We start from the raw sequence: 114615 nt of genomic DNA, 5'->3' as shown, positions 1-114615 counted from the left end.
TGGCCTCGCCTGGCTGGGGCGGGGTTTCCCAAGGATAGCGGATCAGGTTTTTTTGCGCGCCCATCACACGGCCAGATCGTCGGGCGTGATCGCCATCAGATCGGCATCCCCTGCCCGGGCATGGACAAACAACCCGGTGTGTTCCGGCAACAGCCGGGTGATGTAGAACCGCGCGATCCGGGCATGCGCGCCCTCGGGCTGCGCCACCGCTGCCCGCAGGTGGTAGTAGCTGCCCAGCACACGGGCAAAGCCGCGCAAAAAGGGCACCGCCCCGGCAAAGCGCCGCGGCATGTCTCGGGCAACCAGCGCCTCGATGGTTTCGCGCAGCGTCTCAGAGGCTTGCCAGACTGCCTCGGCCAGATCGGGCAGCGTGCCCTTGGCGCTTTCGGCAAAGCCTTCGATTTCATCCAGCAGACGATAGGCCGCCTCGCCGCCGTCCATCAGCTTGCGGCCCACAAGGTCCATGGCCTGAATGCCGTTCGTGCCTTCGTAGATCGCCGTCACCCGCACGTCGCGCAGGTACTGCGCCGCGCCGGTTTCCTCGATGAAACCCATGCCGCCATGCACCTGCACCCCCATGCTGGCCACATCGATCCCGGTATCGGTGCCGAATGCCTTGGCGATGGGCGTCAGCAAGGCGGCGCGCGCCTTCCATTCGGCGCTGCCGGTGGCACGGGCCATATCAATCGCAACGGCGCAATCCAGCGCAATGGCGCGGGCGGTGAAAATCTCGGCCTTCATGGTGGCCAGCATCCGGCGCACATCGGCGTGGCCAATGATGGTGCCCTCGGGGCTGTGGCCCTGTTTGCGGTCGTTCGCATAGGCCAGCGCGTGTTGATAGGCGCCCTCGGCCGCGCCGATCCCCTGCCCGCCAACACCCAGCCGCGCGTTGTTCATCATGGTGAACATGGCACGCATGCCGTCGTGCGGCTCGCCCACCAGCCAGCCGGTGGCGCCGTCGTATTGCATGACGCAGGTCGGGCTGCCGTGCAGGCCCATCTTGTGTTCTAGGCTGACCACCTTGAGACTGTTGGCCACACCGGGATTGCCGTTTTCATCCGGGATCAGCTTGGGCACAAGGAACAGGCTGATGCCCTTGGTGCCCGGAACCCCATCGGGCAGGCGCGCCAGAACCAGATGGCAGACGTTTTGCGTAAAGTCGTTGTCGCCCCAGCTGATGTAGATCTTCTGACCGCTGATCGCATAGGTGCCATCGCCGTTGGGTTCAGCCTTGGACGCCAGCGCGCCCACGTCCGACCCCGCCTGCGGTTCGGTCAGGTTCATCGTCCCGGCCCATTCGCCACTGACCAGCTTGGGCAGGTACAGCGCCTTGAGCTCATCGCTGGCGTGATGTTCCAGTGCCTCGATCTGGCCTTGGGTCATCAGCGGGTTCAACTGCAACGACAGGCAGGCCGCGCTCATCATTTCGTTCACGGCGGTGGTGACTGCCATGGGCAGGCCCATGCCGCCGTTTTCCGGGTCTGCCGCGATGGCGACCCAGCCGCCTTCGGCAATCGCCTTGTAGCCATCGGCAAAGCCCTTGGAGGTCCGCACCACGCCATTCTCAAGCCGCGCCGGGTCCAGATCGCCGCTGCGGTTCAGCGGGGCCAGTACCTCTTCGCACATCTTGCCGGCCTCGGTCAGGATAGCCTCGACCATGTCGGGGGTTGCCTCGGCATAGCGGTCGGTCCCGGCGACCTGCGCGAAATCCACGACATCGTTCAGAAGCAGACGGTAATCATCCAGGGGGGCACGATAGGGCATGTTGTCTCCTGATAGCTTGGCAAGGCGGTAATGCTCTTGTAGCAAAGGGTTTTGTGGCGCAAGGGTATAGGCCCCAGCACCACCTTCAACTGAAACGCCGCGTCACAAATCGCGGCTGGGGATGCCATGGCCAATCCGACGACCCAGACATTGACCGCCGATGCCGCAGGGCTGGATCAGGCCGCCGCGTTGTTGCGGCAGGGCGCGCTTGTCGCCTTTCCGACCGAAACGGTCTATGGCCTTGGCGCGGATGCCTGCAATGACCATGCCGTCGCCCGCATCTACGAAGCCAAGGGCCGCCCCAGTTTCAACCCGCTGATCGTGCATCTGGCCGATCTGGACGCGGTAAAGCAACTGGTCGTCTGGAACGATGCCGCCGAGGCCGTCGCCCGCGCCTGGTGGCCCGGCCCCCTGACCCTGGTCCTGCCGCTGCGCGACGGGGCGCAGGTGTCGAAACTGGTCACTGCCGGGCTGGATACGCTGGCCGTTCGTATCCCGCAGGCCCCTGTCGCCCGCGCCCTGCTGCGCGCCTTTGGCGGGCCGGTTGCCGCGCCTTCGGCCAACCGTTCGGGGCAGATCAGCCCGACCCGCGCGGCGCATGTCCTGCAAGGGCTGTCAGGCCGGATCGAGGCAGTGGTGGATGGCGGCGCCTGCCACGTCGGCCTGGAATCCACGATCCTTGGCCTTGCCGGCAAACCGACCTTGCTGCGCCCCGGTGGGATCACCCTTGAACAGCTGTCCGAAACGCTTGGCGCACCAGTCGCCGAACGCCGCGACACCGAAACGATCTCGGCGCCTGGGCAGATCAGATCGCATTATGCCCCGCGCGCACAAGTGCGCCTGAACGCGACCGATTGGAACGACGGCGAAGCGCGGCTTGGTTTTGGCGATGTCGCCTGCGATCTGAACCTGTCCGCCACAGGCGACCTGACAGAAGCCGCCGCCAACCTGTTTGAATTCCTGCACAGCCTGGATGCCACGGGCGCCGAGACCATTGCGGTGTCGCCGATACCCCATGTCGGGCTGGGCGTTGCCATCAACGACCGGCTTAGCCGGGCGGCGGCCGAGCGATAGTCGCCAGCGCCGCCAACAGGGGCGCAATACCCGCCTTGCTGGCCTTGAACTGCGGGATTGCCGCCCCGACAAGCTGACCGTCCTTGAAATGGTACAGCTCGCAGTGGCTGGCAAAGACCTCGACTTCGATCTGCCCACCTTCCCACTGCAGCGATACCGTCGGCCAATAGCCCCGCGTGGCGCTGATCGGCATTGCGGCCTGCTCGGACAGCAGGCTCAGCAGCTTGGTGGCGGTCTTGATGGCGGCGGGTTCGGGCGCCCAATCGGCGCTCCATTTCACGTCGATGCCCTGCCAGATGTCTGGCAGATCGGGGCCTGCGCCCCGCGCGGTCAAGCGCGCCCACCCTCGGCGGACAGCGCAAGCGCCGCGACCCCCAGGGTTTCCAGCGCCGCCTCCCATTTTTCCACATCCGGCAGGTCAAAGATCAGCCGCGCCGAGGCATCGCAGACCAGCCAGCCGTTCTGCGCCAATTCGCTTTCCAGCTGCCCCGGCCCCCAGCCGGAATAGCCCAGCGCCATCAGCCATTGCGCGGGCCCGGTGCCGCGCCCCAACTCTTCGAGAATGTCCAGCGTGGCGGTCATGCTGATGTCATCGCGCACCTGCAACGTAGTCATGGCCGACGCGTAGTCGGGCGAATGCAGCACAAAGCCGCGCCCCATTTCCACCGGTCCGCCAAAGTGCACCGCCCGGCTGGTCACATCGGGGGACATCGCAACATCCAGCTGCGCCAGAAGCGCCTTCATGTCGACGTCGCCGCTGGGCTTGTTCACGATCAGCCCCATCGCGCCTTCGTCGGAATGATCACACATGAAGACGACGCTGTGCTCGAACCGCGGATCGCCCATGCCGGGCATCGCGATCAGCATCTTTCCTGTCAGATCCGTGGTGGCAAGCGGGGTTCTGTCCTGCATGGCGGCGGCCTTTCTCATAAGTCCGTCCTTTCAACATGGCCCCGCGCCGCGGCACGCGCAAGGGAAAGCCGTGCGTGTCGGTCACGCCACCGTGCACGCACCATCGCCGGAACGTGACTTCATTTTTCATCTCAAACAGGCCATGTGAGCATGATGAAGATATCGCACGCCCTTTTTCCCCTGCTTTGCCTGCCCGCCCTTGCCGGCGCGGGCGGATATGACAACGTCGTTCAGGCACAGCTGCGCCCGGGCTGGCGGCTGCCCAATGGCGACCACATGGCCGCGCTGCACCTGACGCTTGCTCCGGGGTGGAAAACCTATTGGCGCGCGCCCGGCGACGCGGGCATTCCGCCGCTGTTCGACTGGCGCGGCAACCAGACCAGCAAGGTCGAGGTAAGCTGGCCCGCGCCGCACGTGTTCCACCAGTCCGGCATGCGCTCGGTCGGGTACAAGGGCGAGGTGGTGCTGCCCCTGCGCGTCAGCCTGCGCCACACCGGCAAGGACAGCCGCCTGCGCGGGATCATCGACATCGGCATCTGCAAGGATGTCTGCCTGCCGCACCGCGTCCGGGTCGAGGCAATCCTGCCCGCCACCGGTGGCACCCCGGATCCGTTGATCGCCGCCGCCATGGCCGATGTACCCTTTTCCGCCGCCGAGGCGGGGGTGACGGCCGTGCACTGCAAGGTCGGCCTAAGCCAGGCAGGGATGACCCTGCGCACCGAAATCGCCATGCCGCGCCTGTCCGGCACGCCCGACACCGTTATCGAAACCGCAGACCCCGACATCTGGGTCGCCGAACCCGAAACCCGTTGGGATGGCGGCCTGCTGGTTGCCGAAACCCGGTTGACCCATACCACCGGCGGCGCCTTTGCGCTGGATCGCTCGGGCGTGCGGATCACCGTGATCGCGGGCGACATGGCGGTCGATATCAAGGGCTGCGACCGCTAGGCGGCATACGCGCGCGGCCCCTACGCCGCGCGGTGCCGTTTCAGGCGGGCCAGGCCCAGCGCCAGACCGGCCAGCACATACAGGCCCAGCGATACAACCGCCGCCCCCAGGATGAACATCCCCAGCGCCGCCAACATCGCCGGCATTGAGGCGACTTGCGGCAAGGCCAGCGCCTGGGGCAGCGCGCCGGTCCAGGCGACGTGGCCCATGGTGGCCCCAAGCCATCCCAACAGCGCCAGCGCCCCCAGCCAGGTCAGCGCACGCACACCGCCCGCCCGGAACCGCAGCCCCCGGCGAAACGCGACGCGCATCCGCCCCATGTCGTGCTGTACGGCGATCAGGGCCGGAACGACCATCAGCACCAGGATCATCCCAAAGCCCAGACCGTAGACCAGCGTCACGACCGTCGGCTTGAGGAACTGCGCATCGTCCGACCGTTCGTACAGCAGCGGCGCAAGGCCCAGAACCGTGGTCGCGGTGGTCAGGAACACCGGCCGCAGGCGATCGGCGGCACCGTCGATGATCGACGGAACAATGCCCCTTTCGGCCGCGTATTCGTCGATCTGCGTCACCAGCACGATGGAATCGTTGATGATGATCCCGGTCATCCCCAGCAGCCCGACCACCGTGAACATGCTTAGCGGGATTTCCCAGGCCGCGTGGCCATAGATCGTTCCGACCAGCCCGAAGGGGATCACCGACATCACCACCATGGGCCGCGTCCAGCTGGCAAAGACCCAGGCCAGGACAAGGTATATCCCCAAAAGCACCAGAACCAGACCGCTGAGCGCATCGGCCAGGAATTCGTTTTCCTGTTCGGCCAGGCCGGAAATCCGGTAATCGACCTGCCGGTTCGCCGAGATGCCGGGCAGGATTTCCTCTTCCAGCGCTTTCATGATCTCGGTCGCGCGGGCCGGGTCGTCCTCGGATATGTCACCTGTCACGGAAATCAGCCGCACGCCGTTTTCACGCAGAACAGTGGAAAAGCCGGTGCGACGCTCGACGCTGACAAGGTCGGCCAGCGGCACGTATTCGCCCGCATTGGTGCGCATGTGGGTGCGCTCCAGGAAATCGGCGGTCAATTCGCCCTCGGGCAATTCGACCCGGATCGTCGCGCTGCGCGGACCATCGGGATAGGTCGCGGCCTCGATCCCGCCAAGCCGGTTGCGCAACACGCGCCCCAGCCCGTCGATGTCAAAGCCCAGCGCCTGCCCCTGCGGCGTCAGCTCAAGGATCAACTCTTCCTTGTCGTAGGCCAGGTTGTCCTCGACGGCCGACACCTCGGGAAAGCGGCTGACGGCAGCCTTCAGATCCTCAGAGGCGGATTTCAGGACCGCAGCGCTGGCACCATAGAACTGGACGTCCAGCGCATCGCCGCCCGGCCCCGACCGCCAACCACGGAAGGAAATCGTTTCGACCAGCGGGTGGCGCGTGACCTTGTCCTGCAGTTCCCCGACAAAGGCAAAGCTGGAATAGGGCCGCAGGTCGGCCTCGATCAGTTCGATCGAAATGCCGCCCAACTGGTCGGCGTCCTTGGTTTCGGCGCCGGACAGGCCGCGCCCGGCATTGCCGCCGATTTCGGCCATGACATAGTCAAGCGGGTTGGTGCCGTACCGCTCTTCGTATTCGCGGCCCAGATCCTCGGTCGCCCGTTGCAGCAGGCGCATCTGTTCCAGAGTATCGCTTCGCGTGGCGCCCGGCGCCATGGCAAAGTTGCCGGTGACCGAAGGCTGCTCGGGCGAGTTGAAGAACCGCCACTGCACGTCGCCGCGAATGAACAGCGCCGCCTGGCTGGCAAAGGCCACGACAGCCCCCGCCAGGACCACGTAGCGCGCGGCGATCACCCCGGCGACGAAAGGCCGGAACAGGGTTTCGCGGATCCAGCGGAATGCCCGGTTGGTCACGCGCGATGGCAGGTCGTACCAATGGTTCTTGACGCTGTGCGCCACCGCATGGGCCATGTGATTGGGCAGGATCAAGAAGCATTCGACCAGACTGGCCATCAGCACGGCAATCACCGTGAACGGAATGTCCCCGATCAGGTCGCCAAAGCGCCCGCCGATGGCGACAAGCCCGAAAAACGCGATGATCGTGGTCAGCGTGGCCGAAAACACCGGCAACGCCATGCGCCGCGCCGCGGTCTCGGCCGCCTCATAAGGGCCCAAGCCGCGCCGCGCCAGGTGGTCGGCATGTTCGCCCACCACGATGGCATCGTCGACCACGATCCCAAGGGTGATGATCAGCGCGAACAACGAGATCATGTTGATCGTCAGCCCCGACACATACATCAGCGCAATCGCCGCCAGCAGCGAGGTCGGGATGCCCAGGGCCACCCAAAGCGCGGTGCGCGCGTTCAGGAACAGGAACAGCAGCGCAACCACCAGGGCCAGTCCCATGGTCGCGTTGTCCAGAAGGATGTTCAGACGCCCGGTGATGGCCTCGGCCCGGGTGCGGATCAAATCAATGCTGACACCCTGCGGCAGCGAGGCGCTGAAGTCGTCCGCGACCTCCTGCACCGTCTTTTGAATGCCGATGGCGTCGCCCCGGTCGCTGCGGTCGACCCGCACCGAAATCGCCGGGTTTTCGCCGACGAAATAGCTGCGTTCGCGGTCGATCCCCTCGACCCGGACGCGGGCCACGTCGCCCACCGTCAGCTTGGAGCCATCCTGGTTCGACCGCAGCACGATCCCCGCCAGATCGTCGGCCGCGCGTTTTTCGACACCGGTGCGCACACGCGCGCCCGCGCTGCCCACATCGCCCGCCGGATCGGCGTTGACCTCGGCGGCGATGGCGGTAGCGATCTGCGCCATGGTGACGTCGTTGGCGATCAGGTTCTGCGATGGCACCTCGATCACGGTGCGCGGCGCGGCAAGCCCCTGGATGGTCGTGCGCGTCACGCCTTCGGCGAACAGGCGCACCACCAGTTCATCGGCAAACCGGGCCAGCTGATCCGTGCCCACGGGTCCGGTGATCACCAGGTCGGTGACCCGGTCGCGCCAATAGCGGCGTTCGACATCCGGTTCTTCGGCGTCTTCGGGCAGGTTGGTGACCCCGTCCACCGCCGATTGCACGTCATTGGCAGCGCGCGCCATGTCCCAGCCCGGCTCGAACTCGAGACTGATCGAAGCGCGTCCCTCGCGCGACGAAGCGGACGAGCTTTCGACCCCCTCGACCGTCAGCAGGGCCGGTTCGAGAACCTGCACGATGGCGGAATCCACATCCTCGGCCCCGGCGCCGTCCCATTGGACGGACACCGACACCTCATCGATGATCACGTCGGGAAAGAACTGCGCCCGCATGTTGGGAACCGCGAACAGCCCTGCGACCAGAAGCACGACCAATAAAAGGTTCGACAGGGTCGGGTGGCGGGTAAAGTAGGAAAAGATGCCGCCGGCGCGATCAGGCAGGGCACGTGCCATGTCAGCCCCCCATCCGTTCTTCGAGACGGGCGACCGTGCTGGCGGGAACCTTGTCCTGCGACAGTTGCGACAGGATGCGCGCCTTGGCCTCTTCCGGCATGCGGGTGTTTCCTTCGACAAAGGCGCGCAGCTTGGCGCGGCGTTCCTCGGTCAGTTCCAGCATTTCGGGTTCCTGCGGGGCAGGCGCACCTTCGCTGCGCAGCGGATTGACGCGGATGCCCGCCCCCAGCAGGGGCGTGCGTTCCGCCACAACCTCTTGGCCCTCAAGATCGCGGGCGCGGATCAGGACATCGTCGCCCTGCCGTCGCAGTACCGTGACCACCGCAGTCGCAAGCCGTTCTTCCTCGCCGATCACCAGAACCTCGCCCGCGGCGTTGACTGCCGTGGCGGGCAGCCGGGCAACACGGGCCAAGGGCGCCTCTTGCACCGAAACGGTGACGAAATCGCCGGGTTTGAAACCGCGCGGCGCGTCCAGCGTGGCGAACAGGCGGCGTCCGGTCTGACCATCGCCCACCGCCGCGCTTTCGCGGCTGATCTGGCCGCGCGCCTGGATGTTCGTGCCAAAGACATCCAGCGTGACCGTCACATCGGCGCGGCGCAGTTTGCCGTCGTCGTCCAGAAGCCGCGCGTATTCCTGCGTCGACACCCTGAACACCACTTCGAGCGCGTCTGCATCGACAATCTGCGCCAGCTTTTCATTGGTCGACACCAGACGACCGGCGACCACCGTCACATCCGACAGCGTGCCCGAGAATTCCGCGCGGATTTCGGTGTTGGCCAGATGCCGGCGCGCTTCTTCCAACGCGATCTGGGCGCGCTTGAGCTTGGTCGCGGCCTGATCAATCCGCGATTGTGCTGTCGCCACCGCCTGGCGCCGTGACAGCACCGCCTGATGCGCGCTGGACAGGGCCAGTTCTGCGGTTTCGACCGCCGCAGCGGTACCGACGTTGCGATCCACCAGGTCGGTTTGCCGCTTCAGCGCCTGTTCGCGCAGGGCCACCTGGTCGCGCGCCGCCTGCAATTCATCCTCGGCCAGCACGATGGCGCGGTCCGCTTCACGCTGTTCGGCCTGAGCGTCCAGCAGATCACTTTCGGCGCGTTCCAGCGCCGCCTGGGCATCGGCCGGGTCGATACGCGCCAACAGCTGACCCTGCGTGACCTGACCGCCTTCGACGAAATCCGGGTGCAAATCGATCAGCGTTCCGCTGCTGGCCGCGCGCAGTTCCAGCGTGCGACTGGATTGCACTTCGCCAAAGGCGCTGAGCACCGGCGTCACCGTTTCGAAAACCACCGGCGCGACGTTGACGGCAAAGACCCGTTCCCGCGCCTGCGGCACGCGCGGCTCTTCGGACATGCGGGCCTGAACCGCCTCGCGCACCATCGTTCCGGCGTAGAACATCAACCCCAGGGTCACGGCTGTCAGGAACAGCCCGGTCAGGCTTTTGCGTAAGAAGCGCATGTATCAATCTCCGCGGAGGTCACCGCCGTGCGGGACGGCTCAGGAATAATTCCCGGACATGCCCCGCACAATACTGTACGGGGTTATACGCAGGGGCGGATCACTTCCGTCGCAAATGTTCGTCCAAACGCGGAAAAATCTCGACAAAGTTACAAGGCCGGTGCCGGAAATCGAGCTGCCAGCGCAAAATTTCATCCCAGGCGTCCTTGCAGGCGCCGGTGCTGCCCGGCAGCGCGAACAGATAGGTGCCGCCCGCGACGCCCCCGGTGGCGCGGCTTTGCACGGCGCTGGTGCCGATTTTCTGAAACGACACCATGGTGAAAACGGTGCCAAAGGCGTCGATTTCCTTTTCATAGACATCGCGGTGCGCCTCGACCGTGACGTCGCGTCCGGTCAGCCCCGTGCCCCCGGTCGAGATGATCACGTCCACCTCGGGGTTGGCGATCCAGGCGCGCAGCTGGTCGGCGATCTCGGCGCGTTCGTCGCGGATGATCTTGCGGTCGGCAAGGCTGTGACCGGCCTCGGTCAGCCGCTGCACCAACGTGTCGCCCGAGCGGTCTTGATCCAGCCCACGCGTGTCGCTGACCGTCAGGATGGCGATACGCACCGGGATGAATTCCTTGGTCTCGTCGATACGGCTCATGCTATGTCCCTTTCACCGTGTTGAGGTCAGCGCCAGCCGCACGGCAAGGCCCGCGAACAGCGTGGCCGACAGCCAGCGCAGCACCCGGTCGGCCACCGACCCGCCGGTCAGCCCGGCGCGCAGGTATCCGGCGAATTGCCCGACCAGCCCGTTGATCACCAGCCCGCCCAGCGACAGCACCATTCCGAAGATCAGGAACTGCGGCAGGATCGCCCGGTCAGGCGTCACGAATTGCGGCACAAAGGCCAGGATGAACAGGATCACCTTGGGGTTGGTCATGTTCACCGCAAAGCCCTGCACAAAGGCCTGCGCCGGGCGCAGCCCCTTGCCCTGCGGCCCGCCAATGGGCGCGCGCAGTGTCTTGACCGCCAGCCACAGCAGATAGGCCACGCCGCCCCAGCGAATCGCCTCGAAAGCGGCGGGAAAGGTCGCCAGAAGCGCGCTAAGCCCCAGCCCTGCCAGCGCCGCATGCACCAGCCCCCCCGCCGCGATCCCGGCCGAGGCCGCCCAGCCGGGCCGCGCGCCACCGCGCAAGCCCTGCGCCAGGCAGAACATCATGTCCGCCCCCGGCGTCAGGTTCAGGGCCAGCCCCGCCGGAACAAAGGCAAGCAGAACGATCAGATCAACGCTCATTTGCCTGATGCCTCCAGCCGGGTCCTCAGCTCTAGCAGATCGGCCCATGCTTCGCGTTTGGCCGCGGGCGTGCGCAGAAGGTAGGCGGGGTGAAACATCGGCAGCGCCGGGCGGCCGGCAACCTCGGTCCATTGCCCGCGCAGCCGCGTGATCCCGCGTTTGCCCAGCAAAGCCTGGCAACTGATGTTCCCGGCGATCACCAGCAGGTCTGGATCGACCAAGGCGATGTGGCGCTGCAGAAAGGGCAGCATCATGGCGATCTCGTCCGGTTTGGGGTCGCGGTTCTGCGGCGGGCGCCAGGGCAGGACGTTGGTGATATAGACGCTGTCGTCACGCGACAAATCAATTGCCGCCAGCATCCGGTCCAGCAACTGCCCCGCCTTGCCGACAAACGGTTTGCCAATGCGGTCCTCGTCGCGGCCGGGGGCTTCGCCGATGATCATCACGCGGCCTGCGGGATTGCCGTCGCAAAACACAAGGTTGCGCGCCCCGCGCTTCAACTCGCAGTGTTCAAAGGCCTCCATCGCAGCGCGCAGACCCGCCAGGTCGGCGGCGGCCTTGGCGCTGGCCAGGGCCACCTCGACCGGGTCCGGCCCTTTTTCAGGCACGACGATGCCGGGGGCCGTGCGGGCGACAGCCACCTGCGCCTTTTGCGATGCGGCGGCTTCGCGGGCGGCCTGCTCGATCGCGAAACGGTCGATCGGGCGGTCCGAGATCGCCTCGTCCACCCCCATCTCGAACTGCCACTCCAAAAGAGCGCGCGCCGTATGCCAATCCAAAGCCGATTCCATTTCGGCACCCTACCCCCGCACAAGGGGCAAAGGAAATGCGCCCTCTTGCCCGGATGCGCAAAATCCCCCCGGCGCAGTCAACACCGCGCCCCGGCCCCCCAAGCCGCGGGGTGGGCGGGTGGGCGCGGCTTCAAGGGCGCTGGCACCACTTGCCCCCAAGCCTTTCGCTTTCTATTACGAAAGCAGACAAACACGAGGGCACCATGCGTTTCGATCACCGCCACCTTCTGGGCATCGAGCCCCTGCGCCCCGACGAGATCACGACCGTACTGGATCTGGCCGACCAATATGTCGGCTTCAACCGCCGCCGGGACAAACACGCCAGCGCACTGGCAGGTCTGACCCAGATCAACATGTTCTTCGAAAACTCGACCCGCACCCAGGCCAGTTTCGAACTGGCGGGCAAACGGCTGGGCGCGGACGTGATGAACATGTCGATGCAGGCCAGCTCGATCAAGAAGGGTGAAACCCTGATCGACACCGCCATGACGCTGAACGCCATGCACCCCGATCTGCTGGTTGTGCGGCACCCGCATTCCGGCGCTGTCGACCTGCTGGCGCAAAAGGTGAACTGCGCGGTTCTGAACGCCGGCGACGGCAAGCACGAGCACCCCACCCAGGCCCTGCTGGACGCCTTGACGATCCGCCGGGCCAAGGGCCGCCTGCACCGCCTGAACATCGCCATCTGCGGCGACATTGCCCATTCGCGCGTGGCGCGCAGCAACATCCTGCTGCTGCACAAGATGGAAAACCGCATCCGCCTTGTCGGACCTTCGACCCTGATGCCCTCGGGGATCGAACACTTTGGCGTCGAGGTCTACGACAACATGGAAGAGGGGCTGAAAGACGTCGACGTCGTCATGATGCTGCGCCTGCAAAAGGAACGCATGGACGGCGGGTTCATCCCGTCTGAACGCGAGTATTACCACCGTTATGGGCTGGACGCCGAAAAGCTGGCCAAGGCCAAGCCCGACGCCATCGTCATGCACCCCGGCCCGATGAACCGCGGCGTCGAGATCGACGGCACCCTGGCCGACGACATCAACCGCAGCGTCATCCAGGATCAGGTCGAAATGGGTGTCGCCGTGCGCATGGCAGCGATGGATCTTCTGGCACGCAACCTGCGCGCCCGCCCCAAAGAGGTGATGGTATGACCAGCATGCTGATCAACGGGTCGGAAACCGGCACCGTCCGCCTGTTCCACCTGGACCTGCCGCCCGAGGCGATCGAGCGTTTCACCACCATGGCCGGCACCGGCGAATGGCCGCTGAAATACGGTCTGGGCGCCAAGACCCTGCGCCCCGCCTTTGTCGACGTCGTCAGCATTCGCGACCTCGAGGACATGCCGCTGTCGCGCTACATGGCCGAGGCGCACAACGCCTCGGGTGCGGATTTCAACGCGGCGCGTCCGCAGATCGACGCCCTGAAGGGCCATGTGCTGATCCTGCCCAGCCAGGCCTTTGACAACACCACCCAGACCCTGACCGTCGCCGCGCCGCTGCGCTGGGTCGGCACCTTTTCCGAACTGGCCCCCAAGGCACGCGGCGCGCGGCTGCGGACGGATTCGGCCAAGGGCATCGAGTCGGCTGACGGCCCGGTATCGCCGCCTCTGAACATCCCCAAGTTTCTGATCCTGGCCGCCATCGGCGTCGTCGCCCTGGTGGCGTTGGTCCTGGTCCGGGTGCTGGGATGACCGAAACCGGCCCGGCCAGCGCGGCGCCTCTTTCGCCGCCCCCCGGATGGGAGGGGCTGCTTGACCCCGGCGAAGTGATCCTGTGGCAGGCGCGCCCGGCGCCCGGCCTGTCGCTTGGCCGTGTCCAGCCGATGCGGCATGTCATGGGTTTGATCTTTGTCACCTTTTCGTTGTTCTGGATGTCGGTGGCCAGCAGCATCACGGGCCAGATCAAAGAAGGCCCTGTCGGGCTGTTTCCGCTGTTCGGGTTGATCTTTCTGGCAATCGGGATGTGGAATGCCGGGCTGTTCGTGATCTGGAATGCCTTTGTGCGCCGGTTCACCACCTATACGCTGACCAACCGGCGCGGCTTTGTCGCCTCCAATACGCCCCTTCTGGGCCGCAAGCTGAAATCCTATCCGATCCAGCCCGATACGCCGCTTGAATTCGAAGGCGACGATCCCGGCACCATCTGGTTCGCCGAACGCCACGTGATGACCAAGAACGGATCACACCGGCACCGCATCGGCTTTGAACGCATCCCCGAGGCGCGCAAGGTCTATGCCCTGCTGCGCCAGATCCAGAGAGGAGAGGCATGATGCGTTTTTCGCCCGATCGCAGGACCTATATCCAATCCCACCTGACCCTTGCCGCCATCGCCATGGCGGCCGGCATGGCCATCCTTTGGCTGGCGGGCAATCCGCATGTCTGGACCGGGGCCATCGGCGGGCTGGCCGCCGTGTCGCTGCGCGGCTGGTACCTCATGGACGAAGAGCTGGGCCACCACTGGGACATGGTCGACGGCGCGCTGAACGGCCCTGCCGGGCGGCTTGTCCTGCTGGACCAGGTCGCCAGGCTGCGCGCCCTCGGCTCGGCGGTGCAGATCATTACCAGGACCGGGGACAAACACCTGATCAAGTTCCAGGCCGACCCGCAGGCCGCCATCGCCCGGATCGACGCCGCCCGCGCGCAAGGAAGCACCACATGACCAAGACCCTTTTCCTCAACGCCCGCCTGATCGACCCCGAACAAGACGAGGTTGTCCATGGTGCTCTGCTGGTTGTCGACGGCAAGATCGTCGAGACCATCACCGGACAGGATCGCCTTGGATCGCATGACGACGCCGAAGTCATCGACTGCGACGGCGCCTTTCTGGCCCCCGGAATCGTCGATATCGGCGTCAAGGTCGGCGAACCGGGCGAACGCCACAAGGAAAGCTACAAGACCGCAGGTCTGGCGGCGGCGGCGGGCGGCGTGACCACCATCGTCACGCGCCCCGACACCGCCCCCGCCATCGACACGCCCGAGGCGCTGAGCTTTATCCTCGAGCGGGCCGAGGACGACTGCCCGGTGCATGTTCTGCCCATGGCCGCCCTGACCAAGGGCCGCGAAGGCCGCGAGATGACCGAGATCGGATTTCTCATGGATGCGGGCGCCGTCGGCTTTACCGATTGCGACCGTGTCGTGACCGATACCAAGGTGCTGGTGCGCGCCATGACCTATGCGCGCAGCCTGAACGCGCTGATCATGGGCCACCCGCAGGAACCCGTGCTGTCAAATGGCGCCGCGGTCACCTCGGGCAAATTCGCGACGCTGCGCGGGTTGCCCGGCGTGTCGCAAATGGCCGAACGCATGGGGCTGGACCGCGACATCGCGATGATCGAGATGACCGGGGTCAAATACCACGCCGACCAGATCACCACCGCCCGCGCCCTGCCCGCGCTGGAACGCGCCAAGAACAATGGGCTGGACATCACGGCTGGCACCTCGATGCACCACCTGACGCTGAACGAACTGGACGTCGCGGATTACCGCACCTTCTTCAAGGTCAAGCCGCCGCTGCGCAGCGAAGACGACCGTCAGGCAGTGATCGAGGCGATCCGCAGCGGGTTGATCGACATCATCGGCAGTTTCCACACCCCCCAGGACGAAGAAAGCAAACGCCTGCCTTACGAAGAGGCCGCCAGCGGTGCCGTGGGTCTGGAAACCATGCTGCCGGTGCTGCTGCGCCTGTACCATTCCGGCGAACTGACCCTGCCCACCCTGTTCCGCGCCCTGTCGCTGAACCCCGCCAAACGGCTGGGGCTCGAGGCCGGGCGGCTGTCCGTCGGCGCGCCCGCCGATCTTGTGCTGTTCGATGCGGACAAGCCGCTGGTGCTGGATCGGTTCAAGCTGCGCTCGAAATCCAAGAACACCCCCTTTGACGGCGCGCGCCTTCAGGGCAAGGTGCTGGGAACATGGGTCGCGGGCAACCGCGTGTTCGGCGCGTAAGCACAAGGGCACCCCGCCCCGGGCAAGGCCCACTGACAAGAACCGCTGCGGACCCGGCCACAGGGCCCCGCCATCAAGGAGGACACCATGTCCGGCGATATGCTTTCCCTGATCCTCTGGATCGTCATCGGTTACCTTCTTGGCACGATCCCCTTCGGCATCGTCATCAGCCGCGCCATGGGGCTGGGCGATCTGCGCAAGATCGGGTCGGGCAACATCGGTGCGACCAATGTCCTGCGGACCGGCAACAAGGGCGCCGCTGCCGCCACGCTTGTTCTGGATGGGTTCAAGGGCGCGCTGGCCGTCTTGCTGGCGCTGTGGCTGGCACCCGAGGGCGTGGCCAAGTGGGCCGGCCTTGCGGCACTGGTCGGGCATTGTTACCCGGTCTGGCTGCGGTTCAAGGGCGGCAAGGGCGTGGCGACCTACCTGGGCGTGGTGCTTGCGCTCAGCTGGCCGGTCGGGCTTTTGTGCTGCGCCACATGGCTGTTCGCGGCGGTGATTTCGCGCATTTCGTCCGTGGGGGCCTTGACCGCCGCCATGTCGACGACGGTCTGGATGTTCATGATGGCGCGGGTCGATCTGTTGGTCATGGGGACCCTGATGACCGCCTTGATCTATTGGCGCCATCGCGCCAACCTGGCCCGGCTGCGCGAGGGAACAGAACCGAAGATCGGCAAGAAATAAACGGTGCCGGGGGGAAACCCCGCCCTACGTCGCGGACCGCATGGTGCCAAGGATTGCCTGCGCCACCTGATCCGGGTGCGTGACACTCAGCATGTGGCCGGCGCCGTCAATCACCATCTCTCGGGCATTTGGCAGGCGGTCCATCAGCCCTCCATGCACCAGCGCGATCATCGGCACCGTCTGCGCCCCGCGGATCAGCGTGACCGGACAGCGCAGCGCCTCCAACCCGCCCTTGGCCAACAGGCCGTGCAGATCGGCCCAAAGGCTGGGTTCGGTCGCCGCGACAAAGGGCATGCCGCGCGCCATGTCCTTTTGCACCGCGCTTGGGAAGCGGTCCCAGGGAATGCCGCCGCCCCAGATGTCATGGAACACCTGCGCCGCCTGCATCATGTCCCCGCCTTGATAGACGCCAAAGAACGCCTCTTCCCGGGCGCGATGGGCGTCAAAGCCGTCGCGCCCCCGGGCCGCCGCAAAGAAGACCGGCTCGATCAAGGAAACAGACGCCGCCCTGCCCGGGTGTTCAAGCGCCAGGCGCAGGGCGACCGTGGCGCCAAAGCTGTGACCGATCAGGTGCATGCCGGGTTCGAACAACCCGCGCACCGCGTCACAGGCCTGGTCATGCACGTCACCTTGATCGCGGAAAGGCGCACTGCGACCATGGCCAGGGAAATCCGGGGCGGTCAGGGTCACGCTGTCGTCCAATGACCCCGCCACCCCTTTCCACATCCCCGAAGTCCCCAGCCCGCAGTGCAGCGCCAGGGCGGCCATGGGGCCCGTTCCCAGCCGACGCACGTGCAGCGCCGGGGCCTGTTCCATATCCTTCGGCGTCAAAGATGTCCTGCCAGGTGCTGGTCAAGGTCGTCCAGCCGGTCCTGTCCCCAGAAATTCTGCCCGGTGTCGACGACATAGAACGGCGCGCCAAAGGCACCCTTGTCGACCGCCTCTTCTAGGTTGCGGGCATAGGTTTCCGCGCCCTCCAACAGGCCGCTGTCGGCCAGCTTTGGGTCAAAGCCCGCGTCGGCAAGGCAGGCCTTGATCACGGCGTCGTCGGCAATGTCCTTGTTTTCGGCCCAGCAGGCCCGCAGCAGGCCGTGGCACAGAGCCCCCAAGTCGCCGCCGCCAGCATTCTGCGCGGCGATCACCGCATAGGACGACGGCGCCATGTTGGTCGGCCAATGCGCCGGTTTCAGATTGAAGGCCATGCCGCGCTTTTTGGCCTGACGGGTCAGTTCCTGCAGGCGATAGGCCTGACGGTTGGGGTGACGCTGCGCCGGAGGGGTGCCACCCGTGCGGCCGAACAGGGCGATGACATCCAGCGGTTTGTAGGTGATCGTCGCGCCGTGACGGGCGGCGATCTCTTCCATCTGGGTGCCTGCAAGGTAGGCATAGGGCGACAAAGTCGTAAAAAAGTAGTCAATGTGGGCCATGTGGTCGCCTTTCGCGCGTGATGCTGGAAGGCAAACTAGGGCCATGCTAAGCGAACCGCAACGTCACGAATCCTTCATACTGCCGGAGCTGCCCCAATGCCGTCCATCATCGAACCCAAGCTGATCTCTGGCAACGCCAACAAACCCCTGGGCGAGGCAATCGCCCGCCGCATGTCGCTGTATCGCGGGATGAGCGTCGGACTGGTCGATGCCCGCGTCGAACGCTTTAACGACCAGGAGATTTTCGTCGAGGTCTACGAGAACGTCCGCGGTGAGGACATGTTCATCCTGCAAAGCACCTCGAACCCGGCGAACGACAACCTGATGGAACTGCTGATCATGGCCGACGCGCTGCGCCGGTCGTCGGCGGCGCGCATCACCGCCGTGATCCCCTATTTCGGCTACGCCCGTCAGGACCGCCGCACCAAGGCACGGACCCCGATTACCGCCAAGCTGGTCGCCAACATGATCGCCGAGGCCGGGATCGAACGGGTTCTGACCATGGACCTGCACGCGGCGCAAATTCAGGGCTTTTTCGACATTCCGGTGGACAACCTTTATGCCAGCCCGATCTTTGCGCTGGATATCCTCAAGCAGTTCAAGGACATGAGCGACGTCATGGTGATTTCGCCCGACGTCGGCGGCGTGGCCCGTGCGCGTGAACTGGCCAAGCGGATCAATGCGCCGCTGGCCATCGTGGACAAGCGCCGGGAAAAGCCCGGCGAGATCGCGGAAATGACCGTGATCGGTGACGTCACCGGCAAGAAATGCATCATCGTCGATGACATCTGCGACACCGCCGGCACGCTGTGCAAGGCCGCCGAGGTGCTGATCGAACACGGCGCCATCGAGGCGCATGCCTATATCAGCCATGGCGTCATGTCCGGCCCGGCGGTCGAGCGTGTGACCAATTCGGTGATGAAATCGCTGGTCCTGACGGATTCGATCCAACCGACCGACGCAGTTGCTCAGGCCCCGAACATCCGCATCCTGCCGACCGCGCCGATGTTTGCGCAATCTATCCTGAACATCTGGAACGGCACCTCGGTGTCCTCGCTGTTCGAAACGGAAACCCTGGGTCCGATCTACGAGGGTATCCTCTGAGATCCCTCAAAGGGCTTTCTTCCACGGCTGGCCGATCTCTTTGATTGGTCAGCCGTTTTCTTTTTTGAGACGGTAGGTGAGCGCGCTGCGGATGAGCGCATCCAAAGCCTGCGGGTCCGGTGGACTATCCGGATCAATCAGAAGCGCCCTGTTTCCGTCGTATCGGAACGCTGTCCCAAAGAGCGCGCGGTGATCGGCGATCACGCGGGTCTGGCAATGACAGAAGATTGCGACGCCTCCGGATTTGGGCAGGCCGAGGCGCAGGGGTGTTCCGACTTTTGACGCGTAGCTGGGCTGACCCCATTTCAGGCTTTCGTGCAGAGGGCCGATGCGGGGGTCTTCTGCGGCGAGCGATAGGATGCGGCTGCGTATGGCCAGCAGGGCCGAGCGCTCTCGCTCGGGGAAGGCCTCGAAGGCGGGCGCGACGGACGCGGGAATGGACCGGGAGTCAGTCATCCTTTGCGGAATATCCGCTCAAACAATCCTGGCTTCCCAAGTTCCACATACAGTTCGAGCCATTCTGAGAAGCTGTCTGCGAGCTTCGTTGTATCGTTGAAGTCATGATCCCAGAACCAGAGAGGCGCCGTTTCATGACGCGTTTTCATATCGTCCGAGGAAAAGCAAAATTTGTTTCCCATATGGTCCGAGGCGAAAACGATCAGGTTTTGGGGCAACCCGATGGGCCACCAATCCTCTGTTTCTCTGATGATTTCTGGGGGTTCATTGAATTGGCTGATGTCTGGAAGAAAAGGATATACGGGGCCTTGGTCATCAATAGCCTCAAGAAGATTAAGTCCGATGTCTGGCAAACCAACTTCCAGAACCTGATCTCGGTACTCCAACGGCAAGTGGATTTTCAACTCGGCCTCGACCATGTCGAGAGATTCCGGGCGCACTGCTATCATGTCTCGGTAACCGCTGTGCCAGCGGTCCGCGAAGCGCCGTAAAGCGGACGTCATCAATACAGTTCCCAATCGTCGTCGCTGGCCACTTCGCCGATGGCCATCCAGTTCATCCGCACCCGCGCCACGCGGGTGTCGGACCAGGTGCGAAATACCAGGTCAAACCCGGTTTCGGTGACCATTTCGGCTGCGATATCGGCGCGTACGTTGGCGCCCTGATCCATGTCCCACAGAGACAGGGCCACCTGAACCGTCGGGATGGATCGGAACGGTTCGGAAAACTTGATCTTCTTGCGCCGCTCACGCGACCCGTGGCCCGTCCACATGTCGCCGCCGCTGGCGAAGTCGGAAAAGACCTCGTCGTTGCCCTGATCGATACCGATAAGAGACCCTACGTATTTCTTCATGCCCGACCTCTGACAAATTCCTTTGGCGCAATGCCGTGGCCTTGGAATATGAAAGACAACAGGGGGCTATGGCAAGCCGCTGCTGCGGTTTTCAGGGCAGCACCGTGCCCTCGGCGGCCAGTGACAGCGCGCCCACGGCATCAAGCCCCAACAGAACCGCATCGACGGCCACGGTGGCCAGGACAATCCCCATGACGCGGCTGATGACCCCGGCGCCCGTGTTGCCCAGCACGCGTTTCAGGCGCGACCCAAGCAGAAGCAGCAGCAGGGTGAAGGCCAGAACGATCGTCAACAACCCGGCGGTCACGACCTGCTCCTCGATCGAGTGGCGGTGGTTGTCGGTCAGCACCACGATGGCGAGCATCGCGCCGGGTGACGCAATCGACGGCATGGCCAGCGGAAAGACCGCGCCGGACAGGTGGTCCCGTTCGGCGGTGGAAATTTCCTGATCCGGTTTGCTTTCACCAAAGATCATCGTCAGCGCAAACAGGAACAGGATCACGCCGCCGGCGATCTGGAACGACCCAAAGCGCAGCCCCAACCCTTCGAGCAGCAGCTGCCCGGCCACCAGAAAGGCCATCAGCACGATCCAGGCGACGATCACGGCGCGCAGGGCAAAACGCCAGTGCAGCGCGGCGGGAACGGCCGCAGTGGCGAAATAGAACACCGGCAAAGACCCGATCGGGTCGACAACCACGAAAAGCGTGATCAATTCGCGGACAATGCTGTCCCAGTTCAAAGAAAAGTCCATCTTGGTGCCCTGTTGTGACCCTGTGCACATAGGGTCTTTTGCAGCCGACATGAAAGGGCCGGCAGGCAAACGGCGACCGTCCGCCCATAAACGTGAAGGCCCCGCGCCGGAAAACCGGGCGGGGCCTGTCAGATCTTGTGAACCTTGCTTACAGCGACGGCTGTTTGGGATCCAGGCCGATATGGGTGCCGATGGCCACCATGTCCTGAAGCATCTTGACCGCGTCGTCGACGGGGCCAGGTTCGTTCACGAAGGTTTCCTTGGTCTTCTTGTAGACGGCGTGCGCCTCATCGACCAGGGCTTCGTAGGCGGCCTGATCCACATCCGCGCGCGGCAGGGCCTTTTCGGCCAGAACCGACAGGCTTTCACCGATCTCGGCGAAACCGCCGGTGACGACGAATTCCTGCACACCGCTTTCGGTTTCCACCTTGAGGATACCGGGACGCAGCGTCGTGATCGTCGGCGCGTGGTTCGGCATGGCGGTCATGTCGCCATCCGCACCGGGGATCTGCACGGACTTGACCTGCGTCGACAGCAGGCTGCGTTCCGGGCTGACCAGATCAAATTGCATAGTGTCTGCCATGGGTAACTCCTTTCACATCAGGGGCGCGTTGATGCGCCCCCGACAGGGTTTGTTTAGGCAGCTTCAGCAGCCAGCTTTTCAGCCTTGGCCAGCACTTCGTCGATGCCGCCAACCATGTAGAAGGCCGCTTCGGGAAGGTGGTCATACTTGCCGGCAACCACGTCCTTGAAGGATGCGATGGTGTCGGCCAGCGGAACCTGCACACCGTCCGAGCCGGTGAAGACCTTTGCAACGTCGAAGGGCTGCGACAGGAAGCGCTGGATCTTGCGGGCACGGGCCACGGTCAGCTTGTCCTCTTCGGACAGTTCGTCCATCCCGAGGATGGCGATGATGTCCTGGAGCGACTTGTAGCGCTGCAGGATACCCTGAACATCACGGGCCACGGCATAGTGCTCTTCACCAACGATCTGCGGGTCCATCAGACGCGAGGAGCTATCCAGCGGGTCCACGGCCGGGTAGATACCCAGTTCCGAGATCGCGCGGTTCAGAACCGTCGTTGCGTCAAGGTGCGCAAAGGTCGTTGCAGGCGCGGGGTCGGTAAGGTCGTCCGCGGGAACGTACACGGCCTGGATCGAGGTGATCGAGCCGTTCTTGGTCGAGGTGATGCGTTCCTGCATCGCGCCCATGTCGGTGGCCAGCGTCGGCTGATAGCCCACAGCCGAAGGAATACGGCCAAGAAGTGCGGACACCTCGGAACCGGCCTGCGTGAAGCGGAAGATGTTGTCGACAAAGAACAGAACGTCGGTGCCGGACTGGTCGCGGAACTGCTCGGCCAGGGTCAGGCCGGTCAGTGCAACGCGGGCACGGGCGCCCGGAGGCTCGTTCATCTGGCCGTACACAAGCGCCACCTGGGATTCTTCCAGGTTGTCGGGCTTGATGACGTTGGATTCGATCATCTCGTGATACAGGTCGTTGCCTTCACGGGTCCGTTCGCCAACGCCGGCGAACACGGAGTAACCCGAGTGCACCTTTGCGATGTTGTTGATCAGTTCCATGATCAGAACGGTCTTGCCCACGCCGGCGCCGCCGAACAGGCCGATCTTGCCGCCCTTGGAGTAGGGGGCCAGCAGGTCGATGACCTTGATCCCGGTTTCCAGAACTTCCGACGCGGTCGACTGCTCTTCGAACGAGGGTGCGGGCTGGTGGATCGAGCGGTACTCGGTCGCGTTCAGCGGTGCGCCTTCGTCAACCGGCTCGCCGATCACGTTCAGGATACGGCCCAGCGTTGCGTTGCCGACGGGAACCGAGATCGGGCCGCCGGTGTCGCGCACTTCCTGACCGCGGACCAGACCTTCGGTCGCGTCCATTGCGATGCAGCGCACGGTGTTTTCGCCAAGGTGCTGAGACACTTCCAACACCAGCTTCTTGCCGTTGTTTTCGGTGTTCAGTGCGTTCAGAATTTCCGGCAGGTGGTCTTCGAATTGAACGTCGACCACGGCGCCAATCACCTGGGTGATTTTGCCTTTTGCGTTTGCCATTAATCGTCTCCGGTTCTTAGAGCGCCTCGGCGCCCGAGATAATTTCGATCAGTTCGTTCGTGATGACGGCCTGACGCGAACGGTTGTACTGGATGGTCAGCTTGTCGATCATGTCGCCAGCGTTCCGCGTTGCGTTATCCATGGCCGACATCCGGGCGCCCTGTTCCGAGGCCCCATTTTCCAGCAAAGCCGAAAAAATCTGTGTCGCCACACCGCGCGGCAGCAGGTCGGCAAGGATGGCTTCTTCATCGGGCTCGTAATCATAGAGCGTCGATGCGCCGTCCTGGTCCCCGGTGCTTTCGTAAGCGGCCGGGATGATCTGCAATGCGGTCGGTTCCTGGCTGATGACGGATTTGAACGTGGCGTAGAAAATCGTCGCCACGTCGAATTCACCGGCATCGAAACGCGACAGGATATCGCGGGCGATGTCCTGGGCGTTGCCATAACCGACGCGCTTGACCTCGCTCAGATCGATGTGACCGATGGACAGGCTGCCATAGTCACGCTTCAGCTGTTCGCGGCCTTTCTTGCCGACGGTCAGGATCTTGACCGTCTTGCCAGCCGCTTTCAGCGTTTCGATCTTTGCCTTGGCCAGCTTTACGATGTTGGTGTTGAAACCACCGCAAAGCCCGCGTTCGGATGTCATCACGACGAGCAGATGCACGTCGTCCTTGCCCGTCCCGGCCAAAAGCCGGGGCGCGCTGTCACTGGTGCCGACCGATGCGGCCAACGACGCCATCACACCATTGAAACGGTCCGCATAGGGGCGGGCCGCTTCGGCCGCATCCTGGGCGCGGCGCAGTTTTGCTGCCGCGACCATCTGCATGGCCTTGGTGATCTTGCGGGTCGATTTGACCGACGCGATCCTTGTTTTAAGGTCCTTGAGATTTGGCATTGCCTTATCTCCTTACGCGAAGTCGGCGGCGAAATCGTCGAGTGCTGCCTTGATCTTGTCGGCCAGCTCGCCTTTGACTTTCTGATCGTTGGTTTCGATCTCGTTCAGAAGGTCGGCGTTCTTGCCGCGCAGGTGTGCCAGCAAGCCAGCTTCAAAGCGGCCAACATCGCCGACAGAGACCTTGTCCAGATAGCCGTTGGTGCCTGCGTAGATGACGCAGACGATTTCGGCGTTGGTCAGGGGCGAATACTGCGGCTGCTTCATCAGCTCGGTCAGACGGGCACCACGGGCCAGCAGGCGCTGGGTGGCGGCGTCAAGGTCAGAGCCGAACTGGGCAAAGGCCGCCATTTCGCGGTACTGGGCCAGCGACAGTTTCACCGGACCGGCAACCGAGGACATCGCCTTGGTCTGGGCCGAGGAGCCGACGCGCGAAACCGACAGACCGGTGTTCACGGCGGGGCGGATGCCCTGGTAGAACAGTTCGGTTTCCAGGAAGATCTGGCCGTCGGTGATCGAGATCACGTTGGTCGGAATAAACGCCGACACGTCGCCGCCCTGGGTTTCGATGATCGGCAGAGCCGTCAGCGAGCCCGAGCCGTTGTCTTCGTTCAGCTTTGCCGAACGCTCCAGCAGGCGCGAGTGAAGGTAGAAAACGTCGCCCGGATAGGCTTCGCGGCCCGGCGGGCGACGCAGCAGCAGGGACATCTGGCGGTAGGACACGGCCTGCTTGGACAGGTCATCATAGATGATCAGGGCGTGGCGGCCATTGTCGCGGAAGAATTCGGCCATTGCGGTCGCGGCGTAGGGCGCCAGGAACTGCATGGGCGCCGGGTCGGACGCGGTTGCGGCCACGACGATCGAATATTCGATCGCGCCGGTTTCTTCCAGCTTCTTCACCAGCTGGGCAACGGTCGAACGCTTCTGACCGATTGCAACATAGATGCAATACAGCTTTTTGCTTTCGTCGTCGCCGGCGGCTTCGTTGTAGGACTTCTGGTTCAGGATCGCGTCAAGGGCCACGGCGGTCTTGCCGGTCTGACGGTCGCCAATGATCAGCTCGCGCTGGCCACGGCCGATCGGGATCATGGCGTCGACGGCTTTCAGGCCGGTTGCCATGGGTTCGTGAACCGATTTACGCGGGATGATGCCCGGCGCCTTGACGTCGGCGATGCGACGCTCAGAGGCGTTCAGCGGGCCCTTGCCGTCCAGCGGGTTGCCCAGACCGTCAACAACGCGGCCCAGCAGTTCGTTGCCTGCGGGAACGTCCACGATCGAGTTGGTGCGCTTGACGGTGTCGCCTTCTTTGATGTCCCGGTCGGAACCGAAGATAACCACACCGACGTTGTCGGTTTCCAGGTTCAGGGCCATGCCCATGATGCCACCCGGGAACTCGACCATTTCACCAGCCTGAACGTTGTCGAGGCCATAGACACGGGCAATACCGTCACCGACGGAAAGCACGCGACCGACCTCGGCAACTTCGGCGTCCTTGCCGAAATTCTTGATCTGGTCCTTCAGGATCGCAGAAATCTCTGCTGCTTGGATACCCATTTATCCGACCTCTTTCATTGCATTCTGGAGGGAGTTGAGCTTGGCGCGGATCGACGTGTCGATCATCTTCGAGCCCACCTTGACGACAAGACCGCCGATGAGGCTTTCATCAACGGTCGCACTGATTTTGACGTCACTGCCCACCTGGGCCTTGAGCGTCTCTGCAAGTTTCTTGGACTGCGCTTCGGTCAGCGCCTGGGCCGACACCACCTCGGCGGTCACTTCGCCCTTTTCCGCTGCGATCATCTCGCGCAGGCGGCGGACCATGGCGGGCACCACGAACAGGCGACGCTTTTGCGCCATCAGGCCCAGCGTGTTCTGCAGCGCGGGGATCAGGCCCATTTTCTTGGCGATGGCCATGATGGCGCCGCCCTGTTCATCGCGCGAATAAATCGGCGACGACAGAAGGTCGCGCAACTCGGCGTTGCTTTCCAGCGTAGCCGACAGGTCATCAAGATTGGCTTCGAGCTTGGGAAGGTCTTTACCTTCCTTTACCAGCCCGAAGACGGCGGTGGCATAGCGCTCGGCGATGCCGGAGGAAACAGATGCTGATTCAGACACGTCCACCCTTCCGATATGACGCCCCCGTGTCGCACCGGTATCCCGGGCGGCCGAGGGCTTGGTCGCACCTTGAGTTGGTTCAAGGCAATACAGATTGGGGGCGGATGTAGCAGAGCGGCACCAACCTCGCAACATGCTAACACTCTTTTAAAGTTTCCGCTAAACGCCATGTTTTCAGACACTTGGCCAAAGTGCGACCTTGTGTGCACCATATTTGGTGCAAAAAAATGCGGTTTCACACTGTTTTACCGATTCCGAAGGCCTCCCGGACACCGCTTTTCCCCCGGACGCGACACCTTGGCGGGCGCCACCACCCTCCAATCTTGTTGAGCGTTTGGGCGGGAATTCAGGCCTGAATTGACAGAACGGACGGAATCGTCCCTGATTGACGTCATGTGACGTCCTTGTTTGGTGAGTTCCCCAGGGTACGGGGCCTTGTGACAAGGGTTCCCGTTCTTTCATCAAGGGGATTTGCCGATGTCGATGCTGATTTTGTTGGGCCTGGGGCTTGCCATGGCCTCGATGATGATCGGGGGCGGGTCGGACGTCCCCTCGGACGATCTGGACGAGGCGCTTCTGGCAGAGGAACCGGACGAACCCGAAACGCCCGAAGAACAGGACATCGGCGCCACGGTCCTGCAGAACGGCGATGGCAGCTATTCGGTCGAACTGGGCGAGGATGAAACCGGTTCGCTGGTTCTGGTCAATTACATTGACAGCGAAGACCTCGGAACGGGGCTGGGCGAATACTTCGAACAGCGCCTGTATTTGCTACCCGAGGATGCGACCATCGCAGAAGGTGACATTGATCAGGGCGTGCCGTGGTCGGACATGACCCTTGCCCAACTTGAGCAACAGCTGGGCCTGCAAACCCTGGCCGTCTGGGACCTTGGATCCATCACGCCAATCGACGACGAACCCTATGTACAGGACAACCGGATCGACGCCCCGGTCATCCAGGCCGATGCGCCGATCGCCGTCTATGATGTCATTGCCCAGACGGACGGCGATGAAATCCTTTCGATCCGGCCCGAAGATTACGTACCGCCACCGCCAACCTACAACGGCGCCGTGATCCAACCGGTGTCTGCGGACACGACCGGCACCGAAGCACCCGACTGGCTGGTGGCCGAGGCGGACGGGATCACCCTGTCCGGCCAAGGCGGTGATGACCGGCTTGACGCCAATGCGGGGCAGGTCACGCTTCGCGGTGGCGACGGTGACGACCAGATCAACATCTCTGCCCCGGGGGCCATCGCCTATGGCGACGCCGGCAACGACCAGTTCACCGTGGTCGCCGATGCCACTGTCTATGGCGGAACCGGCGACGACGGTTTGTCCAGCTACGGAAGTCAGACTTCGGCCACGCTTTATGGCGAGGCGGGCAATGACAACCTGATCGTGCTTTCCACAGGCAGTACAGCCTTTGGCGGCGCAGGTGACGATTTCGTCAGTATCGGAAACGACGCGACGGGCCATGGCGGGGCTGGCAACGATCAGTTACAGCTGGATCCGGGCGGCACGGCCCATGGCGGCCCGGGCGACGATTTCTTCTCGGTCTGGAATTTCTACAACAGTGAAGACGGCCCCGCCATCGCCACCGGAGGAGAGGGGGCCGATACCTTTGACCTGCGCCCGCGCAATCCCTACGGCGAAAGCGACGAACCCTACCTGCGCATCACCGACTTTGACCCCGACGAGGATGTTCTGCAGCTGGGCACCTTCAGCACCCCCAGCGCCGAAATCAGCCGGGTGACCCTCAACGAAGGTGGCGGGTCTGCCTATACCGATCTTGAAATCCATTTCCGTATCTCGCCCGAAGGCCCGCCCGTCGAACCGGGCGTGGCGGTCGTCCGGCTTGAAGGGGTCAGTGGCATCACCCTGAACGATCTTTCGATCGTATACGTGTAACACGCGCCCGCTTGGCTTCGGGTTTGCCTGCCTGAAAACGCGATCCTTCGCGCTTGTGCGCCATGGGACGGCGGGCGGGGCGACGCTTTGCAAAAGCGAGCGCCGTGCGGTGGCCCGACAAACGGATCAACTGGCGACCAAAGCCCGTGGAAGTCACGACCCAGCCACTCCCTTTCCTTGCGCCAAGCCCCATCCCGTGACACCCTGAACCGGCTTTTCTTGCAAATATTATCGGGACCCTGACACCATGGAATGGTCGTTTCTACTCGCGCTGCTGGCAGGGTTCTTCTTTTTCCAAGAAGACGATGGGTCATCGACCGACGACCAAGACTTTGACCCCTTCGACGACGACTTTCCCTTTCCGACGGATACGCCCGTTCATCCGGAACTTGCAGGTGCCACCCCTGGCACCGAATTCGACGACACCCTGCGGGCAACCTCCGACGATCAGGCCTTGCGCGGGCTCGCAGGCGATGACGACCTAAGTTCCGACTTAGAAGGCAACACCCTGTTCGGCGAAGACGGGAACGACACCCTCATGGCGGGCCACAAGGCCGAATTATACGGCGGCGAGGGTGACGACTGGCTCTGGGGCGACGATCACTCGACGCTGGATGGCGGGACGGGCAACGATACTCTGTGGGGTTTTGACGACAGCACCATAATGGGTAGGGACGGCGATGACCGACTGACCCTGCTAAGGGGCGGCGTCGCCGAAGGCGGTGAGGGCAACGATACCATCGCCGCCACCAACCCATCCTTTGGCGGCCCCTACACACCGGCCATCGGGCTTGGCCAGGGCGGGAATGACCTGCTGAGCATACACGGCAACGGCACCATCGACGGCGGCACCGGCGACGACACCCTGCGCGCCTATCTCGGCGAAAGCGATACCGGCACGGGTACCCTGACCGGCGGCAAGGGCGAAGACCACTTTGAGATCGGCACATATCCCTATGGAACCCTGGGCGATCCGCAGGACGTCGAGATATCGGATTACACCCCCGGCGAGGATCGCCTTGTTCTGGACCTTGGGCTTGGCCAGTCCGAATTTGACGCGGCGGGTCTGCCCGGCGGGCTGACCTTCACCAATGAAACCCTGTCGGTCGAGGTTGAAACCGGCGCTGGCAAGGGTTTTGACATCAAGCTGACCGGCATCACCGATCTGCCCCCCGAAGACATCTATCTGCACGACTACGTGACCGGCAAAGACCTGCCCTTCCTTGCGGCTGAGCCGGGCCAGACAACGACAACCCCCGACGCCGTCAACCTGTTTGGTGACGGCAATGACACGGTGACCCACGACACGGGCCGCGCCGTGATCAATCTGGGTGCGGGCGACAACACCATCTTCATCACAGGCGGCTCGCCCGAAGTGGTGGCGGGGGCAGGCGATGACACCTTTGTGCATTCCGCAACCGACGCCCCGGCCGAAACGCCCTATGTTGACCTGATTGAACCGGTACTGGTGCCCAAACCCGGGGACAACCCTGCCCTGGCCAGCTATTTCGGCGGCGAAGGCGACGACAGCTTCACCGTGACCGGCGATTACATCGAGGCCTTTGGCGAAGAAGGCGACGACAGCTTTATCGGCGCGCCGGGCAGCGGCTATGACGTGGCCTTCAATGGCGGCAGCGGAGCAGACAGCTATGATGTTCAGTTCGGTCAGGACGTATTCGATCGCGACCCGGGCAGCGCCGTGACCCTGACCATCACGCCCGAGGCGATGGCCGACGCCCGCGCAGGCGAAGACGCCGGCTGGTTGCCTGTCGATGCCGAGATTTCCGTCGTGGTGCCTGCCGGAACGCCGGGACCGTTTACCGTGGTGCCGGACACATCGAACCCCTACCAGAATTACGGCATCCGCCACTATTATCTGGTCGATGGCAGTGGCGTGGAACTGGCGCGCTTCGTCGGCGGGCCAGGCACGAGCTTCGAACCTGTACCCGGTACCTTGCCGTCCAATATCTCTGTGACCACGGCGCCGTGACGGGACGGCGGGCGGTGCGACGCTTTGCAAAAGCGAGCGCCGTGCGGCGGCCCGCTCAAACCGGCTTGGCGACCTTGCCGGGCTTCGGCGTCAGGACCTCAAGCGGGTTCAGCACCCGCGCCGCCTGATCCACCCCGCGCCGCGTCGGTGGATAGCGCTTGGACGCCACGACCATCATCACGCCCCCCGCCATGATCGCCGGAATGGCGCGTCCGGCGCTTTCCCACATCGGCGCGGTCTTCATCCAGAACCGCCGGGTCGAGGGCGGCTGATACAGGACCGAAACATGCGCTTCGGGGATGAAATCGTGGCGTTTCAGCTGCACCTCCAGCTGACCGCGCGAATAGGGGCGACCATAGCCAAAGGGCGTCGCGTCCGACCGCGCCCACAGCCCCGACCGGTTCGGCAGCACGAACAGCGCCTTGCCCCCCGGCCCCAGCACCCGGTAACATTCGTCCAGCAGCTCTGACGGGTTTTCCGAGGTTTCAAGCCCGTGCATCAGAATCAACCGGTCCACATGCCCCGTCTCGATCGGCCAGGACGTTTCTTCGCACAGCACGGACACATTCGGCATCCCGGCAGGCCAGGGCATCACCCCCTGCGGCGCGGGCATCAAACCGATCACCCGCCGCGATTGCGTCAGATAGGGGCGCAGCAGCGGCACGGCAAACCCGAAACCGGCCACGGTCTGCCCCTTCAACTTGGCCTCGGGCCAAAACCGCAGGGTCTGATTGCGGATCACCTTTTGCGCCGCACGCCCCAGCGCACTGCGATAATAGAAGTCCCGCAAGGTCTGCACATCCAGATGCATTGAAGTTCGGCCCTTGATGCGATTGACTGGGCGCAGTCTGACAAAGCGCGCAAGGAAAGACCATGCCTCTTGAGATCGTCACAGTCCCCTGCCTTTCGGACAACTACGCCTACCTCGTCAAAGGCCCCGACGGCGTCTGCGTGATCGACGCCCCCGAGGCCGCGCCGATCATCGCCGCTCTGGATGCGCGCGGCTGGACGCCCGGCGTCATCATGCTGACCCATCACCACTGGGACCACGTGCAGGGCGTCGATGAGCTGAAGGCGAAATACGGCTGCAAGGTCATGGGCCCCAAGGCCGAAGAGGACAAGCTGCCGCCGCTGGACATGGCCCTGCAAGAGGGCATGAACGGCGGAACCGGCGATGCCTATACCGTTCCCATCCATGTGCCCGGCCATACCCTTGGCCACATGGCCTATCACTTTCCCAATGCGGGCGCGGTCTTTACCGCCGACAGCCTGATGGCGCTGGGATGCGGGCGCATTTTCGAAGGCACGCCAGACATGATGTGGACCAGCCTTGGCAAGCTGGCCGCACTGCCGCCCGACACCATGGTTTACTCGGGTCATGAATACACCGCGTCGAACGCGAAATTCGCGCTGACCATTGAACCGGACAATTCCGCGCTTAAATCCCGTGCAGACGACATCGCAAAGGCTCGCGCGGCGGGCCTGCCCACCGCCCAGGTTCCGCTTTCCCTGGAACTGGCCACAAACCCCTTTTTGCGGGCCTCTGACCCGGGCGTCAAACGCGCCCTGGGAATGGAAAACGCGTCGGACTCAGCCGTCTTTGCCGAGATCCGCGCCCGCAAGGACCGTTTCTGACGCCGATCACGCCATTTTGCAGCGAAACCGCAAAAGTGACCGGGGCAGACATAGAAAAAACTTGAAGAGTTGGGATTATCGACCAAACTTTAAGATAATGAGGCAATGCTGGCCCCCATCGGACTGGCGCAATCAAGAGGAGCACTCAAGTGCCTTCATTCTCAAACACCCTTGAGCAGGCAATCCACTCGGCCCTTGCGCTGGCGAATTCGCGCAGCCACGAGTTTGCCACGCTGGAGCATCTGCTGCTGGCGTTGATCGACGAACCGGACGCCGTGCGGGTGATGAAGGCTTGCTCGGTCGACACCGAAGAGCTGCGCACCACCCTTGTCGAATTCATCGACGAAGATCTGGCCAACCTGGTGACCGACATCGAAGGGTCCGAAGCGGTGCCGACGGCAGCCTTTCAGCGCGTGATCCAGCGTGCGGCGATCCATGTCCAGTCTTCGGGCCGGACCGAGGTGACCGGCGCCAACGTGCTGGTCGCGATCTTTGCCGAACGCGAATCCAATGCCGCCTATTTCCTGCAGGAACAGGACATGACGCGCTATGACGCGGTGAATTTCATCGCCCACGGCGTCGCCAAGAACCCCGCCTACGGCGAAGCGCGCCCCGTTCAGGGCACCTCCGACGAGGAAAGCGCGCAGCCCAACGAGGCCGAAGTGCAAAGCGCCGAAAAGGAATCGGCGCTGGCCAAGTATTGCGTGGACCTGAACGCCAAGTCCCGCGATGGCGACATCGATCCGCTGATCGGCCGCGACAGCGAGGTCGAGCGCTGCATTCAGGTGCTGTGCCGCCGCCGCAAGAACAACCCGCTTCTGGTGGGTGATCCCGGCGTGGGCAAAACCGCCATCGCCGAAGGGCTGGCGCGCAAGATCGTCGCCGGCGAAACCCCCGAAGTGCTGTCCGAAACGACGATCTACAGCCTTGATATGGGCGCGCTTCTGGCGGGCACCCGCTATCGCGGCGACTTCGAAGAACGGCTCAAGGCCGTGGTGACCGAGCTTGAGGACCACCCCGACGCCGTGCTGTTCATCGACGAAATCCACACGGTGATCGGTGCCGGCGCGACCTCGGGCGGGGCGATGGATGCCTCGAACCTGCTGAAACCCGCGCTGCAGGGCGGCAAGCTGCGCTGCATGGGTTCGACCACCTACAAGGAATTCCGCCAGCACTTCGAAAAGGACCGCGCCCTGTCGCGTCGCTTCCAGAAGATCGACGTCAACGAACCCTCGGTCGAGGATACGGTCAAGATCCTCAAGGGCCTCAAGCCTTATTTCGAGGAGCATCACGGCGTGAAATACACCGCCGATGCGATCAAGTCCGCCGTCGAACTGTCGGCGCGTTACATGAATGACCGCAAGCTGCCCGACAAGGCCATCGACGTCATCGACGAAGCGGGTGCAGCCCAGCACCTGGTTGCTGAATCCAAGCGTCGCAAGACCATCGGCACCAAGGAAATCGAGAACGTCGTGGCCAAGATTGCCCGCATTCCGCCGAAAAACGTCAGCAAGGACGACGCCGAGGTTCTCAAGGATCTCGAAAAATCGCTCAAGCGCGTGGTCTTTGGTCAGGACAAGGCGATCGAGGCACTGTCGAGCGCGATCAAACTGGCCCGCGCCGGTCTGCGCGAGCCTGAAAAGCCCATCGGCAACTACCTGTTCGCAGGTCCCACGGGCGTCGGTAAAACCGAGGTGGCCAAGCAACTGGCCAGCACCCTTGGTGTGGAACTGCTGCGGTTCGACATGTCCGAGTACATGGAGAAACACGCCGTCAGCCGCCTGATCGGTGCGCCTCCGGGCTATGTCGGCTTTGATCAGGGCGGCCAGCTGACCGACGGTGTCGATCAGCATCCGCACTGCGTGCTGCTTCTGGACGAAATGGAAAAGGCGCATCCGGATGTCTACAACATCCTGCTGCAGGTCATGGACCATGGCACGCTGACCGACCACAACGGTCGCACGGTGGATTTCCGCAACGTGATTCTGATCATGACCTCGAACGCGGGCGCCGCCGAACAGGCCAAGTCGGCCATCGGCTTCAACCGCGACCGTCGCGAGGGCGAGGATACCGCCGCGATCGAACGCACCTTCACGCCGGAATTCCGCAACCGTCTGGACGCGGTTATCAGCTTTGCACCGCTGCCCAAGAACACCATCCTTCAGGTGGTCGAAAAGTTCGTGTTGCAGCTTGAAGCGCAACTGATGGACCGCAACGTGACCATCGAACTGACCACCCCCGCCGCCGAATGGCTGGCGGATCGGGGTTACGATGAAAAGATGGGCGCGCGTCCGCTGGGCCGGGTCATCCAGGAACACATCAAGAAACCGCTGGCCGAGGAACTTCTGTTCGGCAAGCTGGCAAAGGGTGGCCTGGTCAAGGTTTCGGTCAAGGATGGCGATCTGGTGCTGAATTACGAGGGCCCCGAAAGCCCGCGCCTCAGCTCGAAGAAACCGCCGCTTTTGACCGCCGAATGAGGCTGGCGTTTCTGATACCACTGTTTTCCGCCGCGGGATCCCTCGCGGCGGAACCGTTTCTGGGCCTGCCCATCGCCTGCACCCTGGGGCAGGACTGCTATGTCGAGGCCTATGTCGACACCGATCCCAGCGAAAAGCGCGCCGACTACACCTGCGGCCTGCGCACCCGCGACGGGCACACCGGCATCGACATCGCCATCGACAGCTATGAGGCGATGGATCGGGGCGTTTCGGTCCTGGCGGCCGCGCCGGGCGTGGTCGCGGCGATGCGTGACGGCCTGCCCGACCTTGAACCCTCTGACAATTTCGACGGCGAATTCGCCTGTGGCAACGCCGTGCGGATCGCGCATGAGAACGGGCTGCAAACGCTGTATTGCCACATGAGGCTGGGCTCGGTTTCCGTGCGCTCGGGCGACCGGGTCGACGCCGGGCAACCCATCGGCCTGGTCGGGCAAAGCGGGATGACGAATTTCCCCCACATCCACATGTCGGTGCTGACCGCCGAGGGCGGGCAGGTCGATCCCTTTGCCCCGACCGCCCAGGGCACCTGTGGCGAGACGCAGGAAACCCTGTGGCTGGACCCGCCCGCCTATCAAAAGACCGGGTTCTTCACGGCCGGTTTTTCGACCGCCGTGCCCTCGCTGGCCAGCGTCACATCAGGGGATGCGCGCGTGTTGGTCGCGGGTCCAAGCGACGCGCTGGTGATCTATGGACACATGTTCCACGCTCAGCACGGCGATGTCCTGCAGTTCAAGGCACACGGCCCGCAGGGCGAGGTTTTCGAACGCTCCGAGGTACTCAAGGCGCCCAAAGTCAACCTGATGCGTGCCTTTGGTCGCCGCGCCCCCGATGCAGGCTGGCCGCCGGGCATCTATCGCAGCGAAATGACCCTGACCCGTGGCGACACCCTGATTGCCAAACGCTATGCCTTTGTCGAAATCGAATGACGCCAGCCAGCAAAACCGCGCGGACGTCACCGATGAATCATTCCCCGGCCTTGGCGATCAACTCTTCGACCTTGGGGCCGATGGCTTCGACGATGCGGGCCACGCCCTTGGCGTTCGGGTGAATGCCGTCGGACTGCATAAAGCCCGCAAGATCCGCAGGCGCCGCGCCCTCTTGCGTCAATCCGGCAAAGAAACTGTCCAGGTAAAGCGCCCCGTATTGCGCGGCAAGCTCGGGATAAATCACATCGAAACTGGCCTTGTAGTCAGGGCCATAGTTGCCCGGCGCCTGCATTCCGATCACCAGAACGTCCAGCTGTCGGTCCTGGGCCACCTGCAGGATGCCGTCAAGATTGGCGCGCGCGACCTCGGGGGCGACACCGCGCAACAAATCGTTCCCCCCAAGGGCAACGATCATCGCGTCGATTTCAGAGGTCAGCGACCATTCCACCCGGGCCAGTCCACCGGCCGTGGTATCGCCCGACACACCCGCGTTGACGATGCGTACATCGTGGCCGCGCGCTGCCAGCCAGGCCCGCAGTTGCGGCACGAAGCCCTCTTGCTCGATCAGCCCGTAGCCTTGCGTCAGGCTGTCACCCAGCGCCAGGATATCGACCTCGGCCGCCTGCGCCGGCAACCCAAAGGCAACCACGATTGCCGCAAGTGCCTTGTTGCGCGCCCTGGCCGCCCCATATGTAAAACGTTCAAACAAAAGGACCTCTCCTTGCGATGCCCGATGCGATTTCAAATCCGATACTCTCCCTCAAAGATGTGACTCTCAGCCTGAAGGGCAATGCCGGGATGGTACAGATCCTGCACGGGATCTCGCTGGATGTCACAGCGGGCGAGACGATCGGCCTGATCGGGCCGTCCGGATCGGGCAAATCCTCGCTGCTGATGGTGATGGGCGGGCTGGAACGCGCGACATCGGGCAGCGTTCAGGCCATGGGACGGGATCTGACCGCCATGAACGAAGACGCGCTGGCCCGCTTTCGCCGCGACAACATGGGCGTTGTGTTCCAGTCCTTTCACCTGATCCCGACGATGACCGCGCTTGAAAACGTGGCGACGCCGCTGGAACTGGCCGGGCACAAGGATGCCTTTGACCGCGCCAGGGACGAACTGGCCGCCGTCGGGCTGGCAAGCCGCGCGGATCACTACCCGGCCCAGATGTCCGGCGGTGAACAACAGCGCGTGGCCCTGGCCCGTGCGCTTGCCCCCAGACCCGGCATTCTTCTGGCCGATGAACCGACCGGCAACCTTGACGGTGCCAATGGCGCGGCGATCATGGACCTGCTTTTTGGCCTGTCCGAACAGCACGGGGCGACGCTGGTCATGGTCACCCATGCCCCCGATCTGGCCGCGCGCTGTGACCGCGTGGTGCGATTGATGGATGGGCAGATGGAACGCGACGCGCAAAGGGCCATCGCATGAGCCTGCGCATCGCGGCCCGTTTCGCAAGACGTGAATTGCGCGGAGGCCTGCACGGTTTTCGCATCTTTCTGGCCTGTCTGGCGCTGGGTGTCGCCGCGATTGCGGGCGTCGGATCGGTCCGCGCGGCAATCCAGGCCGGGCTCGAAGATCAGGGCGCGGTGCTTTTGGGCGGCGATGCCCAGGTCGAATTCACCTACCGCTTTGCCAACGAGGAAGAGCGCGCCTGGATGTCCGGGATCGCCACTGCCGTGTCCGAGGTCACCGATTTCCGGTCAATGGCGGCGGTCACCCGCGATGGCCAGACCGAACGCGGCCTGACCCAGGTGAAATCCGTCGACGCCGCCTATCCGCTTTTGGGGGAAATGGTCCTTGATCCCGCGATGCCGCTGGCCAGCGCGCTGGAGGATCAGGGCGCCGTCATGGCCCCGGTCCTGGCCGACCGGCTTGGCCTGAGTCCCGGCGATCGTTTCAAGCTGGGCGAGCGCGAATTCACCCTGCGCGCCACGATCCAGACAGAACCCGATGACGCCGGCGACGGTTTCGGGCTTGGGCCGCGCACCATCGTTCGCACCGCCGATCTGGATGGATCGGGCCTGCTGGCTGCCGGATCGCTGTTTGAAACCGAATACCGCCTGCTGCTGGCCCCCGGCACCGATCTGGATGCCACCAAGGAACAGGCGCTGGCCCGCTTCGAAGGCAAGGGCCTGTCCTGGCGCGATGCCCGCAACGGCGCCCCGGGCATTTCGCGCTTTGTCGAACGACTGGGCGATTTCCTCGTGCTGGTCGGGCTGTCCGGCCTTGCGGTCGGGGGCATTGGCGTTTCGGCGGCGGTGCGGGCCTATCTGTCGCGCAAGACCGGCGTGATCGCGACGCTGCGCACCCTAGGCGCCACGCGCCGCGTGATCTTTCTGACCTATTTCCTGCAGGTCGGCGCACTGGCGGTGGTCGGGATTGCCCTTGGCCTGGCGCTGGGGGCGCTGGTTCCGATCCTGCTGGGGCCGCTGATCAATGCCGCCCTGCCGGTGCCTGCGATCTTTTCGGTCCACCCCGGACCGCTGGCCGAGGCAGCGATCTATGGCACGCTGACAGCGCTGATCTTTACCCTCTGGCCGTTGTCGCGCGCCGAAGAGGTCCGCGCCGCAACCCTGTTCCGCGACGCGCTGGAAGGCGCGCGCGCCCTGCCCTCGGCACGATACCTGATCGCCATTGCGATCCTGCTGGCGTTGCTGGTGGGCACGGCCATGGCGTTTTCCGGCCGTCCCAGCCTGACCCTGTGGTCGGCCGGCGGGATCCTTGCCGCCCTGGTCACGCTGACCCTTGCGGCCCTGGCGATCCGGTGGCTGGCGCGCAAGGCGACGCCGCTGGTGCGCGGCAAGCCGATCCTGCGGTGGGCGCTGTCGGCCATCGGCGGTCCGGGCGAAAGCGCGGGTGCCGTGGTGCTTTCGCTGGGCCTTGGCCTGGCCGTGCTGGCCGCCATTGGCCAGATCGACGGCAACCTGCGCAGCGCGATTGCCCGCGACCTGCCCGAGGTCGCGCCGTCCTACTTCTTTGTCGACATTCAAAAGGATCAGATGGACGGCTATCTTGAACGGTTGGAAAACGATCCCGCCGTCAGCCGTATCGACAGCGCCCCGATGCTGCGCGGCATCATCACCCGGATCAATGGCCAACCCGCCCGCGAGGTTGCCGGCGACCATTGGGTGGTTCGCGGCGACCGCGGCGTGACCTATGCCGCCCAACCCGACAGTCGCACCACCGTGACCGAAGGCAGCTGGTGGCCCGAGGATTACGCAGGCCCGCCGCAGATCAGCTTTGCCGCCGAAGAGGCCGAGGAAATCGGGCTCAAACTGGGGGACGAGATCACAATCAACATCCTTGGCCGGGATATCACCGCGACGATCACCTCGTTCCGGGCGGTGGATTTTTCGACCGCCGGAATCGGCTTTGTCCTGACGATGAACCCGGCCGCCCTGCAGGACGCGCCGCATACCTTCATTTCGACCGTCTACGCCGAAGAACAGGCCGAGGCGCAGATCCTGCGCGACCTGGCCGGGCAATATCCGAACATCACCGCGATCCGGGTGCGCGATGCGATCGACCGGGTCAGCGAGCTGCTGGCCGGCATCGGATCGGCGATCCGCTGGGGGGCGCTGGCCACCTTGTTGACCGGGTTCCTCGTGCTGATCGGGGCCGCCGCCGCAGGCGAAAGCGCCCGCACCTACGAGGCCGCGATCCTCAAGACCCTGGGTGCCAGCCGGGCGCGCATCCTGCGCAGCTTTGCCCTGCGCTCGGCCTTGCTGGGCGCGGGGGCCGGGATCGTGGCGCTGGGGGCCGGCATCGCCGGAGGCTGGGCGGTCAGTACCTTTGTCATGGAAACGCAGTTCGAAGTGGTCTGGTCTTCGGCCATCGCGGTGATCCTGGGGGGCATCCTTGCCACCCTTCTGGCCGGTCTTGGCTTTGCGCTGCGCCCGCTTGCGGTGCGCCCCGCGCAGGTCCTGCGCGCCCGGGAATAGGGTAAACGGGCGACTGTGTCACCTTGAAAACCCGGTGCGGGACTGGCAGTCCATCAGGCAACCGCAGCACAACCTGGACGATTTCCATGACCGATTCTCTGCCAATGCCGATCACCGCGCCTTTGACCAAGGCTCAGCGCACCCAGTTGATCACCCTCGTCCGCCGCGCCGCCAAGGCCGAGATCCTGCCGCGGTTCCGCATGCTGGCCAGCCACCAGATCGACACCAAGTCCGGCCCCCAGGATCTGGTCACCGAGGCCGACAAGGCCGCCGAGGCAATGATCACCCGCGGCCTTCAGATCATGTTCCCGCACGCTTTGATCGTTGGCGAAGAACATGCCTCGGAGAACCCCGAGATCATCGACCAGATCGCCGGGGCCGAACTGTGCTTTACCATCGACCCCGTCGACGGCACCTGGAACTATGCGCATGGGCTTGCGGTCTTTGGCGTGATGGTGTCGATCCTGCGCTTTGGCCAGCCGGTCTTTGGCCTGCTGTATGACCCGATCCTGAACGATTTCATCATCGCCGACAGCGAAGGCCCGTCCGAATTGGTCCTGCCGCGCCGCGTGCGCCGGACGCTGAGCACATCGGCCGGTGGCCCGGTCGAAGAGCTCAAGGGCTTTTTGCCGCTGAACCTGATCCCCAAGGACAAACAGCAGCAATTCGCCAGCGTCATGCCGCGGTTTGCCCGCGCCGGGATGCTGCGCTGCGCCTGCCACGAAATGCGCATGGTCGCGCAGGGGCAAATGGATTTCGTCCTGTTTTCCAAGCTGACGCCCTGGGATCAGCCCGCCGGTGTCGTGACCATTCGCCAGGCGGGTGGCCATGTCGCGATGCTGGATGGGTCGGACTATCGCGGCGATGTGCGCCAGGGCTATCTGCTGGCCGCCTGCAATGCGGAAACCTGGGGCCGCGTGCGCGATGTCCTGGATTTCCTGATCGACGCGCCTGCCCCGCAGGCAACGGAAGCGCCGGAAAAGAACAAGTTCCCCGGCGAAGAGGCGGTGGACACCGACGCCTGAGGACGTCGGCTACGCAGCAACGCATTGCGGGCATTGGCAGGTTGCTGTGCCCGCTATGCTTCAATGCGCCCGTTCGATCCGGTCCACGACGGGGGAAAGTGCATCCATGAACAGATAGCTTCGTCCCAGCAACGCCATCTTGCCACGATCATCAAAAACGTTTTGCCCCAAGGGGGTAATCAGAATTTCATGAGAGACAAGGCCGTCCAGATGACGGTTCTCGATTTCGCGCCAGTGCTCTTGTGCGAACTGGGTCAAAACAATGTTGAACGCAGGATGCCGATAGCCAACGAGGACATTCCCATCGTCCATTTCATAAAGAGTGAAATCGGGATGGAAATTGATGACTTTCTCGAGAATCTCTGTAGCCGAACTTTCGGCTTCTGCGGCTGAAAGCCCATTTGGCACGATACAGCAGGTTGAATGCCGAAAGACCACAAAGTCGCTTTCGCCATTCGAATAGTGCCTGAAACGTTCGATGACATCTTCAAGCGGCGGCGCGAATGATGGTTGCCATGCGGGAATCGGCGGAAAACGAGCTGCCTCCTGCGATGTAACTGGCGTCGCCAAACAAAGCGCTGGACCGATCCCCAGAATGACGTCCCGCCTAGTTAGCAACTCGTCGTCTCTCCATCTTTTGCTCGCAACACGGGATCAGAACCACCGGCCCCGCTTTGATGCAAATCGGGGCCGGCTTTTGGGCGCAATGCTGATGACAGGGTTTTTTGCCAATGATTGTGTGTTCGCCCAGCGGCTTACCCATTCTTGGCCCTATTCCGCAGCCTCCGCATAGTCCGACATCGGCGGGCAGGTGCAGATCAGGTGCCTGTCGCCATAGACGTTGTCGACGCGGTTGACCGGCGGCCAGTACTTGTCCACCCGGAACGCACCCGGCGGGAAACAGCCCTGTTCGCGCGAATAGGGGCGATCCCAATCGCGCACCAGATCCTCCATCGTGTGCGGCGCGTTCTTGAGCGGGTTGTTCTGCGGGTCCATCTTGCCGTCTTCGATCGCGCGGATTTCTTCGCGGATCGCCAGCATGGCGTCGCAAAAGCGGTCCAGCTCGGCCTTGGTTTCGCTTTCGGTGGGTTCAACCATCAGCGTCCCCGCCACCGGCCAGCTCATCGTCGGGGCATGGAACCCGGCGTCCATCAGGCGCTTGGCGATATCCTCGACGGTGATCCCGGCGCTTTTCTCAAAGGGGCGGGTGTCCAGAATGCATTCATGCGCCACGCGGCCCTTGGTGCCACGGTACAGCACGTCATAGGCCCCCTCCAGCCGCTTGGCGATGTAGTTGGCGTTCAGGATCGCCACCCGCGTCGCCTGTGTCAGCCCCTCGCCGCCCATCATCAGGATGTAGGCCCAGGAAATCGGCAACAACGAGGGCGACCCAAAGGCCGCCGCCGAAACCGGCCCGGCGGATTTGGCGTTCAGCGGATCGCCCGGCAGATGCGGCTCCAGGTGTGCCTTGACGCCGATCGGGCCCATGCCGGGGCCGCCGCCGCCGTGCGGAATGCAGAACGTCTTGTGCAGGTTAAGGTGGCTGACGTCGCCGCCCAGATCGCCGGGCCGGGACAGGCCGACCATCGCGTTCATGTTGGCGCCGTCGATATACACCTGCCCGCCGTGTTCATGGGTGATCTCGCAGACTTCTTTCACCGTCTCCTCGAACACGCCATGGGTGCTGGGGTAGGTGATCATGCAGGCGGCCAGGTCATCGCTGAACTTTTCCGCCTTGGCGCGGAAATCGGCCAGGTCGATAGAGCCCAGCTCGTCGCATTTCACCGCGACCACCTTCCAGCCGACCATCTGCGCCGACGCCGGGTTGGTGCCATGGGCGTTGACCGGGATCAGGCAGACATTGCGATGCCCCTGTCCGCGCGCCACCTGCCAATCGCGGATCGTCAGCAGTCCGGCATATTCCCCCTGCGCGCCCGAATTGGGCTGCATGGAAAAGGCGTCATAGCCGGTGATGTCGCACAGCTTTGACGACAGATCGCCAATCATCTCGGCATAGCCCCGCGCCTGATCCTTTGGCACATAGGGGTGGATCATGGAAAACTCGCTCCAGCTGACGGGCATCATCTCGGCGGCCGAATTCAGCTTCATCGTGCAGGACCCCAGCGGGATCATCGCACGGTCCAGCGCCAGGTCGCGGTCCGCCAGGCGGCGCATATAGCGCATCATCTCGGTCTCGGCCCGGTTCATGTGGAACACGTCGTGCTGAAGATACTCCGTCTCGCGGATCAGACCCTCGGGCAGGTGGTATTCGGGGGTGAAATCCTCGTCCTTGCGCAGCAGGCCAAAGGCGCGCCAGACCGCCTCGATCGTTTCGGGACGGGTGCGTTCATCCAGGCTGATGCCAACCTTGGTCCGCCCGACGCGGCGCAGGTTGACCCCCTCGCGCACGGCAGCCTGCAAGACCCCGCGCTGCAGCAACCCCACGTCAACGGTGATGGTGTCGAAATAGACCTCGGGCTCCACCTTGAACCCTGCCGCCTCCAGCCCTTTGGCCAGGCGAACGGTCTTGCGGTGGATCCGCTGGGCAATGGCGCGCAGCCCCTTTGGCCCGTGAAAGACCGCATAGAACCCGGCCATGACCGCAAGCAAAGCCTGCGCGGTGCAGACGTTCGATGTCGCCTTTTCGCGCCGGATATGCTGTTCGCGGGTTTGCAGCGACAACCGATAGGCGCGGTTGCCATGGCTGTCGATCGAAACGCCGACGATCCGCCCCGGCATCGCCCGCTTATAGGCGTCGCGGCAGGCCATATAGGCCGCGTGCGGGCCGCCATAACCCACCGGCACACCAAAGCGCTGGGTCGAACCCACGGCAATATCCGCCCCCATCGCGCCCGGCTCTTTCAGCAGGCACAGCGCCATCGGATCGGCGGTCACGATCCCGATCGCCTTGGCGTCATGCAGCGCCGCCATCTCTTCGGTAAAATCGCGCAGATGCCCGTAAGTACCGGGATACTGGAAAATCGCGCCAAAGACCTTGTCCGCCTCCAGATCCCCCGGAGCCCCCACGATCACCTCGATCCCCAGCGGCTCGGCCCGGGTCTTCATCACGGCGATGTTCTGGGGATGGCAGTTCTCGTCGACAAAGAACGCCTTGGCCTTGCTGCCGGCCACGCGCTGCGCCATGGTCATCGCTTCGGCGCAGGCGGTCGCCTCGTCCAGCAGTGACGCATTGGCGACCTCCAGCCCGGTCAAATCGCAAACCATCGTCTGGAAATTCAAAAGCGCCTCAAGCCGGCCTTGCGAAATCTCCGGCTGGTAGGGCGTATAGGCCGTGTACCAAGCCGGGTTCTCAAGAATATTGCGCTGGATCGCCGGGGGCGTCACCGTCCCGTGGTACCCCTGCCCGATCAGGCTGGTCAGAACCTTGTTCTTGCTGGCCACCGCCCGCATCCGGTGGATCAACTCACGCTCGGACAGCGGTTTACCGAAATCCAGCCCGTCCTTCTGGCGAATGTTGGCCGGCACCGTCTGATCGATCAGCTCGCTCAGGTCAGACACCCCCAACTCCGCGAACATCGCCGCCATTTCCTCGGGCGAAGGGCCGATATGCCGCCGGTTGGCAAAATCATAAGGCAGATAGTCAATCGGTTCATAGCTCACGGCGCATCACTCCATCGCAAAACGGCTGCTGTTTCTTTGTGCAGAAAAATATCCCGGGGGGAGGCTCGAAGAGCCGGGGGGCAGAGCCCCCAGGCCCAGGCCGAAACCTCACGCGCCGATGAAATCCTTGTAGGCGGCTTCATCCATGAGATCGTCCAGCGCGCCCATGTCCTCGACCTTCATCTTGAAGAACCAGGCGTCGCCCTCGGGGTCTTCGTTCACCTTGCCGGGGTCCGCGACGATGGCCTCGTTAACCTCGACAATCTCGCCGTCCAGCGGCGCGAGGATGTCCGACGCGGCCTTGACCGATTCAATCACGACGACTTCTTCGTCCTTGGTCACTTCGGTGCCCGGCTCGGGCAATTCGACGAATACCACATCGCCCAGCTGTTCGGCCGCATGGGCGGTGATCCCGACGACAACCAGGTCGCCTTCGACCAAAAGCCACTCGTGCTCTTCGGTGTATTTCATGCTCATTTCTCCTGTTGATCTATCTTTTGAAGCCTGCGGGAACAAAGGGCAGCTTGGCAACCAGAACCGGCATGCGTTTGCCGCGCACCTCGCCCCACAGCTGCGTTCCCGGCGCGGACAGCGCCGCAGGGACATAGCCCATGGCAACCGGTGCACCGACCGTCGGGCCGAACCCGCCCGAGGTCACGCGCCCCACCGGTACGCCGCCCTCGGCGCTGTCAAAAATCTCGACGCCTTCGCGCATCGGCGCGCGCCCTTCCGGGGCCAGGCCCACGCGCTTGACCCTTGCGCCCTGGGCCAGGTCCGAAAGGATCCGCGCGGCGCCCGGAAAGCCGCCCTCGCGGGCACCGCCCGCGCGGCGCACCTTCTGGATGGCCCAGGTCAGCCCCGCCTCGACCGGTGTCGTTTCGTCCGAAATATCATGGCCATACAGGCACAGCCCCGCTTCCAGCCGCAGCGAATCCCGCGCACCAAGTCCGATGGGCGCGACGCTGTCGTCCTCCAGCAGCACCCGCGCCAGATCGACCGCCGCGCCATTGGGCACGGAAATCTCGTAGCCGTCCTCGCCGGTATAGCCAGACCGCGACACCCAGCACTCTGCCCCGGCGATTGTCAGCGTCGCCACGTCCATGAAGGTCATGTCGCGCGCCGCCGGGCACAGCGCCGCCAGCGCGGCCTCGGCGCCCGGCCCCTGAAGGGCCAGCAGGGCGCGATCTTCAAGCAGCTCGACCGTGATCCCGCGCGGTTCCAGCGCGGCCTTCATCCGCGCCACGTCCGCCCCCTTGCAGGCGGCGTTGACCACGACGAACAGGTGGTCGCCGCGATTGGCGATCATCAGGTCGTCCTCGATCCCGCCGCTGTCATTGGTGAAAAAGGCATAGCGCTGACGCCCCTCGGCCAGGCCCATCACATCGACCGGCACCATCACCTCGAAGGCCTGCGCCACATCCGCGCCGCGCAGAATCACCTGCCCCATATGCGAGACATCGAACAACCCGGCCTTTTCGCGGGTGTGCAGGTGCTCCTTGAGAACGCCCATCGGATACTGCACCGGCATGTCATACCCGGCAAAGGGCACCATCTTGGCGCCCAGTTCCAGATGCAGCTCGTGCAGCACTGTCTTGTTCAGGTTTTCTTCGGCCATGCGCCCCCCGGTTCAACGTTCCCGGTCCGATGCATGGGGCATGGGTCGGGCATCCCGGCACGGATCATCCGTGCCAACAATGCCCCCTCTGTCCTGCGGCCTGAGATCGTTATCCCTTCGGCGGGCGCGTGAACGCCACTCTCCAGAGTGTCCAGTCTGTCCCGACGGTCCTTTGGCCTGAGAGTTTCCGGGGCGGTTGCTCCTTCGGCACCGGCGAACCGGTTCTCCCGTCAAGATGTGGGGGACGTTAGATTATCTATTCGACCGTGGCAAGATCATGCGCGCGTTTTGCACCGCGGCAGGCCCCCGCCGGTTGCAGGATATCCATCAGCGGCGCGTTGTCACAGACAAGCGCGTCCAACGTGATCGGGTCCAGCGTGGCGTAAAAGGCATTGGCCGCGTCGGTCAGCGCGGTGCGCAGGCGGCAGGCCTCGGTCAGAGGGCAGGTGTTGTCCACATCGGCAAAGCATTCAGCCAAGGGCACCGGCGCCTCGAGCGCGCGAAAGATGTCGCCGATGTTGATCTGGCTGGCCGGGCGCGCCAGTTCCAGCCCGCCATTGCGGCCGCGCTGGGTGTGCAGGTACTTGAGCTGCGCAAGCTGGTTGATGATCTGCGCCAGATGGTTTTCCGAGGCATTGCAGGCCTTGGCGATCTCGGACTTGGTGACAAGCCGTCCGGTGTTGGCCGCACAGAACATCAGCACGCGCATGGCGATATTGGTTCGTTTCGTAACACGCATTGGATTGCCCTTCGGTCAACAAGCACTGAAACGTGCTTACACGATCCCCCGCAAGGTTGTTTGACTTACATCAACAAGCAGGCATTTATGAGATATGTCGGACATATATTTCTTTGGTTACGGGTCTCTGGTGAACAGCCTGACACATGGGTATGCCCCCACCCACCACGCCACGGCGCAGGGCTGGCGGCGGGCATGGCGTTATACGCCGGACCGCAAACTGGCCTATCTGACCGCGATTCGCGCCCCCGGACATGAAATCGACGGGCTTATCGCCCCGGTCCCGCAGGATGGCTGGGCCACGCTGGACCTGCGCGAACACGCCTACGACCGGCTGCCCGCCACCCACGCGGTCGCGCATCCGGCCACCGCGTCGGAAATCGCCATCTACGCCATCCACCCCGATCGCCTGCATATTCCCGATGACGATCACCCGGTACTTCTGTCCTATGTCGATGTGGTGTTGCAGGGCTATCTTCGTGAATTTGGCAAGGACGGCGCGCTGCGCTTTGTCGCCACAACCGACGGCTGGGAGGCCCCGATGCTCAACGACCGTGCCAACCCGATCTACCCGCGCGCGCAGCGCCTTGACCCGGCCGAGCGCGCCTTTGTCGACGACACCCTGCATGCGCTGGGTTGCAAGGTTCTGGTTCCATGATCTCGAAGGGACTGATGCAGGTGCTGCGCCTGTCGCGCAGTCTTGGAACCCGGGCGGTGCTGATGACGATGCTGGCGCTGGCCTCGGTCTTTGTGGCGCCGCTGTTCGATCCGCTGATCCCCGACCCGCTCAAGGACCGGTTCGGGCGCGACGCCGTGTTGCCGGTGCTGACGATCCTGGCCTCGTCGATGCTGGCGGTGACCACATTTTCGCTGGGGGTCATGGTGCAGGCCTTTCAAAGCGCCTCGTCGCAGGCGACGCCGCGCGCCTATCGCATCCTGATGCAGGACGGCACCACGCAGACCGTTCTGGCCACCTTTGTCGGGGCCTTCCTGTTTTCTCTGACCGCCATCGTCATGTTCCGGGCAAACTTTTACGACGCGGCGGCAGCGGTGGTGATCTTTGCCATGACGATTTTTGTGATCGCCGCGATCATCCTGGCCATCCTGCGCTGGATCGGACACCTGTCGCAACTGGGAAGCATGGACCACATCCTGTCCCTGATCGAATCCGTGGCCCAGCCGCCGCTGAAGGCGCTGGCCACCTATCCGGCGCTGGGGGCTGTTCCCGCCTCTCGTGCAGAACCGCCGCCGCCGGGCGTAAAGACCGTGACAGCCCCCTGCGCGGGCTATGTGCAATTCATCGACATGCCGGGCCTGAACAGCACCCTGACAAAGGCCGGCGCGCGCCTTTGGATCACCGCCGCCCCCGGCGCCTTTGTGGTGGAAGGCGACGACATCGCCCTGCTGAACATCCAGGACGACGTGATCGCCAAGGCCGTGGCGAAACACTTTACCATCGGCAAGACCCGGTCAATGGAACAGGACGCGCGCTTTGGCCTGATCGTCATGGCCGAGATCGCCAACCGCGCCCTGTCGCCCGGCGTCAATGACCCCGGCACCGCGATCGACGTGATCCACCGTCAGCTGAACCTGCTGCACGGATGCCTGACCCCGACCACGGACGCCCCACGCTTTGATCGCATCGTCGCGCCCGAGGTCTCAGCCGAAGACCTTCTGGAAGACGCCTTTGACATCCTGACCCGCGACGGGGCAGGACGCGTCGAAATCATGAACCACCTGCAAGAGGCGCTTGGACGGCTTTCAAACAGCGCATGGCCCGAAATGGCCAAGGCCGCAAAAGAGCATCTGCCCTACGTGCAGGATCAGGCGCGGGCGCACATCACGATGAAGACCGATCTGGAAACGCTGGGACTGGGCGGTTAGGACGCCAGCCCGCGCGCCGGGACCTTTTGCAGCAACTGCATGACATCCGCCATTTCCGGCCCGCGTTCCTGCCCTGTCAGCGCCTTGCGCAGCGGCATGAACAGGCCCTTGCCCTTGCGGCCTGTCGCCTCTTTCACCGCGTTGGTGAAGGTGCTCCAGCTGTCGGCCGCATAGGGCGGCTCGGGCAGCAGGGTCATGGCCTGGGCAATGAATTCGCGGTCCTCATCGGCGATCAGCGGCTCTGCCCCGTCGCGGAACAGGGTCCACCAGCCGGGCAGGTCCTTGCGGGTCTGGATATTCTCGCGCACGACCTTCCAGAACAGCTCGGCCTTGTCGGCAGGCACGCCCAGCGCAGCGATCTCGTCCTTGACGGCGTCAAAGGACAGCCCGTGCATCTTTTTCGCGGTCAGCGGATACAGGTCCTGCACGTCGAACTTGGTGGGGGCGCTGCCGAACTGGCCAAGGTCAAACCCATCGGCGATCTCGTCCAGCGACATCTGCAATTCCACCGGCTGCGACGATCCCAGTCGCGCCATCAGCGACAGCAGCGCCTCGGGCTCGATCCCGGCTTCGCGCAGGTCGCGTAGGGCCAGGGTGCCCAGACGTTTGGACAGCGATTCCCCCTGCGGGCCGGTCAGCAGCGAATGGTGCGCAAAGGCCGGCGCCGTGCCGCCCAGCGCGCGGATGATCTGGATCTGCGTCGCGGTATTTGTGACGTGGTCGTTGCCGCGCACCACATGGGTGATCCCCATTTCGACGTCATCGACAACCGAAGCCAGCGTATACAGGAACTGCCCGTCCGCCCGGATCAAGACCGGATCGGAAAGCGAGGCCGCATCGATCGAAATGTCACCCAGAATGCCATCGTCCCAGACGATGCGTTCCTGATCCAGCTTGAACCGCCAGACACCGTCGCCGCGCTCGGCGCGCAGCTTGGCCTTGTCGTCCTCGGACAGGGCCAGCGCGGCGCGGTCATAGACCGGCGGTTTGCCCATGTTCAGCTGTTTCTTGCGCTTCAGGTCCAACTCGGTCGGCGTCTCGAACGCCTCGTAGAAACGGCCCATTTCGCGCAGCGTGTCAGCGGCGTCGCGATAGCGGTCCAGCCGCAGCGACTGCCGTTCCACCCGGTCCCATGTCAGGCCCAGCCATTCAAGATCCTGCTTGATGCCATCAACATAGGCCTCTTTCGAGCGCTCGGGATCGGTGTCATCGATGCGCAGAATGAACTGTCCGCCGGTCTTGCGGGCGATGAGATGGTTGAACAAAGCGGTGCGCAGGTTGCCGACGTGGATGTATCCGGTGGGCGAAGGCGCGAAACGAGTGACGGTCATGGGCATGTCTCCTGATCAGCGCGCGTGTTTCATATGGCGGGTGATTTGTCCAGTTTTGCCTTTCGCCGCGCGCCGGCTGTCGCCATGATACCGGTAACAACGAGGGTTCCATGACCAAGATTCTGACCGTCACCTTCAATCCCGCGCTCGATCTGGCCACCAGCGTCGACCGCGTCGTGCCGAACCTCAAGCTGCGCTGCGCCCCCGAAACGGCCGAGGCCGGCGGCGGCGGCGTGAACGTGGCGCGGGCGGTGACGCAGTTGGGGGGCGCGGCGCAGGCCTGGGTCGCGCTGGGCGGACCGAATGGTGCTGCGCTGGGCGATTTGCTGGACGGGCTGGGGCTTGACTGGGTCCGGATCGAAGCACCCGGCAGCACCCGGCACAGCTTTTCCGTGACCGATCAGGCCAGCAAGGACCAGTACCGTTTTGTTCTGACCGGACCGACCTGGACCGGGTCGCAGCTGGATGCCGTACTGGACCGGATCGCCGCCGAAACGCCGCCCGACACGCTGGTCGTCTTTTCCGGCTCCATGCCGCCCGGCTCTGAACCCGGATTTCTGCCCAGGGCGATCACGCACCTGGCGCCGCGGCGTACGGTGATCGACACATCGGGCCCGCATCTGGAACATCAGGCGCGCGGCGATGCGCCCGCCCCCTACATCCTGCGAATGGACAGCCACGAGGCCCAGGCCCTGTCCGGCCTGCCGCTGGAAAGCCGCGCGGACAGCGCGGCGTTTGCCGAAACCCTGCGCCAGCGCGGCGCCGGAGAGATCATCATCATCGCGCGCGGCGCGGATGGGTCGGTCATGGCCGAACCCGGCGGGCTTTGGCATGTCACCGCCGCCAACGAAGGCGTGGTCAGCGCCATCGGCGCGGGCGACAGCTTTGTCGGGGGGTTCGTGATGGGGCTTGCCGCCGGGCAACCCCCGCAAGAGGCGCTGCGGATGGGGGCCGCCGCCGCCAGTGCCGCCGTGCTCAGCGAAGGCACCCAGCTTTGCCTGCCACAGGATTACACGCGGCTTTTGCCGCTGACGGAACTGTCGCGCCTGTAGTCCCGGCCACGACAGGAAACACTGCGTTCAGGGCAAACCTATGGAAAGCGCGGCGCAGCTATGTCACCTAAAGGGCATGCGCCTTTTCATCGCCCTTGACCTGCCACCCGAAACCAGGGCTGCCCTTGGCGCCCTTCAGGATCGCCTGCCCGCGGGTCTGCGCCCGGTCCCCGAGGAAAACCTGCACCTGACCATGGCCTTTCTGGGCGATCAGCCCGACGCGGTGACCGAGGCGCTGCACGAAGGCCTGGAAACCCTGCGCGCGCCCCGGCTGGCGCTTAGCCTGGGTGGCATCGCGGTCTATGGCGGCCATCGCGGCCAGGTGCTCGCGCTCGAGGCCGAGGGCGAGGCCCCCTTGCACGAATTGCACGACCGCATCCGCGCCCGCCTGCGCGGCGCCGGGGCCCAGGTGGAACGCCGCCGCTTTCGCCCGCATGTCACGCTGGCGCGGATGCCGGGCCATGCCGACCCGGGGCCGGCGCTGGCCACGCTGGCGGCGGCGCAAATCGCCCCCTTCACGGTCAGCAGTTTCGGGCTGTACCAATCCACCCTGCATCCCGACGGCGCGATTTATGAAACGCTGGCCAGCTATCCGCTGGGCTGACCCTTTCCTGTCGCGCCAGAACGCCCCATAACGCACATCATGACTCGCACCGATCCAGACGCCTTTCTTGACATGGCACAGGCGGCCATCGACGCCCTGCCGGACATGTTCCGCGACAGCGCGCTACAGGTGATCCTGCAGATCGAGGAATTGCCCGACGACGCCCTGCTGCACGAGATGCAGATCGACGACCCGCTGGAACTGACCGGCCTGTATTCCGGCATTCCGATGACCGAAAAATCGCTTAGCCATCCGTCGCCCTATCCCGACACGGTCACCCTGTTCCGCCAGCCCATCCTTGCCGAATGGCGCGACCGCGGCGATGTCTCGCTTGCTGACCTGGTTGCCCATGTGACGGTGCATGAATTCGCCCATCACTTTGGCTGGTCCGACGACGATATCGCCACGATTGACCGTTGGTGGGAATGACCCCCTAGGGCTGTGTCCAGACCGGCGGGTCCTGATCCGAGATGCCCAACACCGGGATCTGCCCGGCCAGCTGCCAATGAAAATCGACCTGATAGCGGCCACCATCGCCGTGGATGATCATCTCTTCGGTGTCGGTCCGGCTGGTGCCGTTAAAGGGTGGCCCAGCCAGCGTCTGCTGCGTCAGAGCCAGGAAAATCTCGCGTACATCAAAGATGTCGTCCCTGTTGCCGGTTCCCAAGGCCAGGAAAATCGCGGCAACTCCGACGACGATCCCGACAATCCCTACAATTGCAACGCCGATTGGCCCGGTAAGAATGAACGAAATCGTAAGCGGCACCAACACCGCGACGCTGATCGCGTTGTAATAGGCATAGATCAGGTTGAACAATTCGTAGGATGAAATCTCGGCCTCGATGCTGGTCATCAGTTCGGTCAGGAAATCCATGAATCCGCCCGCCGGGTCCAGTTCGGCCAGCGTGAACAACGGCAGAAACACATGAGGCAGGTTCAAACCGCCAAGGTCGTATTCATGCGCCAACAAGGGCGGGTTGAAAACCTCGCGCTGGCCTTGGGAAAAGCTGCCCAGATCGGTTGGGCCGAACTGTTCGCCATTGGCAAGCGAGGGGTTGGAATTGTAGGCCAGCGGCCCGTGTACCGCGACGCCGCCCATGGCCATTTCGTCATCGCCCGCCTCGCCGCGGGTGCGGCGCAGACAGCGGACCCGGTCGATGTTCAGGCGCAGCGTCTGATAGCCGATCTGCTGCGGCCCGGGCGTACCACTGGTCGGCGGCGGCGGCGTTGTGGGTTCGTCCTCCGGACCCGGCGGCGTGTCCTGATCTTCGGGTCGGCCATCGTTGTCCACCGTTGGCTTGATATCGCGAAAGACACCGTCGTGCCCCGGATACAGATCTTTCAAAAGCTCTTTCAGCCATCCCCAAAAGCTGCCTTCATCGCCTTTCCTGATCTTCCTCAGTTCAAGGGTTTCGGTCAGCTGATCGCTCACCTGGGACCGATCGGCCATTGGCGTCTTTGCGTTCGGCTGCACCAGCTTTTCCAGATCGTCCCGATCCTTTTGCGGCAACAACAGGCCGGTCCGCAGGTCTTCGGACATCAGCCGCTTGGCCAGCTTTTTGGCGTCGTTCCGGGACAGCTCGCCCCAATACCTGAGGACAAGCTGAGCGGGCGATGGCGGCGGGGCCTTTTGATCCCGCGCCTGCAGCCACGCCTTGGGGATTTCGACCCGCGGAGCGGGCTTTTCGGACAAAAGCGCCTCGGCGATTTCGGCGCGGAAATGCCGCTCGAACAAGGTGCTGATCGCCTGCGCCCTGGGGGTAAGATGTTCGCGTTGTGCGCCGGAAAAATTGGACATGGGCCTCTCCTGAAATTGAATGAACAAAAGGGAATGCCAAATCGCACAGGAAAACGCCGGAAAAATCTACCTCTGATTGAGGAAGTTCCGGTTTTCCTTACCCCGAGTGTTCTCGACTGAGGGGGCCTAGTTCGCGGCGCGCTGCATCATCATTTCATGCACCGCCTGCATGCCGCGCGCCGCCATGTCCGACACCTCGGCGGCATGGATGTGCAGCGCCTCGACCAGTTCGGGATCGTCCGAGGTCTGGATCACCACCAGCCCTTCGTCGGTGATGTCGATTTCCGACAGGATGCCTTCGCCGCGGGCGAAAAAGATGTCCAGCGTCGGGCTTTGGATAAAGATCTGCGGATCGCGTTTTTGACCCACCCGGTCGATCATCCCGACCGCGTGGCTCACCAACACCTCCATCACCTCCGGGTCCTTGGAAAAGGTCACGGTGCGGATGCCGTTGGGCAGGTTTTCCACCGTCCGTTCGATCAGGTGAAAGTTGCGGAACATCACCGCCAGTTCGGCGCTTTCCTCGGGGGTGGCGTCAAGGCCGCGCAGGCCGGGCATGGTCATTTCGTCATGGCCGGTGCCATCGGCCCCGTGCATCTGCCCGTGCCCATGCCCATGCATCATCTGCGCCGAAGCCCCTGCCGCCAGCAGCACAAGCGCCGTCGCTGTCATTCCGATCCGCTTCATCATGGCCATCAAGTCCCCCCGGGGTTGCCGCCGCATCCGCGCGGCGCTGCCATGGACTGTAGCCAGCCCATGCCCCCCGGACAACAACGCATCGCTGCCTTGCCGCGCGGTACCGTTCACGATCTGGGGATCGTATCAGCCCTCGTCGCGCCAGCGGTTGACGATGGGATAGCGGCGATCCAGCCAAAAGGCGCGCTTGGTCAGGCGCGCGCCCGGGGCGCTTTGGAACCGTTTGTATTCGCTGATGTACAGCAGGTGTTCGACCCGCTTCACATCCTCGCGGGTAAACCCTTCGCGGATGCAATCGGCGACGCTGGCCTCTTGGTCCACCAGCATTTCCAGAATGCCATCCAGCACCGGATAGTCGGGCAGGCTGTCGCTGTCCTTTTGATCCTCGCGCAGCTCGGCGCTGGGGGGTTTGGTGATGATCCGGTCCGGGATCACGGCGCCCTCGGGGCCCATCATCCAGCCGCGATGGTTGGCATTGCGCCAGCGGCAGGTTTCAAAGACGCGCGTCTTGTACAGGTCCTTGATCGGGTTGTAGCCGCCCGCCATGTCGCCGTAGATCGTGGCATAGCCCACCGCGACCTCGGACTTGTTGCCGGTGGTCAGCAGCATTTCGCCGAACTTGTTGGACAGCGCCATCAGCAACAGCCCGCGCAGGCGCGACTGGATGTTTTCCTCGGCGATGTCGGGCTTTGTCCCTTCGAACAGCGGGGCCAGGGTGTTGGTTATTGCCGCGCGCCCTTCAGCGATGGGAACAAAGTCATAGCGGCAACCCAGCGCCGTGGCGCATTCCTTGGCGTCCTCAAGCGAGCTTTGCGAGGTATACTCGGACGGCAGCATCACGCAGCGCACGTTTTCAGCCCCCAGCGCATCCACCGCGATGGTCGCCACAAGCGCCGAGTCGACGCCGCCGGACATGCCCAACAGCACCTTGCCGAACCCTGTCTTGCGGCAATAGTCGCGCAGGCTTTCGACCATGACCCGGTAATCCATTTCCCAGTCATCGGGGTGGGTGACGAACTGCCCCTCTTCGGCGCGCCAGCCGTCGCGGGTGCGGTTGAACTGGACGTGGGTGATCGCCTCGTCAAAGGTCGGCATTTGTACCGCAGGGCGTCCGTGCAGGTTCAGCACGAAGGACCCGCCGTCAAACACCTGATCGTCCTGACCGCCCACCATGTTGAGATAGACCAGCGGCAATTCCGTTTCGATCACGCGGGCGACCATGTGGTTCAGGCGGGTTTCAAACTTGTTGCGGAAATAGGGCGATCCGTTGGGCACCACCAAAATCTCGGCGCCGCTTTCGGCCATTGCCTCGCAGACGTCGGGATACCAGGCGTCTTCGCAGATCGGGATGCCGATGCGCACTCCGTTGATGGCAATCGGCCCCTGCATCCGGTCACGCGAGAACAGGCGCACCTCGTCGAAGACGTTGAAGTTGGGCAGAAAGAACTTGTGTGTCACGGCGGCGACCTTGCCACCCTGCAAGACGTAGTAACTGTTGTGCAGCTTGCCGTCCTCGCCCGGGAACGGACCGCCGATGCCCAGCGCGGGCCCATCGGCGCAGTCCACCGCCAAAGCCTCGATCTGCTGGACAGCGTCACGCACAAAGGCGGGTTTCAGGATCAGATCCTGGGTCTGATAGCCCACGGCGGACATTTCCGGGCAGGCCACGAAATCGGCCCCGGCCTTGCGGCCTTCGTCCCAGGCGGCGCGCGCCTTGGCGATGTTGCCCTTGATGTCGCCCACGGTGGGGTTCAGCTGTGCCAGTGTCAGGCGGAAACGATCACCCATGACCTGTCCTTTTCTATCGCGTTACCGCCCAAATAGCAGATGCACGCCCAAGGGGAAGTGCGCAGCGGCAAAAGAGATTGCCCCGTCCCACCCTGTCCTTTACGTTCCGGTCACGCAAACAGGACCTTTCGCACCACCGGGGGCAAGACAGGCATGAAGCTGGCAGGTATCACTTTTATCCTTGCAGGGGCCCTTGGCGGCATCGCCATGGCACAGTCCCAGGACGAGGTCGTGACCAAGCAATATGATGATGGCGGCGTCTACGAAGGCACCTTCCTGAACGGGCTTCAGCATGGCACCGGCACCTACCGGCTGCCCAACGGCTATGAATACACTGGCGAATGGGTCGACGGCGAAATCAAGGGCCAGGGCGTGGCGCGCTTTCCCAACGGGTCCGTCTATGAGGGCCAGTTCGCCAAGGGCAAGCCCGAAGGCATCGGCAAGATCGTGCTGACCGATGGCAGCACCTATGAAGGGTCCTGGCTCGAAGGCAAGATCACCGGACAGGGCGTCACGGTCTATGCAAATGGCATGCGCTATGAAGGCGCGTTTCGCAACGCGCTCCAACATGGCAAGGGGGTCATGACTTCGCCCAGCGGGTACGTCTACGACGGCGACTGGGTCAATGGCGTCAAGGAAGGCACGGCCAAGATCACCTTTCCCGATGGGTCAACCTACGAAGGCCGTGTGTCAAACGGTGAACGCGATGGCACCGGCAAGATGACGATGAGCGACGGGGTCATCTACGAAGGCACCTGGCGCGAAGACCAGATGGACGGTCAGGGCAAGCTGATCCAGCCCAACGGCGACATCTACGAAGGCGCCTTTGTCGACGGCCGCCGCGAAGGCATGGGCAAGGTGATCTCTCCCAACGGCGACGTCTACGAGGGCGAATTCAACAACGACCAGCGGCACGGTCAGGGCACGTTCATCGGCAAGGACGGCTATCGCTATTCGGGCAATTGGGTGACCGGCCAGATCGAAGGCCAGGGTCAGGTCACCTATCCAGATGGATCAGTCTTCGAAGGCCAGTTCAAGGTCGGCCTGCCCAATGGCATGGGCAAGATGACCTATCCCGGCGGCGATACCTACGAAGGCCAGTGGGTCGATGGCGTCATGGTCGGCGAAGGCATCGCCACCTATGCCAACGGCCATGTCTATCAGGGCGGTTTCCAGAATGCGAAATACGAAGGACGCGGGGTCATGACCTACCCCGACGGCCACGTTTACGAAGGCGACTGGAAAGACGGCCAGCGACACGGCACCGGCAAGGCCACCTTCCCCGATGGCACGGTCTACGAAGGCCAGTTCCGCGATGGCCAGCGCCACGGCCTGGGCACCATCGTGATGGCCAACGGCTTTCGCTACGAAGGTGAATGGAGCCGCGGCGAGATTTCCGGTCAGGGCGTGGCAACCTATGCCAATGGCGATGTCTACGAAGGCAGTTTTGCCAATGGCAAACGCCAGGGCGAAGGCACCATGCGCTATGCCACGGGGGAACAGGCCACCGGTGAATGGATCAATGGCGCGCTGTCGGGCACAGCCCAGACCAATACCCCGGCCGCGGCCCCGCCAGAAACCGCCATTCCCCAAGACAACTGATCCGCTCTGCGGCGGTTCAGGCGGCCGCGGACGTCCAGGTCAGACCACCTGGCCCTGATCCAGACGGTCCAGCAGCGCGGCGGCCTCTTGCAGGATCACCGCGCGTTTGTCTTCGTCCATGCGATCCCAGGTGCGGTACATGTTGCCCATCCGCGCATTGCCGCTGAACCGGTCGCGGTGGCGATCCAGGAAATGCCAGTACAACAGGTTGAACGGACAGGCCTTGTCGCCGGTCTTGTCCTTGACGGCATAGTGGCAGCGCTTGCAGTGATCGGACATCTTGTTGATGTAGTTGCCTGAGGACACATAGGGCTTGGAGGCGATGACCCCGCCATCGGCGAACTGGCTCATCCCGACGGTATTGGGCGCCTCGACCCATTCGAAGGCGTCGATATAGACGCTTAGATACCATTCATGCAGTTCGGTCGGGTTGATCCCGGCCAAGAGCGCGAAATTGCCCGTCACCATCAGCCGCTGGATATGGTGGGCATAGGCCTCTTGCCGGGTCTGGCTGACGGCTTTTTCGACGCAGCGCATCCGCGTCGGGCCGCCCCAATACAGCGCCGGCAGCTTGCGGTCATGGTTCAGGGCATTGCGTTGCGGATACTCCGGCCCTTCGAGGAAATAGATGCCCCGGACGTATTCGCGCCAGCCGATGATCTGGCGGACAAAGCCTTCGACCGCGTTCAGCGGGGCATCGCCATCCTCATAGGCCTGCTGCGCGGCGCGGCACACCTCGAGCGGGTCCAGCAGACCGATGTTCATATAGGCCGACAGCAGCGAGTGATACAGAAACCGGTTCTGATCCAGCATGGCGTCCTGGAAATCGCCAAAGCGCGGCAGGGCATGGCGGATGAAATGCGCCAGCGCCTGCCGGGCCTGCCCCTGGTCGGTGGCATAGTGAAAGGGCCGCAAATCGCCGAACGTCTTGCCAAAGCGCGCCTCGACAAGGTCCAGCACCTCTTGGGTGATGGCATCCGGGGTGAACTGCATCGGCGCGGTCGTCACGCTGTCGGGGGCTGGCTTGCGGTTTTCCTGGTCATAGTTCCACTGGCTGCCCGCAGGTTCGTCGCCTTGCATCAAAAGGCCGGTCTTGCGCCGCATCTCACGGTAGAAATACTCCATCCTCAGGGCCTTGCGCCCCTTGGCCCAATCCTGGAACTGGCTGTGCGAGGCCAGGAACCGGTCGTCTTCCTTCAGGTGCAGCGTGATCGGCGCGTTCTGCAAGGCCTGGATCAGGCGCCATTCACCCGGCTCGGTGGCCAGCACCTCAGACGCGCCGGTTTCCTCGGCGCGGCGCAGCAGTTCCCCCACGATCGACCCGGCGTTGCCGGTGTCGTCCAGCTGGGAATAGCGAATGGTCCAGCCGTCCTGTTCCAGCCGCGCCGCGAACTTGCGCATCGCGGCAAAGATCAGCGCGATCTTCTTGGGGTGGTGCGGGACATAGCCCGCCTCGTCCGCGACTTCGGCCATGACGACGATGTCGCGCGCCTTGTCGGCCGCGCGCAGGGCGGACAGGTCGGTCGACAGCTGGTCGCCCAGCACCAGGACAAGACGTGCTACCACGGGATTTCCTTGCCCGCATAATCCAGAAAGCGGCCGGTGTCCTTTGCGGTCAGGCTTGCCATGACCTCGATCAGGCGCGCGGCGGCCTGTGGCGCGGGAACGGCAGGATGACGGCCAAGGTATTTTTCGGTAAAGGGCGTGGCCACCGTGCCGGGATGCAGGCAGACGCAGGCCAGCTGTTTGTGGGTGCGCGCCAGTTCGATCGCCGCACCATGCATCAACTGGTTCAACGCCGCCTTTGCAGCGCGATAGCTGTACCATCCCCCCAGCCGGTTGTCGCCGATGCTGCCCACGCGGGCGGACAGGGCGGCAAACACCGCCGGGTTGTCCTTGGGCAGTAGCGGCAGCGCATGTTTCAGCACCAGCATGGGCCCCATGGCGTTCAGCGCAAACTGGTCCTGCATCGTTCGGGCACTGAGGCTGGCCAGGGATTTCTCGGGGGCGCCGCCGTCAATCTCAAGCGCGCCGGTCGCCACTAGGACCCAGTCGAATGGCCCTTCGAGGCTGCCAATTACCCCCCTGACCGAGGCTTCGCTGGTGACGTCCAGCCCGTCGCCCGACCGCGACACGCCCGTGACCGCATGGCCCTTCGCCTGCAAGGCGGCCTGCACCGCAGATCCGATGCCGCCGCTGTTCCCGATGATCAATACCCGTTTCATAAGCCAGCGACCTAGCGGCGCGGCAGCCAGGTTCAAGCCCCGCCGATGTCTTGCGGGGCGATGGCGACGGTTTTCAGCACCGCAAAGCATTCAACCCCTTCGGCCAGGCCCAGCGCCTGGGCCGACCGGCGGGTGATCCGGGCCAGAACCGTGCCGGCCGGCGTCGAAAGCGACACGATGGCCCCCGGCCCGCCGCCTTCGCGGATCGCCTCGATGCGGCCAGGAATGATGTTGAGCGCGGACAGCCCCTCGGGGCGCGACCGGGCCAGGATCACCTCCTGGGCGGGAATGCGGACACGCAGGGTTTCGCCGACCGCGCGGGCGACGCGCGGCAGATGCAGGCGCTGCCCGCCTGCGTCCAGCTCGGACAGGCCATCGTCGTGATGCGCCACGACCCGCGCCTCCAGGATGGCCCCGGCGCCTCGGACCCCGGCGGGCAGGATCGACGGATCGCCCAGCACATCGGCCGCAAGGCCCTGGCGCGCAACGCGCCCGTCCTGCAAGGCCACGACCGAAGTCGCAAGGCGCGCCACCTCGGCCGGGGCATGGCTGACGTACAGGATGGGCACGACCGCCTCGTCGCGCAGGCGTTCGAAATAGGGCAGGATCTCGGCCTTGCGGGCCTCGTCCAGTGCGGCAAGCGGTTCGTCCGCCAGGATCAGCGCCGGATTGGCCAGCAGCGCGCGACCGATGGCGACCCGCTGCTTTTCACCGCCTGACAGGGCACCTGGCCGACGATCCAGCAGCGCCCCGATGCCCAGAAGCTCGATCACGTGATCGGGGTGCACAGCACCGCGATCGGGGGAAAACCACCGCCCGTAGGACAGGTTCTGGCGCACGGTCATGTGCGGGAACAGCCGTCCTTCCTGAAAGATATAACCCAGGCGGCGGCGGCTGGGCGGCAGGCAAAGCCCCCGCTGCGTGTCCAGCAGCACATGGTCGGCAACCACGATCCGCCCGGCGTCCGGCCGCAACAGCCCCGCCACCGCGTTGACGATGGTGGTCTTGCCCGATCCCGACCGGCCGAACAGCACGGTCAGCCCGGCCGGGGCCTGAAAATCCACGTCCAGCGCCAGCCCGGGGAATTGGTGTTTCAGACAGACAGACAGTGTCATGCGCCGCCCACCCGGCGCGACACCCGGCGCGACAGCCATTCCGACAGCAACAGCGCGCCCATGGCGATCACGATCGACACGATCACCAGCCGCAGCGCCGATCCTTCGGCCCCCGGCACCTGCAAAAAGGCATAGACCGCCGAAGGCAGGGTCTGGGTCTGGCCAGGAATGTTGGACACAAAGGTGATGGTCGCGCCGAATTCACCCATCGCCTTGGCAAAGGCCAGGATCGCGCCTGCGATCACCCCCGGCAGGGTCAGCGGCAAGGTGACGGTCAGGAACACCCAAAGGCGCGAGGCGCCCAACGTGGCGGCGGCCTGTTCCAGCCTGGGGTCCACCGATTCTATCGACAACCGCATAGCGCGCACCATCAGCGGAAAGGCCATGACCGCCGCCGCCAACGCCGCCCCGGTCCAGCGAAAGGCAAAGACGATCCCGATGTCCTGCAAGGCCGCGCCCAGCGGCGCGCGGGTGCCAAAGGTCATCAGCAGCAGGTAGCCGGTGACCACCGGCGGCAGGATCAGCGGCAAATGCACCAGCCCGTTGACGATCTGTTTGCCGGGGAAATGCCAGCGCGCCAGCGCATAGGCGGTGAACAGCCCCAGCGGCAAGGACAACAGGACCGCCCATAAGGCCACGCGCAGCGACAGCGCCACCGCCTGCCATTCTTCGGGGCCCAGCCAGTCCACCCTAGTCCTCCGGCAGGGCAAAGCCCTGATCGGCAAAGACGGCGCGGGCCGGGGCGCTGTTCAGGTAATCAAGCAGGTCCTGCGCGGCGGCCCCGCTGCCCTGGATTCGCGCCGCAGGGTAGACGATGGGCGGGTGCGACCCGGCGGGAAAGGTCGCCAGCACGCTGACCTGCGGTTCGGCCTGCGCATCGGTGGCATAGACGACGCCCAGCGGCGCTTCGCCCAGGGCGACCAGCGCCAGCGCGGCGCGCACGTTGTCGGCCTGCGCCACCTGCGGCGCCAGCTGGTCCCACAGCCCCAGCGAGTCCAGCGCGGCCTTGCCGTAGATCCCAGCAGGCACCGCCTGAACCAGCGCCATGGCCAGTCGACCCTGCCCCAGACGCACGGGCAGATCGGCCCAATCGGTCAGGGGCGCATCCTGCGGTTGCCCGATCAGGACAAGGCTGTTGCCCAGCAGATTGCGGCGCGACCCGGCGTCGATCAGCCCCTGCGCGGCCAGGTGATCCATCCAGTCGGCACTGGCGGAAATGAACACATCCGCCGGTGCGCCGGCCTCGATCTGGCGGGCCAGCACCGACGACCCGGCAAAGGATACCGTCAGCCCATGCCCCGTCGCCTGCTGAAAGCCCGGCGCGATGGCGTCCAGCGCGGTCTTGAGGCTGGAGGCCGCGAAAACCGTCACCTCGCCCGCGCGCGCGGTCAGCGGCATCATGGTCAGGCACAGGGCCAGAACCGGAAAGAGGCGGACAAGGACCAAGGGTGGCTCCTATTAGAATGACCCTTCCCGAAGTAGCCAAACCTCCCCGGCAGAGGCAAGCCTTTCTGCCGCGCAAAAAATCTGGTCTGAGCCCGACGGGAATTCGGTGCCGCCCCGTTTGACCAGTGTTCGCAAGAAAAAGGAATGGTTTTCGATGTCCCGGTTCACCCCTTATTGGCTTTGGGCGCTTTTGGCCCTGCCGCCCGCCGCCTGGAGCTATCAGGCGCTTACATCCGACAACGCACGGATCATCCACATGCTTGTGCATCCCACGGGTGAATGGGCGGCGCGGCTGTTGATCATCACGATGATCGCGACCCCGCTGACCATGTTGCTGAAAGGCTGGCGCGGGCCGCAGTGGTTGAAAAAGAACCGCCGCTACCTGGGTGTCGCGTCGTTCGGTTATGGCGCGCTGCATACGCTGTTCTACGTGCTGGACAAAGGATCGCTCGACCAAGTCGTCAGCGAGATTGACCGCTTTTACATCTGGACCGGCTGGATCGCCTTTGCGATCTTCATTCCGCTGGCCGTCACCTCGATGGATTATTTCGTGCGCGTCATGGGACCGCGCTGGAAGACCCTGCAACGCTGGACCTATGGCGCGGCGGTTCTGACGCTGCTGCACTGGGCGTCGCTGCATAATTGGGAACATCCGCTGGGCGCCATTGTCCAATTTTCGCCGCTGATTGCCCTGGAAGCCTATCGCATCTGGTATTGGACCAACAAACGCCGGATGCGCCGCGCCGCGGCCTAACCCCCCTTGGCCGCCTTGTGGGCAAGCGCCAGGAACTGCCTTTGTTCCCCCGCGCTGAGCCCGCCCAGAATGTCGGGCTGCAGCGCCTCGACGATGGGGCGCAAGGCCTGCAACTGGTCCTGACCGGGTTTGGTCAGGGCCAGAACCCGCGCCCGTCGGTCGGTTTCGCTGACCTTGCGGGTGATCAGCCCCTTTTGTTGCAACCGGTCGATGACCCCGCCGATGGTTGCCCGATCATAGGCGATCAGCGCCGCAACGCTGGCCTGATCGACACCGGGATTGGCGGCGATCGCCTCTAGCGCGGCGAATTGGACCGGCGTCAGGTCGATCCCGGCCGCTTTTGCACGCATCTGAAAGGTCTGGGTCGAAATCTGGTGAAGCCGCCTGATCAAATGCCCGGCCATCTGGTGAAAGGGCAGGTCGCCGCCGCTGTCAGACATCTGTTTCACCCCTTGCGATCACGCCTTTCACGGCACCTTACAAAAAACAATGGCGCGAGGGTAGTATGCCTGCTAATGATAAGCATACATACTTATTTGGCGGAACCGGCGGGAGGAGTCGTCATGTCAGATCAACCCATCCTGATAGCGGGGGGCGGTATTGGCGGTTTGGCGGCGGCCTGCGGGCTGGCGCAAAAGGGCTTTCGCTCGATCGTGGTCGAACAGGCAAAACAGTTCGGCGAAATCGGCGCAGGCATCCAGATCGGCCCCAACGCCTTTCACTGCTTTGACTACCTGGGTGTCGGCGATCAGGCCCGGGAAAAGGCGGTCTATATCGACGCCCTGCGCCTGATGGACGCCCAGACCGCCGAGGACATAACCCAAATCCCGCTGGATGAACCCTTTCGCAAGTTTTACGGCAACCCCTATGCCGTGGTGCACCGGGCCGATCTGCATGGCGTGCTGCTGAAGTATTGCGAACAAAGCCCTCTGGTCGATCTGCGCACCGAACATGTGGTGGACCGCTATGAACAGGATGGCACCGGTGTGACACTGATCCTGAAAGGGCGCGATCCGCTGAAGGGCCGCGTCCTGATCGGCGCCGAGGGGCTGCGCTCGCCCATTCGGGCGCAGATGGTGGGCGACGGGGAACCACGGATTTCCGGGCACACCACGTATCGCAGCGTCATCCCGACACAGCAGATGCCCGAAGACCTGCGCTGGAACGCCGCGACGCTTTGGGCAGGGCCCAAGTGCCACATCGTCCACTACCCGCTGAAAGGCGGCAAGGTTTACAACCTGGTGGTGACCTATCACCGCGACGTCCAGGAGGCGATCTCGGGGCGGCCCGTATCCAAGGCCGAGGTCGCGCAGGGGTTCGAACACATCCACCCCAAGGCGCGCCAGATCATTGAACACGGCACCGACTGGAAGCTGTGGGTGCTGTGCGACCGCGATCCGATTTCCAACTGGCTGGACGGGCGCGTAGCGCTGTTGGGCGATGCGGCGCATCCGATGCTGCAATACTTTGCCCAGGGTGCCTGCATGGCAATGGAGGACGCGGTGGCGCTGGCCCATTGCATGGAAGGCGAGGCCGACATCGACAAGGCGCTGTCCCGGTATCAGGCCATGCGCAGCGTGCGCACCGCCCGGGTGCAGATGAACAGCCGCCTGATCGGCGAATACATTTATCATCCCTCAGGCGCGCAGGCCGCCGTGCGCAACAGCGTGATGAGCGGGATGAGTGCACAGGACTGGTACAATCAGCTGAACTGGCTGTACGGTTCCAATGGACTCGACAACTGAGATTTCCGCGAACGCAACAAAGGACAGACAATGGGTTTTGTAATCGATCCGGCCCCCACCCCTTCGGTAGCCGTTGCCGGCAGCGAAGACCGCTTTCCCGTGCGGCGCATTTTTTGCGTCGGGCGCAACTATGCCGCCCATGCCCGCGAAATGGGCAAGGATCCGGATCGCGAACCGCCGTTCTTTTTCACCAAGCCCGCCGATGCGGTGGTCGATCACGGCCAGACCATCCCCTACCCGCCCGAAACCGACAACCTGCACTATGAGGCCGAGATGGTCGTCGCCATCGGCAAGGGCGGGCGGAACATTTCCGAAGCGGATGCGCTAGGCCACGTCTGGGGCTATGGCACCGGCAACGACCTGACCCGGCGCGATCTGCAACAGACGGCCAAGGACATGGGGCGACCCTGGGACTGGGGCAAGGCCTTTGACCGCTCGGCGGTGATCGGGCCCCTGCATCCGGTGTCCGAAGTCGGCCACCCGGCCAAAGGGTCGATCAAGCTGACGGTGAACGGCGAAACCCGTCAGGACGCCGACCTTGACGAACTGATCTGGACCATCCCCGAGGTGATCTCGATCCTGTCGCGTTCGATGGCGTTGCAGCCCGGCGATCTGATCATGTCGGGAACGCCCGCCGGGGTCGGCAAGCTGGTGCCGGGCGACGTCTGCACCGCCTCGGTCGTGGGCTTGGGCGAGGCCACCGTGACGATCGGCAACCCGGAATGACCCTGATCCTGCATAACTACTTTCGGTCCTCGACCTCGACCCGGCTTCGGGCGGCGTTGAACCTGAAGGGGCTGGAGTATGATTATGTATCCTATGCGCTGAAGGAAAAGGCGCATAAGGACCCGGCCTTTCTGGCGCGCAACCCCGCAGGGCTGGTACCAGTGCTGGAGCTGGAGGACGGCACCCACATCCCGCAATCGCTGGCGATCATCGAATGGCTGGACGAGGTACACCCGCAGCCCGCCCTGTTGCCGCCCGACCCGGTGCAGCGGGCCCGCGTCCGGGCACTGGCCTACATGGTTGCCTGCGAGGTGCACCCGCTGAACAACCTGCGGGTTCTGCAATACATCGCCTCGGAATTCGGGGCGGACGAGGCCGCGCAAAAGCGCTGGTTCACCCATTGGGTCAGCGAAACCTTTGACGCGCTTGAGACATCCTTGGCCACCGCGCCGGAAACCGGGATGTTCTGCCATGGCGACACGCCGGGGTTGGCCGATGTCTGTCTTTACGCGCAGGTCTGGAACAACAAGCGGTTCGGGATCGATCCGGAGCAATGGCCGGTGATCGCCCGGATCTTTGCCGCGCTGGACAAGGTCGAGGCCTTTGTTCGGGCGGCGCCGCCCAACCAGCCGGACGCCGAGTAGGATGTGAGGACGGGAGTGGGGGCCAGCCCCCACGCCCCCGGGATATTTTGGGCAATTGGAAGACCGTGCCGGAGGAGGGACATATGAACGAAGAGCTTGACCACGAGTCTGTCGCACATGGCATGACCCCCGATGACAGCCCCGAGTTACGGGCGCTGTACAAGGGGTTCAAGGACAACCACCTGAACCCGCTGTGGACGCAGACCGGCGACCTGATGCCCATGCATCCCAAGCCGAAGGCCGTGGCGCATGTCTGGAAGTGGTCGACCCTGCTGCCGCTGGCCGAGCAGGCGGGCGCATTGGTGCCCGTCGGGCGCGGCGGTGAGCGGCGGGCGATCGGGTTGGCCAATCCGGGACTGGGCGGCAAGGCCTATGTTTCGCCGACCCTTTGGGCCGCGATCCAGTATCTTGGGCCGCACGAAACGGCGCCGGAACATCGGCATTCGCAAAACGCCTTTCGCTTTGTGGTCGAGGGTGAGGGGGTTTGGACCGTGGTGAACGGTGACCCCGTACGCATGTCGCGCGGCGATCTGTTGTTGACGCCGGGGTGGTGTTTTCACGGCCATCACAACGACACCGACCAGCCGATGGCCTGGATCGACGGTTTGGACATTCCTTTCAGCCAGCACAACGATGTTGGGTTCTTTGAGTTCGGCAGCGACCGGGTGACGGATTACGCCACCCCGAACTTTTCGCGGTCAGAGCGGCTTTGGTGCCATCCCGGTTTGCGGCCCCTGTCGCAGTTGCAGGACACCGTTGCCTCGCCCATCGGGGCCTATCGTTGGGAGTTTACCGACCAGGCGCTGACCCAGCAATTGTTGCTGGAGGACGAAGGCCAGCCCGCCACCGTCGAACAGGGGCATGCGGCCGTCCGCTATGTCAATCCGACCACGGGCGGCGATGTGATGCCGACGATCCGCTGCGAATTCCATCGCCTGCGCGCCGGGTGCGAAACACCGGCGCGGCGCGAAGTCGGGTCAACCGTGTTCCAGGTCTTCGAAGGGACTGGCGCGGTGGTGATGGACGGCGAGACGCACAGGCTTGAGAAAGGCGACATGTTCGTGATCCCGTCATGGGTGTCCTGGTCGCTTTTGGCGGAAAGCCAGTTCGATCTTTTCCGGTTTTCGGATGCCCCGATCATGGAACGTCTGAATTTCATGCGCACCCAGGTCGACGGGCAGACATGAGCGATGCGGTCGCGGAGTTGAAAGCGCGGCAGGGGACCGGCGCACGTTATGACGCGCCGAATGCCCCGGCCGAGGATCTGCTTTTGGCGCGGCGCGGCACCGCCTATTTTGCGCGCAAGCTGAACGAATTGACTGACCGGGACCTGGATCACGGCAATCGGAGGCAGATCATTGCCAAGGTCAGTTATGACGCCCGGGCGCTGGCGGGCTTGATGGCGGCGCTGCGCGGTGGGTGGCACGCTGCCGATCCGCGCCGCGAGGCCCTGCCCCGGGAAATCGCCTTTGGCGCGGCGCTGCCCGCGCATGCCCTTCGGCACCTGTTCCACCACACCGAGGTTCATCTGAACGTGGAGTGGCGCGATCTGAGCGCCGCCGATTGGGACCGCCCCCTTCCCGGTGGCGGCATCGCCCGAGAGTTGCCGTTGCAACGCGCCAAAGCCCTTTGGTTGGCGGCAATCGACCTGGGCAATGGCGGGCGTGAACGGGACATGCCGGTTCGGTTGCGGGGCGAAACCTCAGGATCGAACGCGATTGGGGTCTCCACCTAACGCGCGACACCTCCTTAAATTAACCCAAAGGTACAAAAAAATTGACACGTGGGCGGCTTGCGTTATGAACGGTGCAACGTCGGAGAAACCCCATGTCAGAATCGCAGACAAAGCAAAGCCAAAAACCCGACACGGGTGTTCAGGTAGGGTTGATCGGACATGGCATCCAGCTGTCCCGCACACCGGCCATGCATATGCAGGCGGGTCGCGCGCTGGGACTGGAGTACCGCTATGACCTGATCGACCCCGACCGGATGGACGGCACCCCACCGCTGGCCGCGCTGTTGGATCGGGCCGAGGCATCGGGCTTTGCCGGGTTGAACATCACCTATCCGTTCAAGAAGGCTGTGATGCAGCATCTGGACCAGCTGTCCGACGCCGCACAAAAGGTCGGCGCCGTGAACACCGTGGTGTTTCGGGACGGCAAACGCTTTGGCCACAACACCGATTTCTGGGGCTTTGCCGAAGCGATGCGCCAGGGGCTGCCCGGCGTGGATCTGGACTGCGTCCTGCTATTGGGTGCGGGCGGCGCGGGGGGCGCTGTCGCGCATGCCTTGAAGGATCTGGGCGTACAAGACCTGCTGATCCACGACCTGTCGCCTGATGCCGCAGCGACCCTTGCCGACCAGACGGGCGGGCATGTCGCGGCCGATCCTGGCCAAGCTGCGGGCAAGGCCCGCGGCATCGTGAACGCAACCCCGATGGGCATGCAGAAACTGCCCGGCACAGCCATTCCGACCCAGTTCATCACCACAGATCACTGGGTGGCCGATATCGTCTATTTCCCCATGCAGACGCAGCTTTTGCAGGACGCCGGTGCCAAGGGCTGCCGCACCATGAACGGGGCGCTCATGGCGCTATACCAGGCGGTGCGCGCCTTTTCCCTGTTTACCGGCCAGACCCCGGACGAGACCGTCATGCGCGCGGCCTTCGACTCCTTTGACAAGGAAACCACATGATCCGGACTGGCATCGCGACTGTTTCGATCTCGGGGGATTTCCGCAGCAAGCTGGAGGCAATCGCCGCCGCCGGTTATGCCGGGATCGAGATTTTCGAACAGGATTTCATCGCCTTTGACGGCAGTCCGCAGGATGTAGGCCGCATGGTCCGCGATCACGGGCTGGACATCATGCTGTTCCAGCCTTTTCGGGATTTCGAAGGCTTGCCCGAACCACTGCGCGCCAAGGCCTTTGACCGGGCCGAGCGCAAGTTCGACCTGATGCAGGCGCTGGGCACCGATCTGGTTCTGGTCTGTTCGTCCTGCCACAAACAGGCCATCGGAGGCATCGACCGGGCCGCTGCGGATTTTCACGAGCTGGGCGAACGGGCCGCACGGCGCGGCCTGCGTGTCGGGTACGAAGCCCTGGCCTGGGGCCGGCATGTCAATGATCACCGCGATGCCTGGGAAATTGTGCGGCGCGCCGATCATCCCAATGTCGGCCTGATCCTGGACAGCTTTCACACCCTGTCACGCAAGATCGACCCGGAAACCATCCGGCGTATCCCCGGAGACAAGATCTTTTTCGTGCAGCTGGCCGATGCCCCGCTGATCGAGATGGACCTGCTGTACTGGTCCCGGCATTTCCGAAACATGCCGGGCGAAGGAGACCTGGACGTGACCGGGTTCATGCGGGCCGTCATGGCCACCGGCTATCAGGGGCCGATCAGCCTTGAAATCTTCAACGACCAGTTCCGCCAGGGATCGACGCGCGGTGTCGCGCGCGATGGCTATCGGTCTTTGGTTGCGTTGATCGACGATGTGGCGCGGGCCGAACCTGCGCTGCACATCGACATGCCCGCCCTGCCCGCCCGGGTCGAAACCACGGGCGTCGCCTTTGTCGAATTCGCCACACGCGGGGCCGAGGCCAGGGCGCTGGAGCAGACCCTTGCCACGCTTGGGTTCACCCAGGCCAATCGCCACCGCAACAAGGCGGTGTCGCTGTGGCAGCAGGGCGATATCCGCATCGTCCTGAACGAGGAAACCACCGGCCACGCCGATCACAGCTGGAACGCGCGCGGCACCTCGGTTTGCGATATCGGGCTTCAGGTCAGGTCGGCCAAGGACACCGTCGCCCGCGCGACGGCACTGGGGATAGAACCCTTTTCGCAACCCATCGGGCCCGGAGAACTGGACATCCCCGCCATTCGCGGCCTGTCCGGCAGCGTGCTGCACATGCTCGATTCCGGCAGTGGCCTGGACCACGTCTGGGAGGCCGAGTTCGGCGCGACAGACAGTCCGAAGGGCGCCGGGCTGACACGGATCGACCACCTGGCCCAGACCATGAGCTATGAAGACATGCTCAGCTGGACGCTGTTCTACAGCACGATCTTTGACATGCGCAAAAGCCCGATGGTCGATGTCACCGATCCTGACGGGCTTGTCCGCTCGCAAGTGGTCGAGGCCCCTGACGGCGCGCTGCGCATCACCTTGAACGGGGCCGACACCCACCGCACCCTGGCGGGCCGCTTTCTGTCCGAAAGCTTTGGCGCACCGGTGCAACATATCGCGCTGGCCACCGACGATATCTTTTCCTCGGTGACCGCGCTGATCGCCAAGGGGTTCACCCCCCTGCCCATCCCGCAGAACTATTACGACGACCTTGCCGCACGCTTTGACTTTCCGCCGGGCCTGATGGAGCGGATGCAGGCGCTGAACATCCTGTATGATCGGGACGATCACGGCGAATTCTTTCAGGTCTATTCCAAGGCCTTTGCCGGAGGCCTGTTCTTTGAAATCATCCAAAGGGGTTCGGGCTATCGCGGTTTCGGCGCGCCCAATGCCCCGTTTCGGATCGCCGCGCAGAAACGGCTGCGTCAGGTCAAGGGGATGCCCTCGACCTGATCCGGCACCCCGGTCGCCCCCTCTTGCGCCGCGCCCTTTATTTCTGTATTTCGTGAAATATGGAAAATACGATTCCCGACCGCCTTTCGATCCTTGGCCACCCGCAGCGGTTGGCCCTGTTTCGGCTGCTGATGCGCCGCTATCCCGACCGCGTTCCCGCCGGGGAACTGGCCGAGGCGCTGAACCTGAAGGCCAGCACGCTGTCCGCCTATCTGTCTAGCCTGCACCAAGGCGGGCTGATCGCGCAGGAACGGGCCGGGACCTCGCTTTTGTATTCCATCGACATGCCGGTGGTCCGGCAGACCTTTGATTATCTTCTGCTCGACTGCTGCCGCGGTCGGCCGGATATCTGTTCGCCCATCTCTGCCATCCAGCAACCCAGAGGCACGGCCATGGCCCAGCGCAAGTTCAATGTCCTTTTTGTCTGTACCGGCAATTCCGCCCGCTCGATCTTTGCCGAGGCGCTTTTGCGCAAGATCGCGGGCGACCGTTTCAACGCCTATTCGGCCGGGGCAAAACCTTATTCCGAGCTGAACCCTTTTGCGCTGCGCGTGCTGGCCGCCAAGGGCCACGATACCGCGCCGCTGCGCGCCAAGAACGTCAGTGAATTCACCGGTCCCGGCGCGCCCGAATTCGACTTTGTCTTTACCGTCTGCAACCAGGCCGCAAACGAAGAGTGTCCGACCTGGGAAGGCCAGCCCATCAGCGGCCATTGGGGCATGCCCGATCCGGTCAAGGCCACGGGAACCGACGCCCAGATCAGCCTGGCCTTCCAGCAGGCCTATGGCGCCCTGAAAAACCGGATCGAGGCCTTTGCCGCGCTTCCCTTTCACATGCTTGACAAGAACGCCCTACAAAATGCCGTCGATGACCTTGGCGCGCAAAAGATGGATTTGACATGACCACATATGCACTCAATGGCCTTGGCCGTATGGGCAAACTTGCCCTCAAACCGCTGCTGGAGCGGGGCGCAAAGATCGCCTGGATCAACGACGCGGTTGGCGATCCGCAGATGCATGCGCATCTACTGGAGTTCGACACGGTGCACGGCCGCTGGAATGCCAGCTTTGCCCATGACGACACCTCGATCACGGTCGATGGCACGCGCCTGCCGATCCATTGCGAAAAGCGCCTGCAGGATCTGCCCCTGCAAGACGTCGATGTGGTCATCGACTGCACCGGTGCCTTCAAGACCGAGTCGAAACTGGCCCCCTATTTCGCCGCCGGCGTGAAAAAGGTCGTCGTCTCGGCCCCGGTCAAGGATGGCCCGACCGCCAATATCGTCATGGGCGTCAACGACGACAGCTATGACCCCAGGCAGCACCAGATCGTCACCGCCGCCAGCTGCACCACCAACTGCCTGGCCCCGGTCGTCAAGGTCATCCACGAGGCGTTGGCGATCAAGCATGGCTCGATCACCACGATCCACGACGTGACCAACACCCAGACGATCGTCGACCGCCCCGCCAAGGATCTGCGCCGCGCCCGGTCGGCGCTGAATTCGCTGATCCCCACAACCACGGGCAGCGCCACGGCGATCACGCTGATCTATCCGGAGCTGACCGGCAAGCTGAACGGCCATGCGGTGCGGGTGCCCCTGCTGAACGCCTCGCTGACCGACTGCGTGTTCGAGGTGGACCGCCCGACCACGGCACAAGAGGTGAACGCCCTGTTCAAGACCGCCGCCGAGGGGCCGCTGAACGGTATCCTTGGCTACGAGGAACGGCCGCTGGTCTCGACCGATTATACCAACGATCCGCGCTCGGCGATCATTGACGCGCCGTCGACGATGGTGATCAACGGCACCCAGGTGAAAATCTATGCCTGGTACGACAATGAATGGGGCTATGCGCACCGCCTTGTGGATGTCGCCCTGATGGTCGGAGCCTCGTTGTGAAACAGGAAGGACTGGCGGCTTATGTCGCCGTGACGGCAGCCTACTGGGCCTTCATGTTGACCGATGGCGCGCTGCGGATGCTGGTGCTGCTGCATTTCCACGCCATCGGCTTTTCCCCCGTGCAGCTGGCCTATCTGTTCGTTCTTTACGAAATCGCCGGGGTTGTGACCAACCTGTCGGCGGGCTGGATTGCGGCGCGCTTTGGGTTGACCTCGACGCTCTACGCCGGGCTTGGCCTGCAGGTCGTGGCGCTTTTGGCGCTGACCCAGCTGAACCCGGAATGGGCGATTGCCACTTCGGTCACCTTTGTCATGTTGGTTCAGGGCGCGTCGGGCGTGGCCAAGGACCTGGCCAAGATGTCCTCGAAATCCGCGGTCAAGCTGCTGGCGCCGCGCGACGGCGACGGGCTGTTCCGGTGGGTGGCCGTGCTGACCGGATCAAAGAACGCGGTCAAGGGGGTCGGTTTCCTTCTGGGTGCCGCGCTTTTGGCGACGCTGGGGTTTACCACTGCCATCCTGGCGATGGCTGCCGTGCTGGCGCTGATCCTTGTCGCGGTGATGCTGAAAATGCCCCCCGGCCTGCCCACGGGCCGCAAGGATGCCAAGTTCTCCGAGGTGTTTTCGAAGGACCGCAACATCAACTGGCTCAGCTTTGCGCGGGTCTTCCTGTTTGGCGCGCGCGATGTCTGGTTTGTCGTCGGCATTCCGATCTATTTCTACGCGGTCCTGTCGGACGGCTCGGAGCAGTCGAACCGCGCCGCCTTTTTCACCATCGGCACCTTCATGGCCTTTTGGATCATCCTGTACGGGATCGTTCAGGCCAATGCGCCGCGCCTGCTGCGCGCCCGGTCCCGCAGCGCCGCTGCTATCGTCGGGCTGGCGCAGGGCTGGGCCCTTGCGTTGGTGGCCATTCCGGCAAGCCTGGCGCTGCTGGTCTGGCTGGCCGGGGCACCCGCCCCCTGGCTGACCCTTACGCTGGTTTTCGGACTGCTGGCCTTTGGTGCCGTCTTTGCAGTGAATTCATCGCTGCATTCCTACCTGATCCTGGCCTTTACGCAGGACAACCGCGTTACGATGGACGTCGGGTTCTACTACATGGCCAATGCCGCCGGGCGGCTGCTGGGGACTGTCCTTTCAGGGGCAAGTTACCAGATTGGAGGACTGCCTCTTTGCTTGGGGACAGCCGCCGTGATGGTGGCCATCAGTGCCCTTGGGGCGCGGGAATTGAGGGCCTGAGAGGGACCGATTCACCATTCTCATCGCCTCGGCGCACGTTGGGCGAGCAGTGACTCTCGGGCGCGCCGGCAGAATGGGACTATGCCCCAAAAATCTTTCGTGCTTTCCCATTGGCAATTTGTGTCGGTTTCTCAACTGCCTAAACAAGTGGCACCGCCAAAATGCCGCAGCGCAGAGACGAAATTAGTTGACGGAAGGTTACCAGATATGAGTAATTGCCCACGAGCTTAGCATTCGCTCAAACCGGGAGGAAACTCATGACTAAATCCATCCGCGCTCTTCTGGGCGCAACCGCACTTACGGCAACTGCATTTGCTGCATCGGCGGAAACCCTCACCATCGCGACCGTGAACAACGGTGACATGATCCGCATGCAGGGTCTGACCGCTGACTTCACCGCCAAGACCGGCCACGAAGTCGAGTGGGTCACCCTCGAGGAAAACGTGCTGCGTCAGCGCGTGACCACGGACATCTCCACCAAGGGTGGCGCGTTCGACATCATGACCATCGGCATGTACGAAACCCCGATCTGGGGTGCGAACGGCTGGCTGGTCGCGCTGGACGATCTGTCGGAAGAATATGACGCTGCCGACATCCTGCCCGCAATGGCAGGCGGCCTGAGCCATGACGGCACGCTGTACGCGGCACCGTTCTACGGCGAAAGCTCGATGATCATGTACCGCACCGACCTGATGGAAAAGGCCGGGCTGGAAATGCCCGAAGCCCCGACCTGGACCTTCATCCGTGAAGCGGCCGCTGCGATGACCGATCGTGACGCCGACATCAATGGCATCTGCCTGCGCGGCAAGGCCGGCTGGGGTGAAGGCGGCGCCTTCATCACCGCGATGTCCAACTCGTTCGGCGCACGCTGGTTCGACATGGACTGGAACGCACAGTTCGACACCGAAGCCTGGGCAAACACCCTGAACTTCTACAAGGGCATGATGGACGAATCCGGCCCCGCCGGTTACGCCACCAACGGCTTCAACGAAAACCTGTCGCTGTTCCAGCAGGGCAAGTGCGGCATGTGGATCGACGCAACCGTTGCGGCATCCTTCGTGACCAACCCCAACGACTCGACCGTTGCTGACAGCGTCGGCTTTGCCCTTGCACCCGACAACGGTCTTGGCAAGCGTTCGAACTGGCTGTGGGCATGGGCGCTGGCGATCCCCGCCGGTTCGCAGAAAGCCGACGCAGCCAAGCAGTTCGTCGAATGGGCAACCTCGAAAGACTACATCGAGCTGGTCGCGGCCAACGAAGGCTGGGCAAACGTTCCTCCGGGCGCACGTACCTCGCTGTACGAGAACCCGAACTACATGGAAGTTCCGTTCGCCAAGATGACCCTGCAGTCGATCCTGTCGGCTGACCCGAACAACTCGACCGTCGAAGAATCCCCCTACGTCGGCGTCCAGTTCGCGGCCATCCCGGAGTTTGCCGGTATCGCAACTGACGTCAGCCAGGAATTCTCGGCTGCCTATGCAGGTCAGCAGACCATCGAAGAAGCGCTGGAGAAGGCCCAGGCCATCACCAACGACGCAATGGAAGCAGCGGGTTACCGCTAATTTCCTCCCAGTCAGGGGGCGGCCCATGCGCCGCCCCCTGATCATTCGTTAGTCCCTTTTATTTTTTCAATGCAATCTCCGCCTCAGGGCGGCTTACGACCCGGGATATATGGGAGGTGGAAGTTATGGCGACTAAACAGTCGCGGTCCGCGGCCAGGATGATGATGGCGCCGGCCGTCACCCTGCTACTTGGCTGGATGTTGGTACCGCTTATCATGACGCTGTATTTCTCGTTCAGAGATTACAGACCGCTGAGCGGCGGCGACCGCGGCTGGGTGGGTTTTGACAACTACATGCGTTTCGTGACCTCAAGCGCCTTCTGGCCAAGCGTCCAGACCACTCTGGTCATCGTTGGCGGCGTGCTTGTCATCACGGTCTGTCTTGGCATCCTTCTGGCGATCCTTCTGGATCAGCCGATGTGGGGCCAGGGCGTTGTCCGCATCCTCGTGATCGCCCCCTTCTTTGTCATGCCGACGGTGTCGGCGCTGGTCTGGAAGAACATGTTCATGGATCCGACCAACGGCCTGTTGGCGCATCTATGGCGCTTTTTCGGGGCCGAGCCGGTGCAATGGCTGTCACAGGCGTCGCTTCCGTCGCTGATCATGATCGTCAGCTGGCAGTGGCTGCCCTTTGCGACCCTGATCCTGCTGACCGCCATCCAGTCCCTGGACAGCGAACAGCTGGAAGCGGCCGAAATGGATGGCGCACCCTCGCTCAAGCGGTTCTGGTACATCATCCTGCCGCACCTGAGCCGGGCGATCACCATTGTGGTCCTGATCCAGACGATCTTCCTTTTGGGCCTGTTTGCCGAGATCTTCGTGACCACCGGTGGCGCTTTCGGAACCAAGACCCTGTCCTACCTGATCTTCCAGCGTGTGCTGGAAAGCCAGAACATCGGGTTGGGATCCGCGGGCGGTGTCTATGCGATCATCCTCGCCAATATCGTTGCCATCTTCCTGATGCGCATCGTCGGCAAGAACCTGGACGCGTGAGGAGAACCTGATCATGGCACGTGCCGTTACAACAAAACGCAAGTCGATCAACACCATTGCGGCCTGGGCCGTGGGCCTGTTGATCTTCTTCCCGATCCTCTGGACGATCCTGACCAGCTTCAAGACCGAGGGGCAGGCCATCTCGGATCCGCCCGTCTGGTTCTTCTTTGACTGGACCCTGGAAAACTATGCCGTCGTGCAGGAACGTTCGAACTATATGAAGTTCCTGTGGAACTCGGTGATCATCGCGGGCGGATCGACAATCCTTGGCGTGATCATCGCCATCCCCGCCGCCTGGTCGATGGCTTTCGTGCCGTCCAAGCGGACCAAGGACATCCTTCTGTGGATGCTCTCGACCAAGATGCTTCCGGCGGTTGGTGTGCTGTACCCGATCTACCTGCTTTTCATCAAGCTGGGCATCCTGGACAGCCGCTTTGGCCTTGTCATCGTCCTGATGCTGATCAACCTGCCGATCATCGTCTGGATGCTCTACACCTACTTCCGCGAAATTCCCGGTGAAATCCTGGAAGCCGCGCGGATGGACGGTGCATCGCTGAAGGAAGAAATCATCTACGTACTGACGCCAATGGCCGTGCCGGGCATCGCCTCGACCCTGCTGCTGAACGTCATCCTCGCCTGGAACGAAGCGTTCTGGACGCTCAACCTGACGGCTGCAAATGCCGCCCCGTTGACCGCCTTCATCGCCAGCTATTCCAGCCCCGAGGGCCTGTTCTACGCAAAACTGTCGGCGGCTTCGGTCATGGCCATCGCGCCGATCCTGATCATGGGCTGGTTCAGCCAGAAACAACTTGTCCGCGGCCTGACATTCGGCGCGGTTAAATAAGAGGGAGGGGACCAATGGGCAGCATTACGCTCAGCAAGGTGACCAAAAGCTTTGGCGATGTGAACGTCATTCCGCCGCTGGACCTTGAAATCAACGAAGGTGAATTCGTCGTGTTTGTCGGCCCGTCGGGCTGCGGCAAGTCAACCCTGCTGCGACTGATCGCAGGGCTTGAGGATACGACGTCGGGCAAGATCCTGATCGACGGAAAGGATGCCACGGCCCTGCCGCCCGCGAAACGCGGCCTGGCCATGGTGTTCCAAAGCTATGCCTTGTATCCGCACATGACGGTACGCAAGAACATCGCGTTCCCGATGAAGATGGCGGGCATTCCCGAGGACGAACAGAAGCGTCGCATCGACAACGCGGCCTCTGCTCTGAACCTGACCGACTATCTGGACCGCCGCCCCGGGCAGCTGTCCGGCGGTCAGCGCCAGCGTGTCGCCATCGGCCGCGCGATCGTTCGCGAACCCGCCGCATTCCTGTTCGACGAACCGCTGTCGAACCTTGATGCGGCGCTGCGTGTCGGCATGCGGATGGAAATCTCGGAACTGCACGAAAAGCTGGCCACCACGATGGTCTACGTGACCCACGACCAGGTCGAAGCCATGACCATGGCCGACAAGATCGTGGTGCTTCAGGCCGGTGTGATCGAACAGGTGGGCAGCCCGCTTGACCTGTACCGCGAACCCAAGAACAAGTTCGTGGCCGGTTTCATCGGGTCGCCCAGGATGAACTTTATCGAAGGCGCCGAGGCAGCCAAGCACAATGCCCACACCATGGGCATCCGTCCCGAACACCTGGCGGCGTCGATGGAAAGCGGCGCGTGGAAAGGCACGGTCGGCGTATCGGAGCACCTTGGTTCGGACACCTTCCTGCACGTCCACGACACGGGCCTGGCGGAAACGCTGACCGTCCGTGTTGGCGGTGAATTCAACGCCCACCACGGCGACCAGGTCTGGTTGACGCCCGAAGCGGACAAGATCCACCGCTTTGACGCCAACGGCCTGCGCATCGCCTGACCCGCAAATCGGTAGAGAAAAATGACCCTGAAACTCTCCAACGCCACGTTGAACGCCCTGCCCGAAAACGTCGGTCGTCCCGGTTATGACCGGGCGACCCTGCGTGCCGGGATCCTGCACTTTGGGGTCGGCAATTTTCACCGCGCCCATCAGGCGACCTATCTGGACAGCCTGATGAACATGGGCGAAGCAACCGACTGGGCGCTTGTCGGCGCCGGCGTCTTCGAGGGCGAGCGCAAGGGCCGCGAAATCCTCAAGACCCAGGACTGGTTGACCACCCTGGTCGAACAGGAAGCCGACAAAAGCGAGGCGCGCGTTCTTGGCTCGATGATTGATTTCATCGAGCCGGGCGACGCCGCCGCGACCATCGCCCGGATGGTGCAGGACGATATCCGTATCGTCTCGCTCACCATCACCGAGGGCGGTTATTTCCTGGATGCCAAGGACAACTTCAACCCTGCGCATCCGGACATTCAACACGACGCGGCCAACCCGGCCGCGCCCAAGACCGTCTTTGGCATGATGCTGGCCGCCCTGCGCGCCCGCAAGGATGCCGGGACCCCGCCGTTCACCGTGATGTGCTGTGACAACATTCCGCACAACGGATCGGTCACCCGGCGCACGCTGACCGGACTGGCCCGCCTGTCGGACCCCGACTTCGCCGACTGGATCGAAGCCAATGTCGCCTTTCCGAACGCAATGGTCGATCGGATCACCCCGGCAACCACCGACCGCGAACGCAACATCCTGAAGGAAGACTTCGGGATCGAGGACGGCTGGCCGGTCTTCTGCGAGGATTTCACCCAGTGGGTTCTCGAGGACAACTTTCCCCTGGGGCGCCCGCCGCTTGAAAAGGCCGGTGTGCAGTTCGCCGAGGATGTGACGCCCTTCGAGTTGATGAAGCTGCGCATCCTGAACGCGGGCCACGCGGTCATTGCCTATCCGGCGGGCCTGCTAGACATCCACTTTGTCCACGAAGCCATGGAACACCCGCTGATCCGTGCCTTTCTGCGCAAGATCGAGGAAACCGAGATCATCCCGCAGATCCCCCCGGTTCCCGAGACCAACACCAACGCCTATTTCGACAAGATCGAAGAACGGTTCTCGAACCCCAAGATCGGCGATACCATCCGGCGTCTTTGCCTGGACGGGACCAACCGTCAGCCGAAATTCGTGATCCCTGCCCTGCGCGACGCGCTGGCCGCAGGCAGCCGGTTCGAAGGGCTGGCGCTGGAATGCGCGCTGTGGTGCCGCTATTGCGCCGGAACGACGGACGCGGGCGCGGAAATCGCCCCCAACGATCCGAACTGGGATCAGTTGAAGGCAACCGCCCTGCAGGCAAAGGACCGCCCGCAAGCCTGGCTGGAACAAGAGGCCGTCTATGGCGATCTCGCCGGTCACGCGGCCTTTGCCGAACGGTTCGCGTTCTGGCTGAACGCACTTTGGGCCGACGGTACAAAGGCGGCCCTGACACGGTACGTGGAAGGTGCGTGATACCGTGCAAGAGGCAAAGCGCAACGGGTTGGTGATCTTCGACTGCGACGGTGTCCTTGTCGACAGTGAGCCAATCTCGCTTGCGGTGATGTTGGACATCCTTGCCGAAGCCGATTGCCCTTTGACTGTACAGGAGGGCTATGACCATTTGCTTGGCCGTAGCCTTTCGACCATTTCCAACTGGTTGCACGACACCCGTGGCGTTGATCTTACGCAGGATCGTCTGACCGAGATGCGCAACCGTCTTTACCTGCGCTTTCGACAGGATCTGCGGGCGATCCCGGGCGTCTCCGAGGCGATCCTGGCCCTGCCCTGGCGCAGCTGCGTCGCCTCGTCCAGCCAGCCGGATCGCATCCGCCTTTCGCTGGACCTGACCGGCCAGCGTGACCTGTTCGAACCCAATATCTTCAGCGCCACCATGGTTCAGCGCGGCAAACCCGCGCCCGATCTGTTCCTGCACGCAGCCCGGCAGTTCGATGTCGCGCCCGAGGATTGCGTAGTCATCGAAGATAGCCCCGCAGGCATCCAGGCCGCCCAGGCCGCGGGCATGCAGGTCATTGCCTTTGTCGGTGGGTCGCACGCCGAACCGGCAAACCTGCGCGAAAAGGTTGCAAAACTTGCGCCAAGGGCGATCATCTCGGACATGAGCGATCTTCCTTCGTTGATTCAAACCCTCGCCTGACCCCGGTGATCAGATGACACGCTATGTCTGCGCCGTGGACGTCGGGACACTCAGCGCCCGCGCCGGTATCTTCGATTCCGACGGCGAAATGCTGTCGCGTCAGGTCAGCGGGTTCCCGGTTCACGAAGGCGAAGGGCATGTTGGCGAATACGCCTCGGGGGATATCTGGCGCGCCGTCTGCGATGCGGTAAGGGCGGCCGTGCGCAGCAGCGGCGTGCAGGCCGATCAGGTCAGCGCCCTGGCCTTCGATGCCACCTGTTCCCTTGTCCTGCTGGATCGCGATCACGCGCCCTTGCCGCTGGGCCCGGATGGGCGCGACACCATCGCCTGGTTCGATCACCGCGCCCTGGCCGAGGCGGAACGATGCACCGCCACCGGCCACGCGCTGATCCGTCACCTTGGCCAGGCCATGTCGCCGGAAATGCAGACGCCCAAGCTGATGTGGCTGAAAACCCATCGCCCGGACCTGTGGGCCGCGCTGGGATATGCCGGCGATCTGAGCGACTATCTGGTCCTGCGCAGCACCGGACAGGCGGTGCGGTCGGCCTGTGCTGCGGCGGCGAAATGGCCCTACCTTCCGGCCTCTGGCGGCTGGCAGCACGATTTTCTGACACAGGTCGGCCTGCCCGATCTACCGCAAAAGGCCGGGCTGACCGCCCCCCCGGCCCCAGTCGGCACCACCGCAGGCACCCTGACTGCGGCCAGCGCCGATGCGCTTGGCCTTGCCACCGGCACCAAGGTGGCAACCGGGATCATAGATGCCTTTGCCGGGGCCATCGGCACCCACGGCCTGTTCCCGAAAGGCACGGCGCCCGACCTGCAGCAGACCCTGATCACCGGCACATCGAACTGCATCATGTCTGTCAGCAAAGAACCGCTTTACCGCGCGGGGCTTTGGGGTCCGTACCGCGACGCCGCCATGCCCGGCCGCTGGGTCAGCGAAGGCGGGCAATCGGCCGCCGGTGCCCTGCTGGACCATGTTCTGGACAGCTGGCCGCGCACGGGCGACGGCAACCGCCCCGGTCATTCCGATGTCACCGCCCGGCTTGGCGCGCTGCTGGCCCAGCATGGCCCGGGCTTTGGCGGACATATCCATGTGCTGCCGGATTTCAACGGCAACCGCTCACCGCTCAGCGATCCGATGGCCAGGGGCGTGATCAGCGGGTTGTCGCTGGATCGCAGCTTTGACGCGCTGTGCGCGCTGTATTGGCGTGCGGCGCTGTCTCTGGCGCTGGGGGTGCGGCAGATCATCTCTCATGCCAGCGGCGAGAACCTGGACACAAGCGATCTTGCGATGGTCGGCGGCCTGGCCCAAAGCGATCTTTTGGCGCAGTTGTTTGCCGATGTCACCGGGCGGCGCATCCTGCGGCACCAGGGCCAGGACACCATCCTGCTGGGCACCGCGACACTGGCCTTTGCCTGCCTGGACAAGGATTCCGCGATTGGCCCCATCGCCCGCGACATGGCCGCCGACCCCGTGATCAAGACCCCCGATCCCGCGGCGCAGGCGCTGTATGAACGCGACTATCAGGTGTTCCTGCGGATGCAGGCGCATCGCGCGGAAATTGCCGCGCTTGGCGCAAAAAACCCCTGATCCTGTCCCGACCTTAACCTGCATCATGTCGCTGCCCCTCAGCGGGCCTAGACTTGCCCCGAAACCGTTTGGGGACAGGACAGATGCACCTGGGAAAGATCGCCGCCACCGCAATTGCCTTGACCGCCGCGCCGCTGGCCCTGACCGCTGCGCCGATCGAAACCATCACCCAGGGCTCGGGCCCCTCGGAAGAGGTGGTGCGCTATCAGCTGGGCCCGGATGCCATGGACTTCCGCTTTGCCACGGATCGCGTGACCGCCCTGGCCAATGCCATTGCCTCTGATCGCGAAGCCGCCCGGCAACAAGAGGCGCTGAACAACGGGTTGACCCTGTTTGGCGATGTCTTTGGCGGCACGGGCGTCATCAGCACCCTGGCCGAAAACGTCGGGCAGGTAGCATCGTTGAACGGCGTGAACACCGTCATGACCTATGCCGGTGTCCTGTTCACCGGCGTGACCGTCGCCAACGACCTATTGCAGGGCAAGCAGGATGCCGCTGCCGTCGGCGCCTACAAGGGGGTCATCAGCTTTGCCATTTCCAACTATGGCTGGGCGGCGCTTCAGACCGCAGGCACCACGCTGTTCATCTTTGACATCACCCTGCGCGAGGTCGAGGCAGGCGGGCGCAACATCTATCGCGACCGCTGGCGCCCCGATCTGCAACGCTTTTTCCGCGAAGACCCGTCCGTCGCCCGCACCCTGAACGATTGGAAATCGCTGGTCTGGGCGCTGTACGAAACCGCCCAGCCAAAACCCGGTCAAGAGAAGGCCCCGGGCGCCGATCCCTTTCGCGCGGGGTTGATGGCAGAGCTTGACCGCTATGTCGGCAGTGCCACGCTGGAACAGATCGCCTTTTACTCGGATGCCTCCCGCACCGGCGGCGGTTCAAGCGGGCTAAGCCAGACGATCCTTGATGACCTGCGCGCCGAACACAAGGATGCGCTGCTGGCGATGATCGCAAGGGATGTGATGCCGGAAATCGCGCAGCGCGCCAAGGCGCTGCACATGCGCCGACTGGTGGACCAACTGAACCGCGACCTGCGGTTCAAGATGAACTACCCGATCCATCTGGACGTGACCGCCTGGGGCATGGACGGCGCCCGCGTCCGCATTCCGACCCGCAGCGGTGACGATTGGGGTGGGCCGCTGTCGGCGCAGGGCACCTTTGCGCTGGATTTCACCACCTTCGCATGGATGAAGGCCGGGCTGCCGGACACCATCGTTGTTGAGACCGCGCAAGGCACCACGCTGCAGGCCCCGCTGACCGTCAAGGGCAGCATGGCGGCAGCGATCTTTGGCCAGCCGGTCACCCCGATCGTCACAAGGATGCAACTGGACGAAGGCGACCGGCGCTGCACCCGCGAAACCCGGACCCTGGCCGGAGAGGTGTTGGACGAAGAACGCCGCACCTTTGCCGCCGGCCCCAGCCAGATCCTGGATTTCGCGCAATTGGCCAATGGCCAGATCGTGCTTGGCTCCTATGACGGCGCGACCGGGCAGTGGGCCTCGGCCTCGCCCGGGTTGTGGCTTTATGGCACGCAGCTGCACCTGGGCGAGCCGCGCTATCAGGGGCTTGCGGCGATGAAGGATTGCAACGTCTCGCTGTTCACCAGGCAGGGCGATTATGCCGAGGGCAAATGCCGTTTTGACCGCGAACGCGAGCGGGTGACCGGGGCGAGTGTCAGCCGCGTCAGCTGCACCAGCGATGGCACGGTCACCATGAAGGGGGTCTTTGCCGATATCGGGCAGGGCAAGACCTATTACCCGATGGACGATCCTGCCAGCCGCCGGATGATCGACGAAATGCGCAAGGCCATGTCCAGGATCGACCCGACCATGTTCCAGCAGATGGGCATTGCCGTCCCCAGCCTGCCGCAGGGCACAGAAGGAAACTGAGATGAAAACGCTATTTGCCGGCGCAGGTCTGTGCGCCTTGATGCTATGCTTGCCCGCCCAGGCGGAAACCCTGGCCGATCTGGGGCGTGCCACCCTTGCCCCGGCGCAGGAACGCCCGCTTGACGATCTGCTTGGCCCGCTCGATGCGGCGGCCCTGCCCCCGCTGAGCGTCCCGGGGATCAGCCTTGATCCTGGCGCCCCACCTGAGGCGGCCGACTGGGGGGATTTTGACCTGGATCTTGCCCAATCCTCAGCGACGCCCGTGGACAGCCCGCCTGCACCCGCGCCTGCCGCCAACGCCAACGACAGCGGCATCACCCCCGCCGATCCGCCCGCCGACTGGATCTGGTTCGACATGCAGGACAGCCGCATTGCCCTGCCCCCCGGCTGGAAGACGATGGAGGAAAAGGACGGCGCGCGCGCGGTCTTTGTCGGCGATGCTTCTGTTCCGCGGGGGCAGCTCATCTCGGTCGCGCTGGACGATGTCAGCGGCACGACCATCGACGGGCTTTTGGACGACCTCGAGGATGAGGGCGGCAGCCTGCAGGCAAGGGGCGACATCACGCTTGGCGACGAAGTGCTGGATTGGGCGGATGTCACCATGGACATGGGCGGCATCCCGGCGCAGATGCGCGTTTACATGACCCGCAGCCTGCTGGGCGAAGACGCGGAGCCGATCAACATGGCCTTTGGCGCGGTCGGTGGCGCCGACCCGGTCGATCCTGCGATCCGCGATACCGTTCTGGCCTCTTTGCGGCTGGGCAAGGTGCATCAGGCCGAACCCGCCGCACCGCCCACGATGGCCACGGGCACGGGCGCCGAGCAGGTCAAGACCCTGTTCGGCACGCTGGTCACCGTGACCTTGCCCGCCGGTTGGAGCGGCATCGCCACCCATGAAAGCGGCGATTACAGCGCCCCCGGCGGAGCCTTGCGGGTGCGGTTCCTGTATGGCGACCCCGCGACCAAGGAACTGGCCGGACTGGCACCCGGGGCCAGCGCCATTCCCACATGGCAAGGCAATGCCCCCGCGCAGGAATATGGCCTGAACGGCACCGAACTGACCGTCTGGGACAACTGCCCCGAACCGGGCATGCCGCTGGTCATGCTGCTGAGCGGCCCCGCCGGGTTTCAGAATGGCCTAGAATACCGGGAAATCCTGACCCGGTTGCAGATCACCATGCCAAAAGCCGCCGCGCCCTGCGGCGCACCGCCGCCGCAGACATCCGAACCGCAGCAGCAGGCCGCGGCGCCCGGGGCCCCCGTTGCAACCCCGCAGCCCCCTGCGCCGCCTGCCCCGGACCCCGCCGCTGCTGCATGGGGCGAGGATGTCTTTGAAACCGATGCCTCGGGCTATACGCTGTATCGCAACGCCCGCCATGGCGTCAGCATTTCCTATCCCGGCACCTATTTTCAGGCCGATCCGCCGCCCGCAAATGGCGACGGGCGCAGCTTTCGATCGGTCGATGGGCAGGCCAGCTTTTACGTCTTTGCGCAATACGACGCGCTGGACCTTGGTCTTGATGGCATGCGCGCCGAGGACCGCGCCAGCTTGGCGCCGTTGTACTATGACCAGCCCGAACAGGGCGCCTACCAGATGGCCGGGGCGCGTGATGGCAAGACCGTGATCCGCCGCGTGATCCGCGATTTGGACGGGCTGACCCGAACCTTTGAAATCAGCTATCCGCCGGAACGCGAATCCGAATTCAGCGCCGTGGTGGCCCATATGGCGGGCAGCTTTGGACCGCCGCCCGACCTGACCCCGCAGACCATGGCCGTGCCGCAACCTCCGCAAACCGCCGCCGTGCCGCAACCGCCGGCACAGGCCCCGCGCCCGATTACCCAGCCCCCCGCCGCGACGCCCCCAAGACCGGCCAGCCCCGGTGTCGGCATGACCGATGCGCCGGTGGGCGCCTTGTACACCCCGCAGCGCGGCAGCGCCGAACGCTCGGCCATCATGGATGCCGCCCGGGTGCCGATCGTGCCCGCCATCGGCCAGCACGTGATTTTCGTCGTGGATGTGCTGAACAGCGACGGGCATTGGGCCTATCTTCAGGCGACCCCCGTCAACGCCGACGGCACGCCGCTGAACTGGCTGCGCACCAACTATGCCAGCGACTGGGCCGCCGACGCCATGAGCGATGTGGTCATGGTCCTGCTGCGCCGTGACGGCGCTGGCTGGCAGGCCATCGACTGGATCGTCGGGCCGACCGATGTGGCCTGGCTGGAATGGGTGCCGCGCTACATGCTGCCCGTCCGCCTGTTCCAGCCCTAGCTTGCAAGGGCCGCGCGAACAGGCGCATGGTGGCCGCAGGCACCCCCCTTGCAAAGAAAGCGGATCAACATGGCCGAGCTGAAAACCAACACCTTCAAGGCCGCGATCCAGCGGATGGAACTGCAGCGCGGTCTGTGGTGCACCATGAGTGATCCGCTGGCCGCCGAGATGATGGCCGATTGCGGTTTCGACTGGATGATGTTCGACACCGAACATTCACCGATGGACCCGGTCAGCCTGCTGCCACTGCTGCAGGCGGTTGCGCCCTACCCGGTCACCTCCATTGTCCGCCCCTCTTGCCTGAACGCCGCCGAGATCAAGAAGCTGCTGGATATCGGCGCGCAGACGATCCTTGTACCCTATGTGCAAACCGCCGATGAGGCCGCGCAGGCCGTCGCCGCCGTGACCTATCCGCCCGCCGGCATTCGCGGCGTTGCGGGCCTGACCCGCGCCACGCAATTCGGCAAGATCCCCGGTTATCACAAACGCGCCCGCGAACAGATTTGCCTGATCGTTCAGGTCGAAACCCGCGAGGCGATGGGCAATATCGAAGCCATCGCCGCCGTCGAGGGCGTCGACGGCATCTTTGTCGGGCCTGCCGATCTGGCCGCCTCGCTTGGCTATCCCGGAGAGCCGAACCACCCCGAGGTCACCCGCGCCGTTCTGGACTGCATTCGCCGCATCCGCGCGGCGGGCGTTCCACCGGGCATCCTGACGCTTTCCCAAGAGGTACGCCTGCAGGCGATCGAGGCCGGCGCGGTCTTTGTTGCTGGCGATCTGGATCTGGCCGCCCTGCGCAAGGGCTTGTCGACGCCCGACTAGTAGGCGCCGTCCAGAACCTGTTTCGCGCGGTCCACGCTGACGTCATTCGCCGCGACGATTGCCTTGGCCACACGGTCGATATCCGCCCCCGTCGCCCCGGCGGTGATGGCGATGTTGCGGGCGTGCAGGGCCATGTGGCCGCGCTGGATGCCTTCGGTCGACAGCGCCCGCAGCGCCGCCATGTTCTGCGCCAGCCCGACCGCGGCGGCGACCTCGCCCAGTTCCTGGGCCGAGGTGATCCGCATCAGCCTTAGGGCCGCCTGCGCCGCAGGGTGGGTGCGGGTTGCGCCGCCGACGGTGCCCAGCGCCATCGGCATTTCCAGAACACCGCTCAAGGCGTCATCACCGTCGATTTCCCAGGTCGTCAACGAGCAGTAGCGCCCGGACCGCGCCGCATAGGCATGCGCCCCGGCCTCGATCGCGCGCCAGTCGTTGCCGGTGGCGACGACCACCGGGTCGATGCCGTTCATGATGCCCTTGTTGTGGGTTGCCGCACGGTAGGGGTCAATCAGTGCCAGCGCGCAGGCCTCGACAATGCCCTGGGCCACCTGCGCCCCGTCCAACGTCTGCGTTGTAAGGGCCGCGGCCGGAATGCGGACCGAGGCCGTGACCACCCGGCGATCCGCCAGGTTTGACAGGATGCGCAGGCGCACCGTGCCGCCGGTGATTTCCTCGACCTTGGGTGCGATCATTTCGGCCATGGAATTGACGGTGTTCGCCCCCATGGCATCGCGCACATCGACCAGCAGGTGCAGCACCACCATCGGCCCGATGGGCGAGCTGTCAAAGACCTGCACCTCGATCCCCTTGCAGCCACCGCCAAGCCCGACCAGCACGGTGTCGCGGGAATTGGCCATGTCGATCAGCACGCCCTGCTGCGCCAGCAGGCGCGCCCGCGCTCCATGCGGATCGCTTAGCCCGATCACCTGCACCTGCGCGCGCATGATCGGCAGAGTGCTGGACACGGTAAACCCGCCGCCTTCACGCGCCAGTTTGGCCATAAAGGACGCCGCCGCCACGACCGAGGGTTCCTCGACCGCCATCGGCACAAGGTATTCGCGTCCGTTGATCAGGAAATTCGACGCCACCCCAAGCGGCAGCTCAAAGGTGCCGATGACGTTCTCGATCATGCCGTTCGCCAGATCGGGGGGCAAAGCCGCCCCGGCAAGGGTTTTGGCGTCGTCTTCGCCCAGGCCTGCGGCCCCGGCGATGGCGTCCCGCCGCGCTGCCGGGTCCATGGCGCGCAGGCCTTCAATGCGTGAAGAATACTCGGTCATGCTGTCCCCCTTGGCAGGCCGCCGGAATAGGGCCGCCTATTCCGCACCGGCCTTCCATTCTTTCCAGCGCAGCACAGCATTCGCGCCCGGATCGCGCAAGGGGCTTGGCGGCAGTTTCGCCGGTGCAGGCGCAGCCCCGAAATGCCGGGTGATGGTGCTGGTGTGACCGCAGGCCAGTTCCGCCGCGCCGATCCCGGTCAGCGTGCCACGCGCGGTGCCCAGCCCGTTCTGGACGCAGGCCGAAAACAGCCCCGGTTCCAGTTCGCGCATGACAGACACGGCATTCAGGCTAAGACACAGGTGGCCGGCCCATTGGTACTGCATCGGCGTGCCTGCCAGTTGCGCAAACCGCGCGTCGAATTTCTGCCGGTGCACCCGCGCGGCGCGGGTCAGATCGCGCGGGCGCGTCTCCATGCCGGATCGCAGCACGGCGCAGCTGCGCGTGACGATGCGGTTGCCGCCCTGCCCGCTGTCGATCCGGCGCATCGTCGTTCCCATCGGGTCCGATGGCGTGATGCCCCAGCGCGGTTGCCCGCCCAACTGCCCAACCTGATCCGACGTCAGTTCCGCCGTCATCGAGGCGAACAGGAACAGGTGCATCAGGCGCCCCCGCTCGAAGCCAAAGCTTTCCAGGTGGCCGTTGTTGGCCAGGATCACACGCGGGCAGGTGATGCTGCCCCGCGGTGTATCGACCCGCCAATCGGGACCAACCCGTGTCAGCGCGGTCACCGGGCTTTGTTCGTAGATCGCCACATCCCGGGACAGCCCTGCCGCCAGCCCGCGGATATACCCCGCCGGTTGCAGCATAACGGTGCCCGGCGTGAACAGCCCCGATCGGTAATAGTCACTGCCCGTCATGTCACGCATCTGCGCCGCGTCCAGATGTTCGAACCCTTCACCAAGGGTTTCAAGGTGCCGCGCATAGCTGCGGTTGTGGCCCTGCGCCGCCTCGCTGACCGCGCCATTGACCTTGCCGCATTCGTCAAAATAGGCGGGGTCGATGGCATAGTCCTGCACGGCCGCGCGGGCAAAGCCGATGGCCTGCCGGTTCAGGGCGATCACCGCGCGATCATCCCCCGCCCCGGCATAATCCGCCGAGGTCAACTCGTGCGGCAAATCAATCATGAAGCCCGAGTTGCGCCCCGCCGCCCCCTCGGCCACCCGCCCGGCCTCAAGCACTGCGACCTTGGCGTCGGGCTGCAATTGCAGCAGGCGGCGCGCGGCGGACAACCCGGCAAAGCCCGCGCCGATGATCGTGAAATCGGCCCGCTGCGCATCCTTCAGGATGCGCCCCGCAGGCTGCGGACCCAGGATCGCGTTCCAGGCGGCAGGGCCGCGTTGCTGCGGCAGGCGTTTGGCGCGATACACCGTCACGGCCAGCCCATCGCATCATGGTGCGCCGGTTGGGCCATCGCCTCAGCGCCCGGCCTGAATGTCGGCGATGGTGCGTTTAAGCACCGCCACCACCTGCGCCAACCGGTTTTGCTCCTCCGCGTCCAGCGCGGTCAGCGGCGGCCGCACGACCGAGGCGTCGATGCCCGTCATCGTGACCCCATGCTTGATGGTCTGGATGAACTTGCCGCCCTGTTCCAGCACATGCATCAGCGGCAAAAGCGCAGCCATGATGCGGCGTCCCTTGGCGAAGTCACCCTGAACCACGCAGGCCTCGTACAGGGCCACGTGTTCCTGCGGCAAAAAGTTCGACCCGCCGCAAACCCAGAACGGCGCGCCCCAGGCAAAGAATTCCAGCGCCTGATCATCCATGCCGCAGCCCAACTGGATTTGCGGATACTCTTGCGCCAAAAGGTGCACGCGATTGATATCGCCCGAGCTTTCCTTGATGCCGCAGACATTGGCGCTTTGGCTGACGTGATCCAGAAAGGCGGGGCCCATCATGGTGCCGGTGCGGTGCGGATAGTTGTACAGCATGATCGGCAGATCGGCGGCCTTGTCGATCGCAAGGGCGTTCAAGGCGTTTTCATGGTCGGTGGGCACCGCATAGGGCGGACTGGCCAGCAGGATCGCATCGGCGCCCATGGCGCGCGCGCCCTTGGCCAAGGCCACAGAATCCGAGGTCAGCATCGCCCCGGTGCCCACCACCAAGGGCAGCCGCCCCTTGATCCGGGCATGGGTAAACGCGGCAATGTCCAGGCGTTCCTGGACCGTCTGAGCATAGTTTTCCCCGGTCGAACCGCCCGAGACCAGCCCATGCACCCCCGAGTCGATCAGAAAGTCGATCACCTCGGCCAGAGCGTCCCAGCGCACCGAACCATCGGCATTCATCGGCGTCACAAGCGGGGTATAGATCCCCTCGAATTTGAAAACGGGCATTGTTGCTGACCTCATGCTGAATGCTGGCGGGACAATGCCCCCAGCGGCACGTCCAGCGCCGAGGGCATCACGTAAAGTTCGATCTGGTCACGCGACAGCGCCCAGTGCCGATCGGCAAGCCGGGCGGCTTGTTCTTCATCGCGCGCCTCGATGGCGGCAATGATCTGGTCGTGCTGGTCGCTGGCCTTTGTCAGGTTGGACACCATGGCATCCGAACGCGGCTGATAAAACGTCATGCCGATGCGCGCATGGTCGATCAAAAGCCGGTGGAACGACGGCAACAGATAGACGTTGGCGGCCATCTGGCCGGTGATTTCATGAAACCGGTTGTTCGCAAGGGCACGATTGGCCGCGCTGTCCCCGCGCAAGGCGGCCCGAAACGCGTCCTGAGCCTGTTTCAGCGCCGCGATCTGGTCGGGGCGGGCATTGCGCGCGGCCAGACGCATGATCGCGCCATAGATCATCGGCGCCGCCAGAAAAAAGTCGCGCAGGGTGGTGTGAGACAGCTCGCTGACCCGCGCCCCGCGGTTTTCCCGCAGGTCGACATAGCCAAGCCCGTCGAGATCGCGAAGCACCTCGCGCACCGGGGTGCGGGACAGATCGAACCGCGCGCCTATGGCGACCTCGTCCAGATCGGCGCCCGGGGCAAGATCAAGCGTCAAAATCGCGCGCCGCAGGTAGGAAAGCAGCTCGGTCTTGCGGGTTTTGGCTGACATGTTCACGCCTTTTTCCTGGGGATGGAGGGGGATGATGCCGCTGAAGTCTTAGCGACCTTCCAAAAATTATACAAAGAGTATTTTGTAAATGCCGTGATAGAATTGTCCTTGATGCTATTGGTTTTCGGGATACGCGCCATGGTGACATCGCTTGCACTTGGCGCCCAATCCCATTACATATGCAGTCAATAGAATGTATTTCTTCGGCTCAGCGAGGTTCCCCATGCGACCAGCCGCCCTTTCCCTTATCAGCCTTCTGTCCGTTTCCGCGCTGTTTGGCCCGCCGGCCTTTGGCGAAACCGTGACGTTGGAACCCCGTGCCCTGACCGAATGGAAACCCGTCTACGCCGAGGTCGAAACCCGTGACCGGGTGCCGGCACGGGCGCGGATCGGCGGCACGATTTCCGAACTGATGATCAGCGAAGGCGACCGGGTCGAGGCAGGGCAGCGCGTGGCGCTGGTCGAGGATTCCAAGCTGTTCCTCGCCATCGACGGGATCAACGCGAACCTGCAATCGCTGGGCACCCAGCTGGAACAGGCACAGGCCGATCTGGCGCGAGGCACCTCGCTTTCGGAACGCGGGGTGATTTCCAACCAGCGCCTTGAGACATTGCAAACCGCCGTCAGCGTGCTGGAAGGGCAGATTTCCAGCCTCGACGCCGAACGCCACATCGTCACCCGCCAGATCGAGGAAGGCGCCGTACTGGCCCCCGAGGCTGGCGTCGTGCTGTCGGTGCCGGTTGCCAAGGGCGCGGTCGTGATGCCCGGCGAACAGGTGGCCCTGATCGGCGCGGGCGGTGTTTTCCTGCGGCTGGCCGTGCCGGAACGCTATGCCGATGCCTTGCAACAGGGCGATCCGATCGAAATCGCTCAGGGTGATCTGAAAACCATGGGCCGCCTCGCCAAGATCTATCCGCTGATCCAGGGCGGGCGCGTGCAGGCCGATGTCGAAGTGGACGGATTGCCCGAAACCTTTGTCGGCCGCCGCGTGCAACTGCGCCTGCCGGTCGGGGAACGGCAGGCCTTGCTGATCCCGCGCGAGGCGCTGCTGCACAGCGGTGGGCTGGATTTTGTCGCCGTGAACATCGGCGACGAAACCCTGCAGCGCGTGGTTGTCCCCGGCGAAGAGGTCACCATCGACGGGGCCGCCTATATCGAAATCCTCAGCGGTCTGACCGCTGGCGACAAGGTGACGACCAGCCATGAATGATACGCAAACCCCCTCGGGCGGGCTTGGCATTGCCGGGCGTCTGACCCGCGCCTTCATCCTGTCCCCACTCAGCCCGTTGTTCCTGATGGCGGCGATTGCCATGGGCCTGATCGCATTGATGTCCCTGCCGCGCGAAGAAGAGCCGCAGATTTCCGTGCCGCTGGTCGACATCCATGTGGAAACCGCGGGCCTCAAGGCGCAGGACGGGCTGAAACTGGTGACCGAACCGCTTGAGACCATCGTCAAAGGCATCGACAACGTCGAACATGTCTATTCCGACAGCCGCGACGATCACATCATGGTCACCGCCCGCTTTCAGGTGGGCATCCCTGCCGATACCGCCATCCTGCGCGTGCGCGACAAGATCATGGCCAATCTTGACCGTATTCCCGTGGGTATCCCCGAACCGCTGGTCGTCGGGCGCGGCATCAACGATGTGGCCATTGTGGGGCTGACCTTCGCCCCGGCAGAAGGCAACGACCAGTTGACCGCCGCCGACCTGACCCGCATCGTGCGCGAAGTTGAAGCACGGCTGACCCGCATCGACGACGTCGGCCTGACCTATGTCATCGGCGCCACCGACGAGGCGCTGCGCGTCGCGCCGGACCCCGACAAACTGGCCCTTTACGGCATCACCCTGCAACAGGTTGCGGGCAAGGTGCAGGGCGCCAATTCCTCAGCCCCTGCCGGGTTGTTGCGCGATGACGGGCAACAGATCGGGCTGGTGATCGGCAAGACGCTGACCACCCCCGAAGAGATCGGCAACCTTGAACTGATCGCCCGCGACGGGCGCACCGTCTATCTGCGCGACGTGGCCGATGTCGGCTTTGTCACCGATCTGGATGAACACCACGTTGCCACGCTGACCCGCGCGGGCGGGACGGATGAACATGGCCATGCCGATCCAGAGGCGCAGGTGCTGCGCCGACCGGCCGTGACACTGGCCATCGCCAAGCGCGCCGGGGCCAACGCCGTGATCGTGGCCGAGGAAATCCTGCACCGGGTCGACGCAATGCAAGGTCAGTTGATCCCCGACACGGTCGAGATCGAGGTCACCCGCGACTATGGCGAAACCGCCGATGAAAAGGCGAACGAGTTGCTGTTCCACCTTGGCCTTGCCACCGTGTCGATCGTCGCGCTGGTGCTGTTCGCCATCGGCTGGCGCGAGGCGATCGTGGTCGCCATCGTCATCCCGGTGACGATCCTGCTGACGCTGTTTGCGTCGTATATCATGGGTTACACGCTGAACCGGGTGTCGCTGTTCGCGCTGATTTTCTCTATCGGCATTCTGGTCGACGACGCCATCGTGGTGATCGAAAACATCGCGCGGCACTGGGGCATGAAGCGCCCGGGCCGTACCCGCGTACAGGCCGCGATCGAGGCCGTGGCCGAGGTGGGCAACCCAACGATCGTCGCCACCCTGACGGTGGTCGTGGCGCTGCTGCCGATGTTGTTCGTGTCGGGCCTGATGGGTCCCTACATGTCGCCGATCCCGGCCAATGCGTCGGCCGCGATGATCTTTTCCTTCTTTGTCGCGGTGATGATCACCCCTTGGCTGATGATCAAGATCGCCGGCCGTGCGGACCTGCACCACGAAGAGGAAGGCCACGGCATTCCCGGTGGCCGCCTTGGCCGGATGTATGCCGCCATAGCCCGCCCCGTACTGCACAGCAAAGCCGTCTCTGGGGTGTTCCTGCTGGTGGTGATCGTGTTGTCCTTTGGATCGCTTGGCGCGCTGTACACCAAGGACGTGACGGTCAAGCTGCTGCCTTTTGACAACAAATCCGAACTGACCGTGATGCTGGACCTGCCCGAAGGCGCCACCGTCGAAGCCACGGATGCCCTGGCTCAGCAGGCCGCGCGCATGGCGCTGCGCCTGCCCGAGGTCGTTTCGGCGCAGACGCACGCAGGCACGGCGGCGGCCTTCAACTTCAACGGATTGGTGCGCCACTATTACCTGCGTCAGAACCCGGAAATGGGCGAGGTGCAGTTGAAACTGCTGCCGAAACACGCCCGCGAACGCACGTCGCATGACATTGCGCTGGAACTGCGCCAGATGCTGCTTGACGGCATCCCCGTGCCGCCCGGCACCGTGATGAAAGTGGTCGAACCGCCCCCCGGCCCGCCGGTCATCGCCACCCTTCTGGCCGAGATCTACGGCCCCGATGCGGACACCCGGCGCATGGTCGCGCAGAAGGTGCGCACGGCTTACGAGAACATCGACTACATCGTCGACACCGACGACAACTTTGGCACCCAGGCGCGGCGTCTGCGGGCCGAAATGAAAACCTCGGACCTGAACTTTTACCAGGTGAACGAGGCAGACGCGGCCCAGACCCTGCAACTGCTGAACAGCTATACCACGGTGGGCTATTCCCATCGCGGCGAGGGCCGTCGCCCTATCCCCATCGTGATGGGGCGCGACCGGTCTGATCGGGTGATGGATGCCACGGCGCTGTCCACCCCAGTCCCCGCCAATGCCCTGCCCGGCGGGCGCGGCGTGGTCGAACTGGGGGACGTGGTTCAGATCAGCGAAGAACTGACATCCTACCCGATCTTCCGCCACAACAGCGCCGAGGCTACCATGGTCATGGGTGAAATGGCCGGAGCCTATGAGGCGCCGCTATACGGCATGCTTGCCGTCGCCGACGAGCTGGACAAGATGGATTGGCCAGAGGGCACCAAGCCGATCATATCGCTGCACGGCCAACCGGCGGAAACCGACCACCCCGTCCTGCTGTGGGATGGCGAATGGGAGGTGACTTGGGTCACCTTCCGCGACATGGGCGCGGCCTTTGGCGTGGCCTTGATCGGGATCTACATCCTTGTCGTGGCACAGTTCGGATCGTTCCGCCTGCCACTGGTGATCCTGACCCCGGTGCCGCTGACTTTCCTGGGGATCATGGTTGGCCACTGGCTGTTCCAGGCGCCCTTTTCGGCGACCTCGATGATCGGATTCATCGCGCTGGCGGGGATCATCGTGCGCAACTCGATCCTGCTGGTGGATTTCATCCGCCACGCCGACCCCGAAGGCAAGGTGACGCTGGACATCCTGATCGAAGCAGGCGCAACCCGCTTCAAGCCGATCCTGCTGACGGCGGTGGCCGCAATGATCGGGGCGGTGGTGATCCTGGCCGACCCGATCTTTCAGGGGCTGGCGATTTCGCTGTTGTTCGGGCTGCTGTCCTCGACCGCGCTGACGGTGCTGGTGATCCCGGCCATCTACCGCATCTTCAAGACCTAGGCGCGCCGGGGCATTGCGCCCCGGCCAATTGGCCCTGACAATCGGCGCTACCGGCGCGGGCATGGCGGTGCTATCCAAGGGCTGTCTGAACACGGTCCGGAATGTCCCACCATGAACAAGCCGCTTGCCGATATCCGCGTGCTGGATCTGACCAATGTGCTGGCCGGCCCCTTTTGCTGTCATCACCTGGCCCATATGGGCGCCGAGGTAATCAAGGTCGAAACCCCCGGCCGGGGCGATCTGGCGCGGCAGTTGGGCGCCGATCCCGAGCTGAGCGCCAAGGACATGGGCGTGTCTTTCCTGGCGCAGAATGCCGGGAAAAAGTCGGTCACGGTGAACCTGAAACACCCCGACGGCAAAGCGCTGTTCCTGAAGCTGGTGAAAACCGCCGACGTGCTGGTCGAAAACTTCCGCCCCGGTGTGATGGCGCGGCTGGGCCTGTCCTACGACCAGTTGAAAGAGGTCAATCCAACGCTGATCTACTGCGCGATTTCAGGCTTTGGGCAGGATGGTCCCTGGGTCCACCGCCCCGCCTATGACCAGATCATCCAGGGCGCTGCCGGGGTCATGTCGATCACCGGGGATGCAGACAGCACGCCCTTGCGCGTCGGCTATCCCATTGCCGATACCGTGGGCGGAATGACGGCGGCCTTTGCCATCGCATCCGCCCTGAACGCCCGGCCACGCGGAGCATTCCTGGATGTGTCCATGCTGGAATCGGTGCTGGCAACCATGGGCTGGGTCGTGTCCAACCACCTGATCGCAGGCATTGCGCCCAGCGCCAACGGCAACGAAAACCCGACCTCGGCGCCCTCGGGGACCTTTCAGGCGCAGGGCGGGCTGATCAACATCGCCGCCAACAAGGATGAACAATGGGTGCTGCTGACCGACCACCTTGGGCTGGCGGCCCTGCGCGAGCGCGCCGAATATGTCACGCGCGAGGACCGCAAGGCCAACCGCCTCGCCCTGAAGGCCGAGTTGGAGGAGGTTCTGCGCACCCGCCCTGCCCGCGACTGGGCCCAAGAGTTGAACCGCATCGGCGTGCCAGCCGGCGCCGTCCTGACCGTGCCCGAGGTGCTGGAGATGCCGCAGGTGGCCGACCGTGGTTTCCTGAAGCGATACGAAAACGTCCCCGGCGTCGGGCGTGATATCCAGGTCGCGACCACGGGGATCAAGCTGGACGGCGCGGCCCCGACGGTGGACGATCCACCCCCGATGCTGGGGCAACACAACGATACCGTCTGGGCCGAGCTGGGCCTGTCACCGGACGACGTGAAAACCCTGAAAGAAAGCGGCGCGATATGAGCAACGATGTCTCGGACTGGTGGAGCACCTCGATCATCGACATGGCCCCCGGGCAGATCCGCATGCGCGGACACCCGATACAGGACCTGATCGGCAATGTGACCTTCCCGCAGATGGTCTGGCTGATGACGCGCGGGGATTTGCCGTCGGACGATCAGGCGCGGCTGCTGGAATGCGCCCTTGTAGCGGCGGTCGATCACGGCCCGCAGGCGCCCTCGATTGCGGCGGCGCGGATGGCGGTGACTTGTGGGCTGGGGCTCAACGGGGCGATGGCCAATGCGGTGAACATGCTGGACGATGTGCACGGCGGCGCGGGCGAACAGGCGGTCGAGCTGTTCGGCTGGATCGACGAGGCCGAGCAGGCGGGTCAACCGTTGGACGAAGCGACGGCAACGATGATCGACCGGTGGCAGGCGGATAGGTCAAAATTCATCCCCGGCTTTGGCCACCGCTTTCACAAGCCCGAAGATCCGCGCGCGCCGCGGTTGTTGGGGCTGGTCGACGAGGCGGCACAGGCGGGCACCGTGTCAGGGCGCTTTGCCCATATCGGGCGGGCGATGCAGCACTGTCTGAACGCCCGCAAAGGCAAGCCGGTGCCAATGAACATCGACGGGGCGACGGCGGTGATCTATGCGGAACTGGGCTTTTCCGGGCCATTGGCGCGCGGGTTGTTCTGCCTGTCGCGATCCGTCGGCGCGATGGCCCACGCATGGGAGCAGATGCAGCAGGGCGGGCGCAACAAGGGCCCGACCCCGCCGGCCTATCGCTGGACCTACACTGGCGAGAACCCGATCGAGGATTGACGGTGTTTCGGATCGCTTGTGCGATCCGACCGGCCGGGGGCTTTGCCCCCGGACCCCCAGGATATTTTTGGCACAAAGAAACCCGGGGCGATGGTTTCGTGATCAGCCTTTGCGCTGAAAGGCGATCATCACCAGCGCCAGCAAGGACGACCCCAGCATCAGCAGCAGGGACACGGCGTTCAGCAGCGGTGTCGAGCCTTCTTTCAGGCGGTCGAACATGGCGATGGTCAAGGGCGCGTCAGAGCCGACCAGCATCAGGGTCGTGTTGAAGTTCTCGAAGCTCATCAGGAAGGCGACCACGAAGGCCCCGATCAGGGCCGGGGCGAGGTAAGGCAGGGTGACGGTGCGCACCGCCGTCAGGCGGCCCGCGCCGAGGTTCATCGCGGCCTCTTCCAGGGTTCGGTCGAATTTTTGCAGGCGGGCGCCGATGACCAAAGTGGCAATCGTGGCGATGAAGGAGAATTGACCGAGGATGACAAGGGTCAGGCCGGGGCGCAGCGCCTCGATGTCCCATTGCGACATGTCCCAGGCGATGTTCGCGACGCGGCTGGAAAACACCAGGATCGAGATGCCCAGCACGATCCCCGGCACCACCAGCGGCAGCAGCATGAAGATGTACAGCACCCCCTGCCCCCGGAACCTGTAGCGGTTGAACAGGAAGGCGTTGGACAGGCCCACCGCCACGGAAAGCGCCGACACGCCCACGGCGACGAAGGCCGATGTTCCGATGGCCCGCAGGATGCCGCGTTCGTGAAAGGCGCCGATCATCGGGCGGGTGTCGCCGAAGAACCAGCCCCAGGTGAACCCTTCCCACGGCAGGGACGGGAACTGGCTGTCGTTGAAGGCGAAGGCCGCCACCACGACCAGCGGCAGCGCGAGGAAGATGAAGAAGACCACCACATAGGCGGTATAGGCAGCTTGTAGCGCCTTTGGCTGGGGGATCGACGGGATCATGGCGTTATCCCATCGTCCGTTCAAGCGTCTGCCCGGTCAGCCGCAGCATCCCCCAGACGATCAGCGACGACAGCAACAGCAGCATGAAGCCAAAGGCCGCACCCAGCTCCCAGTTGAATCGGACGATGAACTGGGAATAGATCAGTTCGGTGAACCACAGGCTGTCCTTGCCGCCCAGCATGGTCGGAGTCAGGTAGTTGCCAAGGCTGAGCATGAAGACGACGATGCTGCCCGACACGATGCCCGGCGCGGCGTGAGGGATGACGATTTCGCGCATCACGCTCAGGGTGCTGCCGCCCAGATCATAACCAGCCTCGATCACCTCGTCCGGCAGGCTTTCAAGCGTTGTCACCAGCGGCACCACCATGAACAGCATCGAGGTATAGACAAGCCCGACCATGATCGCCGCGTCGTTGTACAGCATTTCCACCGGACCGCTGACCAACCCGGCCCATTGCAAAAGGTTCGAGATGATCCCGGTTTCGCGCAGCAGGATCATCCAGCCAAAGGTGCGCACCAGTTCCGACACCCAGAAGGGCACAAGGCACAGCAGGAACAGGGCGGACCTTGTGCGCCCCCGTGCGATCTTGGCGATGTAGTAGCTGACCGGAAAGGCGATGATCAGGGTGATGATCGTCGCCGTGATCGACATGGTGGCGGTGCGCAGGAAGGTCCACAGGTACAGCGGTTCCTGGAAAAAGGTCAGGTAGTTGGCGAATGAGGTTTCGTATTGCCCCACGCCGACACGTTCGCGCAGCGAGACAAGGAACATGTCGATATGCGGGATCAGGATGAGCAGGCTGAGCCACAACAGGATCGGCATCAGCAGCAGGATCAGCCCAAGGCGCGCACCGCTTTGCATCACACACCCCCGGCGAAACAGTTGCCCTGATCGCCCGCCCAGCCGATGTGCAGAGCGTCGCCGCGCCGGATGTCGGCGTATTCGCCCGATTGCGGCAGGTTGACCTCGATCTCTTCGGGGCCTGCAGCGACGATGATCCGGCTGGCGGCACCGTTGAACAAAAGGCTGGTGACCTGGCCAGACAGGCGGTTGTCAAAGTGCTGGAGATCCTCCGCCTTGCGGCTGATGCGGATCGCCTCGGGGCGGACAAAGACCTGCGCTTTGTCGCCCACTTTCAGCGGCCGGTCATGGGCCGCGGCGCGCATCGACAACCCACTGTCGGTCTGTATCTGCATCACGTTGCCCTCAACCCGTTCAACCACGCCGGACCAACGGTTGGTTTCACCGACAAAGCCCGCGACAAAAGCCGTCGCGGGGCGGTAATACAGATCGCGCGCGCTGCCCATCTGTTCGAACCGGCCCTTGTTCATCACGGCGATATTGTCGGACATGACCAAGGCTTCGGACTGGTCGTGGGTGATGTAGACAAAGGTGGTGTCAAAGGCCGCTTGCAGCGCCTTCAGCTCGACCTTCATCCGCTCGCGCAGTTTCAGATCCAGCGCGCCAAGCGGTTCGTCCAGCAACAACACCTCGGGCTCCAAAACCATGCAGCGGGCGATGGCGACGCGCTGTTTCTGACCGCCTGACAGTTCATCGACCTTGCGGTTGCCGATCCCCGGCAGGCCGATCTTGTCCAGCGCCTCGTCGACCTTGCGGGCGATCTCGGCCTTTGCCATCCCGCGGCGGCGCAGCCCATATCCGATGTTTTCGGCGATGTTCATCATCGGGAACAGCGCCAGATGCTGGAACACCATGTTCACCGGACGTTTGTTCGGCGGCACATCCAGAACCGAGCGATCCCGGATCAGAATGTCGCCCGAGGTTGGCTGAAGGAAACCGGCGATCATGCGCATGATCGTCGTTTTGCCACAGCCCGAAGGCCCCAGGATGGAAAAGAACGACCCCTGCGGCACCTCGAAATTCACCTTGTCCACGGCGATGGTATCGCCAAAGCGTTTCGTCAGGTCGCGGCATTCAAGATCGTTGGTCATATCGGGTCCGTTCAGGGGTGGCGCCCCCACCATCGGGGGCGCCAGGGTTTCAAATCAGTTGGCGGCTTTGACGCGGTCCAGCACGCCGCCTTCGATCACCTCGAGGCCCGCGGGAACCGGCGGATACCACTTGATGTTGTCGATCGCTTCGGGCGGAAAGCTGGCCTGATACTGTGCCTTCAACTCGGCCGAGGCGAATTCATCCGCACCCTTGGAGGCAGTGAAGTTGCCTGCCGCTTCGGTAATCTTGGCGGCGATTTCCGGCTGCATCACAAAGTTGATCCACTCATAGGCGACATCGTCGGCCTTGCCCTTGGCGGGCAGGGCAAAGGTGTCGACCCAGCCGAGCGCCCCCGAAGCAGGCGCGACAAAGGTCACGTCCGGGTTGTCGGCGTTCAGCTTCCAACCGCCGGTGTCCCAAGCCATCGAGGCAACGACCTCGCCCGACCGCACAAGGCCCATCAGTTCATCGCCGCCATCCCAGTAGGTCTTGACGTTGGCCTTGCAGGCGATCAGCGCCTCTTCGACCTTGCCCATGATCTCTTCGTACTTGGCCTGATCGTTGTAGGCGGCAAAGGGGTCTTCGCCCATGGCAAAGGCAAAACCGATCAGCGTCGGGCGCTTCAGACGGTAGGACACCTTGCCCGCCACGTCAGCGGAACACAGGTCGGTGTAATCCTTGACCATCCCGGCCTGCGCGGTGTTCAGCACCAGACCCGAGGTGCCCCAGACGTGCGGGACGCCATAGACCGCGCCGTCAACGGTGGTGTTGCCCTTGGTCGCCTCAAGCATCGAGGGGATGAACAGATCGGCGTTGATCTTTGTCAGGTCCATCGGCTTGTAGATGCCGAATTCCATCTGCGGGCCAGCGATGCGGTCCTGGCTGGGCTGGGCAAGGTCAAAACCGCCGCCACCGGTGGCGCGCAGCTTGGCGATCATTTCCTCGTTGTTGGATTTGGTCACTTCGACGGTGTGGCCGGTCTGTTCCTCGAACATCGCGACAACGTCGTCGGGGGCATAACCGCCCCATGTCAGCAGGCGCAGCGTATCGGCCTGCGCCGCAGCGCCCAGCGTCATGGCAAGGGCCGTCGTAGTCATAAGAAGATGCGTTTTCATGGTAACTCCCATTGGTTGGTTGTTGGCAAAATGCGCAGTTGCCCTGCGTCTTTAGGTTTCCCGGATCACAGTTTCACGACAGTCAGATGACCGCCTGAAACAGCGCCCGAACATTCTGGGCCGTCAGTTCGACCGGATTTCCACCGCAGGACGGATCGGCCAGCGCCATCGGCACCAATTCGTCGATCCGGTCGGCGGTGGCCCCCATTTCGGACAGCTTGCGCGGAATGCCAAAGCTGTCGTTGAATTCCTGCACAAAGGCGCGGAACCCGTCAAACCCGCCCTGCACACCGATATAGCTGGCCGCCCGGTCAAAGCGGTCCGCAATCATCGGCGCGTTCAACTCTAGCACAGCCGGCATGCAAACGGCATTCGTTGTGCCGTGGTGGGTGTTGAAAACCGCGCCAATCGGATGAGACAGCGCGTGGATCGCCCCCAGCCCTTTTTGAAAGGCCGTCGCCCCCATCGCCGCCGCGCTCATCATCTGGGCGCGCGCCTCAATGTCTGTGCCATCCGCATAGGCGCGCGGCAGGTATTCCACCACCAGCCGCATGCCCTCCAGCGCGATGCCCTGGCTCATCGGGTGATAAAACGGGCTGCTGAACGCCTCGACGCAATGGGCAAAGGCATCAAGCCCGGTGCCCGCGGTGATGAACTTGGGCATCCCGACGGTCAGTTCCGGATCGCAGATCACGACCGAGGGCAGCACCTTGGGGTGAAAGATGATCTTTTTCACATGGGTTTCGGAATTGGTGATGACGCTGGCGCGCCCCACCTCGGACCCGGTGCCAGCGGTGGTCGGCACCGCCACGATGGGGGCAATCGCATCCGCATCCGCCCGCGTCCACCAATCGCCGATATCTTCGAAATCCCAGATCGGGCGCGTCTGCCCCGCCATGAAGGCGACCATCTTGCCCAGATCCAGCCCCGACCCGCCGCCAAAGGCGATCACCCCGTCGTGACCGCCATCCAGATAGGCCGCAACCCCGGCGGCAAGGTTCTTTTCATTCGGGTTGGGATCAACCTGCGCAAACAGCGCGCGGCCAAGGCCCGCTGTCTCAAGAATATCCAGCGCCTGCTGGGTGATCGGCAGATCGGCCAGCCCCTTGTCGGTGACCAGCAGGGGCCGCGTGATCCCCGCCTGCGCGCAGGCGCCGGGCAGTTCGGCAATCCGGCCAGCGCCGAATTTGATCGCGGTCGGGTAAGACCAGTTTGCGGTAGGGCTCATTTCGTCACTTTCTTGAGATGGTAGGATTTCGGACGCGTCAGGTTGTGGTAGCCAATCACCGATAGCCCCCCGCCGCGCCCCGTGTTCTTGCAACCGGTCCAGCACAGCCCCGGGTCCAGGTAATCCGCGCGGTTCATGAACACCGTGCCGGTTTCCAACTGATCCCCGACGCGCTGCGCGCGTTCCAAATCCTGCGTCCACAGGCTGGCGGTCAGGCCGAATTCGCTGTCATTCATCAGGGCAATCGCTTCGGCATCGTCCTTGACCGGCATAATGCCAACCACGGGCCCAAAACTTTCGTCGCGCATCACCCGCATGTCGTGATTGACCCCGGTCAGGATCTGCGGCGTCAGATAGGCGCCGCCGTCATCCTGCGCAAAGGTCTCGATATGGGCCGTTGCCCCGGCGGCGACCGCCTCGGAAATCTGCGCACGTACCTCATTGGCAAAGCGCACATTGGCCATGGGGCCCAGCGTCGTTTCCGGCTCCAAAGGATTGCCCAGCTTGTAACCGCGCACCACCGCCACAGCCTTTTCGACAAAGGCGTCGAACAGGCTTTCGTGGACATAGATCCGCTCGATCCCACAGCAGCACTGCCCGGAATTGAACATCGCCCCGTCGATCAATGTATCGACAGCCGCGTCCAGATCAGCGTCTTCCATGACATAGCCGGGGTCCTTGCCACCCAGTTCGGTCGCGACGCCGGTAAAGGTGCCTGCCGCCGCGCGCTCCATCTGCTGGCCGCCACCGACCGATCCGGTGAAGTTCACGAAATCAAAGCTGCGGCTCGCGATCAGCTGAAAACTCGTGTCGTGATCCAGAAAGACGTTGTCGAACACCTCGGCAGGCACACCTGCCTCGTGAAACGCCCTTGCCATCCTCTCGCCCACCAACAGGGTCTGCGTCGCATGTTTCAACAGAACCACATTCCCCGCAATCAGCGCAGGCGCAACGGTGTTGATCGCCGTCATGTAGGGATAATTCCAGGGCGCCACCACCAGCACCAGCCCATGCGGCACCCGCTTGATATACCGCTTGAAGGTTGCGTCCTCGCCCACGGCAATATCGGCCAGTCCCTCCTGCGCGATGGCGGCCATATGGCTTGCCCGCTCTTCGAACCCGCGGAATTCGCCGCCGTAGCGCACCGGACGGCCCATCATCCGCGCCAGTTCCGGCACGATCTCGTCATTCATCGCGCCCACGGCGGCGACACCGGCCATCACCAGTTCGGTACGCTCCTGCAAGGGACGCGCCGCCCATGCCGCCTGCGCCGCGCGCATCTTGGCCACTTTGGCCCGCGCGGCCTCAAAGCCCAAAACGTCGCGCTCGGCAAAAACCGATCCGTCGATCGGTGAAATGCACTTCAACCTCTGGCTCATGCCTCTTCCTTGCTCTTCTTCTTGGTAAAAATACTCCGGGGAGCGTGAGGGGCAGCGCCCCTCACTCCCGAACCGTCAAGCCCGCTCGAACCCACGGGCAATTTCCCAATCCGTCACCACGCGCGCGAATTCCTCGATCTCGACCTCGGCGGCGCGGCAGTAATGCTCGACCACCTTGTCGCCAAAGGCCGCGCGCATCAGCGCCGAACCCCGCAGCGCCGCGCGCGCATCGCCCAGGGTGCCGGGGATCAGCCCGGTTTCGCCCTGATAGACATCGCCCTTGGCCGGCGGCTGCAATTCCAACCCCTCTTCGATCCCTGCAATCCCGGCGGCCAGCATCGCGGCCATTGCCAAATAGGGGTTCAGGTCCGACCCGCCAATCCGGCATTCGATCCGGATCGCCTTGCTGCCTTCACCGCACAGCCGGAACCCCGCGGTGCGGTTGTCGACCGACCAGATCACCCGCGTCGGCGCAAAGGTGCCCTTCATGAACCGTTTGTAGCTGTTGATGTAGGGCGCCAGGAAATAGGTGTAGTCGGGCGCGTATTTCAGCAGCCCGGCGACATAGCTTTTCATCAACGCGCTCATCCCCAGGGGATCGTTTTCGTCGAGGAAAACCGGTTTGCCGTCTTTCCACAGCGATTGATGTACATGGCTGGAACTGCCGACACGGCCCTCGTTCCACTTGGCCAGAAAGCTGGCCGCATGGCCGTTCTGCCAGGCGATTTCCTTGATCGCGTGCTTGGAAATCGTGTGGTAATCCGCCGTGTCCAGCGCAGCGGCGTATTTGATGTTCAGCTCTTCCTGCCCGGCCTCGGCCTCGCCCTTGGTGTTCTCGATGGGAATGCCGGCGTTCCACAGGTGATTGCGGATCGGGCGCATCACGTGCTCTTCCTTTGTGGTCTGGAAGATGTGGTAATCCTCGTTATAGCCGCTGATCGGGGTCAGGTCGCGAAAGCCGCCCTTGCGGATCTCGTCCAGGCTTTTCTCGAACAGGAAAAACTCCAGCTCGGTCGCCATCATGGCGTCAAAACCCAGCGCCTCCAGCCGCGCCACCTGCGCCTTGAGCATGGCACGCGGCGAATGCGGCACCGGTTCGTGCGTGTGGTGATCCAGCACATCGCACAGCACCATAGCCGTGCCGTCCAGCCAGGGCACCGGGCGCAGCGTGGTCAGGTCCGGCTTCATGACATAATCGCCATAGCCCTTTTCCCAGCTGGTCGATTCGAACCCTTCGGGGGTCAACATTTCCAGGTCGGTGGCCAGCAGGTAGTTGCAGCAATGGGTTTCCTGCCATGCGCTGGCAACGAAATGGCCCGCGTGAAAGCGTTTGCCCATCAGACGGCCCTGCATGTCCACCATGCAGACCAGAACCGTGTCAATTTCGCCTGCCGCAACTTGGGCTTTCAGGTCTTCGAAGGTCATGTGCTGCCTCTTGAGTAAGATGGGGAGGCGGGGAAATTCCCCGCCCGCCCGATATGTTTAGCCGTAGCGGTAGGGCCTGCCAGCCTTTTGCATGTCGGCGTTGTATTTCTTGAAGATCTCGACGACCTTCGCCTTGGTCGGGCTTTCGGCGGCGATCTCGTCCCAGAACTTGACGGCGGCCGCTTCGACAGTGGCCCATTCGTCATCGGGGATCGTCGTCAGCTTCATCTTGTCACCGTTCACGCGCAGGGACGCTTCGCCACCCCAATACCACCACTGACGGTAGTAATGCGACTGGTCACAGCAGACCCGGAACAGGGTTTGCAGGTCTTCGGGCAGTTCGTTCCAGCGGTCCATATTGGCAAAGAACGATCCGGCCCATGCGCCGCTGATGTTGTTGGTCAGGAAGTAGTTGGTCACATCCGCCCAGCCGACGGTGTAATCCTCGGTGATGCCCGACCATGCGATGCCGTCCAGTTCGCCGGTTTGCACGGCAACCTCGATGTCCTCCCAGGGCAGCGTGACCGGCACGACACCGAACTGCGCCAGGAAACGGCCCGCGGTGGGGAAGGTAAAGACACGCTTGCCCTTCAGGTCCGCAAGGCTGTTGATCGGGTCCTTGGTGGCAAAGTGGCAAGGGTCCCAGGCGCCTGCGCTGATGTGCTTGACGCCGACCTTGGAGTATTCTTCGTCCCAGATCTCGTTCAGCCCGTACTGGTTGAACAGCACCGGCACGTCGAGCGAGTAGCGCGACCCAAAGGGGAAATAGCCGCCAAAGACGGTGACCTCGGTCGGCGATGCCATCGAATCGTCGTCGGACTGCACGGCGTCGATCGTGCCGCGCTGCATCGCCTGGAACAGCTCGCCCGTGGGCACCAGCTGATCGGCGTAGAACAGCTCGATCTGCATCCGGTCGCCTGCAATCTGGTTGAACATCTTGATCGCGGGGTCAATCACATGCTCGGCCAGGGCGGCACCGGCATAGGTCTGCATCCGCCACTTGATGGTGGATTGCGCAAGCGCGGGCGTGGCCAGCGCGGCGGCGGGCGCCACGGCGGCAGTGGTCAGGAACTTACGTCTGGTGGTCATATCAATCACTCCTTGTCGGTTAAGGTTAAGCCCGTTTCCCGGGTCTTATGGTTGTCAATTTCCGTAAACGTATTGCGGCAGCCACAGCGCGATCCCCGGCATCAGCATCACCATGCTCAGCGCTAGCACCATCACCAGCACGAAAGGCAGGATCGAGCCATAGATATCTTTCAGCGTGATTTCCGGCGGAGCCATCGCGCGCATCAGGAACAGGTTGTAGCCAAATGGCGGCGTCATATAGGCGATCTGCGTGGTGATCGTGTACAGCACGCCGTACCAGATCAGATCAAACCCCAGCGCCTTGACCAGCGGCACATACAGCGGCGCGACGATCACCAGCATGGCCGTGTCGTCCAGAAACGTCCCCATGATGATGAACGAAAGCTGCATGAGGATCAGGATTACCCAAGGGTCCAGCCCCAGCTTTTCGGTGAACAGCGCTTCAATCGCCTTGACCGCGCCCAGCCCGTCGAAGACCGCGCCAAAGGCCAGTGCGGCAAGGATGATCCACATGAACATGCATGTGATGCCTAGCGTCATGCGAACGCTGGTTTCGAATACCTGTTTCGTCATCCGCCCCTTGAGCACCGCCGCCGCAAAGGCCGTCAGCGCGCCAATGGCCGAGCTTTCGACAAGGCTGGTCCAGCCGTTGACAAAGGGCACCATCATCGCCGCAAAAATCACCAAGGGCAGCATCCCGGCGCGCAGCAGGCGCAGCTTTTCCGCCATCGGGATATCGCGTTCCTCGGGCGGCAGGACGGGACCCAGGGCCGGGTTCAAACGGCAGCGGATGGCGATATAGGCGATGAACATCGCGGCCATCATCAGCCCCGGAACAATGCCCGCCAGCCACAATTGGCCTACCGGTTGCCGCGCGATCATCGCGTAAAGCACCAGCACGACCGAGGGCGGCACAAGAATGCCCAACGACGACCCGGCCTGAATGACCCCGGTCACCATGCGTTTGTCATAGTTGCGTTTCAGCAGTTCCGGCAGGGCGATCGTCGCCCCGATGGCCATGCCCGCCACGCTTAGCCCGTTCATCGCGGAAATCAGCACCATCAGGCCAATCGTCCCGATGGCAAGCCCGCCGCGCAGCCCGCCCATCCAGACATGGAACATCTTGTACAGATCGTCGGCGATTTTGGATTCCGACAGAACGTAGCCCATGAAGATGAACATCGGCAGGGTCAGCAGTGGATACCACTTCATCAGCTTCATGGCGCTGGAAAACGCCAGGTCATAACCGCCCCGGTCCCCCCAAAGCGCCAGCGCCGCGATCACCGCGACAAAGCCAATGGCGCCGAAAACCCGCTGACCGGTCAGCAGCATCGCCATCATCGTGGCGAACATGAAGATCGCGATCATTTCATAGGACATTGACGGGAACCTCTTCGCCGCGCAGGCGCAGGATGTCCTTGAACAGCTCGGATATGGCTTGCAGCAGCATCAGGAAAATACCGATGCACATCACCACCTTGATCGGCCAGATATAGGGCCTCCAGGCCGTTGGACTGCGCTCGCCGCCGTACTTGAAGGCGTATTCGGTGCTGTCGATCCCGCCCCACAGCAGCACGCCAAGGTAGAAGATCAGGAAACACACGGTGACGATATCGACCGCCGCCTTGCGCCGCGTCGACCATTCGCCATACAGCAGGTCCATCCGCACGTTCGATCCCATCTGGATCGAATAGGGCCCGCCAAGGATGTAGTAGCCGACCATCAGGAACTGAGCCATTTCCAGCGTCCAAAGCGACGGGTTGAAGAAAGTCTTGGAAATCGACGACCACAGCAGCACCGCCATCAGGGCAAAGATGCCATACATCGTCACCCGCCCGATGGCGCGATTGATCCGGTCCACAACGGCGATATAGCGGCGCAGAGGCGTCATGCGCTTGCCCCTTGCGTTGCGGCCGCAATGGCCTGGGTCAGGGTGTCTGCCAGATGATCGGCCACCGCTTGGGCCTTGGCCTCGGTGTCGATCAGATCGTTGCGAACCTCGACCATGACGGAGGGCAACCCGCGCGCATCGCCGTGTTTTTGAAGGCTGTAGGTTACCCCGTCCGTCGCGGAATAGGGCGCGTTGACCGCCGCCTTCATCACGCCTTTGCGGGTTTCGATCTGAACCGCCGCCTCGGCCACGTCGCCGCGACTGTGGAACAGGAACCCCAGTTCAAGATCGCGGCGCTGACCGAAATAAACGGGGGTAAAGCTGTGCAGGGTGATCAGCGTCACGGGGCCATCGACCCGGGCAATCTGGCGATCCAGAACCTGCGCCACCGTGTCATGGAACGGAGTGTGGATGTGATCGAACCGCGCGCGGCGCGCCGCATCGCTCAGGCCGCGATTCCCCGGGACATCGTGCACTTCGCTTTTCGCGGGGATACAGTCGGGCGCCTCAAGTGGCCTGTTGCAGTCATAGACCAGCCGGGACACCTGCCCCGCAACCAAGGGCGCGCGCATCCGCGCGCAAAGCCGCCGGGCCATGTCCAGCGCGCCGATATCCCATGCCACATGGGACAACCGCGCCGAATCGCCTATTCCCAGCCCATCCAGGGCAGGCGGAATAAAGGCCGAGGCATGTTCACAGACCAGCACCACAGCGCCATCGCCGTTGTCGCCAAACACCGCGACCGCAGGCCAGTCCAGCGCATCCATTTCTTGTCCCCCATCGACCATTGTGTAAAGATCACTACAAGGCTGCACCACATGTCAACATCGTTTCTTTTTCCCGCGCAGACAATGGGGGCAAAATGACCAAGGCATCGGCAAAACCCGGCGACAAACCCCTGATCCGCGACATGCTCAGGGACCAGCAGGCCAATCTGACCGCCGCCGAACGGCGGCTTTCCGCGACGCTTCTGGACGATTCCCTGGTGGCGGGGCTGCAATCCATCACCCGCCTTGCCGAAAGCGCCGAGGTTTCGACCGCATCGGTGGTGCGCCTGGCCCGCAAGCTGGGCTTCGAAGGGTTTTCGGATTTCCAGAACGCCATCCGGGACGAGGTCGCCGCCCGCGTCAAACAGCCCCTGGCCAAGCTGGAAACAACCGATGTCGCAGGCCATTGTGACCACATCATCAGCCGGTTTGCCCGCGCCATGTCCCGCAACATCAACGCCACGATCGACCGGTTGGATGTGGACGAATTCGAACAGGTGACCGACCTTTTGGCCGATCCCAAACGGCACATCTATCTGATGGGTGGGCGCATCACACGGTCGAACGCCAATTACTTTTTCAACCACCTGCAAATCATCCGCCCCGGCGTATCGCTGCTGGATGCCTCGCCCAGCGTCTGGCCGCAGTCTCTGCTGGACATGGACGAAAACGCGACGCTGGTGGTCTTTGACATCCGCCGCTACGAAAAACAGCTGGAACGCCTGGCAAAGCTGGTCACGCAACAGGGCGGCAACATCGTTCTGTTCACCGATCAATGGGGATCGCCCATCGAAACCTATGCCGCCTATTGTTTCCGCTCGATGGTCGAAGCACCGTCGAGCTGGGATTCGACCCTAGCCATCAATTTCCTGATCGAAGCCTTGATCGCCGGCATCCAGGCCCGGTCGTCGGGCAACGACAGGATCGCCGCGCTGGAACAGATGATCGGCGCCGCGCGAATCTTTCGCGGCAGTTGACGGCCCCGGGACGCACCGACCAGACGGGCGCGTGGCGCGGATTTGCGATGGTGTGGAATTGGTCGGGCTGAGAGGATTCGAACCTCCGACCCCCTGCTCCCGAAGCAGGTGCGCTACCAGACTGCGCTACAGCCCGACCGTGCCGCGCGGATAGCCCAGCAGCGCGGCTTTGGCAAGGGTCAGTTTTCAGGTTTCCCCGGCTTGATGAATGACGTGATGCGGAAAGAGGCCCCATTGCCACGCGAACGGGTGCGCAGAACCGGCGTCTGAGAGGCCGCGCCCTTGCCGCTTTCGCGCGCCACGATGTACAACCCCGAGGCAATGATGATCCCCGCGCCGACGAACGTCGGCATGTCGATGCTTTCGCCAAAGATGAAATAGCCATAGATCGTCGCCCAGATGATCTGGGAATATTGCATGGGCGCGACGATGGCCGCCTCTCCGCGACGATAGGCGCCAATCAGGAACAAGCCGGCGATGAACCCCATAATGGAAATCAGCCCCGCCCCGCCGAAATCCTGAATCGGCATGGGTTTGTAGGTGGCAATCATCAATGCCCCGACCAGTACGAAATTCGCCGCCATCGGATACAGCAACAAAACCACCGACCGTTCCTGACGCCCGACCTTGCGCACGATGATCGACGCCGTCGCACCGAACACCGCCGAGGCCATGGCCGCAAAATGCCCCGAGGACAGGTCGGCCGACCCGGGCCGCAGCACCACCATGACGCCGATCAGGCCCGCCACAACCGCAGCGCCGCGATGCAGACCCACCTTTTCGCCCAGCAAGGGAATCGACAGCAGCGTGATCAAAAGCGGCGAGGCAAACAGGATCGCATAGGTCTGCGCCAGCGGCAGAACGGAAAAGGCGTAAAAGGCGCACATGCCGTTGATCACCACGCAACCGGTCCGCAGGGCGGTCCACCAGGGATGAACCGGGCGCAGGTTGCCATGGGTGGCATCCCGCATCAGCATGAAAGTCACCAGCGGAAAGGACATCAAGGTCGAGAAAAAGATGATCTGGAACGGCGAATAGGTCGCGCCCAGAAACTTGATCACCACGTCATGGGTGGCGAAAATGGCGAAGGCGAGCAAGGCAAAGCCCGCACCCTGTGCGTTCTGACCCATTTTGATTTGTCCTGTACTGCTTGCCCCAACCAAACAGCGCCATCATCGCGGTGTAAAGGCGCGGGGCAGATGAATTACGCGGGGCGGCGTCGATTTCACCGCTTGGGGCCGGCCATGCCTGCCACCTGCCCGGTAAAGGAAACGCCCCGACCCTTGCAGGCCGAGGCGCTTTGCGTTCGTCGCGGTGGCAGGCCCGGTCAGCCCGCCCCCTGCCCATCCTCAGAGCGAGGCGTCCAGCGCCGCCACGATGGCATCACCCATCTGGCTGGTCGACACGGGTTCCTTGCCCTCTTCGCCCAGCAGATCCGCGGTGCGATAGCCATCGGCCAGAACCTTTTCGACGGCCTGTTCCAGACGGTCCGCCTCGGCGCCCTGATCAAAGGAATAGCGCAGCGCCATGGCAAAGCTCAGAACGCAGGCGATGGGGTTTGCCTTGCCCTGACCGGCGATATCCGGGGCGGAACCGTGCACCGGTTCGTACAGCGCCTTGGGGCGACCGTTTTCCATCGGCGCACCCAGGCTGGCCGAGGGCAGCATGCCCAGCGATCCTGTCAGCATCGCGGCGGCGTCAGACAGCAGGTCGCCAAACAGGTTGTCCGTCACGATCACGTCGAACTGCTTGGGCCAGCGGCACAGCTGCATGGCGCCGGCATCGGCGTACATGTGCGACAGCTCGACGTCGGGATATTCGGCGTCATGCACTTCGGTCACGACATCGCGCCATAGAATACCCGATTCCATGACGTTGGCCTTTTCCATCGAACAGACCTTGTTGCCCCGCTTGCGCGCCAGCTCAAACGCCGAGCGTGCAACCCGGGCGATTTCGCTTTCGGTATAGCGCTGGGTGTTGATGCCGACGCGCTCGTTGCCTTCCTTGTGGATGCCGCGCGGCTCGCCGAAATAGATCCCCGAGGTCAGTTCGCGCACGATCATGATATCCAGACCGGCAACCACGTCCTTTTTCAGCGACGAAAAATCCGCCAGCGCGTCAAAGCACTGCGCCGGGCGCAGGTTTGCGAACAGGTCCATTTCCTTGCGCAGACGCAGCAGGCCGCGTTCCGGTTTCACGCTGAAATCCAGCGCGTCGTACTTGGGGCCGCCCACGGCGCCCAGCAGCACGGCGTCGACTTCCTGCGCCTTGGCCATGGTGTCGTCATGCAGCGGCGTGCCGTGCTTGTCATAGGCGCAGCCGCCGACCAGGTCTTCGCTGACGTCAAAGGTCAGGCCGCGCTTGGCGCCGTACCAGTCGATGACTTTGCGGACCTCGGCCATGACTTCGGGGCCGATGCCGTCGCCGGGCAGGATAAGAAGCGAAGGGTTGGTCATGTGGGGCAGTCCTTATCAAAGGGAATAACTTGCGTCATCGCCTACCCAAGGCGGGCGCAATGGTCAAGAAAGGTGCGCCCGCAACCCTTCGGCCAGGGCGTCCCAGACGCGTCGGATGCGCGGCGTGGTGCGCACCGCCTCGTGTGCGGCCAGCCAGACGGGCAGCCCCGGAATGGGCAGGTCGGGGAACAGGCGTTCGACCGTCGGATCATGCTCGGCCATGCAGGCCTGCGCAAAGCCGGCCCCGCATCCCGAACGAACCAGTTCCCAATAGACCGCGTGGTGATCGCAGCGCGTGGCGAACCAGTCGCGCTGCGCCTCGAACCCCATTTCGCGCATTCCGCGCAGAATCAGATCGTTCCGGTCATAGCCGACCAGATCCAGATCAAAGAACTCGCGAAAGGTGCTGGGGCGCCCGACCCGGTCCAGATAGCTGCGCGCCGCGAAGATGCCGATCTCAAGCTCGCCCAGGTGGCGCGTCACGATATCCAACTGTTCGGTCCGGTACATGCGCACCGCGATGTCCGCCTCGCGGTACAGCAGGTTTTCCGACTGGTCCGATGGCACCAGTTCGATGCTGATATCGGGTTCGTCCTGACGCAGCCGGGCCAGGATCGGCGGCAGATGGTGATGCGCGGTAAAGACGCTGGCCGTGATCCGCACAGGCCCGGTCAGCTTTTCCGACCGCCCCGCCGCCGCCAGCGACAGCGCCCGCAGGCTTTCGGCCATCGCCCGGGCATGGGGCAGCAAGGCTGCCCCGCTGTCGGTCAGCGCCAGCCCACGCGGCTGACGATGGAACAGGGTCAGGTCGAGGCATTCTTCGATCCGGGCGATCTGGCGTCCGGCGGTTGGCTGGGAAATCCCCAACTGCCGCGCCGCTTCGGAAAGCGATCCGCAGTCAGCCACCGCAAGGAAGGTCTGGATCAAAGACCAGTCGAGTTTTGCCATAGCGTCCATTCACACATGAATACACGACCTGCGATTTCTGGCAATTCCACAAGCGATCTGAATGGCGCACCCTGAAGGCACCTACGGACGAAGGAGCCGGACATGACGGGAACAGTTTTGATTTTGGGGGCCAAGGGACGTTTTGGACGCAACGCGGCCGAGGCGTTCTGGAATGCCGGCTGGCGGGTGACCCTGTTTGACCGCGCCAGCGATGACCTGATGCAGGCCGCGCGCGGCATGGACGTGATCGTCAACGGCTGGAACCCCGCCTATCCGGACTGGCAAAGCCAGCTGCCGCAGTTGACCGCACAGGTCATCGCGGCGGCCAGGGCATCGGGGGCGACGGTGATCCTGCCCGGCAATGTCTATGTCTTTGGCAAGGACGCGCCGCAGGTCTTTGGCCCCGAAACGCCGCAACTGGCAAACAACCCGATGGGGCGGCTGCGGATCGAGATGGAGCAAAGCTATCGCGACGCCGACATCCCCACGATCCTGCTGCGCGCCGGAGATTTTCTGGACACCGAGACCTCGGGCAACTGGTTCGACAGGATCATGGCACCCCCGCTTAAACGTGGCAGGCTGAGCTATCCGGGGGCGCTGGACCGCCCGCACGCCTGGGCCTTTCTGCCCGACATGGCCCGCGCTGCCGTGCAACTGGCGGAAATGCGCGCCGCGCTGCCGCGCTTTGCCGATATCGCCTTTCCCGGCTATACGCTGACCGGTCAGGAACTCGCCGCGCTGTGCGGGCAGGCGCTGGGGCGCCCCATCCGCGCCCGAAAGATGGCCTGGATGCCGCTGCGGATTGCCGTCCCGTTCTGGCCCTTGGCGCGGCACCTGCTGGAAATGCGCTATCTTTGGAACAAACCGCACCGCATGGCGCGCGAGGGTTTTGACAAACTGCTGCCCGGGTTCAAGCCGACGCCGGAAGCCCGCGCCTTGTCCTGCGCCATTGCCCCGGTGATCAGCGGGGAAACGCCAGATCAACCCACACAAGGCGATGCGGCCCCGCGTCCTGTTCAGGCGGCGTGATACCGGCGCCCAGCACCTGCCAGTCGCGCGTCGGAAGGACATAGGTCACGCGCATCTCGCCTGGGCCGTCCCATTGAACCGTCGGACGGTCCGGCAGCGGGTCTTGTAGCTCCGGATGTGCCAGAACGCGCGCCGCCGCCTCGCGCAGCCCATCGCCGCGCTGCGGATCAAGGTTGAGATTGCCCAGCAGGATCGCCGGCCCCCCGGGTCTTTCGCCCAATCGGCCGTCCAGATGGTGCACCCACAACAAGACCTCGTCACGGTTGCGGCGGCCGTTGCGATCCTCGGGGCCGTCGAACACCGGAGGCGTCGCGCCGATGGTCATCACGCGGACAGCGCCCTGCGGCGTCTGGACAAAAACCGACCAATGGGCGCTGGTCGACAGGCGT

106 protein-coding genes, 1 tRNA gene and 2 riboswitches (2 of these 109 cut by a window edge) are annotated in these 114615 nt (G+C 63.7%); of the genes, 50 read left to right on the top strand and 57 right to left on the bottom strand.

From position 1 onward, the window contains the following. Both QF118_RS04525 and QF118_RS04520 read right to left on the bottom strand, forming a co-directional pair. Positions 1-64, bottom strand: the 5' portion of a protein-coding gene (locus tag QF118_RS04525; RefSeq protein ID WP_282301459.1) for an MBL fold metallo-hydrolase. 977 nt of this gene lie to the left of the window's left edge; the window shows 64 of its 1041 coding nt (coding positions 1-64); the start codon lies at positions 62-64; the stop codon falls past the left edge of the window. Beyond that, positions 64-1764, bottom strand: coding sequence for an acyl-CoA dehydrogenase (locus tag QF118_RS04520; protein ID WP_282301458.1), 1701 nt, complete (start codon positions 1762-1764; stop codon positions 64-66). Before QF118_RS04520 ends, QF118_RS04525 begins: the two co-directional genes overlap by 1 nt. A gap of 126 nt (positions 1765-1890) precedes the next feature. Between QF118_RS04520 and QF118_RS04515 the strand changes: the two genes are divergently transcribed. Continuing rightward, a complete protein-coding gene (locus QF118_RS04515) occupies positions 1891-2838 on the top strand; it encodes an L-threonylcarbamoyladenylate synthase (RefSeq protein WP_282301457.1) in 948 nt (315 codons plus the stop codon). Here QF118_RS04515 and QF118_RS04510 read toward each other — a convergent pair. Both QF118_RS04510 and QF118_RS04505 read right to left on the bottom strand, forming a co-directional pair. Beyond that, positions 2813-3172: a hypothetical protein gene (locus tag QF118_RS04510; protein ID WP_282301456.1), complete on the bottom strand. Its 360-nt coding sequence runs from the start codon at positions 3170-3172 to the stop codon at positions 2813-2815. The genes QF118_RS04515 and QF118_RS04510 overlap by 26 nt on opposite strands. Then, positions 3169-3768, bottom strand: coding sequence for a YqgE/AlgH family protein (locus QF118_RS04505; RefSeq protein ID WP_282301455.1), 600 nt, complete (start codon positions 3766-3768; stop codon positions 3169-3171). The genes QF118_RS04510 and QF118_RS04505 overlap by 4 nt, the downstream gene beginning before the upstream one ends. A gap of 132 nt (positions 3769-3900) precedes the next feature. Between QF118_RS04505 and QF118_RS04500 the strand changes: the two genes are divergently transcribed. Beyond that, a complete protein-coding gene (locus tag QF118_RS04500) occupies positions 3901-4698 on the top strand; it encodes a protein-disulfide reductase DsbD domain-containing protein (protein ID WP_282301454.1) in 798 nt (265 codons plus the stop codon). A gap of 20 nt (positions 4699-4718) precedes the next feature. Here the strand turns inward: QF118_RS04500 and QF118_RS04495 are convergent, their stop codons facing one another. The 5 genes from QF118_RS04495 to QF118_RS04475 all read right to left on the bottom strand — a co-directional run bounded on the left by QF118_RS04495 (position 4719) and on the right by QF118_RS04475 (position 11643). Further along, positions 4719-8117 carry an efflux RND transporter permease subunit gene (locus QF118_RS04495; protein ID WP_282301453.1) on the bottom strand — a complete coding sequence of 1133 codons (3399 nt, stop codon included), beginning with the start codon at positions 8115-8117 and terminating at the stop codon, positions 4719-4721. Position 8118: 1 nt separating this feature from the next. Further along, positions 8119-9576: an efflux RND transporter periplasmic adaptor subunit gene (locus QF118_RS04490; RefSeq protein WP_282301452.1), complete on the bottom strand. Its 1458-nt coding sequence runs from the start codon at positions 9574-9576 to the stop codon at positions 8119-8121. 100 nt (positions 9577-9676) lie between these two features. Beyond that, positions 9677-10219: a molybdenum cofactor biosynthesis protein B gene (gene moaB, locus QF118_RS04485; protein WP_282301451.1), complete on the bottom strand. Its 543-nt coding sequence runs from the start codon at positions 10217-10219 to the stop codon at positions 9677-9679. A 12-nt stretch (positions 10220-10231) separates the two neighbouring features. After that, complete coding sequence (locus QF118_RS04480; RefSeq protein WP_282301450.1) at positions 10232-10852, bottom strand: LysE family translocator; 621 nt, start codon at positions 10850-10852, stop codon at positions 10232-10234. Beyond that, on the bottom strand, positions 10849-11643 hold the full coding sequence (locus tag QF118_RS04475; protein ID WP_282301449.1) for a uracil-DNA glycosylase: 795 nt from the start codon (positions 11641-11643) through the stop codon (positions 10849-10851). Before QF118_RS04475 ends, QF118_RS04480 begins: the two co-directional genes overlap by 4 nt. A gap of 203 nt (positions 11644-11846) precedes the next feature. On the opposite strand from QF118_RS04475, the gene QF118_RS04470 reads away from it, so the two are divergent. The 6 genes from QF118_RS04470 (at position 11847) to plsY (ending at position 16270) form a co-directional block, all read left to right on the top strand. After that, the gene (locus QF118_RS04470) at positions 11847-12797 is read left to right on the top strand and encodes an aspartate carbamoyltransferase catalytic subunit (protein ID WP_282301448.1); all 951 of its coding nucleotides are present in this window, start codon (positions 11847-11849) and stop codon (positions 12795-12797) included. Further along, on the top strand, positions 12794-13336 hold the full coding sequence (locus QF118_RS04465) for an aspartate carbamoyltransferase catalytic subunit (protein ID WP_282301447.1): 543 nt from the start codon (positions 12794-12796) through the stop codon (positions 13334-13336). The genes QF118_RS04470 and QF118_RS04465 overlap by 4 nt, the downstream gene beginning before the upstream one ends. Next, the gene (locus QF118_RS04460; protein WP_282301446.1) at positions 13333-13914 is read left to right on the top strand and encodes an aspartate carbamoyltransferase catalytic subunit; all 582 of its coding nucleotides are present in this window, start codon (positions 13333-13335) and stop codon (positions 13912-13914) included. The genes QF118_RS04465 and QF118_RS04460 overlap by 4 nt, the downstream gene beginning before the upstream one ends. Further along, positions 13911-14303, top strand: a complete 393-nt coding sequence (locus tag QF118_RS04455) for a hypothetical protein (RefSeq protein ID WP_282301445.1) — start codon at positions 13911-13913, stop codon at positions 14301-14303. The genes QF118_RS04460 and QF118_RS04455 overlap by 4 nt, the downstream gene beginning before the upstream one ends. Next, a complete protein-coding gene (pyrC, locus tag QF118_RS04450; protein WP_282301444.1) occupies positions 14300-15586 on the top strand; it encodes a dihydroorotase in 1287 nt (428 codons plus the stop codon). The genes QF118_RS04455 and pyrC overlap by 4 nt, the downstream gene beginning before the upstream one ends. Before the next feature lie 87 nt (positions 15587-15673). Continuing rightward, positions 15674-16270, top strand: coding sequence for a glycerol-3-phosphate 1-O-acyltransferase PlsY (plsY, locus tag QF118_RS04445; RefSeq protein ID WP_282301443.1), 597 nt, complete (start codon positions 15674-15676; stop codon positions 16268-16270). A gap of 24 nt (positions 16271-16294) precedes the next feature. On the opposite strand, the gene QF118_RS04440 is transcribed toward plsY, so the two are convergent. Both QF118_RS04440 and QF118_RS04435 read right to left on the bottom strand, forming a co-directional pair. Further along, positions 16295-17101, bottom strand: coding sequence for an alpha/beta fold hydrolase (locus QF118_RS04440; RefSeq protein ID WP_282301442.1), 807 nt, complete (start codon positions 17099-17101; stop codon positions 16295-16297). Beyond that, a complete protein-coding gene (locus tag QF118_RS04435) occupies positions 17098-17697 on the bottom strand; it encodes a 2-hydroxychromene-2-carboxylate isomerase (protein ID WP_282301441.1) in 600 nt (199 codons plus the stop codon). Before QF118_RS04435 ends, QF118_RS04440 begins: the two co-directional genes overlap by 4 nt. Positions 17698-17793: 96 nt before the next feature. Between QF118_RS04435 and QF118_RS04430 the strand changes: the two genes are divergently transcribed. Further along, the gene (locus tag QF118_RS04430) at positions 17794-18801 is read left to right on the top strand and encodes a ribose-phosphate pyrophosphokinase (RefSeq protein ID WP_282301440.1); all 1008 of its coding nucleotides are present in this window, start codon (positions 17794-17796) and stop codon (positions 18799-18801) included. 48 nt (positions 18802-18849) lie between these two features. Here the strand turns inward: QF118_RS04430 and QF118_RS04425 are convergent, their stop codons facing one another. The 9 genes from QF118_RS04425 to QF118_RS04385 all read right to left on the bottom strand — a co-directional run bounded on the left by QF118_RS04425 (position 18850) and on the right by QF118_RS04385 (position 25935). Further along, positions 18850-19257 carry a DUF1801 domain-containing protein gene (locus QF118_RS04425; protein ID WP_282301439.1) on the bottom strand — a complete coding sequence of 136 codons (408 nt, stop codon included), beginning with the start codon at positions 19255-19257 and terminating at the stop codon, positions 18850-18852. Next, positions 19254-19706, bottom strand: a complete 453-nt coding sequence (locus QF118_RS04420; RefSeq protein ID WP_282301438.1) for an SMI1/KNR4 family protein — start codon at positions 19704-19706, stop codon at positions 19254-19256. The genes QF118_RS04425 and QF118_RS04420 overlap by 4 nt, the downstream gene beginning before the upstream one ends. A 53-nt stretch (positions 19707-19759) precedes the next feature. After that, positions 19760-20110 carry an H-type lectin domain-containing protein gene (locus QF118_RS04415; RefSeq protein ID WP_282301437.1) on the bottom strand — a complete coding sequence of 117 codons (351 nt, stop codon included), beginning with the start codon at positions 20108-20110 and terminating at the stop codon, positions 19760-19762. Between the two features lie 91 nt (positions 20111-20201). Then, complete coding sequence (locus QF118_RS04410) at positions 20202-20861, bottom strand: MarC family protein (RefSeq protein ID WP_282301436.1); 660 nt, start codon at positions 20859-20861, stop codon at positions 20202-20204. A gap of 148 nt (positions 20862-21009) precedes the next feature. Beyond that, positions 21010-21444 (bottom strand): F0F1 ATP synthase subunit epsilon, encoded by a 435-nt coding sequence (locus tag QF118_RS04405; protein ID WP_282301435.1) that lies wholly within the window; start codon positions 21442-21444, stop codon positions 21010-21012. Between the two features lie 53 nt (positions 21445-21497). Then, positions 21498-22922, bottom strand: coding sequence for a F0F1 ATP synthase subunit beta (gene atpD, locus QF118_RS04400; protein WP_282301434.1), 1425 nt, complete (start codon positions 22920-22922; stop codon positions 21498-21500). 16 nt (positions 22923-22938) lie between these two features. After that, on the bottom strand, positions 22939-23817 hold the full coding sequence (locus QF118_RS04395) for a F0F1 ATP synthase subunit gamma (RefSeq protein WP_282301433.1): 879 nt from the start codon (positions 23815-23817) through the stop codon (positions 22939-22941). Positions 23818-23829: 12 nt separating this feature from the next. Then, positions 23830-25368: a F0F1 ATP synthase subunit alpha gene (atpA, locus tag QF118_RS04390; protein WP_282301432.1), complete on the bottom strand. Its 1539-nt coding sequence runs from the start codon at positions 25366-25368 to the stop codon at positions 23830-23832. Further along, positions 25369-25935, bottom strand: a complete 567-nt coding sequence (locus QF118_RS04385; RefSeq protein ID WP_282301431.1) for a F0F1 ATP synthase subunit delta — start codon at positions 25933-25935, stop codon at positions 25369-25371. 471 nt (positions 25936-26406) lie between these two features. Between QF118_RS04385 and QF118_RS04380 the strand changes: the two genes are divergently transcribed. Together QF118_RS04380 and QF118_RS04375 are read left to right on the top strand one after the other, a co-directional pair. Next, positions 26407-27840, top strand: coding sequence for a calcium-binding protein (locus tag QF118_RS04380; protein ID WP_282301430.1), 1434 nt, complete (start codon positions 26407-26409; stop codon positions 27838-27840). 247 nt (positions 27841-28087) lie between these two features. Next, positions 28088-29830 carry a calcium-binding protein gene (locus QF118_RS04375; RefSeq protein ID WP_282301429.1) on the top strand — a complete coding sequence of 581 codons (1743 nt, stop codon included), beginning with the start codon at positions 28088-28090 and terminating at the stop codon, positions 29828-29830. A gap of 55 nt (positions 29831-29885) precedes the next feature. Here QF118_RS04375 and QF118_RS04370 read toward each other — a convergent pair whose 3' ends face one another. Continuing rightward, positions 29886-30641, bottom strand: a complete 756-nt coding sequence (locus QF118_RS04370) for a methyltransferase domain-containing protein (RefSeq protein WP_282301428.1) — start codon at positions 30639-30641, stop codon at positions 29886-29888. Between the two features lie 62 nt (positions 30642-30703). Between QF118_RS04370 and gloB the strand changes: the two genes are divergently transcribed. The 3 genes from gloB to QF118_RS04355 all read left to right on the top strand — a co-directional run bounded on the left by gloB (position 30704) and on the right by QF118_RS04355 (position 34889). Further along, positions 30704-31465 carry a hydroxyacylglutathione hydrolase gene (gene gloB / locus QF118_RS04365; protein ID WP_282301427.1) on the top strand — a complete coding sequence of 254 codons (762 nt, stop codon included), beginning with the start codon at positions 30704-30706 and terminating at the stop codon, positions 31463-31465. 149 nt (positions 31466-31614) lie between these two features. Further along, the gene (gene clpA, locus QF118_RS04360; RefSeq protein ID WP_282301426.1) at positions 31615-33942 is read left to right on the top strand and encodes an ATP-dependent Clp protease ATP-binding subunit ClpA; all 2328 of its coding nucleotides are present in this window, start codon (positions 31615-31617) and stop codon (positions 33940-33942) included. Further along, on the top strand, positions 33939-34889 hold the full coding sequence (locus tag QF118_RS04355; RefSeq protein WP_282301425.1) for a M23 family metallopeptidase: 951 nt from the start codon (positions 33939-33941) through the stop codon (positions 34887-34889). Before clpA ends, QF118_RS04355 begins: the two co-directional genes overlap by 4 nt. A gap of 37 nt (positions 34890-34926) precedes the next feature. Here the strand turns inward: QF118_RS04355 and QF118_RS04350 are convergent, their stop codons facing one another. Further along, positions 34927-35598 carry an arylesterase gene (locus QF118_RS04350; RefSeq protein ID WP_282301424.1) on the bottom strand — a complete coding sequence of 224 codons (672 nt, stop codon included), beginning with the start codon at positions 35596-35598 and terminating at the stop codon, positions 34927-34929. A gap of 29 nt (positions 35599-35627) precedes the next feature. Between QF118_RS04350 and QF118_RS04345 the strand changes: the two genes are divergently transcribed. The 3 genes from QF118_RS04345 to QF118_RS04335 all read left to right on the top strand — a co-directional run bounded on the left by QF118_RS04345 (position 35628) and on the right by QF118_RS04335 (position 39858). Continuing rightward, positions 35628-36320 carry an ABC transporter ATP-binding protein gene (locus QF118_RS04345; protein ID WP_282302402.1) on the top strand — a complete coding sequence of 231 codons (693 nt, stop codon included), beginning with the start codon at positions 35628-35630 and terminating at the stop codon, positions 36318-36320. After that, the gene (locus QF118_RS04340) at positions 36317-38833 is read left to right on the top strand and encodes an ABC transporter permease (protein WP_282301423.1); all 2517 of its coding nucleotides are present in this window, start codon (positions 36317-36319) and stop codon (positions 38831-38833) included. Before QF118_RS04345 ends, QF118_RS04340 begins: the two co-directional genes overlap by 4 nt. Positions 38834-38919: 86 nt before the next feature. Continuing rightward, the gene (locus QF118_RS04335; RefSeq protein ID WP_282301422.1) at positions 38920-39858 is read left to right on the top strand and encodes an inositol monophosphatase family protein; all 939 of its coding nucleotides are present in this window, start codon (positions 38920-38922) and stop codon (positions 39856-39858) included. Between the two features lie 60 nt (positions 39859-39918). Here the strand turns inward: QF118_RS04335 and QF118_RS04330 are convergent, their stop codons facing one another. The 5 genes from QF118_RS04330 to QF118_RS04310 all read right to left on the bottom strand — a co-directional run bounded on the left by QF118_RS04330 (position 39919) and on the right by QF118_RS04310 (position 45833). After that, positions 39919-40428 carry a hypothetical protein gene (locus tag QF118_RS04330; RefSeq protein WP_282301421.1) on the bottom strand — a complete coding sequence of 170 codons (510 nt, stop codon included), beginning with the start codon at positions 40426-40428 and terminating at the stop codon, positions 39919-39921. A gap of 201 nt (positions 40429-40629) precedes the next feature. Next, positions 40630-43479, bottom strand: a complete 2850-nt coding sequence (gene gcvP / locus QF118_RS04325) for an aminomethyl-transferring glycine dehydrogenase (RefSeq protein ID WP_282301420.1) — start codon at positions 43477-43479, stop codon at positions 40630-40632. Positions 43480-43587: 108 nt separating this feature from the next. Continuing rightward, complete coding sequence (gene gcvH, locus QF118_RS04320) at positions 43588-43950, bottom strand: glycine cleavage system protein GcvH (protein ID WP_282301419.1); 363 nt, start codon at positions 43948-43950, stop codon at positions 43588-43590. Between the two features lie 19 nt (positions 43951-43969). Further along, positions 43970-45094, bottom strand: coding sequence for a glycine cleavage system aminomethyltransferase GcvT (gcvT, locus tag QF118_RS04315; RefSeq protein ID WP_282301418.1), 1125 nt, complete (start codon positions 45092-45094; stop codon positions 43970-43972). A gap of 78 nt (positions 45095-45172) precedes the next feature. Then, positions 45173-45249, bottom strand: a riboswitch (glycine riboswitch). Continuing rightward, positions 45250-45334: riboswitch (glycine riboswitch) on the bottom strand. 16 nt (positions 45335-45350) lie between these two features. Next, on the bottom strand, positions 45351-45833 hold the full coding sequence (locus tag QF118_RS04310) for an RrF2 family transcriptional regulator (RefSeq protein WP_282301417.1): 483 nt from the start codon (positions 45831-45833) through the stop codon (positions 45351-45353). Between the two features lie 94 nt (positions 45834-45927). Between QF118_RS04310 and QF118_RS04305 the strand changes: the two genes are divergently transcribed. Together QF118_RS04305 and QF118_RS04300 are read left to right on the top strand one after the other, a co-directional pair. Continuing rightward, positions 45928-46491 (top strand): gamma-glutamylcyclotransferase family protein, encoded by a 564-nt coding sequence (locus QF118_RS04305; protein ID WP_282301416.1) that lies wholly within the window; start codon positions 45928-45930, stop codon positions 46489-46491. Beyond that, positions 46488-47717 (top strand): DUF2254 domain-containing protein, encoded by a 1230-nt coding sequence (locus QF118_RS04300; RefSeq protein WP_282301415.1) that lies wholly within the window; start codon positions 46488-46490, stop codon positions 47715-47717. Before QF118_RS04305 ends, QF118_RS04300 begins: the two co-directional genes overlap by 4 nt. Here QF118_RS04300 and gltX read toward each other — a convergent pair. After that, the gene (gene gltX, locus QF118_RS04295) at positions 47714-49048 is read right to left on the bottom strand and encodes a glutamate--tRNA ligase (protein WP_282301414.1); all 1335 of its coding nucleotides are present in this window, start codon (positions 49046-49048) and stop codon (positions 47714-47716) included. The genes QF118_RS04300 and gltX overlap by 4 nt on opposite strands. Positions 49049-49158: 110 nt before the next feature. Here gltX and QF118_RS04290 point away from each other — a divergent pair, with 110 nt between their 5' ends. The 3 genes from QF118_RS04290 (at position 49159) to QF118_RS04280 (ending at position 51133) form a co-directional block, all read left to right on the top strand. Further along, positions 49159-50100: a 1-phosphofructokinase family hexose kinase gene (locus QF118_RS04290; protein ID WP_282301413.1), complete on the top strand. Its 942-nt coding sequence runs from the start codon at positions 49159-49161 to the stop codon at positions 50098-50100. Between the two features lie 76 nt (positions 50101-50176). After that, positions 50177-50704 carry an RNA 2',3'-cyclic phosphodiesterase gene (gene thpR / locus QF118_RS04285; RefSeq protein ID WP_282301412.1) on the top strand — a complete coding sequence of 176 codons (528 nt, stop codon included), beginning with the start codon at positions 50177-50179 and terminating at the stop codon, positions 50702-50704. A 39-nt stretch (positions 50705-50743) separates the two neighbouring features. Continuing rightward, positions 50744-51133 carry a metallopeptidase family protein gene (locus tag QF118_RS04280; RefSeq protein WP_282301411.1) on the top strand — a complete coding sequence of 130 codons (390 nt, stop codon included), beginning with the start codon at positions 50744-50746 and terminating at the stop codon, positions 51131-51133. A gap of 4 nt (positions 51134-51137) precedes the next feature. On the opposite strand, the gene QF118_RS04275 is transcribed toward QF118_RS04280, so the two are convergent. From QF118_RS04275 to QF118_RS04265, 3 genes are all read right to left on the bottom strand, one after another. Continuing rightward, positions 51138-52502: a hypothetical protein gene (locus QF118_RS04275; RefSeq protein ID WP_282301410.1), complete on the bottom strand. Its 1365-nt coding sequence runs from the start codon at positions 52500-52502 to the stop codon at positions 51138-51140. Positions 52503-52628: 126 nt separating this feature from the next. Beyond that, the gene (locus QF118_RS04270; protein ID WP_282301409.1) at positions 52629-53198 is read right to left on the bottom strand and encodes a hypothetical protein; all 570 of its coding nucleotides are present in this window, start codon (positions 53196-53198) and stop codon (positions 52629-52631) included. 126 nt (positions 53199-53324) lie between these two features. Further along, the gene (locus QF118_RS04265; RefSeq protein WP_282301408.1) at positions 53325-54986 is read right to left on the bottom strand and encodes an NAD+ synthase; all 1662 of its coding nucleotides are present in this window, start codon (positions 54984-54986) and stop codon (positions 53325-53327) included. 153 nt (positions 54987-55139) lie between these two features. Between QF118_RS04265 and QF118_RS04260 the strand changes: the two genes are divergently transcribed. Further along, on the top strand, positions 55140-56588 hold the full coding sequence (locus QF118_RS04260; protein ID WP_282301407.1) for an MORN repeat-containing protein: 1449 nt from the start codon (positions 55140-55142) through the stop codon (positions 56586-56588). A gap of 39 nt (positions 56589-56627) precedes the next feature. Here QF118_RS04260 and QF118_RS04255 read toward each other — a convergent pair whose 3' ends face one another. From QF118_RS04255 to modA, 5 genes are read right to left on the bottom strand one after another with little or no spacing between them, the layout of a single operon-like run. Further along, positions 56628-58154: a cryptochrome/photolyase family protein gene (locus tag QF118_RS04255; RefSeq protein ID WP_282301406.1), complete on the bottom strand. Its 1527-nt coding sequence runs from the start codon at positions 58152-58154 to the stop codon at positions 56628-56630. Next, a complete protein-coding gene (locus QF118_RS04250) occupies positions 58148-58813 on the bottom strand; it encodes an SDR family NAD(P)-dependent oxidoreductase (RefSeq protein WP_282301405.1) in 666 nt (221 codons plus the stop codon). The genes QF118_RS04255 and QF118_RS04250 overlap by 7 nt, the downstream gene beginning before the upstream one ends. 32 nt (positions 58814-58845) lie before the next feature. Then, positions 58846-59928 (bottom strand): molybdenum ABC transporter ATP-binding protein, encoded by a 1083-nt coding sequence (modC, locus tag QF118_RS04245; protein WP_282301404.1) that lies wholly within the window; start codon positions 59926-59928, stop codon positions 58846-58848. Next, complete coding sequence (gene modB / locus QF118_RS04240; protein WP_282301403.1) at positions 59925-60617, bottom strand: molybdate ABC transporter permease subunit; 693 nt, start codon at positions 60615-60617, stop codon at positions 59925-59927. Before modB ends, modC begins: the two co-directional genes overlap by 4 nt. Before the next feature lies 1 nt (position 60618). Continuing rightward, on the bottom strand, positions 60619-61329 hold the full coding sequence (gene modA, locus QF118_RS04235; RefSeq protein WP_282302401.1) for a molybdate ABC transporter substrate-binding protein: 711 nt from the start codon (positions 61327-61329) through the stop codon (positions 60619-60621). A 199-nt stretch (positions 61330-61528) separates the two neighbouring features. On the opposite strand from modA, the gene QF118_RS04230 reads away from it, so the two are divergent. After that, complete coding sequence (locus QF118_RS04230) at positions 61529-62128, top strand: protein-methionine-sulfoxide reductase heme-binding subunit MsrQ (protein WP_282301402.1); 600 nt, start codon at positions 61529-61531, stop codon at positions 62126-62128. On the opposite strand, the gene QF118_RS04225 is transcribed toward QF118_RS04230, so the two are convergent. Continuing rightward, entirely contained in the window at positions 62125-62568 is a 444-nt protein-coding gene (locus QF118_RS04225; RefSeq protein WP_282301401.1) for a MarR family winged helix-turn-helix transcriptional regulator, read from the bottom strand. The two genes, QF118_RS04230 and QF118_RS04225, sit on opposite strands and share 4 nt — an antisense overlap. A 123-nt stretch (positions 62569-62691) precedes the next feature. Between QF118_RS04225 and QF118_RS04220 the strand changes: the two genes are divergently transcribed. The 20 genes from QF118_RS04220 (at position 62692) to QF118_RS04125 (ending at position 86128) form a co-directional block, all read left to right on the top strand. Beyond that, positions 62692-63873, top strand: coding sequence for a 3-hydroxybenzoate 6-monooxygenase (locus QF118_RS04220; RefSeq protein WP_282301400.1), 1182 nt, complete (start codon positions 62692-62694; stop codon positions 63871-63873). A gap of 30 nt (positions 63874-63903) precedes the next feature. Beyond that, positions 63904-64599, top strand: coding sequence for a fumarylacetoacetate hydrolase family protein (locus tag QF118_RS04215; protein ID WP_282301399.1), 696 nt, complete (start codon positions 63904-63906; stop codon positions 64597-64599). Next, complete coding sequence (maiA, locus tag QF118_RS04210) at positions 64596-65243, top strand: maleylacetoacetate isomerase (RefSeq protein ID WP_282301398.1); 648 nt, start codon at positions 64596-64598, stop codon at positions 65241-65243. The genes QF118_RS04215 and maiA overlap by 4 nt, the downstream gene beginning before the upstream one ends. A gap of 83 nt (positions 65244-65326) precedes the next feature. Then, the gene (locus QF118_RS04205) at positions 65327-66430 is read left to right on the top strand and encodes a cupin domain-containing protein (RefSeq protein WP_282301397.1); all 1104 of its coding nucleotides are present in this window, start codon (positions 65327-65329) and stop codon (positions 66428-66430) included. Next, a complete protein-coding gene (locus tag QF118_RS04200; RefSeq protein WP_282301396.1) occupies positions 66427-66978 on the top strand; it encodes a DinB family protein in 552 nt (183 codons plus the stop codon). Before QF118_RS04205 ends, QF118_RS04200 begins: the two co-directional genes overlap by 4 nt. Positions 66979-67070: 92 nt before the next feature. After that, positions 67071-67937, top strand: a complete 867-nt coding sequence (locus QF118_RS04195) for a shikimate dehydrogenase (RefSeq protein ID WP_282301395.1) — start codon at positions 67071-67073, stop codon at positions 67935-67937. Next, positions 67937-69820: a bifunctional sugar phosphate isomerase/epimerase/4-hydroxyphenylpyruvate dioxygenase family protein gene (locus QF118_RS04190; protein ID WP_282302400.1), complete on the top strand. Its 1884-nt coding sequence runs from the start codon at positions 67937-67939 to the stop codon at positions 69818-69820. The genes QF118_RS04195 and QF118_RS04190 overlap by 1 nt, the downstream gene beginning before the upstream one ends. Before the next feature lie 59 nt (positions 69821-69879). Continuing rightward, positions 69880-70722 (top strand): arsenate reductase/protein-tyrosine-phosphatase family protein, encoded by an 843-nt coding sequence (locus tag QF118_RS04185; protein ID WP_282301394.1) that lies wholly within the window; start codon positions 69880-69882, stop codon positions 70720-70722. Beyond that, on the top strand, positions 70719-71717 hold the full coding sequence (locus QF118_RS04180; RefSeq protein WP_282301393.1) for an ArsJ-associated glyceraldehyde-3-phosphate dehydrogenase: 999 nt from the start codon (positions 70719-70721) through the stop codon (positions 71715-71717). The genes QF118_RS04185 and QF118_RS04180 overlap by 4 nt, the downstream gene beginning before the upstream one ends. Continuing rightward, positions 71660-72952 carry an organoarsenical effux MFS transporter ArsJ gene (gene arsJ, locus QF118_RS04175; protein WP_394357072.1) on the top strand — a complete coding sequence of 431 codons (1293 nt, stop codon included), beginning with the start codon at positions 71660-71662 and terminating at the stop codon, positions 72950-72952. The genes QF118_RS04180 and arsJ overlap by 58 nt, the downstream gene beginning before the upstream one ends. Before the next feature lie 257 nt (positions 72953-73209). After that, a complete protein-coding gene (locus QF118_RS04170) occupies positions 73210-74514 on the top strand; it encodes an ABC transporter substrate-binding protein (RefSeq protein ID WP_282301391.1) in 1305 nt (434 codons plus the stop codon). Between the two features lie 125 nt (positions 74515-74639). Then, positions 74640-75506 (top strand): carbohydrate ABC transporter permease, encoded by an 867-nt coding sequence (locus QF118_RS04165; protein WP_282301390.1) that lies wholly within the window; start codon positions 74640-74642, stop codon positions 75504-75506. 13 nt (positions 75507-75519) lie between these two features. Then, on the top strand, positions 75520-76350 hold the full coding sequence (locus tag QF118_RS04160) for a carbohydrate ABC transporter permease (protein ID WP_282301389.1): 831 nt from the start codon (positions 75520-75522) through the stop codon (positions 76348-76350). Positions 76351-76364: 14 nt separating this feature from the next. Beyond that, positions 76365-77369: an ABC transporter ATP-binding protein gene (locus QF118_RS04155; RefSeq protein WP_282301388.1), complete on the top strand. Its 1005-nt coding sequence runs from the start codon at positions 76365-76367 to the stop codon at positions 77367-77369. 21 nt (positions 77370-77390) lie between these two features. Then, positions 77391-78863: a mannitol dehydrogenase family protein gene (locus tag QF118_RS04150; protein ID WP_282301387.1), complete on the top strand. Its 1473-nt coding sequence runs from the start codon at positions 77391-77393 to the stop codon at positions 78861-78863. Further along, the gene (locus tag QF118_RS04145; protein WP_282301386.1) at positions 78856-79545 is read left to right on the top strand and encodes an HAD family hydrolase; all 690 of its coding nucleotides are present in this window, start codon (positions 78856-78858) and stop codon (positions 79543-79545) included. The genes QF118_RS04150 and QF118_RS04145 overlap by 8 nt, the downstream gene beginning before the upstream one ends. 13 nt (positions 79546-79558) lie before the next feature. Beyond that, positions 79559-81139 carry an FGGY family pentulose kinase gene (locus tag QF118_RS04140; protein WP_282301385.1) on the top strand — a complete coding sequence of 527 codons (1581 nt, stop codon included), beginning with the start codon at positions 79559-79561 and terminating at the stop codon, positions 81137-81139. 83 nt (positions 81140-81222) lie between these two features. Beyond that, a complete protein-coding gene (locus QF118_RS04135) occupies positions 81223-83034 on the top strand; it encodes a hypothetical protein (RefSeq protein ID WP_282301384.1) in 1812 nt (603 codons plus the stop codon). A gap of 1 nt (position 83035) precedes the next feature. After that, positions 83036-85306, top strand: coding sequence for a hypothetical protein (locus QF118_RS04130; RefSeq protein ID WP_282301383.1), 2271 nt, complete (start codon positions 83036-83038; stop codon positions 85304-85306). Between the two features lie 69 nt (positions 85307-85375). Then, the gene (locus QF118_RS04125) at positions 85376-86128 is read left to right on the top strand and encodes an HpcH/HpaI aldolase family protein (protein ID WP_282301382.1); all 753 of its coding nucleotides are present in this window, start codon (positions 85376-85378) and stop codon (positions 86126-86128) included. Here QF118_RS04125 and QF118_RS04120 read toward each other — a convergent pair. The 4 genes from QF118_RS04120 to QF118_RS04105 are packed head-to-tail and all read right to left on the bottom strand — an operon-like array spanning position 86125 to position 90452. Beyond that, the gene (locus QF118_RS04120) at positions 86125-87405 is read right to left on the bottom strand and encodes a hydroxymethylglutaryl-CoA reductase, degradative (RefSeq protein ID WP_282301381.1); all 1281 of its coding nucleotides are present in this window, start codon (positions 87403-87405) and stop codon (positions 86125-86127) included. The two genes, QF118_RS04125 and QF118_RS04120, sit on opposite strands and share 4 nt — an antisense overlap. Before the next feature lie 36 nt (positions 87406-87441). Then, a complete protein-coding gene (locus tag QF118_RS04115) occupies positions 87442-88779 on the bottom strand; it encodes an NAD(P)/FAD-dependent oxidoreductase (protein WP_282301380.1) in 1338 nt (445 codons plus the stop codon). 42 nt (positions 88780-88821) lie between these two features. Further along, positions 88822-89736, bottom strand: coding sequence for a dihydrodipicolinate synthase family protein (locus QF118_RS04110; RefSeq protein WP_282301379.1), 915 nt, complete (start codon positions 89734-89736; stop codon positions 88822-88824). A gap of 11 nt (positions 89737-89747) precedes the next feature. Further along, a complete protein-coding gene (locus tag QF118_RS04105) occupies positions 89748-90452 on the bottom strand; it encodes a GntR family transcriptional regulator (RefSeq protein WP_282301378.1) in 705 nt (234 codons plus the stop codon). A gap of 223 nt (positions 90453-90675) precedes the next feature. Here QF118_RS04105 and QF118_RS04100 point away from each other — a divergent pair, with 223 nt between their 5' ends. The 4 genes from QF118_RS04100 to QF118_RS04085 all read left to right on the top strand — a co-directional run bounded on the left by QF118_RS04100 (position 90676) and on the right by QF118_RS04085 (position 97014). After that, positions 90676-91662 (top strand): efflux RND transporter periplasmic adaptor subunit, encoded by a 987-nt coding sequence (locus tag QF118_RS04100; protein WP_282301377.1) that lies wholly within the window; start codon positions 90676-90678, stop codon positions 91660-91662. After that, a complete protein-coding gene (locus QF118_RS04095; protein WP_282301376.1) occupies positions 91655-94906 on the top strand; it encodes an efflux RND transporter permease subunit in 3252 nt (1083 codons plus the stop codon). Before QF118_RS04100 ends, QF118_RS04095 begins: the two co-directional genes overlap by 8 nt. Positions 94907-95017: 111 nt before the next feature. Beyond that, positions 95018-96211 (top strand): CaiB/BaiF CoA transferase family protein, encoded by a 1194-nt coding sequence (locus tag QF118_RS04090; protein ID WP_282301375.1) that lies wholly within the window; start codon positions 95018-95020, stop codon positions 96209-96211. After that, positions 96208-97014 (top strand): citryl-CoA lyase, encoded by an 807-nt coding sequence (locus QF118_RS04085; protein WP_282301374.1) that lies wholly within the window; start codon positions 96208-96210, stop codon positions 97012-97014. The genes QF118_RS04090 and QF118_RS04085 overlap by 4 nt, the downstream gene beginning before the upstream one ends. Positions 97015-97116: 102 nt before the next feature. Here the strand turns inward: QF118_RS04085 and QF118_RS04080 are convergent, their stop codons facing one another. The 11 genes from QF118_RS04080 to QF118_RS04030 all read right to left on the bottom strand — a co-directional run bounded on the left by QF118_RS04080 (position 97117) and on the right by QF118_RS04030 (position 108816). Further along, a complete protein-coding gene (locus tag QF118_RS04080; protein WP_282301373.1) occupies positions 97117-97968 on the bottom strand; it encodes an ABC transporter permease in 852 nt (283 codons plus the stop codon). Between the two features lie 4 nt (positions 97969-97972). Beyond that, entirely contained in the window at positions 97973-98830 is an 858-nt protein-coding gene (locus QF118_RS04075; protein ID WP_282301372.1) for an ABC transporter permease, read from the bottom strand. Continuing rightward, complete coding sequence (locus QF118_RS04070; RefSeq protein ID WP_282301371.1) at positions 98830-99921, bottom strand: ABC transporter ATP-binding protein; 1092 nt, start codon at positions 99919-99921, stop codon at positions 98830-98832. Before QF118_RS04070 ends, QF118_RS04075 begins: the two co-directional genes overlap by 1 nt. A 54-nt stretch (positions 99922-99975) precedes the next feature. Then, positions 99976-101037, bottom strand: coding sequence for an extracellular solute-binding protein (locus QF118_RS04065; protein ID WP_394357071.1), 1062 nt, complete (start codon positions 101035-101037; stop codon positions 99976-99978). Between the two features lie 82 nt (positions 101038-101119). Next, on the bottom strand, positions 101120-102265 hold the full coding sequence (locus tag QF118_RS04060; RefSeq protein ID WP_282301370.1) for an iron-containing alcohol dehydrogenase: 1146 nt from the start codon (positions 102263-102265) through the stop codon (positions 101120-101122). Continuing rightward, positions 102262-103644 (bottom strand): aldehyde dehydrogenase family protein, encoded by a 1383-nt coding sequence (locus tag QF118_RS04055; RefSeq protein WP_282301369.1) that lies wholly within the window; start codon positions 103642-103644, stop codon positions 102262-102264. Before QF118_RS04055 ends, QF118_RS04060 begins: the two co-directional genes overlap by 4 nt. 75 nt (positions 103645-103719) lie before the next feature. Then, complete coding sequence (locus tag QF118_RS04050) at positions 103720-105069, bottom strand: glutamine synthetase family protein (protein ID WP_282301368.1); 1350 nt, start codon at positions 105067-105069, stop codon at positions 103720-103722. A 57-nt stretch (positions 105070-105126) separates the two neighbouring features. Continuing rightward, positions 105127-106158: a TRAP transporter substrate-binding protein gene (locus tag QF118_RS04045; protein WP_282301367.1), complete on the bottom strand. Its 1032-nt coding sequence runs from the start codon at positions 106156-106158 to the stop codon at positions 105127-105129. Positions 106159-106212: 54 nt separating this feature from the next. Further along, positions 106213-107538, bottom strand: coding sequence for a TRAP transporter large permease (locus QF118_RS04040; RefSeq protein WP_282301366.1), 1326 nt, complete (start codon positions 107536-107538; stop codon positions 106213-106215). Beyond that, positions 107528-108049 (bottom strand): TRAP transporter small permease subunit, encoded by a 522-nt coding sequence (locus tag QF118_RS04035; protein WP_282301365.1) that lies wholly within the window; start codon positions 108047-108049, stop codon positions 107528-107530. Before QF118_RS04035 ends, QF118_RS04040 begins: the two co-directional genes overlap by 11 nt. Next, positions 108046-108816, bottom strand: a complete 771-nt coding sequence (locus QF118_RS04030; RefSeq protein WP_282301364.1) for an N-formylglutamate amidohydrolase — start codon at positions 108814-108816, stop codon at positions 108046-108048. The genes QF118_RS04035 and QF118_RS04030 overlap by 4 nt, the downstream gene beginning before the upstream one ends. A gap of 95 nt (positions 108817-108911) precedes the next feature. Here QF118_RS04030 and QF118_RS04025 point away from each other — a divergent pair, with 95 nt between their 5' ends. Beyond that, entirely contained in the window at positions 108912-109793 is an 882-nt protein-coding gene (locus tag QF118_RS04025) for a MurR/RpiR family transcriptional regulator (RefSeq protein WP_282301363.1), read from the top strand. Positions 109794-109852: 59 nt separating this feature from the next. Here the strand turns inward: QF118_RS04025 and QF118_RS04020 are convergent. From QF118_RS04020 to QF118_RS04005, 4 genes are all read right to left on the bottom strand, one after another. Continuing rightward, a tRNA-Pro gene (locus QF118_RS04020) sits at positions 109853-109929 on the bottom strand. A 43-nt stretch (positions 109930-109972) separates the two neighbouring features. Beyond that, positions 109973-110923, bottom strand: a complete 951-nt coding sequence (locus QF118_RS04015) for a DMT family transporter (RefSeq protein ID WP_282301362.1) — start codon at positions 110921-110923, stop codon at positions 109973-109975. Between the two features lie 219 nt (positions 110924-111142). Then, complete coding sequence (leuB, locus tag QF118_RS04010) at positions 111143-112249, bottom strand: 3-isopropylmalate dehydrogenase (protein ID WP_282301361.1); 1107 nt, start codon at positions 112247-112249, stop codon at positions 111143-111145. Positions 112250-112312: 63 nt separating this feature from the next. Next, positions 112313-113206 (bottom strand): LysR family transcriptional regulator, encoded by an 894-nt coding sequence (locus QF118_RS04005; protein WP_282301360.1) that lies wholly within the window; start codon positions 113204-113206, stop codon positions 112313-112315. 93 nt (positions 113207-113299) lie between these two features. Between QF118_RS04005 and QF118_RS04000 the strand changes: the two genes are divergently transcribed. Then, positions 113300-114226, top strand: coding sequence for a Rossmann-fold NAD(P)-binding domain-containing protein (locus tag QF118_RS04000; protein ID WP_282301359.1), 927 nt, complete (start codon positions 113300-113302; stop codon positions 114224-114226). Here the strand turns inward: QF118_RS04000 and QF118_RS03995 are convergent. Further along, positions 114159-114615: the 3' portion of an endonuclease/exonuclease/phosphatase family protein gene (locus QF118_RS03995; protein WP_282301358.1), read on the bottom strand. It continues 440 nt past the right edge of the window; the window shows 457 of its 897 coding nt (coding positions 441-897); its start codon lies off the right edge, out of view; the stop codon is at positions 114159-114161. The two genes, QF118_RS04000 and QF118_RS03995, sit on opposite strands and share 68 nt — an antisense overlap.

Origin of the sequence: Tropicibacter oceani, assembly GCF_029958925.1 — a bacterium.
In the GTDB taxonomy this organism is placed as follows: domain Bacteria; phylum Pseudomonadota; class Alphaproteobacteria; order Rhodobacterales; family Rhodobacteraceae; genus Pacificoceanicola; species Pacificoceanicola oceani.
This window is presented reverse-complemented; position numbering and strand designations above follow the sequence as displayed.

What these genes read in the sequence shown, in the direction of transcription:
- modC (WP_282301404.1), bottom strand. Translation starts at nt 59,928, where the DNA reads ATGACACTGTCTGTCTGTCTGAAACACCAATTCCCCGGGCTGGCGCTG.
- QF118_RS04425 (WP_282301439.1), bottom strand. Translation starts at nt 19,257, where the DNA reads ATGACTGACTCCCGGTCCATTCCCGCGTCCGTCGCGCCCGCCTTCGAG.
- QF118_RS04310 (WP_282301417.1), bottom strand. Translation starts at nt 45,833, where the DNA reads ATGCGTGTTACGAAACGAACCAATATCGCCATGCGCGTGCTGATGTTC.
- moaB (WP_282301451.1), bottom strand. Translation starts at nt 10,219, where the DNA reads ATGAGCCGTATCGACGAGACCAAGGAATTCATCCCGGTGCGTATCGCC.
- QF118_RS04505 (WP_282301455.1), bottom strand. Translation starts at nt 3,768, where the DNA reads ATGAGAAAGGCCGCCGCCATGCAGGACAGAACCCCGCTTGCCACCACG.
- QF118_RS04215 (WP_282301399.1), top strand. Translation starts at nt 63,904, where the DNA reads ATGGGTTTTGTAATCGATCCGGCCCCCACCCCTTCGGTAGCCGTTGCC.
- QF118_RS04355 (WP_282301425.1), top strand. Translation starts at nt 33,939, where the DNA reads ATGAGGCTGGCGTTTCTGATACCACTGTTTTCCGCCGCGGGATCCCTC.
- QF118_RS04225 (WP_282301401.1), bottom strand. Translation starts at nt 62,568, where the DNA reads ATGTCTGACAGCGGCGGCGACCTGCCCTTTCACCAGATGGCCGGGCAT.
- maiA (WP_282301398.1), top strand. Translation starts at nt 64,596, where the DNA reads ATGACCCTGATCCTGCATAACTACTTTCGGTCCTCGACCTCGACCCGG.
- QF118_RS04005 (WP_282301360.1), bottom strand. Translation starts at nt 113,206, where the DNA reads ATGGACGCTATGGCAAAACTCGACTGGTCTTTGATCCAGACCTTCCTT.
- pyrC (WP_282301444.1), top strand. Translation starts at nt 14,300, where the DNA reads ATGACCAAGACCCTTTTCCTCAACGCCCGCCTGATCGACCCCGAACAA.
- QF118_RS04095 (WP_282301376.1), top strand. Translation starts at nt 91,655, where the DNA reads ATGAATGATACGCAAACCCCCTCGGGCGGGCTTGGCATTGCCGGGCGT.
- gltX (WP_282301414.1), bottom strand. Translation starts at nt 49,048, where the DNA reads ATGACCGTCACTCGTTTCGCGCCTTCGCCCACCGGATACATCCACGTC.
- QF118_RS04500 (WP_282301454.1), top strand. Translation starts at nt 3,901, where the DNA reads ATGATGAAGATATCGCACGCCCTTTTTCCCCTGCTTTGCCTGCCCGCC.
- QF118_RS04180 (WP_282301393.1), top strand. Translation starts at nt 70,719, where the DNA reads ATGACCACATATGCACTCAATGGCCTTGGCCGTATGGGCAAACTTGCC.
- QF118_RS04275 (WP_282301410.1), bottom strand. Translation starts at nt 52,502, where the DNA reads ATGTCCAATTTTTCCGGCGCACAACGCGAACATCTTACCCCCAGGGCG.
- QF118_RS04305 (WP_282301416.1), top strand. Translation starts at nt 45,928, where the DNA reads ATGTCGGACATATATTTCTTTGGTTACGGGTCTCTGGTGAACAGCCTG.
- gloB (WP_282301427.1), top strand. Translation starts at nt 30,704, where the DNA reads ATGCCTCTTGAGATCGTCACAGTCCCCTGCCTTTCGGACAACTACGCC.
- QF118_RS04465 (WP_282301447.1), top strand. Translation starts at nt 12,794, where the DNA reads ATGACCAGCATGCTGATCAACGGGTCGGAAACCGGCACCGTCCGCCTG.
- QF118_RS04120 (WP_282301381.1), bottom strand. Translation starts at nt 87,405, where the DNA reads ATGACCGAGTATTCTTCACGCATTGAAGGCCTGCGCGCCATGGACCCG.
- leuB (WP_282301361.1), bottom strand. Translation starts at nt 112,249, where the DNA reads ATGACCAACCCTTCGCTTCTTATCCTGCCCGGCGACGGCATCGGCCCC.
- QF118_RS04125 (WP_282301382.1), top strand. Translation starts at nt 85,376, where the DNA reads ATGGCCGAGCTGAAAACCAACACCTTCAAGGCCGCGATCCAGCGGATG.
- QF118_RS04460 (WP_282301446.1), top strand. Translation starts at nt 13,333, where the DNA reads ATGACCGAAACCGGCCCGGCCAGCGCGGCGCCTCTTTCGCCGCCCCCC.
- QF118_RS04000 (WP_282301359.1), top strand. Translation starts at nt 113,300, where the DNA reads ATGACGGGAACAGTTTTGATTTTGGGGGCCAAGGGACGTTTTGGACGC.
- QF118_RS04480 (WP_282301450.1), bottom strand. Translation starts at nt 10,852, where the DNA reads ATGAGCGTTGATCTGATCGTTCTGCTTGCCTTTGTTCCGGCGGGGCTG.
- QF118_RS04410 (WP_282301436.1), bottom strand. Translation starts at nt 20,861, where the DNA reads ATGGACTTTTCTTTGAACTGGGACAGCATTGTCCGCGAATTGATCACG.
- QF118_RS04265 (WP_282301408.1), bottom strand. Translation starts at nt 54,986, where the DNA reads ATGGGTGATCGTTTCCGCCTGACACTGGCACAGCTGAACCCCACCGTG.
- QF118_RS04105 (WP_282301378.1), bottom strand. Translation starts at nt 90,452, where the DNA reads ATGTCAGCCAAAACCCGCAAGACCGAGCTGCTTTCCTACCTGCGGCGC.
- QF118_RS04060 (WP_282301370.1), bottom strand. Translation starts at nt 102,265, where the DNA reads ATGAGCCCTACCGCAAACTGGTCTTACCCGACCGCGATCAAATTCGGC.
- arsJ (WP_394357072.1), top strand. Translation starts at nt 71,660, where the DNA reads ATGGGGCTATGCGCACCGCCTTGTGGATGTCGCCCTGATGGTCGGAGC.
- QF118_RS04270 (WP_282301409.1), bottom strand. Translation starts at nt 53,198, where the DNA reads ATGGCCATGATGAAGCGGATCGGAATGACAGCGACGGCGCTTGTGCTG.
- QF118_RS04070 (WP_282301371.1), bottom strand. Translation starts at nt 99,921, where the DNA reads ATGACCAACGATCTTGAATGCCGCGACCTGACGAAACGCTTTGGCGAT.
- QF118_RS04230 (WP_282301402.1), top strand. Translation starts at nt 61,529, where the DNA reads ATGTCCCGGTTCACCCCTTATTGGCTTTGGGCGCTTTTGGCCCTGCCG.
- QF118_RS04475 (WP_282301449.1), bottom strand. Translation starts at nt 11,643, where the DNA reads ATGGAATCGGCTTTGGATTGGCATACGGCGCGCGCTCTTTTGGAGTGG.
- QF118_RS04405 (WP_282301435.1), bottom strand. Translation starts at nt 21,444, where the DNA reads ATGGCAGACACTATGCAATTTGATCTGGTCAGCCCGGAACGCAGCCTG.
- QF118_RS04085 (WP_282301374.1), top strand. Translation starts at nt 96,208, where the DNA reads ATGAGCAACGATGTCTCGGACTGGTGGAGCACCTCGATCATCGACATG.
- QF118_RS04260 (WP_282301407.1), top strand. Translation starts at nt 55,140, where the DNA reads ATGAAGCTGGCAGGTATCACTTTTATCCTTGCAGGGGCCCTTGGCGGC.
- QF118_RS04290 (WP_282301413.1), top strand. Translation starts at nt 49,159, where the DNA reads ATGACCAAGATTCTGACCGTCACCTTCAATCCCGCGCTCGATCTGGCC.
- QF118_RS04415 (WP_282301437.1), bottom strand. Translation starts at nt 20,110, where the DNA reads ATGAAGAAATACGTAGGGTCTCTTATCGGTATCGATCAGGGCAACGAC.
- thpR (WP_282301412.1), top strand. Translation starts at nt 50,177, where the DNA reads ATGCGCCTTTTCATCGCCCTTGACCTGCCACCCGAAACCAGGGCTGCC.
- QF118_RS04195 (WP_282301395.1), top strand. Translation starts at nt 67,071, where the DNA reads ATGTCAGAATCGCAGACAAAGCAAAGCCAAAAACCCGACACGGGTGTT.
- QF118_RS04150 (WP_282301387.1), top strand. Translation starts at nt 77,391, where the DNA reads ATGACCCTGAAACTCTCCAACGCCACGTTGAACGCCCTGCCCGAAAAC.
- QF118_RS04050 (WP_282301368.1), bottom strand. Translation starts at nt 105,069, where the DNA reads ATGACCTTCGAAGACCTGAAAGCCCAAGTTGCGGCAGGCGAAATTGAC.
- QF118_RS04395 (WP_282301433.1), bottom strand. Translation starts at nt 23,817, where the DNA reads ATGCCAAATCTCAAGGACCTTAAAACAAGGATCGCGTCGGTCAAATCG.
- QF118_RS04065 (WP_394357071.1), bottom strand. Translation starts at nt 101,037, where the DNA reads ATGAAAACGCATCTTCTTATGACTACGACGGCCCTTGCCATGACGCTG.
- QF118_RS04030 (WP_282301364.1), bottom strand. Translation starts at nt 108,816, where the DNA reads ATGGATGCGCTGGACTGGCCTGCGGTCGCGGTGTTTGGCGACAACGGC.
- QF118_RS04170 (WP_282301391.1), top strand. Translation starts at nt 73,210, where the DNA reads ATGACTAAATCCATCCGCGCTCTTCTGGGCGCAACCGCACTTACGGCA.
- gcvH (WP_282301419.1), bottom strand. Translation starts at nt 43,950, where the DNA reads ATGAAATACACCGAAGAGCACGAGTGGCTTTTGGTCGAAGGCGACCTG.
- QF118_RS04075 (WP_282301372.1), bottom strand. Translation starts at nt 98,830, where the DNA reads ATGCAAAGCGGTGCGCGCCTTGGGCTGATCCTGCTGCTGATGCCGATC.
- QF118_RS04455 (WP_282301445.1), top strand. Translation starts at nt 13,911, where the DNA reads ATGATGCGTTTTTCGCCCGATCGCAGGACCTATATCCAATCCCACCTG.
- QF118_RS04055 (WP_282301369.1), bottom strand. Translation starts at nt 103,644, where the DNA reads ATGAGCCAGAGGTTGAAGTGCATTTCACCGATCGACGGATCGGTTTTT.
- modA (WP_282302401.1), bottom strand. Translation starts at nt 61,329, where the DNA reads ATGATGCCGCTGACCGCGCGCGCGGGCGAGGTGACGGTTTTCGCGGCC.
- QF118_RS04520 (WP_282301458.1), bottom strand. Translation starts at nt 1,764, where the DNA reads ATGCCCTATCGTGCCCCCCTGGATGATTACCGTCTGCTTCTGAACGAT.
- QF118_RS04200 (WP_282301396.1), top strand. Translation starts at nt 66,427, where the DNA reads ATGAGCGATGCGGTCGCGGAGTTGAAAGCGCGGCAGGGGACCGGCGCA.
- QF118_RS04420 (WP_282301438.1), bottom strand. Translation starts at nt 19,706, where the DNA reads ATGATAGCAGTGCGCCCGGAATCTCTCGACATGGTCGAGGCCGAGTTG.
- QF118_RS04045 (WP_282301367.1), bottom strand. Translation starts at nt 106,158, where the DNA reads ATGACCACCAGACGTAAGTTCCTGACCACTGCCGCCGTGGCGCCCGCC.
- QF118_RS04140 (WP_282301385.1), top strand. Translation starts at nt 79,559, where the DNA reads ATGACACGCTATGTCTGCGCCGTGGACGTCGGGACACTCAGCGCCCGC.
- QF118_RS04165 (WP_282301390.1), top strand. Translation starts at nt 74,640, where the DNA reads ATGGCGACTAAACAGTCGCGGTCCGCGGCCAGGATGATGATGGCGCCG.
- QF118_RS04335 (WP_282301422.1), top strand. Translation starts at nt 38,920, where the DNA reads ATGACCGATTCTCTGCCAATGCCGATCACCGCGCCTTTGACCAAGGCT.
- QF118_RS04340 (WP_282301423.1), top strand. Translation starts at nt 36,317, where the DNA reads ATGAGCCTGCGCATCGCGGCCCGTTTCGCAAGACGTGAATTGCGCGGA.
- atpD (WP_282301434.1), bottom strand. Translation starts at nt 22,922, where the DNA reads ATGGCAAACGCAAAAGGCAAAATCACCCAGGTGATTGGCGCCGTGGTC.
- QF118_RS04130 (WP_282301383.1), top strand. Translation starts at nt 83,036, where the DNA reads ATGAAAACGCTATTTGCCGGCGCAGGTCTGTGCGCCTTGATGCTATGC.
- QF118_RS04300 (WP_282301415.1), top strand. Translation starts at nt 46,488, where the DNA reads ATGATCTCGAAGGGACTGATGCAGGTGCTGCGCCTGTCGCGCAGTCTT.
- QF118_RS04375 (WP_282301429.1), top strand. Translation starts at nt 28,088, where the DNA reads ATGGAATGGTCGTTTCTACTCGCGCTGCTGGCAGGGTTCTTCTTTTTC.
- QF118_RS04380 (WP_282301430.1), top strand. Translation starts at nt 26,407, where the DNA reads ATGTCGATGCTGATTTTGTTGGGCCTGGGGCTTGCCATGGCCTCGATG.
- QF118_RS04495 (WP_282301453.1), bottom strand. Translation starts at nt 8,117, where the DNA reads ATGGCACGTGCCCTGCCTGATCGCGCCGGCGGCATCTTTTCCTACTTT.
- QF118_RS04220 (WP_282301400.1), top strand. Translation starts at nt 62,692, where the DNA reads ATGTCAGATCAACCCATCCTGATAGCGGGGGGCGGTATTGGCGGTTTG.
- plsY (WP_282301443.1), top strand. Translation starts at nt 15,674, where the DNA reads ATGTCCGGCGATATGCTTTCCCTGATCCTCTGGATCGTCATCGGTTAC.
- gcvT (WP_282301418.1), bottom strand. Translation starts at nt 45,094, where the DNA reads ATGGCCGAAGAAAACCTGAACAAGACAGTGCTGCACGAGCTGCATCTG.
- QF118_RS04035 (WP_282301365.1), bottom strand. Translation starts at nt 108,049, where the DNA reads ATGACGCCTCTGCGCCGCTATATCGCCGTTGTGGACCGGATCAATCGC.
- QF118_RS04160 (WP_282301389.1), top strand. Translation starts at nt 75,520, where the DNA reads ATGGCACGTGCCGTTACAACAAAACGCAAGTCGATCAACACCATTGCG.
- QF118_RS04205 (WP_282301397.1), top strand. Translation starts at nt 65,327, where the DNA reads ATGAACGAAGAGCTTGACCACGAGTCTGTCGCACATGGCATGACCCCC.
- QF118_RS04280 (WP_282301411.1), top strand. Translation starts at nt 50,744, where the DNA reads ATGACTCGCACCGATCCAGACGCCTTTCTTGACATGGCACAGGCGGCC.
- QF118_RS04080 (WP_282301373.1), bottom strand. Translation starts at nt 97,968, where the DNA reads ATGATCCCGTCGATCCCCCAGCCAAAGGCGCTACAAGCTGCCTATACC.
- QF118_RS04135 (WP_282301384.1), top strand. Translation starts at nt 81,223, where the DNA reads ATGCACCTGGGAAAGATCGCCGCCACCGCAATTGCCTTGACCGCCGCG.
- QF118_RS04185 (WP_282301394.1), top strand. Translation starts at nt 69,880, where the DNA reads ATGGAAAATACGATTCCCGACCGCCTTTCGATCCTTGGCCACCCGCAG.
- QF118_RS04155 (WP_282301388.1), top strand. Translation starts at nt 76,365, where the DNA reads ATGGGCAGCATTACGCTCAGCAAGGTGACCAAAAGCTTTGGCGATGTG.
- QF118_RS04430 (WP_282301440.1), top strand. Translation starts at nt 17,794, where the DNA reads ATGCCGTCCATCATCGAACCCAAGCTGATCTCTGGCAACGCCAACAAA.
- QF118_RS04015 (WP_282301362.1), bottom strand. Translation starts at nt 110,923, where the DNA reads ATGGGTCAGAACGCACAGGGTGCGGGCTTTGCCTTGCTCGCCTTCGCC.
- QF118_RS04040 (WP_282301366.1), bottom strand. Translation starts at nt 107,538, where the DNA reads ATGTCCTATGAAATGATCGCGATCTTCATGTTCGCCACGATGATGGCG.
- atpA (WP_282301432.1), bottom strand. Translation starts at nt 25,368, where the DNA reads ATGGGTATCCAAGCAGCAGAGATTTCTGCGATCCTGAAGGACCAGATC.
- QF118_RS04490 (WP_282301452.1), bottom strand. Translation starts at nt 9,576, where the DNA reads ATGCGCTTCTTACGCAAAAGCCTGACCGGGCTGTTCCTGACAGCCGTG.
- QF118_RS04435 (WP_282301441.1), bottom strand. Translation starts at nt 17,697, where the DNA reads ATGGCCCACATTGACTACTTTTTTACGACTTTGTCGCCCTATGCCTAC.
- QF118_RS04370 (WP_282301428.1), bottom strand. Translation starts at nt 30,641, where the DNA reads ATGCATCTGGATGTGCAGACCTTGCGGGACTTCTATTATCGCAGTGCG.
- QF118_RS04470 (WP_282301448.1), top strand. Translation starts at nt 11,847, where the DNA reads ATGCGTTTCGATCACCGCCACCTTCTGGGCATCGAGCCCCTGCGCCCC.
- QF118_RS04110 (WP_282301379.1), bottom strand. Translation starts at nt 89,736, where the DNA reads ATGCCCGTTTTCAAATTCGAGGGGATCTATACCCCGCTTGTGACGCCG.
- QF118_RS04090 (WP_282301375.1), top strand. Translation starts at nt 95,018, where the DNA reads ATGAACAAGCCGCTTGCCGATATCCGCGTGCTGGATCTGACCAATGTG.
- QF118_RS04515 (WP_282301457.1), top strand. Translation starts at nt 1,891, where the DNA reads ATGGCCAATCCGACGACCCAGACATTGACCGCCGATGCCGCAGGGCTG.
- QF118_RS04250 (WP_282301405.1), bottom strand. Translation starts at nt 58,813, where the DNA reads ATGAAACGGGTATTGATCATCGGGAACAGCGGCGGCATCGGATCTGCG.
- QF118_RS04100 (WP_282301377.1), top strand. Translation starts at nt 90,676, where the DNA reads ATGCGACCAGCCGCCCTTTCCCTTATCAGCCTTCTGTCCGTTTCCGCG.
- QF118_RS04025 (WP_282301363.1), top strand. Translation starts at nt 108,912, where the DNA reads ATGACCAAGGCATCGGCAAAACCCGGCGACAAACCCCTGATCCGCGAC.